General features: G+C 71.0%; 109 protein-coding genes and 5 pseudogenes. 69 read left to right on the top strand and 45 right to left on the bottom strand.

What is annotated here, in order from left to right:
- Positions 1-141: 141 nt before the first annotated feature.
- A complete protein-coding gene (locus ACWDEN_RS04210; protein WP_351603899.1) occupies positions 142-1,071 on the bottom strand; it encodes a LysR family transcriptional regulator in 930 nt (309 codons plus the stop codon).
- A gap of 196 nt (positions 1,072-1,267) precedes the next feature.
- Here ACWDEN_RS04210 and ACWDEN_RS04205 point away from each other — a divergent pair, with 196 nt between their 5' ends.
- Together ACWDEN_RS04205 and ACWDEN_RS04200 are read left to right on the top strand one after the other, a co-directional pair.
- Positions 1,268-2,206: a Dyp-type peroxidase gene (locus ACWDEN_RS04205; protein ID WP_351603901.1), complete on the top strand. Its 939-nt coding sequence runs from the start codon at positions 1,268-1,270 to the stop codon at positions 2,204-2,206.
- Positions 2,207-2,334: 128 nt separating this feature from the next.
- Positions 2,335-4,857 carry an ATP-dependent Clp protease ATP-binding subunit gene (locus ACWDEN_RS04200; RefSeq protein ID WP_351603903.1) on the top strand — a complete coding sequence of 841 codons (2,523 nt, stop codon included), beginning with the start codon at positions 2,335-2,337 and terminating at the stop codon, positions 4,855-4,857.
- Positions 4,858-4,894: 37 nt separating this feature from the next.
- Here the strand turns inward: ACWDEN_RS04200 and ACWDEN_RS04195 are convergent, their stop codons facing one another.
- A complete protein-coding gene (locus tag ACWDEN_RS04195; RefSeq protein WP_450857093.1) occupies positions 4,895-5,371 on the bottom strand; it encodes a GreA/GreB family elongation factor in 477 nt (158 codons plus the stop codon).
- A 350-nt stretch (positions 5,372-5,721) separates the two neighbouring features.
- Between ACWDEN_RS04195 and ACWDEN_RS04190 the strand changes: the two genes are divergently transcribed.
- Positions 5,722-7,257 carry a phytoene desaturase family protein gene (locus ACWDEN_RS04190; protein ID WP_450857091.1) on the top strand — a complete coding sequence of 512 codons (1,536 nt, stop codon included), beginning with the start codon at positions 5,722-5,724 and terminating at the stop codon, positions 7,255-7,257.
- Positions 7,258-7,510: 253 nt separating this feature from the next.
- Here ACWDEN_RS04190 and ACWDEN_RS04185 read toward each other — a convergent pair whose 3' ends face one another.
- The 4 genes from ACWDEN_RS04185 to ACWDEN_RS04170 all read right to left on the bottom strand — a co-directional run bounded on the left by ACWDEN_RS04185 (position 7,511) and on the right by ACWDEN_RS04170 (position 10,197).
- Positions 7,511-8,542 (bottom strand): aldo/keto reductase, encoded by a 1,032-nt coding sequence (locus ACWDEN_RS04185; RefSeq protein WP_450857089.1) that lies wholly within the window; start codon positions 8,540-8,542, stop codon positions 7,511-7,513.
- Between the two features lie 8 nt (positions 8,543-8,550).
- On the bottom strand, positions 8,551-9,015 hold the full coding sequence (locus ACWDEN_RS04180; protein WP_351603911.1) for a MerR family transcriptional regulator: 465 nt from the start codon (positions 9,013-9,015) through the stop codon (positions 8,551-8,553).
- 107 nt (positions 9,016-9,122) lie between these two features.
- Positions 9,123-9,737: a YdeI/OmpD-associated family protein gene (locus tag ACWDEN_RS04175; protein ID WP_450857086.1), complete on the bottom strand. Its 615-nt coding sequence runs from the start codon at positions 9,735-9,737 to the stop codon at positions 9,123-9,125.
- 67 nt (positions 9,738-9,804) lie between these two features.
- Entirely contained in the window at positions 9,805-10,197 is a 393-nt protein-coding gene (locus ACWDEN_RS04170; protein WP_351603915.1) for a DUF2267 domain-containing protein, read from the bottom strand.
- A 182-nt stretch (positions 10,198-10,379) separates the two neighbouring features.
- Between ACWDEN_RS04170 and ACWDEN_RS04165 the strand changes: the two genes are divergently transcribed.
- Complete coding sequence (locus tag ACWDEN_RS04165; protein WP_450857084.1) at positions 10,380-11,441, top strand: YihY/virulence factor BrkB family protein; 1,062 nt, start codon at positions 10,380-10,382, stop codon at positions 11,439-11,441.
- A 62-nt stretch (positions 11,442-11,503) separates the two neighbouring features.
- On the opposite strand, the gene ACWDEN_RS04160 is transcribed toward ACWDEN_RS04165, so the two are convergent.
- Complete coding sequence (locus ACWDEN_RS04160; protein WP_450857082.1) at positions 11,504-12,253, bottom strand: SDR family oxidoreductase; 750 nt, start codon at positions 12,251-12,253, stop codon at positions 11,504-11,506.
- A gap of 125 nt (positions 12,254-12,378) precedes the next feature.
- Here ACWDEN_RS04160 and ACWDEN_RS04155 point away from each other — a divergent pair, with 125 nt between their 5' ends.
- A complete protein-coding gene (locus tag ACWDEN_RS04155) occupies positions 12,379-13,707 on the top strand; it encodes a hypothetical protein (protein ID WP_450857080.1) in 1,329 nt (442 codons plus the stop codon).
- Between the two features lie 33 nt (positions 13,708-13,740).
- Here ACWDEN_RS04155 and ACWDEN_RS04150 read toward each other — a convergent pair.
- Positions 13,741-13,842, bottom strand: a pseudogene (locus ACWDEN_RS04150) (esterase); the annotation flags it as partial.
- On the opposite strand from ACWDEN_RS04150, the gene ACWDEN_RS04145 reads away from it, so the two are divergent.
- The gene (locus ACWDEN_RS04145; protein ID WP_450857330.1) at positions 13,823-14,089 is read left to right on the top strand and encodes a hypothetical protein; all 267 of its coding nucleotides are present in this window, start codon (positions 13,823-13,825) and stop codon (positions 14,087-14,089) included. The pseudogene ACWDEN_RS04150 and the gene ACWDEN_RS04145 sit on opposite strands and share 20 nt — an antisense overlap.
- Positions 14,090-14,094: 5 nt before the next feature.
- Here the strand turns inward: ACWDEN_RS04145 and ACWDEN_RS04140 are convergent, their stop codons facing one another.
- Positions 14,095-14,691, bottom strand: a complete 597-nt coding sequence (locus ACWDEN_RS04140; RefSeq protein WP_351603921.1) for a CGNR zinc finger domain-containing protein — start codon at positions 14,689-14,691, stop codon at positions 14,095-14,097.
- Positions 14,692-14,729: 38 nt separating this feature from the next.
- On the opposite strand from ACWDEN_RS04140, the gene ACWDEN_RS04135 reads away from it, so the two are divergent.
- Both ACWDEN_RS04135 and ACWDEN_RS04130 read left to right on the top strand, forming a co-directional pair.
- A complete protein-coding gene (locus ACWDEN_RS04135) occupies positions 14,730-15,932 on the top strand; it encodes an MFS transporter (protein ID WP_351603923.1) in 1,203 nt (400 codons plus the stop codon).
- 530 nt (positions 15,933-16,462) lie between these two features.
- Entirely contained in the window at positions 16,463-17,419 is a 957-nt protein-coding gene (locus ACWDEN_RS04130; protein ID WP_351603925.1) for a hypothetical protein, read from the top strand.
- Positions 17,420-17,513: 94 nt separating this feature from the next.
- Here the strand turns inward: ACWDEN_RS04130 and ACWDEN_RS04125 are convergent, their stop codons facing one another.
- Entirely contained in the window at positions 17,514-18,200 is a 687-nt protein-coding gene (locus ACWDEN_RS04125) for a hypothetical protein (protein ID WP_351603927.1), read from the bottom strand.
- 243 nt (positions 18,201-18,443) lie between these two features.
- On the opposite strand from ACWDEN_RS04125, the gene ACWDEN_RS04120 reads away from it, so the two are divergent.
- Together ACWDEN_RS04120 and ACWDEN_RS04115 are read left to right on the top strand one after the other, a co-directional pair.
- Entirely contained in the window at positions 18,444-19,301 is an 858-nt protein-coding gene (locus ACWDEN_RS04120) for an alpha/beta fold hydrolase (protein WP_351603929.1), read from the top strand.
- Between the two features lie 65 nt (positions 19,302-19,366).
- Positions 19,367-19,849 carry a GNAT family N-acetyltransferase gene (locus ACWDEN_RS04115; RefSeq protein WP_351603990.1) on the top strand — a complete coding sequence of 161 codons (483 nt, stop codon included), beginning with the start codon at positions 19,367-19,369 and terminating at the stop codon, positions 19,847-19,849.
- Positions 19,850-19,963: 114 nt separating this feature from the next.
- On the opposite strand, the gene ACWDEN_RS04110 is transcribed toward ACWDEN_RS04115, so the two are convergent.
- On the bottom strand, positions 19,964-20,920 hold the full coding sequence (locus ACWDEN_RS04110) for a MerR family transcriptional regulator (RefSeq protein WP_351603931.1): 957 nt from the start codon (positions 20,918-20,920) through the stop codon (positions 19,964-19,966).
- A 426-nt stretch (positions 20,921-21,346) separates the two neighbouring features.
- Positions 21,347-21,745 (bottom strand): ACT domain-containing protein, encoded by a 399-nt coding sequence (locus tag ACWDEN_RS04105; protein ID WP_450857076.1) that lies wholly within the window; start codon positions 21,743-21,745, stop codon positions 21,347-21,349.
- A gap of 268 nt (positions 21,746-22,013) precedes the next feature.
- Here ACWDEN_RS04105 and ACWDEN_RS04100 point away from each other — a divergent pair, with 268 nt between their 5' ends.
- The 3 genes from ACWDEN_RS04100 to ACWDEN_RS04090 are packed head-to-tail and all read left to right on the top strand — an operon-like array spanning position 22,014 to position 24,152.
- Positions 22,014-22,853, top strand: a complete 840-nt coding sequence (locus ACWDEN_RS04100) for an LLM class F420-dependent oxidoreductase (protein WP_450857074.1) — start codon at positions 22,014-22,016, stop codon at positions 22,851-22,853.
- 53 nt (positions 22,854-22,906) lie between these two features.
- On the top strand, positions 22,907-23,578 hold the full coding sequence (locus ACWDEN_RS04095) for a hypothetical protein (RefSeq protein WP_351603936.1): 672 nt from the start codon (positions 22,907-22,909) through the stop codon (positions 23,576-23,578).
- Positions 23,579-23,615: 37 nt separating this feature from the next.
- Positions 23,616-24,152 (top strand): AAA family ATPase, encoded by a 537-nt coding sequence (locus ACWDEN_RS04090; protein ID WP_450857072.1) that lies wholly within the window; start codon positions 23,616-23,618, stop codon positions 24,150-24,152.
- 202 nt (positions 24,153-24,354) lie between these two features.
- Here the strand turns inward: ACWDEN_RS04090 and ACWDEN_RS04085 are convergent, their stop codons facing one another.
- Positions 24,355-25,275 (bottom strand): SDR family oxidoreductase, encoded by a 921-nt coding sequence (locus ACWDEN_RS04085; RefSeq protein ID WP_351603992.1) that lies wholly within the window; start codon positions 25,273-25,275, stop codon positions 24,355-24,357.
- A gap of 84 nt (positions 25,276-25,359) precedes the next feature.
- Here ACWDEN_RS04085 and ACWDEN_RS04080 point away from each other — a divergent pair, with 84 nt between their 5' ends.
- On the top strand, positions 25,360-25,926 hold the full coding sequence (locus tag ACWDEN_RS04080; protein ID WP_351603938.1) for a TetR/AcrR family transcriptional regulator: 567 nt from the start codon (positions 25,360-25,362) through the stop codon (positions 25,924-25,926).
- A gap of 252 nt (positions 25,927-26,178) precedes the next feature.
- On the opposite strand, the pseudogene ACWDEN_RS04075 reads toward ACWDEN_RS04080, so the two are convergent.
- Positions 26,179-26,362, bottom strand: a pseudogene (locus ACWDEN_RS04075) (glycoside hydrolase family 97 N-terminal domain-containing protein); the annotation flags it as partial.
- Between the two features lie 30 nt (positions 26,363-26,392).
- Positions 26,393-28,729, bottom strand: coding sequence for a glycosyl hydrolase family 95 catalytic domain-containing protein (locus tag ACWDEN_RS04070; RefSeq protein ID WP_450857069.1), 2,337 nt, complete (start codon positions 28,727-28,729; stop codon positions 26,393-26,395).
- 280 nt (positions 28,730-29,009) lie between these two features.
- Between ACWDEN_RS04070 and ACWDEN_RS04065 the strand changes: the two genes are divergently transcribed.
- On the top strand, positions 29,010-30,668 hold the full coding sequence (locus ACWDEN_RS04065; RefSeq protein WP_351603942.1) for a penicillin-binding transpeptidase domain-containing protein: 1,659 nt from the start codon (positions 29,010-29,012) through the stop codon (positions 30,666-30,668).
- Positions 30,669-30,723: 55 nt separating this feature from the next.
- Here the strand turns inward: ACWDEN_RS04065 and ACWDEN_RS04060 are convergent, their stop codons facing one another.
- Positions 30,724-31,392 (bottom strand): O-methyltransferase, encoded by a 669-nt coding sequence (locus ACWDEN_RS04060; protein ID WP_351603943.1) that lies wholly within the window; start codon positions 31,390-31,392, stop codon positions 30,724-30,726.
- A 94-nt stretch (positions 31,393-31,486) separates the two neighbouring features.
- Here ACWDEN_RS04060 and ACWDEN_RS04055 point away from each other — a divergent pair, with 94 nt between their 5' ends.
- Entirely contained in the window at positions 31,487-32,380 is an 894-nt protein-coding gene (locus ACWDEN_RS04055; protein WP_351603945.1) for a winged helix-turn-helix transcriptional regulator, read from the top strand.
- A 69-nt stretch (positions 32,381-32,449) separates the two neighbouring features.
- On the opposite strand, the gene ACWDEN_RS04050 is transcribed toward ACWDEN_RS04055, so the two are convergent.
- Entirely contained in the window at positions 32,450-33,259 is an 810-nt protein-coding gene (locus ACWDEN_RS04050; protein ID WP_351603946.1) for a DUF427 domain-containing protein, read from the bottom strand.
- Between the two features lie 142 nt (positions 33,260-33,401).
- Here ACWDEN_RS04050 and argG point away from each other — a divergent pair, with 142 nt between their 5' ends.
- The 15 genes from argG to ACWDEN_RS03975 all read left to right on the top strand — a co-directional run bounded on the left by argG (position 33,402) and on the right by ACWDEN_RS03975 (position 46,445).
- Positions 33,402-34,850 carry an argininosuccinate synthase gene (gene argG, locus ACWDEN_RS04045; RefSeq protein WP_351603948.1) on the top strand — a complete coding sequence of 483 codons (1,449 nt, stop codon included), beginning with the start codon at positions 33,402-33,404 and terminating at the stop codon, positions 34,848-34,850.
- A gap of 125 nt (positions 34,851-34,975) precedes the next feature.
- Positions 34,976-35,932, top strand: coding sequence for a GlxA family transcriptional regulator (locus ACWDEN_RS04040; RefSeq protein ID WP_351603950.1), 957 nt, complete (start codon positions 34,976-34,978; stop codon positions 35,930-35,932).
- A 126-nt stretch (positions 35,933-36,058) separates the two neighbouring features.
- Positions 36,059-37,054, top strand: coding sequence for a type I glyceraldehyde-3-phosphate dehydrogenase (gap, locus tag ACWDEN_RS04035; RefSeq protein WP_351603952.1), 996 nt, complete (start codon positions 36,059-36,061; stop codon positions 37,052-37,054).
- Between the two features lie 131 nt (positions 37,055-37,185).
- Positions 37,186-38,262 (top strand): fatty acid desaturase family protein, encoded by a 1,077-nt coding sequence (locus tag ACWDEN_RS04030; RefSeq protein ID WP_351603954.1) that lies wholly within the window; start codon positions 37,186-37,188, stop codon positions 38,260-38,262.
- A 227-nt stretch (positions 38,263-38,489) separates the two neighbouring features.
- Complete coding sequence (locus ACWDEN_RS04025) at positions 38,490-38,885, top strand: hypothetical protein (RefSeq protein WP_351603956.1); 396 nt, start codon at positions 38,490-38,492, stop codon at positions 38,883-38,885.
- Between the two features lie 190 nt (positions 38,886-39,075).
- Positions 39,076-39,240, top strand: coding sequence for a 50S ribosomal protein L33 (gene rpmG, locus ACWDEN_RS04020; protein WP_153537563.1), 165 nt, complete (start codon positions 39,076-39,078; stop codon positions 39,238-39,240).
- A gap of 155 nt (positions 39,241-39,395) precedes the next feature.
- A complete protein-coding gene (gene ykgO, locus ACWDEN_RS04015; protein ID WP_067117676.1) occupies positions 39,396-39,518 on the top strand; it encodes a type B 50S ribosomal protein L36 in 123 nt (40 codons plus the stop codon).
- A gap of 157 nt (positions 39,519-39,675) precedes the next feature.
- Positions 39,676-40,200 carry a hypothetical protein gene (locus tag ACWDEN_RS04010; protein WP_351603959.1) on the top strand — a complete coding sequence of 175 codons (525 nt, stop codon included), beginning with the start codon at positions 39,676-39,678 and terminating at the stop codon, positions 40,198-40,200.
- Between the two features lie 159 nt (positions 40,201-40,359).
- A complete protein-coding gene (locus ACWDEN_RS04005; RefSeq protein ID WP_351603961.1) occupies positions 40,360-41,247 on the top strand; it encodes a polysaccharide deacetylase family protein in 888 nt (295 codons plus the stop codon).
- Between the two features lie 208 nt (positions 41,248-41,455).
- Entirely contained in the window at positions 41,456-42,907 is a 1,452-nt protein-coding gene (locus ACWDEN_RS04000) for a purine-cytosine permease family protein (protein WP_351603963.1), read from the top strand.
- A gap of 171 nt (positions 42,908-43,078) precedes the next feature.
- Positions 43,079-43,324 carry a hypothetical protein gene (locus ACWDEN_RS03995; RefSeq protein ID WP_351603965.1) on the top strand — a complete coding sequence of 82 codons (246 nt, stop codon included), beginning with the start codon at positions 43,079-43,081 and terminating at the stop codon, positions 43,322-43,324.
- On the top strand, positions 43,305-44,042 hold the full coding sequence (locus ACWDEN_RS03990) for a hypothetical protein (RefSeq protein ID WP_351603967.1): 738 nt from the start codon (positions 43,305-43,307) through the stop codon (positions 44,040-44,042). The genes ACWDEN_RS03995 and ACWDEN_RS03990 overlap by 20 nt, the downstream gene beginning before the upstream one ends.
- Positions 44,043-44,266: 224 nt before the next feature.
- Positions 44,267-44,878 carry a Rossmann-fold NAD(P)-binding domain-containing protein gene (locus ACWDEN_RS03985; protein ID WP_351603969.1) on the top strand — a complete coding sequence of 204 codons (612 nt, stop codon included), beginning with the start codon at positions 44,267-44,269 and terminating at the stop codon, positions 44,876-44,878.
- Complete coding sequence (locus ACWDEN_RS03980; RefSeq protein ID WP_351603971.1) at positions 44,875-45,867, top strand: RNA polymerase sigma-70 factor; 993 nt, start codon at positions 44,875-44,877, stop codon at positions 45,865-45,867. The genes ACWDEN_RS03985 and ACWDEN_RS03980 overlap by 4 nt, the downstream gene beginning before the upstream one ends.
- Positions 45,864-46,445 carry an NADPH-dependent FMN reductase gene (locus ACWDEN_RS03975; protein WP_351603973.1) on the top strand — a complete coding sequence of 194 codons (582 nt, stop codon included), beginning with the start codon at positions 45,864-45,866 and terminating at the stop codon, positions 46,443-46,445. Before ACWDEN_RS03980 ends, ACWDEN_RS03975 begins: the two co-directional genes overlap by 4 nt.
- 85 nt (positions 46,446-46,530) lie before the next feature.
- Here the strand turns inward: ACWDEN_RS03975 and ACWDEN_RS03970 are convergent, their stop codons facing one another.
- Positions 46,531-46,836: a GatB/YqeY domain-containing protein gene (locus ACWDEN_RS03970; RefSeq protein WP_351603993.1), complete on the bottom strand. Its 306-nt coding sequence runs from the start codon at positions 46,834-46,836 to the stop codon at positions 46,531-46,533.
- 110 nt (positions 46,837-46,946) lie between these two features.
- Positions 46,947-47,333, bottom strand: a complete 387-nt coding sequence (locus tag ACWDEN_RS03965) for a barstar family protein (RefSeq protein ID WP_351603975.1) — start codon at positions 47,331-47,333, stop codon at positions 46,947-46,949.
- Between the two features lie 110 nt (positions 47,334-47,443).
- On the opposite strand from ACWDEN_RS03965, the gene ACWDEN_RS03960 reads away from it, so the two are divergent.
- Entirely contained in the window at positions 47,444-47,875 is a 432-nt protein-coding gene (locus ACWDEN_RS03960) for an ester cyclase (protein WP_450857311.1), read from the top strand.
- A gap of 57 nt (positions 47,876-47,932) precedes the next feature.
- On the opposite strand, the pseudogene ACWDEN_RS03955 reads toward ACWDEN_RS03960, so the two are convergent.
- Positions 47,933-48,316, bottom strand: a pseudogene (locus ACWDEN_RS03955) (RidA family protein); the annotation flags it as partial.
- A gap of 84 nt (positions 48,317-48,400) precedes the next feature.
- On the opposite strand from ACWDEN_RS03955, the gene ACWDEN_RS03950 reads away from it, so the two are divergent.
- Complete coding sequence (locus ACWDEN_RS03950) at positions 48,401-48,997, top strand: HEAT repeat domain-containing protein (RefSeq protein ID WP_351603977.1); 597 nt, start codon at positions 48,401-48,403, stop codon at positions 48,995-48,997.
- Positions 48,998-49,011: 14 nt separating this feature from the next.
- Here the strand turns inward: ACWDEN_RS03950 and ACWDEN_RS03945 are convergent, their stop codons facing one another.
- Together ACWDEN_RS03945 and ACWDEN_RS03940 are read right to left on the bottom strand one after the other, a co-directional pair.
- Positions 49,012-49,632 (bottom strand): TOPRIM nucleotidyl transferase/hydrolase domain-containing protein, encoded by a 621-nt coding sequence (locus ACWDEN_RS03945; RefSeq protein ID WP_351603979.1) that lies wholly within the window; start codon positions 49,630-49,632, stop codon positions 49,012-49,014.
- 291 nt (positions 49,633-49,923) lie between these two features.
- A complete protein-coding gene (locus ACWDEN_RS03940) occupies positions 49,924-50,274 on the bottom strand; it encodes a DUF1330 domain-containing protein (RefSeq protein ID WP_351603981.1) in 351 nt (116 codons plus the stop codon).
- A gap of 222 nt (positions 50,275-50,496) precedes the next feature.
- Here ACWDEN_RS03940 and htpG point away from each other — a divergent pair, with 222 nt between their 5' ends.
- Positions 50,497-52,395: a molecular chaperone HtpG gene (gene htpG / locus ACWDEN_RS03935; RefSeq protein ID WP_351603983.1), complete on the top strand. Its 1,899-nt coding sequence runs from the start codon at positions 50,497-50,499 to the stop codon at positions 52,393-52,395.
- A gap of 167 nt (positions 52,396-52,562) precedes the next feature.
- Here the strand turns inward: htpG and ACWDEN_RS03930 are convergent, their stop codons facing one another.
- Both ACWDEN_RS03930 and ACWDEN_RS03925 read right to left on the bottom strand, forming a co-directional pair.
- Positions 52,563-53,855, bottom strand: coding sequence for an APC family permease (locus tag ACWDEN_RS03930; RefSeq protein WP_450857056.1), 1,293 nt, complete (start codon positions 53,853-53,855; stop codon positions 52,563-52,565).
- Positions 53,852-54,352: a hypothetical protein gene (locus tag ACWDEN_RS03925; RefSeq protein WP_351623270.1), complete on the bottom strand. Its 501-nt coding sequence runs from the start codon at positions 54,350-54,352 to the stop codon at positions 53,852-53,854. The genes ACWDEN_RS03930 and ACWDEN_RS03925 overlap by 4 nt, the downstream gene beginning before the upstream one ends.
- Before the next feature lie 110 nt (positions 54,353-54,462).
- Between ACWDEN_RS03925 and ACWDEN_RS03920 the strand changes: the two genes are divergently transcribed.
- The 4 genes from ACWDEN_RS03920 to ACWDEN_RS03905 all read left to right on the top strand — a co-directional run bounded on the left by ACWDEN_RS03920 (position 54,463) and on the right by ACWDEN_RS03905 (position 57,620).
- A complete protein-coding gene (locus ACWDEN_RS03920) occupies positions 54,463-55,482 on the top strand; it encodes a helix-turn-helix transcriptional regulator (protein ID WP_351623272.1) in 1,020 nt (339 codons plus the stop codon).
- A 32-nt stretch (positions 55,483-55,514) separates the two neighbouring features.
- Complete coding sequence (locus tag ACWDEN_RS03915; protein WP_351623274.1) at positions 55,515-56,147, top strand: helix-turn-helix transcriptional regulator; 633 nt, start codon at positions 55,515-55,517, stop codon at positions 56,145-56,147.
- A 489-nt stretch (positions 56,148-56,636) separates the two neighbouring features.
- Positions 56,637-56,855: a hypothetical protein gene (locus ACWDEN_RS03910; RefSeq protein WP_351623276.1), complete on the top strand. Its 219-nt coding sequence runs from the start codon at positions 56,637-56,639 to the stop codon at positions 56,853-56,855.
- A 111-nt stretch (positions 56,856-56,966) separates the two neighbouring features.
- Complete coding sequence (locus ACWDEN_RS03905; RefSeq protein WP_351623278.1) at positions 56,967-57,620, top strand: HAD family hydrolase; 654 nt, start codon at positions 56,967-56,969, stop codon at positions 57,618-57,620.
- A 33-nt stretch (positions 57,621-57,653) separates the two neighbouring features.
- On the opposite strand, the gene ACWDEN_RS03900 is transcribed toward ACWDEN_RS03905, so the two are convergent.
- Entirely contained in the window at positions 57,654-58,319 is a 666-nt protein-coding gene (locus ACWDEN_RS03900; RefSeq protein ID WP_351623280.1) for a class I SAM-dependent methyltransferase, read from the bottom strand.
- A gap of 120 nt (positions 58,320-58,439) precedes the next feature.
- Between ACWDEN_RS03900 and ACWDEN_RS03895 the strand changes: the two genes are divergently transcribed.
- From ACWDEN_RS03895 to ACWDEN_RS03855, 9 genes and pseudogenes are all read left to right on the top strand, one after another.
- Entirely contained in the window at positions 58,440-58,988 is a 549-nt protein-coding gene (locus tag ACWDEN_RS03895) for a YciI family protein (protein ID WP_351623282.1), read from the top strand.
- A gap of 325 nt (positions 58,989-59,313) precedes the next feature.
- Positions 59,314-60,978 (top strand): alkaline phosphatase family protein, encoded by a 1,665-nt coding sequence (locus ACWDEN_RS03890; protein ID WP_450857051.1) that lies wholly within the window; start codon positions 59,314-59,316, stop codon positions 60,976-60,978.
- 327 nt (positions 60,979-61,305) lie between these two features.
- Positions 61,306-61,962, top strand: a complete 657-nt coding sequence (locus tag ACWDEN_RS03885; RefSeq protein WP_351610462.1) for a lamin tail domain-containing protein — start codon at positions 61,306-61,308, stop codon at positions 61,960-61,962.
- A gap of 230 nt (positions 61,963-62,192) precedes the next feature.
- Positions 62,193-62,900, top strand: a pseudogene (locus tag ACWDEN_RS03880) (reductase); the annotation flags it as partial.
- Positions 62,901-63,115: 215 nt separating this feature from the next.
- Positions 63,116-64,132 carry a cytochrome c oxidase assembly protein gene (locus ACWDEN_RS03875; protein WP_351610459.1) on the top strand — a complete coding sequence of 339 codons (1,017 nt, stop codon included), beginning with the start codon at positions 63,116-63,118 and terminating at the stop codon, positions 64,130-64,132.
- A 117-nt stretch (positions 64,133-64,249) separates the two neighbouring features.
- Positions 64,250-65,545, top strand: coding sequence for an FAD-dependent oxidoreductase (locus ACWDEN_RS03870; RefSeq protein ID WP_351610456.1), 1,296 nt, complete (start codon positions 64,250-64,252; stop codon positions 65,543-65,545).
- A gap of 97 nt (positions 65,546-65,642) precedes the next feature.
- On the top strand, positions 65,643-65,984 hold the full coding sequence (locus ACWDEN_RS03865; protein WP_351610453.1) for a YciI family protein: 342 nt from the start codon (positions 65,643-65,645) through the stop codon (positions 65,982-65,984).
- Entirely contained in the window at positions 65,971-67,206 is a 1,236-nt protein-coding gene (locus tag ACWDEN_RS03860) for an RNA polymerase sigma factor (protein ID WP_351610452.1), read from the top strand. The genes ACWDEN_RS03865 and ACWDEN_RS03860 overlap by 14 nt, the downstream gene beginning before the upstream one ends.
- A 252-nt stretch (positions 67,207-67,458) precedes the next feature.
- The gene (locus ACWDEN_RS03855) at positions 67,459-68,373 is read left to right on the top strand and encodes an RICIN domain-containing protein (RefSeq protein ID WP_351610451.1); all 915 of its coding nucleotides are present in this window, start codon (positions 67,459-67,461) and stop codon (positions 68,371-68,373) included.
- A 90-nt stretch (positions 68,374-68,463) separates the two neighbouring features.
- Here the strand turns inward: ACWDEN_RS03855 and ACWDEN_RS03850 are convergent, their stop codons facing one another.
- On the bottom strand, positions 68,464-69,048 hold the full coding sequence (locus tag ACWDEN_RS03850) for a helix-turn-helix domain-containing protein (RefSeq protein WP_351610450.1): 585 nt from the start codon (positions 69,046-69,048) through the stop codon (positions 68,464-68,466).
- A 120-nt stretch (positions 69,049-69,168) separates the two neighbouring features.
- On the opposite strand from ACWDEN_RS03850, the gene ACWDEN_RS03845 reads away from it, so the two are divergent.
- Positions 69,169-70,005, top strand: a complete 837-nt coding sequence (locus ACWDEN_RS03845) for an EamA family transporter (protein WP_450857047.1) — start codon at positions 69,169-69,171, stop codon at positions 70,003-70,005.
- 559 nt (positions 70,006-70,564) lie between these two features.
- Positions 70,565-71,272 carry a B3/B4 domain-containing protein gene (locus tag ACWDEN_RS03840; protein WP_351610447.1) on the top strand — a complete coding sequence of 236 codons (708 nt, stop codon included), beginning with the start codon at positions 70,565-70,567 and terminating at the stop codon, positions 71,270-71,272.
- Between the two features lie 40 nt (positions 71,273-71,312).
- Here the strand turns inward: ACWDEN_RS03840 and ACWDEN_RS03835 are convergent, their stop codons facing one another.
- On the bottom strand, positions 71,313-71,654 hold the full coding sequence (locus ACWDEN_RS03835; protein ID WP_351610444.1) for a hypothetical protein: 342 nt from the start codon (positions 71,652-71,654) through the stop codon (positions 71,313-71,315).
- 174 nt (positions 71,655-71,828) lie between these two features.
- Here ACWDEN_RS03835 and ACWDEN_RS03830 point away from each other — a divergent pair, with 174 nt between their 5' ends.
- The 7 genes from ACWDEN_RS03830 (at position 71,829) to ACWDEN_RS03800 (ending at position 76,010) form a co-directional block, all read left to right on the top strand.
- Positions 71,829-72,182, top strand: coding sequence for a zinc ribbon domain-containing protein YjdM (locus ACWDEN_RS03830; RefSeq protein ID WP_351610441.1), 354 nt, complete (start codon positions 71,829-71,831; stop codon positions 72,180-72,182).
- A 164-nt stretch (positions 72,183-72,346) separates the two neighbouring features.
- Positions 72,347-72,688 carry an ArsR/SmtB family transcription factor gene (locus tag ACWDEN_RS03825; RefSeq protein ID WP_351610439.1) on the top strand — a complete coding sequence of 114 codons (342 nt, stop codon included), beginning with the start codon at positions 72,347-72,349 and terminating at the stop codon, positions 72,686-72,688.
- The gene (locus tag ACWDEN_RS03820) at positions 72,685-74,409 is read left to right on the top strand and encodes a SulP family inorganic anion transporter (RefSeq protein ID WP_351610437.1); all 1,725 of its coding nucleotides are present in this window, start codon (positions 72,685-72,687) and stop codon (positions 74,407-74,409) included. Before ACWDEN_RS03825 ends, ACWDEN_RS03820 begins: the two co-directional genes overlap by 4 nt.
- On the top strand, positions 74,406-74,813 hold the full coding sequence (locus tag ACWDEN_RS03815; protein ID WP_351610434.1) for a pyridoxamine 5'-phosphate oxidase family protein: 408 nt from the start codon (positions 74,406-74,408) through the stop codon (positions 74,811-74,813). The genes ACWDEN_RS03820 and ACWDEN_RS03815 overlap by 4 nt, the downstream gene beginning before the upstream one ends.
- Entirely contained in the window at positions 74,813-75,238 is a 426-nt protein-coding gene (locus ACWDEN_RS03810; protein WP_351610431.1) for an ATP-binding protein, read from the top strand. Before ACWDEN_RS03815 ends, ACWDEN_RS03810 begins: the two co-directional genes overlap by 1 nt.
- 159 nt (positions 75,239-75,397) lie before the next feature.
- A complete protein-coding gene (locus ACWDEN_RS03805) occupies positions 75,398-75,748 on the top strand; it encodes an ArsR/SmtB family transcription factor (RefSeq protein ID WP_351610429.1) in 351 nt (116 codons plus the stop codon).
- A gap of 121 nt (positions 75,749-75,869) precedes the next feature.
- On the top strand, positions 75,870-76,010 hold the full coding sequence (locus ACWDEN_RS03800) for a hypothetical protein (protein ID WP_351610427.1): 141 nt from the start codon (positions 75,870-75,872) through the stop codon (positions 76,008-76,010).
- Between the two features lie 433 nt (positions 76,011-76,443).
- On the opposite strand, the gene ACWDEN_RS03795 is transcribed toward ACWDEN_RS03800, so the two are convergent.
- Positions 76,444-77,151: a TetR/AcrR family transcriptional regulator gene (locus ACWDEN_RS03795; RefSeq protein WP_450857042.1), complete on the bottom strand. Its 708-nt coding sequence runs from the start codon at positions 77,149-77,151 to the stop codon at positions 76,444-76,446.
- Between the two features lie 137 nt (positions 77,152-77,288).
- Between ACWDEN_RS03795 and ACWDEN_RS03790 the strand changes: the two genes are divergently transcribed.
- The gene (locus tag ACWDEN_RS03790; protein WP_351610424.1) at positions 77,289-78,512 is read left to right on the top strand and encodes a saccharopine dehydrogenase family protein; all 1,224 of its coding nucleotides are present in this window, start codon (positions 77,289-77,291) and stop codon (positions 78,510-78,512) included.
- Between the two features lie 80 nt (positions 78,513-78,592).
- Here ACWDEN_RS03790 and ACWDEN_RS03785 read toward each other — a convergent pair whose 3' ends face one another.
- The 6 genes and pseudogenes from ACWDEN_RS03785 to ACWDEN_RS03760 form a co-directional block, all read right to left on the bottom strand.
- Positions 78,593-79,870, bottom strand: a complete 1,278-nt coding sequence (locus ACWDEN_RS03785) for an ATP-binding protein (RefSeq protein WP_450857040.1) — start codon at positions 79,868-79,870, stop codon at positions 78,593-78,595.
- Between the two features lie 110 nt (positions 79,871-79,980).
- Complete coding sequence (locus tag ACWDEN_RS03780; protein WP_450857038.1) at positions 79,981-81,225, bottom strand: LmeA family phospholipid-binding protein; 1,245 nt, start codon at positions 81,223-81,225, stop codon at positions 79,981-79,983.
- A gap of 127 nt (positions 81,226-81,352) precedes the next feature.
- Positions 81,353-81,898 (bottom strand): nucleotide exchange factor GrpE, encoded by a 546-nt coding sequence (gene grpE, locus ACWDEN_RS03775; RefSeq protein ID WP_351610417.1) that lies wholly within the window; start codon positions 81,896-81,898, stop codon positions 81,353-81,355.
- Between the two features lie 2 nt (positions 81,899-81,900).
- Positions 81,901-83,757, bottom strand: coding sequence for a molecular chaperone DnaK (gene dnaK / locus ACWDEN_RS03770; RefSeq protein WP_351610415.1), 1,857 nt, complete (start codon positions 83,755-83,757; stop codon positions 81,901-81,903).
- A 79-nt stretch (positions 83,758-83,836) separates the two neighbouring features.
- A complete protein-coding gene (locus tag ACWDEN_RS03765) occupies positions 83,837-84,703 on the bottom strand; it encodes a hypothetical protein (protein ID WP_351610412.1) in 867 nt (288 codons plus the stop codon).
- Between the two features lie 116 nt (positions 84,704-84,819).
- Positions 84,820-86,157, bottom strand: a pseudogene (locus ACWDEN_RS03760) (gluconate:H+ symporter).
- 235 nt (positions 86,158-86,392) lie between these two features.
- Between ACWDEN_RS03760 and ACWDEN_RS03755 the strand changes: the two are divergent.
- On the top strand, positions 86,393-87,196 hold the full coding sequence (locus ACWDEN_RS03755; RefSeq protein WP_351610409.1) for a hypothetical protein: 804 nt from the start codon (positions 86,393-86,395) through the stop codon (positions 87,194-87,196).
- A 24-nt stretch (positions 87,197-87,220) separates the two neighbouring features.
- Here the strand turns inward: ACWDEN_RS03755 and ACWDEN_RS03750 are convergent, their stop codons facing one another.
- Entirely contained in the window at positions 87,221-88,033 is an 813-nt protein-coding gene (locus ACWDEN_RS03750; RefSeq protein WP_351610407.1) for an amidohydrolase family protein, read from the bottom strand.
- Between the two features lie 124 nt (positions 88,034-88,157).
- On the opposite strand from ACWDEN_RS03750, the gene ACWDEN_RS03745 reads away from it, so the two are divergent.
- The 4 genes from ACWDEN_RS03745 to ACWDEN_RS03730 all read left to right on the top strand — a co-directional run bounded on the left by ACWDEN_RS03745 (position 88,158) and on the right by ACWDEN_RS03730 (position 90,776).
- Positions 88,158-88,595: a PPOX class F420-dependent oxidoreductase gene (locus ACWDEN_RS03745; RefSeq protein ID WP_351610404.1), complete on the top strand. Its 438-nt coding sequence runs from the start codon at positions 88,158-88,160 to the stop codon at positions 88,593-88,595.
- A 92-nt stretch (positions 88,596-88,687) separates the two neighbouring features.
- Positions 88,688-89,683, top strand: a complete 996-nt coding sequence (locus tag ACWDEN_RS03740; RefSeq protein ID WP_351610403.1) for a hypothetical protein — start codon at positions 88,688-88,690, stop codon at positions 89,681-89,683.
- Positions 89,684-90,078: 395 nt separating this feature from the next.
- Positions 90,079-90,204: a hypothetical protein gene (locus ACWDEN_RS03735; protein WP_450857034.1), complete on the top strand. Its 126-nt coding sequence runs from the start codon at positions 90,079-90,081 to the stop codon at positions 90,202-90,204.
- Between the two features lie 302 nt (positions 90,205-90,506).
- On the top strand, positions 90,507-90,776 hold the full coding sequence (locus ACWDEN_RS03730) for a TetR/AcrR family transcriptional regulator (RefSeq protein WP_351610400.1): 270 nt from the start codon (positions 90,507-90,509) through the stop codon (positions 90,774-90,776).
- A gap of 211 nt (positions 90,777-90,987) precedes the next feature.
- Here ACWDEN_RS03730 and ACWDEN_RS03725 read toward each other — a convergent pair whose 3' ends face one another.
- The 4 genes from ACWDEN_RS03725 to ACWDEN_RS03710 form a co-directional block, all read right to left on the bottom strand.
- The gene (locus ACWDEN_RS03725) at positions 90,988-92,172 is read right to left on the bottom strand and encodes a cytochrome P450 (RefSeq protein ID WP_351610398.1); all 1,185 of its coding nucleotides are present in this window, start codon (positions 92,170-92,172) and stop codon (positions 90,988-90,990) included.
- A 31-nt stretch (positions 92,173-92,203) separates the two neighbouring features.
- Positions 92,204-93,559, bottom strand: coding sequence for an NAD(P)/FAD-dependent oxidoreductase (locus ACWDEN_RS03720; protein WP_351610395.1), 1,356 nt, complete (start codon positions 93,557-93,559; stop codon positions 92,204-92,206).
- A complete protein-coding gene (locus ACWDEN_RS03715) occupies positions 93,549-93,758 on the bottom strand; it encodes a ferredoxin (RefSeq protein ID WP_351610476.1) in 210 nt (69 codons plus the stop codon). The genes ACWDEN_RS03720 and ACWDEN_RS03715 overlap by 11 nt, the downstream gene beginning before the upstream one ends.
- 764 nt (positions 93,759-94,522) lie before the next feature.
- The gene (locus tag ACWDEN_RS03710; RefSeq protein WP_351610392.1) at positions 94,523-95,224 is read right to left on the bottom strand and encodes an SDR family oxidoreductase; all 702 of its coding nucleotides are present in this window, start codon (positions 95,222-95,224) and stop codon (positions 94,523-94,525) included.
- 88 nt (positions 95,225-95,312) lie between these two features.
- Here ACWDEN_RS03710 and ACWDEN_RS03705 point away from each other — a divergent pair, with 88 nt between their 5' ends.
- Both ACWDEN_RS03705 and ACWDEN_RS03700 read left to right on the top strand, forming a co-directional pair.
- The gene (locus ACWDEN_RS03705) at positions 95,313-95,885 is read left to right on the top strand and encodes a TetR/AcrR family transcriptional regulator (protein WP_351610389.1); all 573 of its coding nucleotides are present in this window, start codon (positions 95,313-95,315) and stop codon (positions 95,883-95,885) included.
- Positions 95,886-96,472: 587 nt separating this feature from the next.
- On the top strand, positions 96,473-97,960 hold the full coding sequence (locus ACWDEN_RS03700; protein WP_351610387.1) for an extracellular catalytic domain type 1 short-chain-length polyhydroxyalkanoate depolymerase: 1,488 nt from the start codon (positions 96,473-96,475) through the stop codon (positions 97,958-97,960).
- 145 nt (positions 97,961-98,105) lie between these two features.
- Here ACWDEN_RS03700 and ACWDEN_RS03695 read toward each other — a convergent pair whose 3' ends face one another.
- Positions 98,106-99,482, bottom strand: a complete 1,377-nt coding sequence (locus ACWDEN_RS03695) for a glycoside hydrolase family 43 protein (RefSeq protein WP_351610384.1) — start codon at positions 99,480-99,482, stop codon at positions 98,106-98,108.
- 192 nt (positions 99,483-99,674) lie between these two features.
- Between ACWDEN_RS03695 and ACWDEN_RS03690 the strand changes: the two genes are divergently transcribed.
- The 4 genes from ACWDEN_RS03690 to ACWDEN_RS03675 all read left to right on the top strand — a co-directional run bounded on the left by ACWDEN_RS03690 (position 99,675) and on the right by ACWDEN_RS03675 (position 103,532).
- Positions 99,675-100,175 (top strand): DUF3592 domain-containing protein, encoded by a 501-nt coding sequence (locus ACWDEN_RS03690; protein WP_351610382.1) that lies wholly within the window; start codon positions 99,675-99,677, stop codon positions 100,173-100,175.
- 276 nt (positions 100,176-100,451) lie between these two features.
- Positions 100,452-101,558, top strand: a complete 1,107-nt coding sequence (locus tag ACWDEN_RS03685; protein WP_351610379.1) for a carboxylate-amine ligase — start codon at positions 100,452-100,454, stop codon at positions 101,556-101,558.
- Positions 101,559-101,834: 276 nt separating this feature from the next.
- A complete protein-coding gene (locus tag ACWDEN_RS03680) occupies positions 101,835-102,035 on the top strand; it encodes a hypothetical protein (RefSeq protein ID WP_351610377.1) in 201 nt (66 codons plus the stop codon).
- 279 nt (positions 102,036-102,314) lie between these two features.
- Positions 102,315-103,532 carry a threonine synthase gene (locus ACWDEN_RS03675; protein WP_351610374.1) on the top strand — a complete coding sequence of 406 codons (1,218 nt, stop codon included), beginning with the start codon at positions 102,315-102,317 and terminating at the stop codon, positions 103,530-103,532.
- Positions 103,533-103,574: 42 nt separating this feature from the next.
- Here ACWDEN_RS03675 and ACWDEN_RS03670 read toward each other — a convergent pair whose 3' ends face one another.
- From ACWDEN_RS03670 to ACWDEN_RS03655, 4 genes are all read right to left on the bottom strand, one after another.
- Positions 103,575-104,768 (bottom strand): permease, encoded by a 1,194-nt coding sequence (locus tag ACWDEN_RS03670; RefSeq protein ID WP_351610371.1) that lies wholly within the window; start codon positions 104,766-104,768, stop codon positions 103,575-103,577.
- 518 nt (positions 104,769-105,286) lie between these two features.
- Complete coding sequence (locus tag ACWDEN_RS03665; protein ID WP_351610369.1) at positions 105,287-105,709, bottom strand: hypothetical protein; 423 nt, start codon at positions 105,707-105,709, stop codon at positions 105,287-105,289.
- Between the two features lie 180 nt (positions 105,710-105,889).
- Positions 105,890-108,061 (bottom strand): TerD family protein, encoded by a 2,172-nt coding sequence (locus ACWDEN_RS03660; RefSeq protein ID WP_351610366.1) that lies wholly within the window; start codon positions 108,059-108,061, stop codon positions 105,890-105,892.
- 439 nt (positions 108,062-108,500) lie between these two features.
- Positions 108,501-109,082, bottom strand: a complete 582-nt coding sequence (locus ACWDEN_RS03655) for an ArsR/SmtB family transcription factor (protein ID WP_351610364.1) — start codon at positions 109,080-109,082, stop codon at positions 108,501-108,503.
- Between the two features lie 122 nt (positions 109,083-109,204).
- Between ACWDEN_RS03655 and ACWDEN_RS03650 the strand changes: the two genes are divergently transcribed.
- A complete protein-coding gene (locus tag ACWDEN_RS03650; RefSeq protein WP_351610361.1) occupies positions 109,205-110,152 on the top strand; it encodes a DUF2218 domain-containing protein in 948 nt (315 codons plus the stop codon).
- Positions 110,153-110,421: 269 nt separating this feature from the next.
- Here the strand turns inward: ACWDEN_RS03650 and ACWDEN_RS03645 are convergent, their stop codons facing one another.
- Positions 110,422-110,958 (bottom strand): hypothetical protein, encoded by a 537-nt coding sequence (locus tag ACWDEN_RS03645; RefSeq protein ID WP_351610358.1) that lies wholly within the window; start codon positions 110,956-110,958, stop codon positions 110,422-110,424.
- Positions 110,959-111,257 lie beyond the last annotated feature (299 nt).

The following is a 111,257-nucleotide window of genomic DNA, read 5'->3' as shown; positions in this document are numbered from 1 at the left end:
GGGTTTGATGCGGGCTGACGCGAGGGCTCACGTGGGCGGCGGCAGTGCACGCCAGGGAGCCGCAGCCGCGCCCGGTACCGTCGGTTGTCGCCCCGGCGTCGGCTATCGCCCCGGCGCCGTCGGCCATCGACCCGTCGTCGGCTACCGCCCCGGATCCCCCGGCACGCGCTCCAGGGCCGAGGCCACGTCGGTGGTGCGGGCGATGTCCGTCAGCGCCCTCGCCATCACCGAACCGGGCTCCCGGGCGGCGACCACCAGGCCCACGGGCACGGCCGCGGCGGGTTCGATCAGCGGCACCGCCCGCATACCGTGCGGGACACCGAACACATGGAGCCAGGCATGCGGCACGATGGCCGCCCACTGGCCCGTCCTGACGTGGGCGAACAGCGCCGCCACGGAGTCGGTCTCCAGTCGGGGCGAGGGCTGCGTCCCCGCCTGCGCGAACAGCTCGTCCAGCACCCGGCGTCCCTGCATCGCCGGGGTCAGCATGCACAGCGGCAGTCGCGACGCCTCCGCCCAGGTGGCCGACGTACGCCGGGCCAGGCCGTCGGCGGTCGTGAGCAGCAGCACGTACCGCTCCTGGTACAGGGGCACCGTGTGGAAGCCACCCTCCGACACATCCTCGCGCAGATAGGTCACCCCGGCATCGAGCTCGAAGTTCTGCAGCTGCCGCAGGATGTCCACCGACTGCATGTCCGCGGTCACCTCGACCGTGACCAGCGGGTGCGCCGCGCAGAACGGGCCGGTCAACTGGGCGACGGCACCGGACGCGGTGGGCACGGTGCCGATCCGCATCCTGCCGCTCAAGCCGTTGCGCAGGACATCCACCTCGTCCTTGAGGGCATCCCGGTCGGCGAGGATCCGCTGCGCCCATACGACGATGCGTTCCCCCTCCGGGGTGAGGCCCTCGTACTTGCGGCCACGCCGCACCAGCGGCACGTCGAGTTCCTCCTCCAGCTTGCGCAGCGCCTCCGACAGTGCGGGCTGGGAGACGTAGCAGGCCTGGGCGGCACGGGCGAAGTGCCGCTCCCGGGAGAGGGCGACGAGGTATTCCAGCTGACGAAAGAGCACGGCACGGGTGTACCCGACCGTTCCCCGTAAAGCCAACCCGGGCCCGTCGGCCCCTCCGCCGGTCACAGCGCCGGACTGCGTACGACCTGCCGAGCCGGCCGGGCAGCGCCATGCTGGAACGACTTGGTTCCATGGACCCGACGACTTGGTTCCGAGGCCCTCGTGTCTCCAGGACCTCAGGAGGAGGCGTACTGCCGTGGTCGAACCGCAGCCCGTCATCGTCCCGCCGGCCAGGGCGGCCGTGTTCCTCGTCGTCACCATCGATCCGGGCGGGGAGGACGCGGTCCGCGGCCTGCTCGAGGACGTCTCGGGGCTGCGCCGCTCGGTGGCCTTCCGCGAGCCGGCCGAGGAACTGAGCTGTGTCGTCGGCATCGGATCGCACGCATGGGACCGGTTGTTCAGCGGCCCGCGCCCACGTCGGCTGCATCCCTTCACGGACCTGGTCGGCCCCCGCCATCGAGCGCTCGGCACACCGGGCGACCTGCTTTTCCATGTCCGCTCCCACCGTATGGATCTCTGCTTCGAACTGGCCCGGCTGCTGGGCGAGCGACTCGCGGGAGCGGCCACCGTGGTCGACGAGGTGCACGGCTTCAAATTCTTCGACGAACGTGACCTGCTCGGCTTCGTGGACGGCAGCGAGAACCCCGAGGGAAACGTCGCGGACGACGCCGTGTTCATCGGCGAGGAGGACGCGGAATTCGCGGGCGGCAGCTATGTGATCGTGCAGAAGTACCTGCACGACATGACGGCCTGGAACGCCCTGTCGGTCGAGGAACAGAACCTGGTCATCGGGCGCACCAAACTGGCCAACATCGAACTCCCCGACGATGTGAAACCCGCCGATTCCCATGTCGCGCTCAACACCATCACCGACGAGAACGGCGACGAACGCAAGATCGTACGGGAGAACATGCCCTTCGGTACCATCGGCAAAGGCGAGTTCGGCACCTATTTCATCGGATATGCCCGCACCCCGGATGTGACGGAGGAAATGCTGAGGAACATGTTCCTCGGCAGGGATCCGGGCCGGCACGATCGGATTCTCGAATTCTCTGTGCCGGTCACGGGCTGCCTCTTCCATGTGCCCACCGTCACCTTTCTCGACGACCTGCCCGATGCCCCGAGCGGCTCGTGACCCAGCGTTACCGGAACGGCAATGCGCGTCTTCCGTTTGCGGTGTCGTGCACAGCGGGGTTCAGTGATTACGGACCCCCGGAACAACCACCCGCGGATTATCGACCTCCCGCGCGCCCAGGAGCTGCCATGTCGATGTCGTTCGGTGCACCGTTCGGTTCGTCGGACCCCTTCAGCGAGTTGTTCAACCGGTTCTTCGGGACGTCACCGGCGTCGTCGCCTCCCGCGGTGCAGCGGGTGCCCATCGGCCGGCTGCTGACGGAGTCGTGCCAGGAACTGCTCAACCTGGCCGCGCAGCGGGCGGTCCAGGACGGCACGTCCGACCTGGACACCGAACATCTGCTGTGGGCCGCCACCCAGGTCGAACCGTCCCGGAGACTGCTCTCCCAGCTGGACGTCGATCCCGACAGGCTGGCGGCCGAGCTCACCAAGATCCTGCCCCGGGAGTCCGGCGAGCCGTCCGCCCGACCGGGCCTCACCCCGGCGGCCAAGCGCACGCTCCGGGCCGCCTACGCACAGTCACAGGCGGCCGGTGTGTCGTACATCGGTCCCGAGCACGTCCTCGGCGCCCTGCTGGGCGACAGCGACACGGGCGCTGCGAGGCTGCTGCGCGCCGAGGGCCTGGACGCGCGGAAACAGGCCGGTCTGACCGAGCAGGCCGCTCGCGGCGACGGCGTTCCCGCCGAACGCAAGAAGACGCCGGCGACGACCCTGGACGAGTTCGGGCGGGATCTGACGGAGGAGGCCAAGGCGGGGAAGCTGGATCCGGTGGTGGGGCGTGCGGAGGAGATCGAGCAGACGGTCGAGGTCCTCTCGCGGAGGTCGAAGAACAATCCGGTGCTGATCGGCGAGCCGGGTGTGGGCAAGACGGCGATCGTGGAGGGGCTGGCACAGCGGATCGTGGCCGGTGAGGTGCCCGACACCCTCAAGGACAAGAGGGTCGTGGCCCTGGACCTGTCGGGGATGGTCGCGGGGGCGCAGTACCGGGGCCAGTTCGAGGAGCGGTTGAAGAAGGTCATCGAGGACGTCCAGGCCGCCGAGGGCCGGATCATCCTGTTCATCGACGAACTCCACACCGTGGTGGGTGCGGGGGCGACGGGAGAGGGGTCGATGGACGCGGGCAACATGCTCAAGCCCGCCCTCGCGCGCGGTGAACTCCACGTCGTGGGCGCCACGACCATCGACGAGTACCGCAAGTACGTGGAGAAGGACGCGGCGTTGGAGCGGCGGTTCCAGCCGGTGATGGTGCCCGAGCCGACGGTGGAGGAGACCGTGCAGATCCTGGAGGGTCTGCGGGACTCCTACGAGGCCCACCACCAGGTCCGGTTCGACGATGGCGCGTTGGCGGCCGCGGCGGAGCTCTCCGACCGCTACATCACCGACCGTTTCCTGCCCGACAAGGCGATCGATGTGATGGACCAGGCTGGTGCGCGGGTGCGGTTGCGCAGCGTGGGCCGGTCCACGGAGGTGGTCGGCCGCGAGGACCGCATCGCCCAGCTGCGCCGCGAACTCGACCAGGCCGTCTCCGTGGAGGACTTCGAGAAGGCGTCGGAGCTGAAGCGGCAGATCTCCGAGGTGGAGGGCGAACTCGCCGGCATCGAGGAACGCCGCGAGGGTGTGGTGTCGGTGACGGCCGCCGATGTCGCCGACGTCGTCTCGCGCCGTACGGGGATCCCCGTGTCGCAGCTGACGGCGAGTGAGAAGGAGAAGCTGCTCAGGCTCGAGGAGGAGATGCACGCCCGGATCGTCGGCCAGGACGAGGCCGTCACCGCCGTCTCCCAGGCGGTACGGCGCAACCGGTCGGGAATGGGGGATCCGAACCGGCCGGTGGGATCCTTCCTCTTCCTCGGCCCCACGGGTGTCGGCAAGACCGAACTCGCCAAGACCCTCGCGGCGTTGCTGTTCGGGGGCGAGGACCGGATGATCCGGTTCGACATGAGCGAGTTCCAGGAGAAGCACACCGTCGCCCGGCTCGTGGGTGCCCCTCCGGGATACGTCGGCTATGAGGAAGCGGGCCAGCTGACGGAGAAGGTGCGCCGCCGGCCCTACAGCGTGGTGCTGTTCGACGAGGTGGAGAAGGCGCACCCGGACGTCTTCAACACCCTGCTGCAGATCCTGGACGACGGCCGGCTCACCGACGCCCAGGGCCGCACCGTCGACTTCCGGCACTGCGTGATCATCATGACGTCCAACATCGGCGCGCACCGGATCCTGGACCACAAGGGTGATGTGTCGGAGCTGAAGGACGAGTTGATGGGGGACCTGCGGACCAGGTTCCTGCCGGAGTTCCTCAACCGGATCGACGACATCATCATCTTCCACGGGCTGACCGAGGACGATCTCGGGAAGATCGTGGACCATCTGCTGGAGCGCAGCAAACGCCGCGTCCACGCCCAGGGGCTGACTCTGGAGGTGACCGAGGCGGCGAAGAAGCTGCTCATCGCGCACGGCCACCAGCCGGAGTTCGGTGCCCGGCCGCTGCGGCGCACGATCCAGGCGGAACTCGACAACCGGATCGCCACCCTGCTGCTCAGTGGTGAAGCGGAGCCCGGGGACGCCATCGTCGCCGACGTCGAACACGACTCCCTCCACTGCACGGTCCGCAGGAGCAGCGGGCCTGCCGGGGCAGGGGCCGCGCCGGCGGAGAAGTGACGGCGGGGAGGACGGAGGAGGGGCGGCCCCTGGCCGCTCATCCGTGCTCGCTCTGCTCCCCGATCGACACCACGACCACGCTCGACGGGCCGTCCGGCGTGACGAAGTCGACCGAGTCACCGGGGCGGTGCCCGAGCAGCGCGCGGCCGAGCGGGCTGTCGGAGGTGACCAGGTTCTGGTCCAGGGCCTCGGCGACCTCGCCGATCTGAAGCGTCTCCACCGAGCCGTCCGGGAAGCGGACGGCGACCGTGCTGCCCACGCCGACCACGTCCGTGGGGGCGGGCCCGGCCACCTCCGCCTGGCGCAGCCGCTCGGTGATGGCCTCGATACGACGGTCCAGGCGGTCGAGCTGATTGGCGCGCTGCAACTGCTCGGCCTGGTCGGCCTGGTCGCCCACATCCGTGCGGTCCCGCAGGATTCCGGCGACGAGCCGGCGCTCGTCACGCAGGTCGGCCAGCTCCTGCTCCAGCGCGCGGCGGGCAGCGGCACTGATCGGCTCCGGGTCACCGGTCATTCCGGCTCCTCTGGTCCAGGGGAGAAACATTGACGAGTCGGGCATTTTTCGCATCGTATCAACGAGTGCCCGAGGTCGTGCCGCCCCGCGCTGGGGGTCGGGGAGGCGGCTGCGGTGGAGGCCCCCACTGTCTCGATATACGGTGTTTTAAGGTGTTTTTCCACCTCTGTTTCCCTCTCTCCCAGGAGGTTTCCATGTCCTCGAAGCGACGCCGGAAGAAGAAGTCGCGGCGCAACCATCGCGCCAACCACGGCAAACGGCCCCAGTCCTGAGGCCTCGGACGGACACGCACGGACCTGAAGGGCGCCGGCACCATCCCGGACCGGCGCCCCTCTCGTGTGCCCCGCCGGATGCATGGGGACATCGGGCCGGTGCACCGCCAGACTCGGACACATGAGACTGATGACGTCACCTCACGCACCGTCGGCCCCGATCGCGTCGAGGTGCACCACATGACCTCCGCCGTGGTGGTCGGTGGCGGACCCAACGGCCTCGCCGCCGCGGCCCTCCTCGCCAGGGCGGGCCTGCAGGTCACGCTCCTGGAGGCCGCGGACGAGGTCGGCGGGGGCACCCGCAGCCACGAGGCGATCCTGCCGGGACTGGTGCACGACCACTGCTCGGCCATGCATCCCATGGCCGTCGGCTCCCCGGCGCTGCGCACGCTGGGCCTCGAACGGCACGGGCTGCGCTGGCTGTTGCCGGACATCGACTGCGTGCACCCCTTGGACGACGGCAGCGCCGGGGTCCTGCTGCGTTCCGTGGCGGACACCGCCCGTATGCTCGGCCCGGACGGTGACCGGTACCGCGCACTCCTCACCACCCCGGTACGCCACTGGGACGCCCTGGCGCACGATGTGCTGGGCCCCCTGCCGCGCCTCCCCTCGCACCCGCTGCTCCTCGCCCGCTTCGGGCTGCCGACCACCCTCCCCGCCTTGCTCCTCGCCCGCCTCTTCACCACCCCGCGGGCGCGGGCCCTGTGGGCGGGCGTCGCGGCACACGCCTTCCGGCCGCTGTCGCAGCCGTTCACCTCGGCCATCGGGCTCGGCATCCTCACCGCGGGCCATGCCGACGGCTGGGCCGTGGCCGAAGGCGGCTCACAGTCCATCGCCCGCGCCATGGAACGCGTGCTGCGCCTGCACGGAGGCACCGTCCACACCGGCGTGCGCGTCACCGACCACCGGCAGCTGCCGCCCGCCGACGTGACCCTCCTCGACCTCGACCCCGGCCAGGTCGTCGCCCTCTACGGCGACCGGCTCCCGGCCCGGGTGCGCCGTGCCTACCGGCGGTTCCGGCGTGCCCCCGCGGTCTTCAAGCTCGACCTGGCCGTCGAAGGCGGCGTGCCCTGGACGAACGAGCACGCACGCCGGGCGGGCGCCGTGCACCTCGGCGGCCCGCTCGCCGAGGTGGCCGACGCCGAGCGGGCCGTGGCGGCCGGACACATGCCGGAACGCCCCTTCGTGCTGGTCGGCCAGCAGTACCTGGCGGACCCCTCCCGCTCCGCGGGCGACGTCCACCCCGTCTACACCTACGCCCATGTCCCGTACGGCTACGACGGGGATGCGAGCGACGCGATACTCCGTCAGCTGGAGCGGTTCGCCCCCGGTGTCCGCGACCGCGTCGTGGGTCGCCTGGTCACCTCGCCCCACCGGTTCGCCGCCGCCAATCCGAACTTCGCCGGCGGCGACGTCATCACCGGGGCCAGTACGATCCCTCAGCTCCTCCTGGGCCCCCGCCCGACCGTCGAGCCGTACTCGACCGGCCTGCCGGGCGTGTTCCTGTGCTCGGCGGCGACCCCGCCCGGGGCCGGGGCGCACGGCATGTGCGGCGCCGGAGCCGCGGCGGCCGCACTGCGCCATCTGGGGGTGGGGGCCGCGGACCGGCAGTGACCCCCGCCGCCGGGGCGTCTTGTTGCGCCCTCCGGTCCGGACGCGGGGTCGACCGCAACTGAGGGCCCGCCGGACGGGGTGCTCCCAGCTCGGCGGCCCCGCCCCGATCCTCCTGCCGCCGCCGGAGGGAACCTCGCGGAGCGCGTCCATCTCGTGGTGGGGAACGCCCAGCGAGCCGCTCCCACCGCGCGGCGAGCGGCGGCATTCCGGCGCCGCAGATCCCCGCCATCGAGATCCGCTCAGTGGGCGCCTCCTACGCCTGGGACTCCCGGGCTGCGGAGGTGAGGGACATGTCCGCATAGCGTTCGCCCGCCACCTGCCCGGCGATCGGCTCCAGTACGGCCAGTTCGTCGGCGCTCAGCGTGATCCGGGTGGCCTGGGCGTTCTCGAGCAGGCGGCCGCGCTTGCGCGTACCCGGGATCGGCACCACGGTCAGGCCGTGCACCTCGGCCCGCTGGTGCACCCAGGCCAGCGCGATCTGCGCCGTGGTGGCCCCGTGCTCGGCCGCGATCTTGCGCAGGGGGGCGAGCAGAGCGGCGTTCGCCCTGGCGTTGTCGCCGGTGAAACGGGGCAGCAGCTGCCGGAAGTCACTGCCGGACAGTTCCTTGCTCGCGTCGGAGAAGGAGCCGGTCAGAAAGCCCCGGCCGAGCGGCGAGTACGGCACGAAGGCGACCCCCAGCTCGGCGGCGGTGCCCACCACACCGCGCTCCACGTCCCGGCTGAACAGCGACCACTCCGTCTGCACGGCGGCGATGGGGTGCACGGCGTGCGCCTCGCGCAGTTCCGCACCGGTGACCTCGCTCAGGCCGAGGTGCCTGACCTTGCCCTCCCGGACCAGCTCGGCCATGGCTCCGACCGACTCGGACAGCGGCACTTCGGGATCGCGGCGGTGCAGGTAGTAGAGGTCGATGACCTCGACGTCCAGGCGGCGCAGACTCGCCTCGGCGGCCTTCTTGATGTAGCCGGGATCGTTGCGGATGGCACGGTAACCCGGGTCGTCCGCGCGGTATTCGATGCCGAACTTGGTGGCCAGGGTGATCTCGTCGCGGTGCGCCGCCACGAACGGCGCGAGGAACTCCTCGTTGGCGCCGACGCCGTACATGTCGGCGGTGTCGATCAGGGTGACACCCGCCTCGACGGTGGCCTCCAGGGTGTCGCGGGCCGCGGCGTCGTCGGTCTGCCCGTAGGCGGCGCTGATGCCCATGGCGCCGAAGCCCTGGACGCCGACGAGGGGGCCACCGGTGCCCAGTTCGACCTTGCGGATCTGTTCGATGGTGTTGCCCATGGTGGCGCTCAGGCCCTTTCCGACGCCCGGCGGGCGTCCGCGTAAAAGTCGATCTTGGCGTCGAGCACGGTGAGGGTGTCGTGCAACTCGGCGATGCGCGCGAGGACTTCGCGCCGGGTCCGCTCCAGCATCCGCTGCCGTTCCTCGTAGGTCTCCGCTCCCTGGCGGACCAGCTCGGCGTAGCGCACCATCTCGGCGACCGGCATCCCGGTCAGCCGCAGCTTGCTCACACACGCCAGCCACTCCAGGTCCCGGTTGTCGAACCGGCGTTGGCCGGCGTGCGACCGCTCCACCTGGGGCAGCAGGCCGATCTGCTCGTACCAGCGCAGCGTGTGCGGGCGAAGTCCCGTGAGCGCCGCGACCTCCTTGATGGTGTAGCGGTCCCGGCCATCGGGCCGAGGCGGCTGAGGCACCACGGGCGCACAGGCGTCCACGGACGAGGAATTCACGGGGGTGCTGTCGATCACCGTCATGCGGGACACGCTAGGACGTTCAAGTGCGCTTGAAGCAAGTGCGTTCCGTGCGCCGCCCCTTCGGCACCGCCCGGGACCGGAAGCGGTGAGGACCCGAGGCCCGGAGATCAGGGGTGGAGCTTCTGCCGCGCGGCGAGCATCGCGACGAACTTCTCGATCCGCGCCGCCCGGGTCTGCGGCCTCTTGGCGTCCTGGACGCGGTAGAGGATCGCGTACCGGTTGCGGCCGTCCAGCGTCGCGAAGAAGTCCCGCGCCTGAGGACATGCCTCCAGGGCCGCCTGGAGGTCATCGGGCACCGTCGCCGTGCGCTGACCCTCGTACGCCGCCTCCCAGCGGCCGTCCGCCCTGGCCTTCTCCACCTCCCGCAGTCCGGCCGGTCGCATCCGGCCCCGTTCGATGAGCTCGGTGGCCTTCTCCCGGTTCACCTTCGACCACTTGCTGCCCGGCCGGCGTGGAGTGAAGCGCTGCAGCCAGTGCCGCTCGTCCAGCTTCTTCTTCTGCCCGTCGATCCAGCCGAAGCAGAGCGCCGACTCCAGCGCTCCCGCGTAGTCGACGCCCTCTTGCCCCGAGCCTGTCTTGGGGATCTTCAGCCAGATCCCACGCACGCCGACGTGATGCTCCTCCAGCCACCCCTCCCACGCCTCCTGCGTGGGGAAGGCCAGGACCGGATCGGCCCCGTTCCCCGCTCCACCCGTCTGCGCTGCACCTGGCATGTGCCACATCAAAACCCACCCCAGCGGTGCGGTCAATCGGGGGGACACGCCCCGATGACGGCGCAGGACGCCGCTCTCAGTCCGCCAGTTCCGCCTTGCCGAACAGGGTGGCATAGCTCGACGGGAGCTGGCTGAGGACCTGGTTCAGCTCTCCGCCGCTGACGCTGTCGGCAACCGTGGTCAGAACCGCGCCGGTGTCCCACCGGGCGGTGCCCGGCCTGCCTCCGATCCGCTCGGCGACCCGGCGGTGGAACTCCTCGATCCCGAAGCCCTCCGGCCGCCCTTGCTTGGCGTCGGCCAGACCGGGACCCAGGGGGCCGGGCAGCTGGGAGGCGAGGTCGTCGATCTCCCCAGGGCCGATGCGCTGCGCCAGCACGCCCAGCACGGCCTCCGTGACCTCCGCCGCTTCGTCCTGGCTGTCGTACTCGCCGCGCTCGCGTACCCGGGCGAGGAACTCGTCGTACCTCATCGTCACCTCCACTTCGGTGCGGTCTCACCGCGGTGCCGTGTCCACGGCACCCGAGCACTCTCGAGGGCGTCCGGCCCGTACGCCGGGCCTCCCGGTCCCAGTACCCAGCCCGCCGGGGTATGCACGGCCGAATCCCGCGGGCACGCCCGCGTGAGACCCCGGGCTCGGGTTACCCGGCCGGTATGCCGAAACTGCATCTTCCCGGGCACGGCCACCGCCACGGCGACGAGGCCCCGCGGCGGCGTGCGCCGGCGCCCGAGGAGGCCGGGCCCGGCCGGCGGGTCGAGCGGGCCGCGCCCGACACACCGGCGCAGCCGCCCGAACGGGCCTGGGGCGCCGTGCTCAAGGGCTCGCTGCACGAGTTCCGGGACGACGAGCTGACCGACCGGGCCGCCGCCCTCACCTACTACGGGGTCCTCGCCCTGTTCCCGGCGCTGCTGGTGCTGGTGTCGCTGCTCGGCATGGCGGGCCGGTCGGTCACCGGCAAGGTGCTGGCCGACCTCGGGCACCTCGCGCCCGGCTCCGTCCGGGACATCCTCACCAGGGCCGTGGAGCAGCTGCAGAACAACGCCGGCACCGGCTCGGTGATGGCCGTGGTCGGCATCGTACTGGCGGTCTGGTCCGCCTCCGGGTACGTGGCCGCCTTCATCCGCGCCGCCAACGCCGTCTACGACATGCCGGAGGGCCGCCCGGTGTGGAAGATCCTCCCGGTGCGGATCGCCGTCACCGTCGTGCTGATGCTGCTCGCCGTCGCCGGCGCCCTGATCGTCGTCTTCACCGGCAGCCTGGCCCGGCACGCGGGTCAGGCGCTGGGCGTCGGCGACACGGCCCTGACGGTGTGGTCGGTCGCGAAGTGGCCGGTGCTGGTCCTGCTGGTCACGGTGATGATCGCGATCCTGTACTGGGCGACCCCGAACGCCAGGGCCAAGCGTTTCAGGTGGATCACTCCGGGCAGCCTCCTCGCACTCGTCATCTGGATGGCCGCCTCCGCCGGGTTCGCCTTCTACGTCGCCGGTTTCGCCTCCTACAACAAGACCTACGGCACCATGGCCGGCGTGATCGTCTTCCTGGTCTGGCTCTGGATCAGCAATCTGGCGATCCTGCTCGGTCTCGAGTTCGACGCGGAGACCGTATGCCGGCGGGCCATCGCCGGCGGACATCCGCCCGGGGCCGGGCCCTGCACCCAGCCGCGCGACACCAGGAAGTGGGAAGAGGACGACGTACGCCGACTGCACGGGACATGACCCGGGCCGGGCGGGGCGGGCCGGGGCACACCGGGCCCGAGAGCACGGCACGCCCCGCTCGTTCACGCCGCGTATCCACCGTCCACGGAGACCTCCGCTCCCGTGATGTACACCGCCTCCGGGCCCGCCAGATAGGCCACCGCGGACGCCACCTCCTCGGCCGTGCCGAAGCGGCCGAGGGCGGTCATCGCCGCTTGGGCGGACGCGAAGGGACCGTCCGCGGGGTTCATGTCCGTGTCGGTCGGGCCCGGATGCACGACGTTCGCCGTGATCCCACGCCCGCCCAGCTCACGGGCCAGCGCCTTCGTGAGCCCGACCACCGCCGACTTGCTCATCGCATACAGGGTGGCGCCGGAGCCCGGCGTGTGGTGGGTGATGCAGCTGCCGACGGTGATGATCCGGCCGCCCGGCACCATGAGTGCGGCAGCGGCCTGGGCGGCCAGGAACATCCCGCGGATGTTCACCGCGATCAGGCGGTCCACGTCGGCGAGCGAGAGACTCTCCAGCGGCTGTATCAGCCCGACGGCCGCGTTGTTCACGAGGATGTCCAGGCCGCCGAGGACCTCTGCCGCACGTCCCACCGCGCCCCCCGCCTCCTGCGCGTCCGCGGCGTCGGCGCGCAGGGCCACCGCCCGCCGCCCCAGCGCCTCGACGGCCCGCACCACGTCCTCCGCCGCCTCCTTCCCGTGCACATAGGTCACGGCCACATCCGCGCCCTGCCGCGCCAGGCGCAGCGCCGCCGCCGCACCGATGCCCCGGCTGCCGCCGGTGACCAGGGCCTTCCTACCGTCAAGGGTTGCGTGTGAAGTCATGCGTCCATCTCACCGGCGAAGTGCGCGGACGGCTGGCGGCGAACGGACCTCGAGCTGAAGTCCCGGAGGACGGCGTTGTCAGTGGCGGGCCGTAGTGTGCCGAACATGGCCCGTTTCCGGACGCGATGGGGGTGACGCTGGTGCGCAGGCCGGTCGAAGGAGAAGTCCATGTCCACTACGGCCAGCTCTACGTCGAGAGCGATCCGGACAGCTACGGCCCGGACCTCGCGGAGGCGTTCGCCGGCCAGTGCTCAGGGCTGTGCGGCGCGGCGATCCCCGGGACCCTGTGGCTGACGACGGGACTTCATACGGGTGACGTCGGCTTCACTGTCGAAGTGCACGATGAGGCCCCGCCGGTGGACCCGGACTGGGAGGACGTCGTGGAGGTGTCCTTCCGACCGCTCTCGGACGACACCGAGCTCGTGCTGTGGGGCGGAGAGGGCTCCTGGGAGCTGGACCTGGAAGCGGCCGACTACCGGGTCCGCTACTGCGCCAAGGGCATGGACGCGGCGCAGGAGGAGGACACCCGTCTCGACGGCGAGCCCCAACTGGACTGCTATCTCCTGCAGTTCTGGCCCGCGCCGGCCGCGCCGGACCGTGTTGTGAGGCAGACCTCGAGAATGGCGGCGTACTGGCACGACTACGCCCGTCGGCTGCCACCGCCTCCCACACCGGCCGAACGCGCCGAGGCCCTGCGCCAGGCCCGCCTGGCGCAGGAACAGGCGGAGAGGGAACGCGAACTGGCCTACGAACGCTGGGAGTGGGGCGGCCGGGCGCCGAGCCGGGCACTGCGCGACGTCGAGGGAAACGTGCGTGGCCTGCTCGACTTCGACGCGCCGCTCGTGCACGCCATAGACGCGGCGGGCCCCGTCACACAGCGCGCCGTGGCCCTGCTGGCCGCGCGCCGCGCGGTTGAGGCGGCGGGTCTCGCAGAGCTGGACTGGATCGCCGCGGGACTCGCGGCCGTCGCCGAGGGACGGCCGCTGCCACCGCCCCTCGACGACGAGGACCAGGTCTGGCGGGCCCTCGACGCCGACCCGCGGGTCCCGCACCGGACCGTCGGCCGGGCCGTGCCGCCCGAGCGCCCGCCCTTCGAAGCGCCGGCGCCGTCCTGGGGCGAGGTGTCGCTGCCGATCCCCGTGTCCGAGCCGACAGCGCCGGACCCCGGTCCCCCGACCGGCCGGCCACCGGCGCCGACACCACCCGGGGCGCCGGTACCCGAGCCCACGGGAGGCACGCGGTACACCATCTGGGCCACGATCGGCGAGCCGGTACCTTCCCTGCCCGTCTCACAGCCGCACATGGCCGTCCCCGCACTGCTCGGCGCCGCCGAGCCCGACCCGCTGCGAGCGGCCCTCGACGCGGTGTACGCGAGCATCGCCACGCATGGCGAGGGCTACCGGGCCCTGCTCCGGGAGGTCTGGTCGCTGTGCGACGGCAGCGGCTCCTGGTAGGAGCCGGGCGGTGGTGTCCGTGCCCTCGGACCGTGTGTGCAGGGCCGAGGGAAGGGCGCGGACGGCCAGGTCGATCGCGGCCCGGGCCGCATGCGTTTCGCGCAGGGCGTTGGGCGTGACGAAGTCGTGGATGATGACGGAGTTGTTCCGCCGCGCCCATGGACACGGCTGTGCGATCGAGGCGGCTTGCGCCGTGCCCGACGCCGCTGCCGCGACCGGGCGGAAGCGGCCGTGGGCGACGGTGCGGGCCTGGAAGGCGCCGGCGTTCCGGGTGCTGGAGAAGCCCGGCTTCGGGGTGACCGGGGCAGCGCCGACGACCGCGGTCGGGCGGTATGGCTCACCCGCGCGCTGCCGTGACGAACAGGAGCCGTACAACCCGTAGTTCGGTCACCGGGGCGCTGCCGTTGAGCGGGCGCGCCGGTGGGCCGCGACGCGTTCGCGGGTGGCGCAGCGCCGGGAGCAGTAGCGCCGTTCGGGGCCGGGACCCTGGGTGATGAAGACATTCCGGCAGGCGGCCGACGCACAGATCCTGCCGGGCGGGAGCTGGCGGTCCCAGACCAGGACGGTCAGGGCCAGGCAGGACGAGGCGAGGAGCCACTCACCCCAGGGAGCGTCGTCGTCGCGGTCGAGGTGGGGATGCCAGGGCGTGCCGCCGCCGTGTGAGGTGAGGCGCAGCCGTCCGGTGTGCTCGCCCAGCAGGCGGTTCAGGACGGCGGCGGCCCCGTCGGCATGCTCGGCGGCGAAGACCTCCCGCAGGCGGCCCGCGGCCTCGCGCATCTGCGAGACATCCCGCGAGGTGAGGTCCACGGGGGCCGTCTCGCCGTGGGCGACGAGCACCTCCGCGACATGGGCCGGGTCGGGGCAGTCCTCGGCGAGTGCGTTGACGAGAGCGGCCGTGCGGCGGGCCATGGCCAGGACCGAGTGCCGGGTGGACCAGTCGCCGTCGGCATCGTTGCTGGGGGACACCAGCGCACTGTAACGCATATTGCAGAGTTTTGAGTTACGTCCGTAACGTCACTCGGATGAATAGGCGTTACGCGATGGCCCGCTATTTCGCGGGGGCGGTGGTGGCGCGCGTCGGGGACGAGATGTCGGGACCGGCGCTGATGCTGGCGGGATACGCTGCCGCCGGCTCGGCCTCCGAAGCCTCGGCGCTGCTCGCGGGCATCACGGTCGCGGCGGCGGCAGGCGGCCCCGTGCTCGGGGCGGTGCTCGACAGACAACAGCGGCCGGGACGGCTTCTCGCCGCTGCACTCGTCCTGTACGCGACCGGCCTCGCGATGATCCTCGTGGGACTCGGCCGGCTTCCGTTCGGCGTCACCGTGCTGATCGCCGTCTTGACCGGGCTGCTGGGACCGGCGCTGTCGGGCGGCTGGACGGGCCAGCTGCCGAGGGTGGCCACGGGGAACCGGCTGCCGCGGGCCAACGCGGTCGATGCCATGACCTTCGGCCTGGCGAGCCTGTCCGGTCCGGTCCTCGCCGGTGCCCTGGCCGAGGCACTGGGGGCGTCGACGGCTGTCGTGGTGTCGGCGGCGCTCATCGGCTCGGCGGCACCTGCGGCGTGGACCCTGCCGGCGCGCTCGGCACGGGAGCCGGACGCGCAGCCCGGTGGACTCCTCGATGACCTCGCCGCCGGAGCGCGGGCCATCGTGGGAAAACCCCGGCTGGCCCGGGCGACCCTCGCTTCGGTCGTGTGCTGTGCCGGGCAGGGCATGCTGACGGCCTGCGTCCCGCTGCTGGGCCGGCGTGTTTTCGGCGGAGCAGGGCGCGGTGCGCTGCTCTTGTCCTGTGCGGCCGTCTCGGCACTGGTGGCCAACGCCGTACTGGCACGGTTCCCGCGGCGCGCCGCCCCCGACCCGATCATCTGGGTCGGTGCGCTGGTCCAGGCCGGCGCGTTCGCCCTGGCGGCGACAGGCCGGCCGGCGGTGCTCGTCCTGGCCCTGCTGCTGGCCGGGATCGGTGAAGGGCCGCAGCTCACTGCCCTGTTCGCGATACGCCACCGGGAGGCTCCGCACCGTCTGCGCGGCCAGGTCTTCACCACCGGAGCCAGCCTGAAGATCACCGCCTTCGCATCGGGCGCGGCGGTCGCCGGCCCGTTGGCGACCTGGTCCGTGCCCGGCACACTGGCCACGGCAGCGGGCGTGGCGGCCTGCGCGGCGCCCGCCTTCTTCGCCGTACCGCTGACCACCGGCGAAGCCACCGAGGGATCCCTGCGGCCGGATTGACCTGTTCCGGCTCGGCGAACCAGGTGGCCGTTGCGCCCGGCCGAGCGGTGAAATCCGCGAGACTGCGCAGATACGACAGACCGGGGCGACCGGAGAGCCGGGTCTCGCCGACGACGGCGAACCCCGAACGGGCCAGGCCGGCCCGCGATGCCACGTTGTCGAGGGTGGTCGCGGCACGCAGCGCCGTCAGCCCCTAGCGGTGGGCTGCCAGGTCGCAGATCTGCCGCACGGCCCAGGTCGAGCCCCCGGCCCGCGGCACGTTCTGCGATGCGATACCCGAGGTCGGCCGGCGCCCTCCGCGACAGCCACGAGATTCAACCGGCCCAGCACCTCGCCTCCGGCGCCCACCAGCACAGGGAAGCAGCAGAGACCGGCCTCCCGCTCGGCGAGCAGCATGAGCCGGACGGAGCAGCTGCATCTCGGGCATAGACCGCAATATAGGCAAGTTGTATGAGCAAGTTGTACGTGTAAACCATAACGATCTCGGTCCCAGCCCTTGCGCGCCCACCGATCCGCCCTAGCCTCCGGACATGGCATTTCTCTCCAGTCGCCGCAGACGGGTCCGCCTCGCTCCGGAGCTCGACGACCAGGACCTGGGCAAGCTGCTCAAGTCACTCGTGGCGACCACCAGGACCGGCACCATCGCGACCAGCGAGCTGTGTGTGGCGCAGATGTCCCGCCTCCTGGAGCAGGACCCCGGCGACTGGGACCGCCGGACGCATCGTATGGACGTCCTGGCGGGATACCTCGCCGGATCGCATCTGCCCCGGTCCTGGGCCACGCGCGAGCCCCGCAGCGTGGACGCACTCGTCCTGCACGCCTGGACCCAGGTGGCACAGGCCCGCGCACAGGGGCGCCTGGAGGACCCGGCCGGCACCGTCCAGACCTGTCTGCGCGCCGCCGAACTCGCCCCCGAGGACCCCACCCCCTGGGTGGCCCTCCTCACCGTGGCACGCCTGGAGCGCCGGGAGCAGTCGCAGGTCTTCGGGGTGTGGAACGAGGTGCTCGCACGCGATCGCTGGAACCGCGAGGCCTACCTGAACATGCTGGCCTACCTCAGCCCGGACGAGGCGGGGTCGCGCATCCAGGTCCTGGAGTTCGTGGACACCCTGCGTGCCCGCATGCCCGCCAACGCGCCGTGTGTGGGGACCGAACTCACCGCCCAGGTCCACCAGTACCACGCCATCCTCCACCGCGGCGGGCTCGAGGCGCTGGTGGCACGGAACCACTGGGCCCAGGTCATGGCCACGCAGGCCCTCGACCGCGCGGCACACACCTGGAGCCAGCCGGGGTTCCTCCGGCACGCCAAGGCGCTCGCCGACCTCAACCTCCTCGCCTACGCGCTGGTCGCCGCGGACCGGCGCGCCGAGGCGCGTGCCGTCTTCGAGCAGATCGGTGGTGTCGTCACCGCGTGGCCCTGGCAGACCGGCGGCGACCCGGTGACCGAGTTCGACCAGACGCGACAGAAGTCCATGGCCGGGTTGTGAGCCCCTGAGCCGACTACGAGTCAGCTGCGCCGGATCGCCCCGTCCGGACCTCGTCGCCCCTTGTGGGTGCAGGACGGGGCGATGTCGCCACCGCTCATTCGGCAGCGTCGGGCCGGGCCTCCTTCGAGTTCGCCGCCGCCGACTCGGATGCGGTGGCGAGGGTGTAGAAGACGGACGAGCCCTGCTTGGTGCGCTGGGCGTTGTTGCGGGCCACGAGGTTCTCCAGAGTGGTGCGGATGACCTTGGTCTGGATCTCCCGGTCGGGATGTGCCTTGTCGAGCGCCTCGGTGACCTCCGCCGCGGAGCGGGGCTCCTGCTGTTCGGCGAGATGGCGGCGGACCAGTTCGACGAGGGTGGGCTGGGCGGCCTGGCCGGTCGCCTTCTTCGCCGAGGGCTTCGCGGGGGGCTTCGTGGGGGAGGACTTCGCGGGCTTCGCCGCCGCGGGCTTCTCGGCGGGCTGCTTCCTGCGCCCGGACTGCTCCGGGACCGCCTTCTTCGGCGCCCGGCGCGTCTCGGAGACAGTGGTGGTCTTCTTGCGCGGGGCGGGCACCACGGCGCCCTCAGACGGGGCGGGTGTGGTCACAGTGGTCGCGACGCCGAGTGCCTGCCGCATGTTCACCAGAATCGTCTGGTCGTGCTGCAGAGCGGTCAACTGCTCCTGGAGCGCTGCGATTTCGGCGGTGATGCGTTCCTGCTCCTTGACGTTGTGCTCGAGGTCGTTGGTCACCTGGCTGACGTACTGCGAGGTCAACTCGGTAACGGGGGCGGTGGGCTCAGGCATCTGTGGCTCCAATCGTGACTCTGGTGCGCTCCCATCGCCTCCGGTTGCGGCAGGCGGGGAACGGGAGTTGTCCTGCGGGTCCCCCGACACATGGATGATACGGATGGACCGGCGGGTTTCTACCGAGTGAACCCTGTGCGTTGCACGATGGTGTGCCGTTCACCCCCCATGTCACTCTTCCGATGTCTCCTGCAGCACGGAACCGGGATGCGGGAACAGCCATGCCCTCGGCAGAATGCCGAGATGGGATCCTTCATCGCGTACGACGGCGCCGAACTCGCCTACCGTGTCTCCGGGGACGGCGCACCCGTGGTGTGCCTGCCCGGTGGTCCGCAGCAGTCGACGTACCTGGGCGACCTGGGCGGACTGTCCGCGCACCGGAAGCTGATCACGCCGGACCTGCGCGGCACCGGCCGGTCGGCTGTGCCCCGGGACCTCGCGGCCTGCCGCTGTGACCGGCTCGTCGACGACGTGGAAGCCCTGCGCCGGCACCTGGACCTGGAGCGGATGGACCTCCTCGCCCACAGCGCCGGAGCCAATCTGGCCGTGCAGTACCTGAGTCGGTACCCCGAACGCATCGGCAGGCTCGCGCTCGTCACACCGAGCGTCCGGGCCGTCGGCCTGACCATCACCGACCGGCTCCGGCGCGAGACCGTACGGCCCCGCCGGGGCGAGCCGTGGTTCCCGGCGGCGTTCGCGGCCCTGGAGGCGATCGGGGCGGGCGCGGCCACGGCCGAGAACTTCCGGGCCATCGCGCCGTTCTCCTACGGCCGTTGGGACCAGGTGGCCCAGGCGCACAAGGCAGCGGAGGACGAACAGGTGAACCCGGATGTCGTGGCCGCGTTCGGCGCCGAGGGCGCGTTCGATCCGGATGCCACCCGTGCCGCGCTCGCCCGCTTCGGGGCACCGGTGCTGCTGCTCGCGGGGGAGGTCGACCCGGGCGCCCCTCCGCCCGCGATCGCCGAGTTCGCGGCCCTCTTCCCGAAGGCCGAACTCGTCGTGCAGCCCGGAGCGGGACACTTCCCATGGCTGGACGACGCCGACCGGTTCGTGGCAACCACCGCCACCTTCCTGCGCGCAGCGGCCACCCACGGCCCGTGAAGTCGTCGACCCCGGGAACCGGGCAATCCCGCCGCGCCGGCATCACGATCACGGCGGACTGGCAGATGCGTCCCGCATCGGCGGCGGACGTCGAGGCGGTGGCCGAGCTGCGGGCCGTGGTGCTCAGAGCGGACCTGGAGCGTCTCGGGCGCTACGACGAGCACCGGGTGCGGCAGCGGCTGCGGGACGGGTTCGCGCCGGACCACACCTGGGTGATCGAGGCCGCGGGTGCCCTGGCCGGATGTGTCGCGCTACGGCCGGCCGGCGACGCTCACTGGCTGGAGCATTTCTACCTGGACCCGGGCCTGCAGGGCCGGGGCATCGGATCGGCCGTGCTGCGGCTGCTGCTGGAGCGGTGCGACAGCGACGGCACCCGGATCCGGCTGAACGTGCTCCGGGGCAGCCGGGCCCGGAGCCTCTACGAGCGGCACGGCTTCGGCGTCGAGACCGAGAACCCGGTCGATGTGTTCATGGTCCGCGAGCCGGCGCCCGCCCACGTGCCCGCACACGACGGCGTGAGCGGGAACGAAGAGCAGCGCCGCCGGTAGCGGCCGAGGCGTCCCCCGGCGCTCAGGCGCCACCGGTGCCCACCCGTCCGGGAGGAGGCCTGCCGCGACCAGGTCGGCCCACCGGGCACCCGTCGTGCAGCGCGTCGTGGGTGGCTACAGAGGGTTGCCGCGCAGCCAGGTCAGCACCTGCTGGGCGTGCTCGTTCGGCGGGAACACCGGGTAGAAGACATGTTCGATCACACCGGCGCGGAGCACGAGCGTCAGGCGCCTGAACAGCCGCATCCCCTCGACCTCGAACGTGGGCAGACCGAGCGTGTCGGCCAGACCGAGGTCGGGGTCCGAGAGCATGTCGAAGGGCAGTCCCAGACGCTCCACGACCTCGCGTTGGTAGTCGGTGTCCTGGCTGGACAGCCCGTAGACGCGGCCCGCGCCGGCTTCGAGCAGGTCGTGGAAGTGGTCGCGGAAGCCGCATGACTCGGGCGTGCAGCCACGGGCTCCGGGAATCGAGTTCCAGCCTTCCGGCAGGTCGGTGCCGGGGCGGCCGGTCAGGGGGTAGACGTAGACGACCGTGCGCCGGGGGCCGAGCGCGTCCAGGCGGACCGTTCGGCCCGCCGTGTCGACCAGCTCGAGACCCGGCACCTTCATGCCCGGGAGGTGTTGCGCCGCGCCGTCGTCCTCGGGGACGGGCAGGTCCGCGGGCAGCGTCAGGTAGTCCATGTGTCCGGCACCTCTCTCCTCGGGTGGTACGACGCCGCTGCCCCGGTGGGCGGCGGCGTTCAGGTTGGCGATCAGCGTCGCGCGGCGGGCGGTCAGGGACTCGATGCGCCCGGTGAGCTCGTCGATGGCCTCGCGGTAGCTCGCGAGGGAGGCGGGACAGTCGTCCGCGTGTGCGCGCCCGGCCGCCAGGCACTCGAGGAACGGCCGGGTCCGCTCGACGGGGATACCGAGCCGGTGGAGCGTCCTGATCTCCCGCACGTGACGTACGTCGTCCTCGCCGTAGTCCCGGTAGCCGTTGGGCAGGCGCTGGGGTGCGATCAGCCCCAGCGACTCGTAGTACCGCACCGCTTTCGCCGTCACCCCGGCCCGACGCGCCAGCTCACTGATCCTCATGCCGTTCACCTCGCCCACACGCTAAACCCTGCCCTCAGTGGCAAGGTCAAGGCGGCGGGTGCAACAGTCCTCCCGGGCCGATGTCCTCGACAGACCGCCGCGCCGTGCGGCCGGGGCACCGCCCACAGGGTGGCCTCGGCGAGCCGGTGCCCCGGGGCGTGCCGCGAACGGCGTGCCGGAGCAGTGCCGTCCGGCGGCCGCCTGCCACCACGTCGGCAGATCGACACGGACATCACCGTGCGCCCGCCGTGACGGTACCTTCCTCTCCGAGGACGTGTTCCCGCCGCAGCGCCGGGCCGCTTCCCGCCTGCCGAGCGACGATCCGCAGCCGCTCGGGTTCCTGGCGTGGCCCGTCGTCGGCCTCCACCTGGTACGCCGCGCCCGCTGCCAGGTGTCGGCCCTGGCGATGACGCCGTCCTGGAGGGGTCAGGAGGACTCGCGGGCCAGCCGCCGCAGGACGTCCAAGGCCTCCTCCGCCCGCTCATAGGGCACGAAGAGATGGTCGTGGTGGAAGCCGGCGACGACGTTGCAGCTCAGGTCCGCGTCGGCGAGGGAGCGGGAGACAGCGGCGGTCAGCCCGACCGAGGCCAGCGCGGAGTGCACCCGCAGGGTGATCCATCCGGCCACATAGTCGTACGCCATTCCCGCCGCGTCCGCCTCGGCCTGGGGCACGACGACGGTCAGGCCCTCCTGTTCGGCTACCGTCACCACGGGGGTGACGCCGGACGGCACGCCGCCCTCCGCCATGGTGAAGACATAGCGTCCCGGATTCAGTTCCGGGCGCATGTCCCTGAGCAGTGTCTGCAGATCAGTCTCGCCGGTCACGGACCCACCCTACGGGCCGACCGGCCGCTTGCCCGGGAGGCGAGCGGTGACGGCGTCGCGATCGACGGAATGTGGCTCGGCCTCCCGCGAGCGGTGGCAGCCTGCCAGGCCCCGGGGGGACACGGCTCCAGGCATGTCGTCCCCGCATGTCGGCCCCGCGACCAGCACACCCTCGCCGCACAGGGCCTGTCCACGGCCCACGCGGCCATGCACCTCAACATCTGCCCGACACACCTCGACACCCCTGTACGTCCGCTAAGTTGACGCGGTGCGCTTCGCTTTCAAGACATCGCCGCAGGGGACCTCGTGGGAGGCCATGCTCGACGTATGGCGTGCGGCCGACGAGATCGAGATATTCGAGTCCGGATGGACCTCCGATCACTTCCAGGCCATGCACGGCACGAACCCGGCGACACCGCGCCTGGAGGGCTGGATCACCCTGGCGGCACTGGCCCAGGCCACCCGGAGGCTGCGGCTGGGCACCCTGGTGACCGGTATCCACTACCGTCACCCGGCGGTCCTCGCCAACATGGCCGCCACACTCGATGTCATCTCCCACGGACGACTGGAACTCGGCATCGGAACGGGGTGGAACGAGGAGGAGTCCCGGGCGTACGGCATCGATCTGGGCACACCGCGACAGCGGAGCGACCGCTTCGAAGAGGCCTGCGAGGTGCTCACCGGGCTTCTCGGCCCCGAACAGACCACCACCTTCGAGGGCGCCTACTACGAGCTGTCGGAGGCACGCTGCAACCCCAAGCCGGTTCAGCGCCCTCATCCGCCGCTGTGCATCGGCGGCAGCGGGGAGAAACGCACACTGCGGACGGTGGCGAGGTTCGCCCAGCACTGGAACTTCGACACCGGGACCCCGGCACAGTTCCGCAGGGCACGCGAGGTGCTGTTCGAACACTGTGGCCGTATCGGACGCGACCCCGCGGAGATCCGCCTCTCGGCCCAGGTCCGCCTCACCGGCGATCCGTCCGAAGCCGCCGCGAGCGCCGCCGCGTTCGCCGCCGAGGGTGCCGAACTCGCGATCTTCCACCTTCCGTTGCCCTACTCACCACACGTACTGGAGCCTCTCGCACATGAGTTGGCCATGCTCACCTGACCGGGGCACAGGGGAGAGGCGAGTCGGTTGCCGCCGCTCCTAGAGTGATCCACATGCCGATACCCGTACACGCCCTCGCGCACCGCCCCCTGACCGCCGAGGCCGTTGCCGAGTTCCTCGCGCTGCCCTTCGTGCCGTACGTCCCGGAGGACGTCGATGCCGTTGACCAGGAGATACGGCGTCGCGGCTGGAACTGGGAGCACGAACTGGTCTGCGACTCCTTCCGTACCGCTCATGAGTACGTGTTGTGCAGTGACGGCCTCAGCCCGTTCGGAAGCCTCGACGCGCGGTACTTCCTCGTCTTCGGCGAGATGTACCCCGTGGACCCGGACGATGAGTCCATGGCCAACGGTCCGTGGCTGTCCGGCTACATGGACGGCTGGCGGCAACTGCCCGGCTGGACCACCCAGGAACCGTGTACGGACCAGGACTGCGAGGCCGTCCTCGCCGAGGCGGCACGGGCGGTGACCGAGTGTCTGGGTGCGCCCGCCGCACGGACGGTCATGTCGTCCGCCACCGTGGTCACCGGGCCTCCGCTGACACATCGCGTCTGGCGCACTCCCACTCACGCCCTGGTGCTCGGGCCGTCGGCGGACAACGGCCCGTACGGCTACCTCACCCATCTGCAACTGTCCTGCACACCACTCACCTGTGGTCCGGACCTGCCCCCGGCGGGCGACGAAGCCGGCTTGGCCGCATGGATCACCGCACACGTCGACTGGTGACCCCGGCCCGGACGGCGCCGCCGGTACCCTGCGGCAGATGGGAGTCGGTACCGAACAGACCCGGCTCGTGGTGCTGCGCGGCAACAGCGCCTCGGGCAAGTCGTCCGTCGCGGCGGGTGTCCGCGACCGGTTCGGCCGTGGGCTGGCCCTGGTGGAACAGGACAACCTCCGGCGGATCGTGCTGCGTGAGCGCGACCGGCCGCGAGCGGCGAACATCGGCCTGATCGACATGGTGGCCCGCTATGCCCTGGACGCCGGCTATCACGTGATCGTCGAGGGCATCCTGTACGCCGACCGCTACGGCGACATGCTCGCCCGGCTGCGCGCCGACCACCGGGGGCCCACCTACGGCTACTACCTCGACGTGCCGTTCGACGAGACCCTCGCCCGTCACGCGACCAAACCGATCGCCGGCCACGTGAGCGAGGCCGACCTGCGCGACTGGTACCGACAGCGCGACCTGCTGCCCGGGGGAGTGGAGACGCTCATCGGCGCCGACAGCTCCCTGCCGGAGACGGTCGAACGGATCATGCGCGACACGGGCCTGGCCGGCCTTCCGCCCCGGGACTTCTGACTCCGCCCGCCCGTCCGAGCGGCTGCACCACCCGAGTGGAGTCTCGACGCGTTCCTGCCGGTGGGGGACACCCGGATGGCCGTCGGGGGCACCGGCCGGGTGGCGATCGGCATGTGCGTCCGGGTCACCGAGCCCGGCGCTGTGCCGATCGCCCGTCCGACTGCCGTAGGGGACCCGGAGTCCCCCGGACGGCGCTGTGCCGTCAGGCGCCGACGGCAGGGGCGCGGAAGTATCCCGTCCCCAGGTCTTCGAGGAGGCCCGGCTGGGTCGGCTTCCAGCCCAGGACGTCGCGGGTCAGTGTGCTCGACGCCGGAAGGTCGAGGCCGATGAAGCCGGCGAGCCACCCGAAGTGACCGGCCGCCGCTTCGGGTGCCACGGAGACCACCGGCACGTCGAGGTGCCGGCCGATCACCTCGGCCACGTCACGGATCGTGACGCCGTCCTCCGCGACCCCGTGCAGCACCGACCCGGCCGGGGCCTGCTCGACCGCCAGGCGGAACAGATGTGCGGCGTCGAGGCGGTGGACGGCCGGCCAGCGGTTGGCGCCGTCGCCGATGTAGCCGGAGACGCCCTTCTCGCGGGCGATGGCGACCAGTGTCGCCATGAACCCGTTGTCTCCCTCGCCGTGACAGGTCGGCGAGAGCCGCACGACGGAGGAGCGGATGCCGCGCGAGGCGAACGCCAGCACCTCCTGTGCGGTGACGGCACGGATCGTGATCGGCGAGCTGTCCAGCGTGGGAATGTCCCGCTCGGTCGCTGCCCGTCCGAGTGAGAGACCGGCCAGGCCGGAGGCGAGGACGAAGGGCCGGTCGCTGCCGGCGAGCGCCTCGCCGAAGACGTCGACGGCGCGGCGGTCGGCCTCGGCGGCGCCCTGGAAGTCGCCGCTGAAGGCGATGTCGTGTTTGAAGGCGAGGTGGATCACCCCGTCCGATGCGGCGGCCGTGTCCCGCAGCAGGTCGAGGTCGTCGACGGTGCCGCGGACGACCTCCGCGCCCGCCGCGACGAGCGCGGCGGCGGAGGCGTCGGAGCGGGCGAGCCCGACGACCTGGTGCCCGGCTTCGAGGAGCTCGGGTACGACGGCGGATCCGATCCAGCCGGAGGCGCCGGTGACGAAGATGCGCATGGGAGACCCCAGACAGTCGATGTCAGTGACTGACATAGACGCTACACCTGATGTCAGGCTCTGTCATCACGGTAGGATCCCGGCATGGGTAGATGGGAGCCGGACGCGCGCGGACGCCTGGCGAAAGCCGCACTGGAGCTCTATGCCGAGTACGGGTACGAGCAGACAACCGTGGCGGAGATCGCCAGGCGAGCCGGGCTCACGGAGCGGACCTTCTTCCGGCACTACGCCGACAAGCGCGAGGTGCTCTTCGCCGGCGCGGGCGAGCTGGAGGAGCTGATCGTGCGGAATGTCGCCGGCGCCCCGGAGACCGCGGCGCCGCTCGACGCGCTGTCGGCCGGGCTGGACGCGGTCGCCGAGGCGTTCGCCGACCGGCGGGAGTTCGCGCGCCGGCGCCACGCCGTGATCACCGCGAACGCCGAACTCCAGGAGCGCGAGCTGATCAAGCTCGCCTCGATGGCGGCCGCGCTCGCCGACACCCTGCGTGGCCGCGGCGTCGCGGAGCCGACCGCGAGCCTGGCCGCCGAGGCGGGGATGGCCGTCTTCAAGGTCGCCTTCGAACGCTGGATCGCACCGGGCGAGGAACGCGCGATGCGGCAGCTGATCCGGGAGTCACTGGCCGAACTCAAGGCCGTGGCCTCGGGCGCGTAGGCGCACCGCAACCGGTGGTGCCCGTCGCCGGACGTGAGTACGGCCGAACCGCCCCGTCGGCGCAGGGCGGTTCGGCCGCTCGGGCGGGAGGGGGCAGCGGTAGCAAGTGGTGATGCCGGGGTGCCAGGGGCAGGCGATGCCGGCGAAACCGCCGTTCGCGGTGATGTCGACGCCGAACGTGTCGCCGTCGCGCAGTACCCGCCGGCCCTGGACGAGTCCGTCACCCCGCCGAGGAACCAGCCGTCGCCGCCGCGCCGGCAGGTCGAACGCGGAGGTCTCGCCGAGGACGTCGCCCATACCCGGTGGGCAGGAGGTACCGGTAGGCGACGCCGTCGGCGGAGGCGCGGACCACGAGGCCGAGGCGGGCGCCCGCGGCGGAGGCGAAGGACAGCAGGGTCTCGTGCACTGGGACCCTGCGGCCGAGTCGCTTCCCGGACCATGAGAACCCTGCCCGTCCGGGCGGCGGTTACGGCAGGCCCCACGCCGCACCCGGCTCGCTGACCGCGACGGGGGCGATGACGAGGTCGGGCCGGGAACCGGAGTGCACGAGAACCTCGCGGCCCTTCGGCAGATCGATGGCGAGGGTGCCGTCGCCGAGGTCCCGGGTGCGGGGCGGGGTGCCGTCGTCCAGCAGCACGGTGAGGGTCCCGCTCAGACCGTGCCGGAGCCTCAGTGGCTCGCCCGCCAGGCTTCTGACCCGGATGAACCGGGTGGCCCCCGCCGTGCGCACGGCACTGACCAGGAAGGCGCCCTGGGTGCGGAAGTTGTGCAGGGTCACGTCCTTCCAGGCGGACGGAACGGCCGGGAAGACGCGGACGACGCCGCCCCAGCTCTGGCAGAACATGTCGTGCAGGGACTGCGAGGCGGACAGGGGCGTCTCGATCACCGGGCCGGCCTCGGTGTAGTGCGTGTTGGCGCGGCACGGGTACCGGGTGCTGGGGTCGAAGAACTTCCGCAGGTAGCCGATCGCGGTGTCGCCGTCCCCGGTCATCGCGTAGATCGAGGCGGCGCCGGTGTAGCTGTAGCCCCGGTGGGCTCCGGTCAGCGCATGCCAGCGGACCACCGACTTCGTGATCAGGTCGCGGTTCTCGGGCTGGTCCCAGTTGACGAGGTAGAGCGGGTACACCATGAGCAGGTGCGAGTAGTGCCGGTGGGACTGGGCGTACGGGGTGTCGGCGCCGATCATGAAGCCGTTGTCGTCGACCGGGTACGGCGTGAGCCGGGCCAGCACCTCCTGCCAGCGCGGCTTCAACGCGTCATCGATTCCCAGCAGTTGAGCCGACTCGAGGAGCGTCTGGCAGCCCCAGCGGATCAGGGCCAGGTCGTAGTTGGTGTCCTGTGGCGGCACCACGGGATATTCCGGTGACAGCGTGCTCGGCAGATGCAGCTTGCCGTCGCTGCCGGGGGTGAGGAAGTGCAGGTAGTAGGTGATCGTCCGGCGCAGTACGGGGTAGATCGTGTCACGCAGCAGGGATTGGTCCATGGAGTGCCGGTACGACAGCCACACGGTGTGCAGAGCCCAGGTGAGGTCGCCGGTCTCGGCTCCGGTGCCCGGTTGTCCCACCTCGCGGTTGCAGAACATGTCGGAGCTGCGGCCGATGCCGGAGCTGTCCGAGCGGTAGGCGGCGGGCACGTTGGCGGTGAGCTGTTCCTGGCTCCGGCGCAACGTGCCGGCGAGCGAGTCGAGTTCGGGATGGTTGAAACCCTGGATGAGCCAGTACTCCAGCTGGACGTTGAGGTTCCACCAGACCGCCGGCCAGGGCGTGGGCTCCAGCCACGGCCCGGAGGTGGCCATCACGGGGCCGCCGGCCCGGCTGGCGGAGGCCACCTTGTAGAGCTGGATCCAGTGGAAGCTCTGCAGCCGCTGGTCGGGGAACGACACGAAGCTCTTCCGGTAGAACGCGTGCCACCAGCCGGTGTGCCGCCGCCGCAGGACGCCGTACGACGGTGCGCGCCGGAGGTTGCGCAGGGAGTCGGCCTCGGCGGCGGAGGACGAGGGGAAGCTGTGGCCGACGCTGAGCAGCAGGTCGTCGCCGGAGCGGCGGTAGGAGGTCGCGGTCCGGCCGCCGCCGGTGAGCGGCTGGAGCACCTGTGCGGTGCCGTCGGCGGTGGTCCGGGTGGTCCAGGGCGGGTTGGCGGTGTATCCGGCGGGCGGGGCCTCCTGGATCTTCCGGGGGCTGACGGCGTCCTCGGGGTGGAACGTCCAGGTGACCTTCTCGCCGCCCGCCGCCGTCACGCGGGCGGCGAAGACCTCGTCGTGGATGAGGGCGGAGAGGGTGAGGGTGCCGGCGGTGGTGGTGACGGTGCCGGTGAGTTCGGCGTTCCACAGGCTCAGCCGCCAGTCGACCGCGGTGATGGTGCCGACCGGATCCAGCGTGAGATGTCCGACCGGGAGCCGGCAGGTGCCCCACCCACTGCCGAACTCCGGGCGATGGTCCTGGACTCGGCCGTGCTGCACGGTAAAACGGATCCGGTTGGCCCCCGGCTCCTGGTAGACCATGCTGCCGAGCAGCCCGTCCCCGAGGAACGGGCCTTCGTACCAGAGCGTCGGCAGCCTGGTCCACAGCAGGTCCTGGCCGCGCAGGAACTCTTCCCACGCGCTGTCGGAGGTCATGGTGTCGCGGAGTCTCCAGGGCCGCCCGGCGCCTTCGCCCGCCGATCCGGTGCCACCGGACGGCCCCGCCCCTTCGGACTGTTCCGCCCGGGCCGTCCCGGGCAGCGCCGCCACCGCCGCCCCGCCCAGCGCGGTGCCGAGTACGGATCTGCGGGGAACCGGCGAGCGTTTCTCCGGCTGCGAGGTCATCGTTGCCCTCCAAACCTGACGGTTCATCGAAACATCGGGTGTATCGGGGAACGTAGGGATGGCGGGGGGACGTGTCAATGAGTTCGACGGCTGCTACTGCTTAACACATCCGATGTGTGGCGGGAGTTGAGAGTGGTGGCCGGCCCCAGCCTCGGCGGTGCCGTACCGAAGCAGCCGACAGCAGGATCCCTGACGTTCCGATAACGATCTACCGACGATCCGCACACTGTTTCACGGAAACCCGTACGCACATTCATGGAACATACATACGATCCCGTGCATGAACAGAGCTGTGAAGATCGGCCTCGCCGGTACCTGCACCGCGCTGCTCGCCCTCGGGGGGATCGGTACCTACAACATCCTGCACGGCCTCACCTCAGGCTCGGCGGGTGACGCAGACTCCAAGGACGCGCGCGCTTTCGACCCGTCGGCGCTGTCGAGCACGCCCCCGTCGGACGCCGAGGCGGTGAAGCGGGCCAGCGCCTTCCTGGACGGCTGGTCCCGGCAGCGCCCGGACGGCGCGGCGGGCGACACCGACGTACCCGGGACGGCCTCGCAGGCGCTGCGGGACTACGCCGACGGCCTGCACCTGAAGAAGCTGTCGTTCGGTCACATCGTGTCGGCGGGCCCCTCGTCGGTGACGCCGGGTGCCACCAAGGTCACCTTCGACGTGACCGCTCAGGTCGAGGGCGGTACCTGGAGCTACCCGAGCGCGGTGGCCGTGCTGAAGAGCACGAACGGTGGCTCGGCGGTCCACTGGAACAACTCCGTGCTCTATCCGGGTCTGGGGGACGGGCAGTCGCTGACCGCGGGCAAGCTGCCGGCCGGAGCGGGCGGCACGAAGGTCGTGGCGAGCGACGGCAAGACCGATCTGTCCGGCTTCGTGTCACTGCGGGACATCGCGGCCACGATCGGCAAGAACGCGAAGCCCGCGGGCGGTACGCCCGGAACCGGTGTGGCCGTCGTCGACGCCGCCGGTGCGGGCGTGAAGACGCTGAAGGTCTTCTCCAAGGGCCGTCCCGCGGTCGTCAGGACCACCATCGACGCCGGTCTCCAGGCGGTGGCCGAGCGCGCCGTGCTGGATGCCCACCTTCAGCAGAAGCCCGCCGGTACCGTGGCGCTGGACTGGCGTAACGGCCACATCCTGGCGATCGCGCACTCGGGCGACGACGGCGACATCGCCATCAACGGCATCAAGTCCCCCGGCTCCACGATGAAGATCATCACCTCGGCGGCCCTCTTCGACAAGGCAGGTCTCACGCCGAGCAGCCCGGCGCCGTGCACGGACTCGCTGATGGCCAACAGCCAGTTGTTCCACAACGACTCCGGCGTGCGGGCCGACCCGGGCTCCTCCCTCGCCCAGGCCTTCACGGTGTCCTGCAACACCTCCTTCATCAAGGACGGTTTCCACGACCTCGTACACGACGGCGACGCCTCCGCCCTGAACGACGAGGCCGTGAACGTCTTCGGCCTGGGCGGCTGGTCCATCGGCGGGGGAGTCGCCACGACCGACCCGAGCATTCCGCCGGACGTCCAGGGCGGCGACCAGGCGGCCCAGTTCATCGGCCAGGGCAAGGTCACCGCGACGCCCCTGGTCATGGCGTCGGTGGCGGCCACCGTCCGGGGCGCCGGCTTCCAGCAGCCGGTCATCCTGCCGGGACAGCACCAGGAGGCGGCGCCGCGGCCCATCTCCGCCCGCACGGCCGGCTATCTGCAGTCGATGATGCGCAATGTGGCGACCAGCGGTACGGCGGCGCCGCGTCTGGGCGGGCTGGTGGGCGTCGGTGCCAAGACCGGCACCGCGGAGGAAGGCGATCACACCAACGGCTGGCTGACCGCCTACAACTCCCGCATCTCGGTCGCGGCGCTCGTCGAGGGCGGCAGCTCGGGCGTGGACTCCGCGGGCTATGTCGTACGACGGCTGCTGACCGGCAGCTGAACCCCGCCGCCCCCGGCGGCAGCCGGCGGGCGATGTCGTCCCGCCGGTCGGTCGCTCACTCGGTGACCAGGGCGAGGGTGAAGCCGTCGTAGCCCTTCGAGCCGACCGTCTGCAGGGTGGTGGCGGTCAACCGCGGGTGTTCGGCGATGAGTTCGGTGAAACGGCGGACGCCCTGCACGCGCGGGTCGTCGTCGGCCGCGTCGGTGACCGCCCCCTCGCGGACCACGTTGTCGCCGACGATGACGCTCCCGGGCCGGGTGAGCTTCAGCGACCACTCCAGGTACTCCGGGTTGGAGGGCTTGTCGGCGTCGATGAAGACCAGGTCGAACGGGCCGGCTTCCTCGGCCGCGAGCAGGGGCAGCGTGTCCCGGGCCCTGCCGACGCGGATGTCGACGATGTGGTCCAGCCCGGCTCGGGCGATGTTGGCGGTGGCCACGGCGGCGTAGTGCGGGTCGCTCTCCAGGGTGACCAGGCGGCCGTCGTCCGGCAGGGCCCGGGCGAGCCAGATGGTGCTGTAGCCGCCCAGGGTGCCGATCTCCAGGATGCGGCGGGCGCCCCGGATCCGGGCGAGGAGGTTCAGCAGCTTGCCCTGGTTGGGGGCCACCTGGATGGCCGGGAGGCCTGCGGCATCGCTGTCCCCGGCGGCCGAGAGCAGGGCGTCGTCCTCCTTCACGAGCAGCCCGTTGAAGTAGTCGTCGACAGCGGTCCACGTCTGCTGGGACATAGTGAGTTCCCTTTCGATACTTATCAAGTTCCGAAAGGGAACCTACTGTGGAGGTCCGACAGCCTGTCAACGGCTTTGCCTGAGGAGCGCGACGATGAGTTCACGGCGGGTGGCCGACGACGCCTGCGGCATCGCGCAGGCCGCGGCGGTGGTGGGGGACTGGTGGAGCCTGCTCGTCCTGCGGGAGATCGCGCGCGGCCATGTGCGCTTCGACCGGCTCGCCGGCGAACTGGGCGTCTCGCGCAAGATCCTCACCGAGCGGCTGCGCACCCTGACCGAGCACCGGGTGCTGGAGCGGCGCCCGTACCAGGACCGGCCGCCCCGCTACGAGTACGTACTCACCGAACAGGGCCGCGGCCTGGTGCCGGTCCTGGTGGCGCTGCAGGACTGGGCCGACCGGTGGCTGCTCGGTGACGGCACGCTCACCGGCGAGGCCCCCGACCACGGCGCCGAGGCCCGGCGGGTCGCCTCGCTCGTCGGCGAGACCGTACCCGCCGCTCTCCGGCTGCCCGGAACCGATGGCCGCTCGCACGACCCCGTGGCCGCCGCGCCCCGCCCCACGGTGCTGTTCGCCTATCCCGCGGCCGGCATCCCGGGCGTCCCGGCGGGCCTCGCCGGGCCGCCGATCCCCGGCAGTGCCGGCTGCACCCTGGAGAACCGCCAATTCCGCGCCGCCTGGCCGCAGTTCGAGGCCGCGGGCATCGCCGTCCACGGTGTGAGCACCCAGACCCCCGAGGAACAAGCCGCCTTCGCGCGGGCCGAGGACCTGCCCTTCCCCCTGCTGTCCGACGCCCAGCTCCAGCTCACCGCGGGCCTGCGGCTGCCGGCCTTCCGGGCCGGACAGGACCTGCGGATCAAGCGGCTCATCCTGGTCGTCGGTCCCGACCGGACCGTACGGCACACGCTGTTCCCGGTCACCGACATCCCCGCCGCCGTGGAGCGGGCGTTCACCCTCGCCATCGCCGCCACCGGGAATCCGCCCGCGTGAGCTTGGTCCTGTGGGGAGCGCAGGGCACGCGGCTCTCCGTCGAGCGGGGCGAGCGCGGCCGAACGGCACCTAGGCCGGCGTCCTGGTGAAGTGCGTGACCGGGCGTTCGAGGCGTTCGCCGTCCAGCGTGATGTCGACGGCTTCGTTGTAAAAGGCGAGCAGCCCCTTGATCGCGGCCACCGCGGGCAGCGGCTCGGGGTAGCTCCACACGACGTCGGGCGGAACATCCGCCTCGCCGTGCCCGGCGTGCCAGGACCAGTACTCGGCGGTGCCCTTGTAGGGGCAGCCGGTGTGGTGGTCGGTGGGGTGGAACAGGTCGAGGCGGACGTCCTCGCGGGGGAGGTAGTAGCGCGTGGGCAGCCCGGTCTCGAAGAGGAGCACCGGACGGCGGGTGTCGGCGACGACCGTGCCGCCGATCTCGACGACGACGTGCCGGCTGCTGGGGATGGCGTCGACCCGTTTGTGCGGGTCGCGGGGGTGGACGAAGATCTCCTCTTCCTCCTCGTACCAGTGGTCCAGGCCCCGGCCGGTGCGCCGGAACCACTCGAAGGCGATGTGGCCGGCCAGGGCGTCGGCGGGAAACGTCCATGCCGCGTTCTCCAGCAGCTCGCCGTCCATGTCGAGGTCGTAGAAGGCCGTCGACCCGGTATGGGCTGCAGCTGGTGGGTTCTTGGCCGGCCGCAGCAGGTCCGCGCGGACCTCCGAGCGCGGGAAGGCGTACAGCGGGACGGGGACTCCGGGCTCCCAGACGAGTACGGGGTGGCGGCTGTCGACAACGGTGACATCGCCCTTCCGGCCCCGCACCCAGCGCTCACTGGGCTCCCAGAGCAGGCCTTCCGGGGTGGTGTACGGGGGCTGGGCGGTGCTGAGCGTGGTCATGACCGGATCTCCGGAGGGGTGTCTTCCACGGCGGTTCCATGGTTTCGCGCACGGAGGCCTCTTGCCAGGCGGGAGTGGAAGGGCTCACACGGTTGCCCTCACGGGCTATGCATGGGCATGCGTAATGATGCATACTCTTCCTATGTCCAAGGTCCTCACTTCCCTTCCGGTCGGCGAGCGCGTCGGCATCGCCTTCTCCGGCGGCCTCGACACCTCGGTCGCCGTCGCGTGGATGCGCGACAAGGGCGCCGTCCCGTGCACCTACACCGCCGACATCGGCCAGTACGACGAGCCCGACATCGCCTCGGTACCCGGCCGTGCGACGGCCTACGGTGCCGAGATCGCGCGCCTGGTCGACTGCCGTGCGGCCCTGGTCGAGGAGGGGCTGGCCGCGCTCGCCTGCGGCGCGTTCCACATCCGCTCGGGCGGGCGTGCCTACTTCAACACCACGCCCCTCGGCCGCGCCGTCACCGGTACCCTCCTGGTCCGGGCGATGCTCGAGGACGACGTACAGATCTGGGGCGACGGCTCCACCTTCAAGGGCAACGACATCGAGCGGTTCTACCGCTACGGCCTGCTGGCCAACCCGCACCTGCGGATCTACAAGCCCTGGCTGGACTCCGACTTCGTGACCGAGCTCGGCGGCCGCAAGGAGATGTCCGAGTGGCTGCTCGCGCACGGCCTGCCGTACCGCGACAGCACCGAGAAGGCGTACTCGACCGACGCCAACATCTGGGGTGCCACCCACGAGGCGAAGACCCTGGAGCACCTGGACACCGGCGTCGAGACCGTCGAGCCGATCATGGGCGTACGGTTCTGGGACCCCTCGGTCGAGATCGCGCCCGAGGACGTGACGATCGGCTTCGACCAAGGCCGCCCGGTGACGATCAACGGCAAGGAGTTCGCCTCGCCGGTCGAGCTGGTCATGGAGGCCAACGCCATCGGCGGCCGGCACGGGCTCGGCATGTCGGACCAGATCGAGAACCGGATCATCGAGGCCAAGAGCCGCGGCATCTACGAGGCGCCCGGCATGGCTCTGCTGCACGCGGCCTACGAGCGCCTGGTCAACGCGATCCACAACGAGGACACCCTCGCCCAGTACCACAACGAGGGCCGCAAGCTCGGCCGCCTCATGTACGAGGGCCGCTGGCTGGACCCGCAGGCGCTGATGATCCGCGAGTCGCTGCAGCGCTGGGTCGGCGCCGCGGTCACCGGCGAGGTGACGCTGCGGCTGCGGCGCGGCGAGGACTACTCGCTCCTCGACACCACGGGCCCGGCGTTCAGCTACCACCCGGACAAACTGTCCATGGAGCGCACCGAGGACTCCGCGTTCGGCCCGTCGGACCGGATCGGCCAGCTCACCATGCGCAACCTGGACATCGCCGACTCCCGCGCGCGCCTCGAGCAGTACGCCGGGCTGGGCATGGTCGGCACCGAGCACCCGGCACTGATCGGCGCGGCCCAGGCCGCCTCCACCGGCCTGATCGGCGCCATGCCGCAGGGCGGCGCCGAGGCGATCGCCTCCCGCGGCGAGGTCACGGAGGAGGACGAGGCCCTGGACCGCGCCGCGATGGAGTCCGGCACGGACTGAGGCGCTGCACCGGCCGCACACCCTTGGGCAGCGGGCCCCGTCGGTTCACCTCCGACGGGGCCCGCCGTCGTACGCCCGCCGTCTGGGAAGCCCCACCGCAGGGAGCTTCTCGTACCCTGTGTCCCGTGCCCTCCCCCCGTCTGCGACGCGTCGCCGTCCTGGTGCTCGAAGGCGCCAAACCGCTCGATGTCGGGATCCCCGCCCAGGTGTTCACGACACGGGCGAGCATGCCCTACGAGGTACGGGTGTGCGGGGCGGAGCCCGGGCTCGTGGCGGGCGGTGACGGGCTGTCGTACCACGTCGCCCATGGGCTCGACGCGCTCGCTTGGGCGGACATCGTCTTCATCCCCGGATACCGGTTCCCGGACCGCGAGGATCCGCCGCGGTCCGTCGTCGACGCGCTGCTCGCCGCCCACGCCCGGGGCGCGCGGCTCGCCGCCATCTCGACCGGCGCGTTCGCGCTCGCGGCCACGGGACTGCTCGACGGCAAGCGGGCGACGACGCACTGGCACTACTCGCGGGCCCTCGCCGCTAAGCACCCGCTGATCCGGGTGGACGAGAACGTTCTCTTCGTCGACGAGGGCGGCGTGCTGACGTCGGCCGGCGCCGCCTCCGGCATCGATCTGTGCCTGCACATCCTGCGCAAGGACCTCGGGGTCGCCGTGTCCAACCACGCGGCACGGCGTCTGGTCGCCGCCCCCTACCGCAGCGGCGGGCAGGCCCAGTACGTGCCGCGCAGCGTGCCCGAGCCGCTCGGCGAACGGTTCGCCGCGACCCGCGAGTGGGCACTGCACCGCCTCGGCGAGCCGCTCACCCTCACGGTGCTCGCCCGGCACGCCGCGGTCTCGCCGCGCACGCTGTCCCGACGCTTCGTCGAGGACACCGGATACACGCCCATGCAGTGGGTGATGCGCGCCCGCATCGACCTGGCCCGGGAACTCCTCGAACGCTCCGAGCGCAGCATCGAGCAGATCGCCGCCGACGTCGGCCTCGGCACCGGCACCAATCTGCGGACCCACTTCCAGCAGATCCTCGGCACCACCCCGAGCGAGTACCGGCGAACCTTCACCCAGGGCGAATAGCCCCCGGCGCGACCCCTGGCGCGATCCTTGCGAACCATGGCGCTCTCGACACAGTCATGCGCGCAGGCGGCACGCGACGCTGGTGGGGAACCGAGGGAGCCGAGCGGAACCGAAGGGACTTCACCCATGACTCGCATTGCCATCAACGGATTTGGCCGTATCGGACGCAACGTGCTGCGCGCCCTGCTCGAACGCGGCAGCGCCCTCGAAGTCGTCGCCGTGAACGACCTGACGGAACCCGCGACCCTCGCACGGCTGCTCGCCTACGACACCACGGCCGGCCGACTCGGCCGCCCCGTGACCGTCGACGGAGACGCCCTCGTCGTCGACGGCCGCCGCATCACCGTCCTCGCCGAGCGCGAGCCGGCGCAGCTGCCCTGGGCCGACCTCGGTGTGGACATCGTCCTGGAGGCGACCGGCCGCTTCACCTCGGCGAAGGCCGCCCGGGCACACCTCGACGCCGGAGCGAGGAAGGTGCTCGTGAGCGCGCCGTCCGACGGAGCCGACGTCACGCTCGCGTACGGGGTCAACACCGACGCCTACGACCCGGACCTGCACACGATCGTCTCGAACGCCTCCTGCACCACCAACGCGCTCGCGCCGCTGGCCGCCGTGCTGGACGAACTCGCCGGGATCGAGCACGGCTTCATGACGACCGTGCACGCCTACACGCAGGAGCAGAACCTGCAGGACGGCCCGCACCGCGACGCCCGCCGTGCCCGCGCCGCAGCCGTCAACATCGTGCCCACCACGACGGGTGCGGCCAAGGCGATCGGCCTGGTACTGCCGAACCTCGACGGCAAGCTGTCGGGCGACTCGATCCGTGTGCCCGTTCCGGTGGGCTCGATCGTGGAGCTCAACACGACCGTCGCGCGTGACGTGACCCGCGACGACGTCCTGGCCGCGTACCGCGCCGCGGCGCAGGGACCGCTCGCCGGCATCCTCGAGTACTCGGACGACCCGCTCGTGTCCTCCGACATCACCGGCAATCCGGCCTCGTCGGTCTTCGACTCGGCCCTGACCCGCGTCGACGGACGGCACATCAAGGTGGTCGCCTGGTACGACAACGAGTGGGGCTTCTCCCACCGCGTGATCGACACGCTCGAACTCCTCGCCGGGTAGTCCCCCCGAGAAGCCTGAGGTCAGCGGCCCTGCAGGGGGGCAACACCCTGGGCGTCGTAGGGAAAGCCCCCCATCCGGTCGGGGGTCTGACCGGCTGTTCCGTTCGAACGGGCGCGCCGAGACTCGACGGCATGACGATCTCCACTCATGCCTCGACCGCCGCCGAGGCGCCCGCCGTCCGTGCCCGTACGTCCGGCTCCGGAGCCGGCAGCGACTTCGCGCGGCTGTCCCGGCGTATCACCGAGGCGGGCCTGATGAGGCGGCGCCCCGGCTATTACGCGGCACGACTCGCTCTGGTGACCGCGCTGCCGGCGGCGGGCTGGGCCACCTTCCTCGTGCTGGGCGACACCTGGTGGCAGCTGGCCGTGGCGGCCTTCCTGGCCCTCGCCTTCGGCCAAGTCGCCCTGGTCGCCCATGATCTGGCGCACCGTCAGGTCTTCCGGCGCGGGCGGCCGAGCGAGACATGGGGCCGGCTCTTCGGCAATCTCGGCATCGGCATGAGCTACGGCTGGTGGATGAACAAGCACACCCGCCACCACGCCAACCCCAACCACGAGGAACTCGACCCGGATGTCGCCCCGGACATCCTGGTGTGGTCCACCGCCCAGGCCCGCGACAGCCGTGGCCTGGCCCGCCTCATCGGGGGACACCAGGCGTGGCTGTTCTTCCCCCTGCTGACCCTGGAGGGCTTCAACCTGCATGTCGCGAGTCTGCGGGCGCTGCGCTCGCCCGCCATGAAGCACCGGGCCCTGGAAGGCGGCCTGCTCCTGCTTCACCTCGCGGCCTATGTGTCGGCGCTGTTCCTGGTGCTCTCGCCCGGCAAGGCGGTCGCGTTCCTCTTCGTGCACCAGTGCCTCTTCGGCGTCTACCTCGGCTGCACCTTCGCACCCAACCACAAGGGCATGCCCACCTTCAGCGGCGACGAACGCCCCGACTTCCTGCGCCGCCAGGTCCTCACCTCCCGCAACGTACGCGGCGGCCGGCTCACCGATGTGCTGCTCGGCGGGCTCAACTACCAGATCGAGCACCACCTGTTCCCGAGCATGCCCACACCCCATCTGCGGCGGGCCCAGGTCATCGTCCGCGCGTACTGCGCGGAGATCGGCGTGCCGTACCACGAGACCGGCCTGATCCGGTCCTACCGCGAGGCCCTCACCCATATGCACCGGGTGGGAGAACCGATCAGGCGGCAGCGCAGGGCATCCTGACGACGGGCGCGGGGCATGACGACGATGGGCCGCCAGGACCGCCGGCCTCCTCGGCAACCGCGTCACCGTCTCCCCTTCCAGTGGGCGGGCCGACCGCCGATCCACGAAGATCGTCCGCTGCTGACCGGAGGACAGGGTTCCGGGCAGGGCATACGGCCCTGGTCCGAAGCAGCGCCGTGTCGCTCTGCTCGCCACCGCCGCGGACACACGAGAGGATCACACCGCGCATGTCCCCCACGCCGTCCAGGAGCTGGAGCCAGGAGGACATCTCCGACCTGTTCGAGCTCGACGAGGAGCACGAACGGCACGCCATGGAGACCGTGGTCGCCTGCATCGGCGAACTCGCGGACCGAGGAGTGGACGTGGAGGACGTCGAGCGGGACATCGACGCGGAGAGCGGCCGGATGGTCGCCGCCGGACTCCGCGTCGAGGGCACCCGTGAACTGCGCGCCCACTTCCCCTCGGTCCCGCTTCCCTGGCTGCGCTCGCGCGCCGACTTCGCCGAGGAGCGGCGTGTCTGGGCGGAGGAGGAGATCATCGAGATGTTCGTCCAGGGAGAGGGGTACGTGGACTGGGCGGAGGCCGTGGAAGCGGGCGTCCGGGTGGCGCGCACCCACGCATGACGGGCCGGCCGTGCCCCCTCGGGGGCAGGGCTCATCGTCGTACGGTGCTCAGTTCCACGCCCCCGTGACCAGCCGCGCCTCGCAGAGGTCCTGTGCGACCTGGGAATGCCTGCGACCCCTGCGTGGTTCACCCATCGAGTCCGCTGGCATGCCCTGGCCAATCCCGGGGTGCCGATCAAGGGAGATTCTCATGGCACGCAGCACTGTGCGTCCCGTCGTCAGGCTGAAGTCGACGGCGGGTACCGGCGTCACCTATGTGACGCGCAAGAACCGTCTGAGCGACCCCGACCGGCTCGTCCTGCGCAAGTACGACCCGGTCGCCGGCCGGCACGTCACCTTCCGCGAGGAACGCTGAAGCGCGCCGCCGCCCTCTCGGGCCGACGGCCACAAGGAGGCACATCTGGGAAAACGGCACCACCTACCCGCTGATCGACGTGGACATCTCGCGGGCGAACCATCCCTTCCACACCGGCACCGCCGTGTGTACCTGAGTACGAGGAGAATCCAGCCATGAAGGTCCGCACGTCCCTGCGCTCACTGAAGTCCAAGCCGGGCGCCCAGCTGGTGCGCCGCCGCGGGGTGGTCTTCGTCGTGAACAAGAAGAACCCCCGTTTCAAGGCCCGCCAGGGCTGACCGGCCTCGACGGGAAGACATGTGCATCGGTGGTACGGGCGGATCGCCGAAATCAGACTGAAGTCCCCCTCCGGCGGGGCGTCCTCCGCCGTACGGCGGAGAGGGTCGGGCTTGGCGGTCGAGGCGCAGGCCGCCCGCCCCGACCAGCATGGTGGACATGACCACAGCATCCACGCCGCCTCCTCTCCGTACCCTCCCACCCGCTCCCCTCTGGGCGCGGCGCGCCGCCCACGCCATCGCCTGGTGCGCGGCACCCTCGGGCCTGTGGCGTCTGGCCATGGCATCGGGTATCTACGTGGGTTACAGCGACAAGGTGTTGCGCGATGCCTACGCCATACCGGGCTGGGGAGTCGCCTACGTGGTCGGCCTGTCGGTCCTGACCGAGCTGGCCGCTCTGTTCCCCCTCCTTCTCGTCCGCGACCGGCCGTCGCGACACCCCCGCGCGATGGCCGGGCTGGCCTGGACGGCTTCGGCCGTGACGATCCTCGTGGCGTTGTCGCAGGTGGTGGTCGCCCTCACCGTGGACAGCCGAACGAACCTCGCGAGCGGCACGCCGCGCACCGTGTGGGCCCTCGTCTACGCTCCGCTCCTCGCCGTACCGGTTCTCCTGACGGCGGTGACCTGGTCGTACGCACGGCGGCAACCTGCCGAGGGGTGGGGAAGCGGCAAGAACGACAGGTAGCGCCACCGCGCCCGACCTGGGCAGACCCGGGCAGACTCGCGCCCGATTCTGGGTGATCTCTTACCGGTGTCTTCACGGTCGCGGACGGTCCGCTGCGTACCGTTGCCGTCGTGGGCGGCTGTCGACCGCGGCAGCCCTCGATCAGGTCTGGGGGAACGGATGACGGCTGGTCGCCGTGCGGTGCTGACCGCCATGGCGGGAGGGCTGCTGGCAGGCTGCGCGGGCTCGAAGACCGGTGGCGGCGCCACCGCCAACTCCTCCGGTCCGGCCGGGACGGACTCGGGCGCGGCACTCCCGGCCACCCCCTCGGCCACGGCCCCCACCACGCGGCCTGCCGTCACCCGCGCGGAGGTCGTGGCCCGCTACGGACGCAGCGCGCCGCACACCTGGGGCTTCGACGCCCCGGGCGTCGTGCACTCCCTGCCGCGCGCGGCACGCGCCATCGCGCTGACCTTCGACGCATGCGGCGGCCCGGGCGGCAGCGGTTACGACCAGGCGCTCATCGATTTCCTCCGCGCACGGCACGTTCCGGCCACGCTGTTCATCAATTCCCGCTGGATCGACGCCAATCCGGCGGTGTTCCAGCGGCTGGCCGCGGACCCGCTGTTCGAGATCGCCAACCACGGCACCCGGCACCGCCCGCTGTCCGTCACCGGCCGCTCCGCGTACGGCATCCCCGGCACCCGGGACGCGGGCGAGGTGTACGACGAGATCGCCGGGAACCAGGCCAAGCTGACCCGCCTGCTGGGCGCCCCGCCGCGCTTCTTCCGGTCCGGCACCGCGTACTGCGACGACATCGCGGCCCGCATCGTCACCGACCTCGGGGAACGCTTCGTCAGCTTCTCCGTCAACGGTGACGGCGGCGCCACCTTCACCGCCGAGCAGGTGCACACCACCGTCGCCTCGGCTCGGGCCGGTTCCATCGTCCTGTGCCACATGAACCACCCCGAGCGCGGCACCGCACGGGGCATCGCAAGCGCCGTCCCGCACTTGCTGGCCCGGGGCCATCGCTTCGTCCGCCTCTCGGACGCCCTGCACCGGACTTGACGTGTGCCACGGAGCGGGGTGGGCGGGCGTACTGAACGTGACCGGCCATCGCGCACGGTGACCGCATCGGCGACAGCGCACTGAACGGCGGGTCGGCCTCGCCTGGCTGCCGTTCGCCGGCCCAGGCTGTCCATGTCACACCACTCGTCACCGCGTCCCCGCCGGATCACAATGTGTCCCACAGGCAGACCTGCCGCCGGGAGGCGTCGTGAGCACATCAGCTGAGCCAAGGGTGTCCGGCCTCGAGGTCCGGTCCATCGACTATGTCCCCCTCGACGAGCGGCACGGCAAGCTCTGGCACCTGGGCCCGCTGTGGTTCATGTCCAACGCCCAGATCGCGACCCTGGCCGTGGGACTCATCAGCATCACCGGGGGCGGCACTCTGATCTGGTCCCTGCTGGCCATCGTCGCCGGCACGGTCATCGGCACCTTCTTCATGGCCTTCCACTCGGCACAGGGACCCCAGCTGGGCCTGCCGCAGATGATCCAGTCGCGCCCCCAGTTCGGTTACGTCGGCGCCCTGCTGGTGTGGCTCTTCGCCTATGTGCAGTACGCGGGTTTCAACGTCTTCAACAGCATCCTCGCCGCCGACTCGCTGCACACCACCCTGCACGGGAGCGTCAAACTCTGGGTGGTCGTGGTCACCGTCGTCGCGCTCGTGATCGCGCTGGTGGGCTACGACATCATCCACAAGGCAGAGCGGGTCCTGACGTACACCTTCCTGGTCGTCTTCGGGATCTTCACCGTCGGTGTCCTCGTCACGCTGCACTATCCGGCGGGCTCCTTCGACCTCGGTGCCTTCAAGTGGACGCCGTTCCTGGCGCAGTTCGGCGTGGTCGCCGGCTACCAGATCAGCTGGGCCATCTACGTCTCGGACTACTCGCGCTATCTCCCGCCGGACGTGACGGTCCGCAAGACCTTCTACTGGACGTATTTCGGCTCCGCGCTCGGCGGCATCTGGCTCATGGTCCTCGGCACGCTGCTCGCCGCCTGGGCCGGCAAGGACTTCGAGACGATCAAGTCGATCAACGCGGCCGGAGACAAGGTGTTCGACGGCTTCGGCGCGATCGTGCTGCTCTTCGCCGCCCTGGGCCTGGTGTCCGTCACCGCGCTGAACATGTACGGCGGTTCGCTGACCCTCATCAGCGGCATCGACTCGTTCAAGCGGGTGCGTCCGACACTGGGCGTACGCCTGCTGACCATCGGTCTGACCGCGGCCCTGTCCCTGGTCGGTGCACTGGCCGCGACCTCCCACTTCCTCGAGAACTTCAACAACTTCCTGCTGCTGGTGCTCTACCTGTTCATCCCGTGGACCGCGGTGAACCTGATGGACTACTACGTGGTGCGCCGCGGGCACTACGCCATCGCGGAGATCTTCAACCCGCACGGCATCTACGGCCGTTGGGGCTGGCACGGCATCATCTCCTACGTGGTCGGCTTCGCCGCCATGGTCCCGTTCTTCTCCGTCGGCACCCTGTACGTGGGTCCCGCCGCCAAGGCGCTGGGCGGAGCCGACATCTCGCTGTTCATCGGCCTTCCCGTCGCCGCGCTCCTGTACTGGTGGCTGACCCGCTCGATCGACGTGGCTGCCGAGACACGCATCGCCCGGGCCGAGGCGGAGGCACTGGAGCAGGCGGCCCACGAGCACCGCGAGCCCTGACGGCTGCTGCCGGGCCGTACGACAGGGGTCGTACGGCCCGGCGACCGACCCGAGGCCGACGAACAACCCCGAGCAGCTGGGCCTGGCCGCGTTCTACGGCGGTCTCGCCCGGTTCGCCACGGGGCTGTTCGCGTTCCGCTGCGGCAATACGTTCATTAGTTCGGGGCGACGGTGTTCTGCTCGTACGCCGCCTTCTGGCTGTCCTGCTGGTGGATCGTCCCGCGCCTGGCGCTCGCCGGTGACACGCACAACGCGCTCGGTCTGTTCCTGCTCGGCTGGATGATCTCCACCGCGCACTGCTCAGCTCCCTCGAAGTCCGCCATTCACCAACGCGCACGACCGGCTCGCCGGACTCCCGGCTTCCGCCGCCGCGCACCCGGCCGGGACAATCCTCGTCATGAACGACGACATGGCTGACGCCCGGAGCCGACTGGCCAGGATCGAGCGGCTGCTGGAGAGCGGCGAACGCGAACTCGTCCCCGCCTGGCGCCGGGCGACCCGTGGTGAGCCGCGCTGGACGGTGACGGCGGTGATCCTCGCGGGCGTAGCCCTGCAGCTGATCCTGCCGCACCGTCTCATCCTGCTCCGTACGGTGTGGACCCTGCCCGCGCTGGAGCTGCTGCTGCTGGCCGGACTGATCGCGGGCAACCCCCGGCGCGTGGAGCCCCGTACCCGCCTGCTGCGGTACCTGGGCCTGACCCTGACCGGCGTCATCAGTCTGGCCAACGGCTGGGCGGCGGTCCGGCTCGTGGGGGACCTGGTGACCGGCAAAGGGGGACAGGGCGCCGTCCCGCTCCTGCTGACCGGTGGTGTCATCTGGGTGACGAACGTGATGGTGTTCGCCCTGTGGTACTGGGAGTGGGACCGGGGCGGACCCATGGCCCGGGTCCAGGGACAGCACCAGTTCCCCGACTTCCTCTTCGTCCAGATGCAGAGCCCGGAGCTGGCCCCGCCGGACTGGGAACCGGCGTTCCTGGACTACCTCTACCTCTCCTTCACCAACGCCACCGCCTTCAGCCCGACCGACGTCATGCCGCTGTCCCGCTGGTCCAAGATGCTCATGATGCTGCAGTCCTCGGTGTCCCTGGTGACCGTGGTCCTCGTGGTCGCCCGGGCGGTCAACATCCTGAAGTAGCTCCAGGAAGCAGATCAGCCGGGCCTGGCGCCGACCTCGCCCGCCTGCCCTGTGGGCCCGACGGCTCCCGGGGACCGGTGTCCCGACCGGGCCGCCGCTGAACTTCCCTCCGCCGAACGCCTGTTGCCGCTCGGCCCCGGAGATCGGCCGACGCATGTCACAGACGGCCGGGCTGTCTCGTCTCAGATCCCGGAGAACGACTCGGGATCGGGAAGGTGAGGGTCATGCGGGTGTTCGTGGCGGGCGGGGCCGGGGTGCTCGGGCGGCGGCTGGTGCCGCGGCTCGTGGCCCGGGGTCACCAGGTGACGGGCACGACGACGAGCGCGGCCAAACTCGGTCTGTGGGCCGCCCTCACCATCAGGCTGCGCACCGAGGGAACCGACCACCTGCTGGCAGCGGCCGAGGCGGCCGGCGTGCCGCGCTTCGTGGCCCAGGGCCACGCCCACTGCAACGGAATCCGCGAGGGCGGGTGGGTGAAGACAGAGGAGCACCCGCTGGAAGTCGGGGACGGCACCGGGTACGCCTCGTGGGTGCATCTCGACGACGCGGCGAGCGCCACCGTCCTCGTCGTCGAGCAGCGGGCGAGGGGCGCCTTCGGCATCGTCGACGACGAACCCGCCCCGGAGAGCGCATGGCAGCCGCATCCGGCGGCGTGCGCGGGGGCCAAGCCTTGGATGCGGGTGCCGAAGTGGCCGGCCCGGCTGCCGGCCGGGGAGGCGGTGGTGACGATGACGACCGAGGGCCGCGGCTTCTCCAACGCCAGGGCCGAGCGCGAACGCCGCCGGCAACTGCGCTGTCCCTCGTGGCGCCAGGGCTTCAGGGAGGGGCTGGCGTGAGCCGGGCCGAGGAATTCGAGGAGCTGCGGCCCCTGCTGTTCTCGATCGCCTACCGCATCCTGGGCAGCGTGGCCGAGGCCGAGGACGCGGTCCAGGAGACCTGGCTGCGCTACGACCTCTCCGCGACCCGGCCGACGTCGACCAGGGCGTTTCTGTCGGCGACGGTCACCCGCATCTCGATCGACGTGCTGCGTTCTGCCCGTGTGCGGCGCGAGGAGTACGTCGGACCGTGGTTCCCCGAGCCGCTGCTCACCGACCCCTACCAGGACCCCGAGCATGCGGCGGAACTGGCCGACTCGCTGTCCATGGCGGCCCTGCTCCTGATGGAGCGGCTCAGCCCGCTCGAACGGGCCGTCTTCGTCCTGCGGGAGGTGTTCGCCTTCGGCTTCCCCGACATCGCCGCGGCCGTAGGACGCTCCGAGGCGGCCTGCCGCCAGCTCGCCGTACGCGCCCGCCGTCACATGGACGCGGGCAGGCCCCGCTTCGCGGCCGACCGGAGGGAACGCGAGGCACTCGCGGAACGGTTCTTCGGCGCCTTGAGGGACGGCGACGTCGACGGGCTCCGGCAACTCCTCGCCGCCGACGTGCAGATGGTCGCGGACAGCGGCGGCAAGGCCCCGCGGTGGGCCGGGGGAATCCACGGCGTCGACCAGATGTGCCAGATGCTCGACCAGCTCCTCTGGCCGTTCCTCCGCATCGGCGGGGTCGTGGAGCCACGCCAGGTCAACGGCCAGCCGGGCGCGGTCTTCCGCGACCGCGACGGCAAGGTGGCCAACATCTGGACTCTCGACATCCTCGACGGGCGGATCCAGGCGATCCGCACGGTCAGCAATCCCGACAAGCTCGCCCACATGGGCCCCGTCGCGGATGCCTGGGCCCTGCTGCGCGAAGCCCAGGAGGCCCGCCGGGACATGGCCGGCCCGGCACCGACAGACCCGGCCACCACACACACGTTCGTACGGGAAGCAGAACGGGAGAATCGGACATGATCAGGATCGGCATCGTCATCGGCAGCACCCGACCCGGCCGCAAGGGCGACCGGGTGGCCGAGTGGGTACGGGACCTCGCGGTCGAACACGCGGGAGACGCGGCGGTCTTCGAGCTCGTGGACCTCAAGGAGCACGCGCTTCCGCTGCTCGACGAAGCGGTCCCGGCGCTCATGGCGCCGGGCGAACGCCCCCACACCAGGCGCTGGGCCGAGCGGATCGGCTCGTACGACGCCTTCATCGTCGTCACCCCCGAATACAACACCGCCCCTCCGGCCAGCCTCACCAACGCCATCGACTACCTCTACGCGGAGTGGGGCGGCAAGCCGGTCGGTTACGTGGGTTACGGCGTCTTCGGCGCGGTCATGGCGGTGCAGAAGCTGCGCGCCCAGGCGGGCGTGCTGCGCATGGCGGACATCGGACCGCAGGTGGCGCTGTCGCTGCGCGAGGACTTCGTGAACCTCACCGACTTCCGTCCGCAGGAGCTGCACGTGCCCGAGGTGCACGGGCTGGTCGACGAGCTGCTGGCATGGGCGCAGGCACTCGCCCCGCTCCGGGCGGCTGCCGCGGCGAGCGCCTGAACGGATGCCGACCGTCCCTCACCGGCCGTAGGTCTCGGCGGTCCCTGGACCGGGGGCCGCCGAGCGCTCGATCCGTGGTGCCGGGTCAGCCGAGGAGCCGGAGCAGAACGGCGGCCTCCGCCCGGAGCTGCGATGCCCGCTCGGCCTGAGCCGGCGCCGTGAACTGTGCTGCGAGCGTGAGCCGTTCGTCGGCTTCGGCGCGCACGATGTCCGTGATGTGCTGTTCGCTCAGCTCGCGCCGGGCAGCCTCGGTGGCGCCGACACCGAGCGGCACCTGCTCGATGGCCGAGCCGCGCAGCTCGGCCGGGCCGACCGGTACCGCCTCGGCGTTGTCCACCGCGGCGAGCGTGGAACGCAGGGCGCTCACCGCGACCTTGTCGCGGGCACGCATCGCTTCCCGCAGGGCTTGACGCATATGAAGGCGCAGAGACATGCCGGCGACCCTATGGTCCGCCCCCGGGACGATCAACGGAATATCCGCCCGGCCGGTTCGCGCAGCCCTCACTGAAGGCGCAGGGTGCCCGGTGCCCGGTGTTCGAAGATCTCGGTCAGCCAGTCGAAGACGGTCGCTCCGTGCCCGCGACGGGCCTCCGCCAGTTCGGCACTCACCTGCGCCCGGTTGGTGGGGTGGCAGCGCGACAGCCTGATCTCCAGCTGGCGGGCCGTCTCCGGATGGCCGAGATGCTCGCGGGACACCTGATGGTCTCGCCATTCCACTACGAAGTCATCGTCGTCCGGAGTGCCGAAGCCACCACTGAGGCAGTCGGCGAAGGCGTCGAGGTTGCTGCCGAAGTAGCCGCCTGGACCGTTCACGGCTTCGCCGATGACGCGCCAGAAGTCTTCCAGGGTCCTGATCCGCGTGCCGTCCAGCACGTAAGTGACCGTCACGGCCCAGAGGTTACGCGCCAGGTCACACACTGCGCCCGGTCGTGTCACATCCTGGCCGGCCGGTTCGTCCTGTGGGTGCAGATGTCCGTACCGGCCTGAAGGGAAGTCGTATGTCAACCGATGAGGAAACCCGTAACAAAGCGACGACCGCGCGTCTTCATGACGCTCTGGGCGCCGGGGATCTGGAGATCCTCTTGAAGATGATCGACGAACTCGTGGCGCCGGACGTGCTGTTCCACGCACCGGTACCGATGGGCATGACGGGGGTGCAGGCGCTCAAGCAGGTGTGGACCGTGCTCTTTCGCGCGTTTCCCGATATTCACGTCACGGTCGAGGATGTGATCGCCGAGGGGGACAAGGTCGTGGCCAGGAACACGGTGACCGGGACCCACCGGGGCGAGTACCGGGGGAGGCCGCCGACCGGCAGGTCCGTCACCTACGGGGAGATCTTCGTCTTCCGTTTCGAGGGCGGCCGGATCGCTGAGATCTGGGGCGTGGTCGACGTCTTCGCGCAGCTGCGCCAGCTGGGGGTTGTCTCGTGAGCGAACCAGCGTCCCGCACGTGTTTCGTGACCGGGACTGCCGAACGACGGCGGCCACACCGTCGATCTCGAGGCGCACGCCGTCACGCACGAGTTGCGTGACGACCGTCGTCCGGGCCGGAAGCCGCGGGCAGTCCGCGAAGAACTCGCGGTAGACCTTGTTGAAGGTCCCGAAGTCGGCCCTGTCCGCGAGGGAGCAGGTGCACTTGACGATCTGATCCTTCCTGCTGCCCGCGGCGACGACGACCGCGACGAGGTTGTGCAGAACCTGCCGGACCTGCGCGGAGAAGCCGTCCGGTATCTCGTGCGTGACGGGGTGGAGCGCGCCCTGACCGGACGTGAACACCAAGTCGCCGACCCTGACGGCCTGGGACAGGGGCGGCTCGGTGCCATCGGGGAAGCGGACGAAGGGGGCGTTGTCGGTGCGGATGCCTTCGATCACGCGGGCATTGTGCTGCGCATGGCCGCCCTCTCGGGAGCGGAAATCCCTTTGCCCGGATTCGCCGCGCCGGCCGACATTGAGACCATGCTCGGATTCGTCAGGACCGACAGCGCAGCCCTCGTTGCATGCCTGGGCGACCCGCGACGCACCACGGCGGCATACCGCGAGCTGCTGCGACGCGGGGAGCACGCGGTGGGCGCCATCCGGGCCGGCCTCCGTGACGGGAACCCCGCCGTCAGGGAGGGCTGCTGCCGGCTACTCGACCACCTGGTCGACACCGACTCGATGGGCGAACTCGTCGCCATGGCCGACGACTCCGACGCCCGCGTCAGGATCGCCGCGTTCCATGCCCTGGCCTGCGACCGGTGCAAGGGCGACACCTGTGCGCCAGGCGCGGACCAGGTCCTCGCGCCCGCGCTGCACCACCTGGCCGCAGACCCCGACCCGCACGTCCGGGCCATGGCTGCCGAGCTCGTCGGCAGGTTCGCCCGCTCCGACGCACGCGCCGCTGCCGCCTTGTTGGCATCCCAGGCCGACGACCCGAGTCCCGCGGTACGGAAGAAGGCGGGCTGGTACGCACCGGGCGGGCCCATCTACGAACGGCGCAGACGCGGTCCGGCGACACCGCCCTCCACGCCCCAGGGGCCGGCGAAGCCACCGGCGGACTCCGCAGGCGGATGAGCCTCGCCCCGCGGTCAGAGACTGGTCAGCAGGTCCTGGAGGGGAGCGGGCGCGCGGCCGGGGGCGAGGGCCTCGACGAGGACGCGGCCGTAGTGGATCTTGCGCCCCTTCTTCGTGCCGAGGAAGCGCCGCAACTGCTGGTGCGAGGTGCGGCTCCGTTGCGCGGGCTGGCGCAGGAAGGTCTGCAGGGCGCGCAGCTCGCCCTCCGCCCGCACGAGCTCCTCCACCCGTGTCACGCCCAGCGCACGGATGAGCTCGTCCTCGAGATCCGCCGCGCAGACGAAGAACCCGTGCCGTGCCGAGCCGGACCCCTCCAAGGCGCGGGCGTAATAGCCACGCTCCGCAGCGTCGCACAGTCCGGTGAGGCGCAGGCCCAGGCCGGGTGGTGGACCGAGGAGGCGGGCGAAGCGCCCCACGCTCATCGCGCCGCCGATGGACAGAACGCAGACGCCTTCGGCCGCCAGGTCGCGGTCGCGGCGCGCGGCCAGAGCCTCGACCGCCGCCACGTCGCTGAGCCCTTCGAGCAGAACAGCGGTCCGGACTGGCAGCCGCGCGGCCAGCTCGCGCGCGGGGTCGCCGGGGCCACCGGCCGCCCACGCGGTGACCGCCTCACGGAACGACCTCATGTCAGCCATGGGATGAGTCTCCGCCCTTGCCGGCCACCGCGGTAGGGAATTTCCCCCGCCGCCGACCGGGCGCCGCACAGTGGGCCCGCGGCGCGCTGCCCGCGAGATCGCCGCACCCGTCAGCTTCGCGTCCCCGGAAGGCCGGTGCGCCATGTGGGCCTGCCCGGCCACGAAGCGCGCGCGGCGATGCCGCGTCGGGGGATACCGGAGTTCCACGCCGACGCTCTGATCGGCGTCGCCCGCGCTTACCGCAACGGCGGTGCTGAGACGACGCCGGGCGAACTCGAGGACTTCACGGCCTCAGTCGCGGGCCGCGAGCGCCTCCAGCATGGCCCGTGCCGTGTCGGACGCGTCGTAGTCCTCGCTCACACCCGGAACCAGGATGATGTCGCCCTCGATGTGCCGGGAGCGCAGGGGCGCGATGGCCTGGTACTCCTCCGAGTCCCACCAGGCGCGTGCCCGGGACATCGACGGGAACCCGATCACGACGACATGCCCGGGCCATGCGCCTTCCTTGACCTCGTGCGAGCTGCCGTGGACGAGGAACCGGCCGCCGTACGGTGCGAAGGTGGCGGTGACGCGCGCGATGTACTCGGCGATCTCCGGATGCGGAGCGGCTTCCTGCAGGTGAGCGATCGCGTAGGCGGTCATGGTGTCCCTCCGTCGGTCGGCTGCATGCTGTCCACGATCTTGCCGCAGGTGCGTTCCGCGGTCGATGACCTTCCGGGTAATCAAGGCGCGGACCGGGACCCGCACCTGTCCGCGGGGTCTGTATCCAGCCACCGCCCGCGTATCCGGCCACCGCCCTGACATGGTGTTTTACAGTGGCTGGCAGCAGGTTTTGGCGATAACACCTGGGAGGAATGCGCGACCATGCCGACTGAAACGCTCGAGTTTCAGGTGGAGGCCCGTCAGCTGCTGCAGCTGATGATCCACTCGGTCTACTCCAACAAGGATGTCTTTCTGCGTGAGCTCGTCTCCAACGCTTCCGACGCGCTGGACAAGCTGCGTCTGGAGAAGCTGCGGGACGACTCGCTGGACGCCGACGTGTCCGATCTACACATCGAGATCGACATCGACAAGGAGGCCCGCACCCTCACCGTTCGGGACAACGGCATCGGGATGTCGTACGACGAGGTCGGGCAGCTCATCGGCACCATCGCCAACTCCGGGACCGCCCAGTTCCTCCAGGAGTTGCGGGAGGCCAAGGACGCCGCCGGTGCGGAGGGGCTCATCGGCCAGTTCGGCGTCGGGTTCTACTCCGGCTTCATGGTGGCGGACGAGGTCACCCTGGTCACCCGGCGCGCCGGCGAGAGCCAGGGCACCCGCTGGACATCCCGCGGCGAGGACACGTACACCCTGGAGCCGGTCGACGACGCGCCGCAGGGCACCTCGGTCACCCTCCACCTCAAGCCCGCCGACCCCGAGAACCAGCTCCACGACTACACCTCCCCATGGAAGATCAGGGAGATCGTCAAGCGCTACTCGGACTTCATCACCTGGCCCGTCCGGATGGTCCCGGAGCAGGGCGAGGGCGACGAGCCGCGCGAACCCGAGACGCTGAACTCGATGAAGGCGCTGTGGGCGCGGTCGCGTGACGAGGTGTCCGACGACGAGTACCACGAGCTGTACAAGCACATCGGGCACGACTGGCGCGACCCGCTGGAGACGATCCGGCTGCAGGCCGAGGGCACCTTCGAGTTCCAGGCCCTGCTGTTCCTCCCCGCGCACGCTCCCCACGACCTGTTCACGCGGGACTTCCGGCGCGGCGTTCAGCTGTACGTCAGGCGCGTCTTCATCATGGACGACTGCGAGGCCCTGCTGCCGCCGTACCTCCGCTTCGTCAAGGGCGTCGTCGACGCGGCCGACCTCTCGCTCAACGTGTCCCGCGAGATCCTCCAGCAGGACCGCCACATCGAGATGATGCGGCGACGGCTGACCAAGAAGGTCCTGTCCACCGTCAAGGACATGATGGCCAAGGACGGGGACCGATACGCCACGTTCTGGCGGGAGTTCGGCACCGTCCTCAAGGAGGGACTGGTCACGGACCCGGACAACCGTGACGCCATCCTCGCCCTCGCCTCGTTCGCGAGCACGCACGACGACACCGAGCCGACCACGCTGAAGAGTTACGTGGAGCGGATGAAGGACGGCCAGGACGACATCTACTACCTGACCGGCGAGTCCCGGCAGAGCATCGAGAACTCCCCGCACATGGAGGCCTTCCGGGACCGGGGGATCGAGGTGCTGCTGCTCACCGACCCCGTCGACGAGGTGTGGGCCGACGCCGTCGGCGAGTACGAGGGCAAGAAGCTGCGGTCCGTCGCCAAGGGGCAGATCGACCTCGACGCCAAGGACGACGACACCTCCGAGGGCGAGCGGGAGAAGCAGACCGAGGACTACGCCGGCCTGCTCGGCTGGATGAAGGAGCAACTGGACGAGGACATCAAGGAGGTGCGCCTGTCCTCCCGTCTCACCGTCTCCCCGGCCTGTGTCGTCTCCGACGCGAACGACCTGACCCCCGCGCTCGAGAACATGTACCGCGCGATGGGCCAGGAGGTGCCCCGCGCCAAGCGGATCCTGGAGCTCAACCCGGACCACCAGCTGGTGAAGGGTCTCAACCAGGCGTACAAGGAGCGCGAGGACCGCACGGAGCTCACCGAGAGCGCGGAACTCCTGCACGGGCTTGCGGTACTCGCCGAGGGCGGCTCGCCGAAGGACCCCGCCCGCTTTGTCAAGCTGATGGCGGCCCGCCTGCAACGCGTCCTGTGACCCGGCACCGCCCGAGTCCGGCGGCCCGTCCCGGGGGAGTGGGGCAGGCCGCCGCGCCCTCGACCTGGGCGGGACTGCTGTCCGGGACGTCGGGCGTCTCTGTTCCGGCGGCCACGGCATCAGCCCGGCCTGCACGAGCTGACTTCGCCTCAGGGTCTCGGATCGGCTCAGCTCGTCAGAGGAGCCGCCGCTCGTCGCCGTCGCAGGTAGCACAGCGCGCTCGCTGTGATGACCAGGGGCCACAGCAGGTACCGGCCCGTCATGACGAGGAGGGCCGCGACCGCGACGAGTGCGAGGAGCGCGCAACGGTGCGGCGGGCTGCCCCGGGGCAGGAGCCGTAGAGCGGCGGCCGTTCCCAGTGTGTACACGGTCACGAACGACCCGGTGGTGAGCAGCACGAGCGGCTGTGGGCCCACGTCGGCGACCGCGGTGGCGGCCAGGGCGAGGCCCGACAGTCCCGTCACCACCGCCAGGCTGCGGCGCGGCACCTCGCCGACGCCGCCGCCCCGGTCGAGCCAGGCGGGCAGCGCGCCGTCGCGACCGAGGGCGGCGCCCAGTCGGGCCGCGCCGGCGAAGTAGGCGTTCATCGCGCCGAGGGTGAGCAGCACGGCGGCGGCTGCGGCCAGCACGTGGACCGTGCCGCCGATGCCCAGGGCGAGCAGTTCGGCCAGCGGGGCGTCGGAGGTGCCGGCGGCCGGGCCGAGCACGAGGACGCTGGTGGCGGCGACCGCGAGGTACAGCACGCCTACGACGGCCACCGCCACGCCGGCCGCGCGGGGCAGGTCGCGCGCCGGACGGCGGAAGTCCGCGGCGAGGTGGGTGATGGCCTCCCAGCCCGCGAAGCTCCACACCAGCAGCGCCGCGGCCGAGCCGATCGCGGGCCAGCCGTGCGGCGCGAACGGATGCAGGTTCCGCAGGCGGGCGTGCGGCAGCGCGGTCAGCACCGCCGTCAGCAACAGCGCGACGAGCAGCACGGCGAGGGCGAGTTGCAGACGGCCGGACACCGTCAGACCGCATCCGTTGGCCACCGCCACCAGGACCAGCAGCACGGCAGCCGTGACCAGCACCGTGCGCCGGCCGCCGCCGAGCGCGGTCGTGACGTACGCCCCGGCGAACATGCCCGCCGCCGGAGCACCGGCGGGCACGGCGAAGTAGAAGCACCAGCCGACCACCGCCGCCGCCCGTGCGCCGAAGGCATGCCGGACGTAGGTGGAGACGCCGCCGCCGTCCGGGTACCGGGCACCCAGCGCGGCGAACGTGGCCGCGAGCGGCACCGACAGCAGGACCAGCCCGAGCCAGGCGAGCAGTGAGGCGGGCCCGGCCGCCCGGGTGGCCAGCGCGGGAAGGGCGATCACACCGGTGCCCAGGACCGCGCCGACGTACAGCGCCGCCCCCTGCCACACGGTCAGACTCCCGGCGGGCCGAGCCGGCAGGTCCACCGGGGCCGGAGCCCTGGTCATGCCGAGGCCGCCCCGGTCCGGCGGAAGTCCATGGTCCAGTTGGTCTCCCAGCTTCGCCCGCCGTCGGTGGAGAAGGCCTGCTCCCAGTGAGCCGTCCCCGGCGTGATGTGCGACCAGATGAAACGGCACCGCACCGGGGTGCCCTCGTGGGCGTCGTCCCCGTGGAACTCGCCCCTGCCGTGCGCGTCGAACCGGCCCACCACAGGCGGTTGCAGCAGTCCCGTACGGCTGCTCACCCAGTTCAGCGACCACTCCTTGCGGCCGGGGTCGTACAGGCGCAGCGTCAGGCCGGCGAAGCCCTTGGTCGGGAAGCTGATCTCGTCGAGGTTGGCGGCCCCGCCGAACAGAGTGCCGTGACAGACCACGGTGGCCGGGAACTCGTCCCACTCGGCGCTCCCGGTCAGCGGTGCGACCAGCCTGCGGTTCGTCACCTCCCAGGTGCCCACCAGGAAGTCGAAGTCCCCGACACCGGGCTCGCGGGTGCTTGCGTTGCTCATCTGCTCATGTCCTTTGCCGTGTCCGTCCGTACGTGGGGCGCACGCCCGGCCGGGAAAGTAGCCCGGCTTTCCTGACATCCACTGTCAGTGGAGTACGGCAGACTTCTGTCATGCGTGCGAGCCGACTGCTGTCCGTCCTGTTGCTGCTCCAGACCCGCGGCCGGATGACCGCCCAGCAGGTCGCCGACGCACTGGAGGTGTCCGTCCGCACGGTGTACCGGGACATGGAGTCGCTCTCCGCGGCCGGCGTCCCGGTCTACGGCGACCCCGGTCACGACGGCGGCTACCGACTGCTCGACGGCTTCCGCACCCGCCTGACCGGACTGACCCGCGACGAGGCGGAGGCACTCTGGCTGTCCGGACTGCCCGGGCCCGCCGCGGACCTCGGGCTCGGGACCGTACTGGCCACCGCCCAGCTCAAGCTGGCGGCCGCCCTGCCCGAGGAACTGCGCGACCGGACCGGTGAGATACGGCAGCGGTTCCACCTGGACCCCTCCGGCTGGTACGCCGCATCCGACCCGACCCCGCACCTGGCCGCCGTCACCGACGCGGTGTGGCGCAGGCGCCGTATCCGCCTCCGCTACCGGCGCTGGAAGGCTCCCCAGGAGGTGACCCGGACACTGGACCCCTACGGGCTGGTGCTCAAGTCCGGCCGCTGGTACCTGGTGGCGGCTCTCCGGGAAGCCATCCGTACCTACCGCGTCTCCCAGATCCTCCGGATCCAGGTGCTGCAGGACGGCTTCGAGCGCCCCCATGACTTCGACCTGGCCGCACACTGGCAGACCTACCTGGCCGACTTCGACGCCCGTCGGCTCCGGGGCGAAGCGGTCGTACGACTCACACCACGGATCCTGGCGCAGCTGCCCGACCTCATGGAACCGGCAGTGGCCCGTGCCGCCCAGGACACCGCCGGGCCGCCGGGGCCCGACGGACGGGTCCAGGCCGTCATCCCCATCGAGTCCGCGGAACACGCCGTCGGCATGCTGCTACGGCTCGGAGCGGAGGCGGAGGTCGTGGCGCCCGCCGGACTGCGGGCGCTGATGACACAGACGATCAGCGCCCTGGCAGACACCTACCGGCACCCGCTGGACACACACGAAGCGTCACCTAGAGTAGGCATCCAGAGATAGAAAATTGGTCCAATTGTTCTTGGGGGCTTTCCGTGGCAGAGGCGGAGGCTGACGAGCACCTCATCCGTGAGGCAGAGAAGATCGCCGTGGCGTTGGGGCGCATGTTCCCGGGTCTGTGCGAGGTGGTGCTGCACGACCTGCGGGATCCCGAGCATGCGATCCGGGCGATCGAGAACAGCCTCTCCGGCCGTCGGGTCGGGGACTCCACCACGGAACTGGGCCTGGCCCGCATCGAGGACCCCAACTACCCCGGTGTCATTCAGAACTACCCCAACCAGTTCCCTGACGGCCGCCCCGCGAAGAGCACGTCCATCGGCATCAAGAACGCCGCGGGAGAGTACATCGCGGCTCTCTGCCTGAACCTGGACGTGTCCGTGCTGTCGCCGGTGACCCTCGCCCTGTCCAACCTGGTGGCCACGGACACCGAACACCGCGAGCAGCCCCTGGAGACCCTTCGGGACCGCACCGCCCGTGAGCTGCGTCAGGCGGTGGAGGCACACGCCGCGGAGCGCGCGGCGACGCCCCGGTCGCTGAGCCGCGAGGACAAGAAGGCGCTCGTACGGCAGTTGCAGCGGGACGGCTACTTCGACTCGCGGGATGCCGCACAGACCATCGCCGACCTGCTGGGTGTGTCCCGGGCGACCGTCTACAACTATGCCAAGTAGGAGCACCCTTCTGTGCGTCCCTCCTGTGAACACCCGGGAGAACACCGGCTCACCCACGAACGGGAGGCGGACCTGCCGGGCATGCCGGCCTGGAAGGCCGGTGGCAGAGGCTAGGAGGCCGACAGGGGCCGGAATCCGGACCGGCACCCTCATCACCGGAGCAAGCCGGCGCGTGCCCGATACCTGCGAACGACGAGCGGCGAGAGCTGCCTGCTTCCGCGCCGCGAACCGCCGGACATCCACGGTGTGGGTGATGGCCGCGCGTGAGGTGTACGCGGTGCGCACCGCGTCCGCGTCGAACCGCAGCGGGATCCCCAGCACCCGCACCAGCTTCTCCAGGCGCGCCACCCGACCGCGCGGGATGGTCGCCTCCAGCACACGCGGCACCGGCGAGCTCGGCGGCACGCTTGCCGACCTCGTGCACCCTGACGGGGTCGCGGTGGCCGTGGCCGCCCCGTGCGTCGTAGCTGAGGAGCAGGTCCACGCACCGTGGCCGCCGTCCGCATGTCCCAGAGGTGCCACACGCTGCACGCCCAGCACGACAGCACTCGCCCGCAGCTCGTCCAGCCGCGGCGCTCCGCCCTCGAGCACGGCGTCCATGAGCCCGTCCGTGGCGACCACGATCACCACACGATGTCCCTCGGCCGCGGCCCGCGCGAGCGTGCCATGGGGCCGTCCTGGACCACGCACCCCTCCGACGGTCCGTGAACAACCACTGGTACAGATCGCGCGGGATCGTCGGCCCCGGGAACCGGCAGGGCGTGCGGCGCCCCTGGAAACGTCGTCGCGCCATGATCGGCAACGTTCTATCCTGCCGGGATGATCAAGCCGATTGAGCTCGTCATATTCGACTGCGACGGCGTGCTGGTCGACAGTGAGCGGATCGCGGCGCGCGTCCAGGTCACCCTCGGAGCGGAGTTGGGCTGGCCGCTCACCGAGGGTGAGGTCGTCGACCGCTTCATCGGGCGCTCGCACGCCGCCATCCGCGAGCAGGTCGCTGCCCGGCTCGGCGAGAAGACCGCGACGGTCTGGTCGGAGCGGTTCGAACAGCTCCACCGTGAGGCCGTGGACGCCGAACTCGCCCCCGTCGACGGACTGCCCGAGGCGCTGGCTGCGATTGCTCTGCCGGTCTGCGTGGCCTCCAGCGGCTCCCATGACAAGATGCGCCACACGCTCGGTCGTACCGGGCTCTACGACCGTTTCGCGGGCCGCATCTACAGTGCCACCGAAGTCGCCCATGGCAAGCCTGCCCCCGACCTGTTCCTGCACGCCGCCCGGCACATGGGGGTCGATCCCGTCGCCTGCGTGGTGGTCGAGGACAGCCGGCCCGGCGTCCTGGCAGCCCGCGCGGCCGGCATGCGTGCCTTCGGATACGCCGGCGGGCTCACCCCGCCCGAACGACTCGAAGGCCCTGGTACCACCGTCTTCCACGACATGCGCAAACTGCCCGCACTCATCGCCGAGCAGCAGTGAATGCTCGACGAACGAGCAGAGCCATGACCGTGGTCACTGCCCGGTCATGCCCTCGGCGAGGCACCGTCCCTCGTCCAACCGGAAGCCGAGATAGGTCCAGGACACGCCCGGGCGGCCATGCGGGTCCTCCCGCTGGGCGTGGTGGAGGACGTCCAGGCCGTGCCCGCGGGCGAGGTCGATCGTCTCCTGCGCGGTGATGGGGAACATGCGGCGGCCCGTCGGCACCGGGCCGTGGCGCAGGGAGAGGATGATCCGGCCGCCGGTCGCGAGCAGGCCCGCCAGACGGGCCATCCCGAGCTCGCGCTGCTGTTCATCGAGATGCATCCAGACCGCGGTGAGCAGGATCAGGTCGAAGCGGCTCCCCGCTGCGAACAGGCCGGGGAGTTCGGGCAGCGCGTCATCGGTCCACTCGATCCGCCGGCCGGCATGAAGGCGCCGGCCCAACGAGCGCAGCTCGGTGGTGGGTTCGGCGGCGACGACCCGATGCCCCTGGGCAGCCAGCGCCGCCGCGTCACGCCCGCTGCCCGCCCCGACGTCCAGCACCCTGCTCGGCCGGGAGGGGAACAGATGCAGCACTTCGCGGTGCACCTCGGCGAAGGTCACACTCTCGTACTGCTCGGCCAACGCCTCGGCCGCCTCCCCGTATCCGGCAGTGCTGGCCATCCCCTGCAACTGCTCGCCGGTCGCGTCACTGCTCATGTCCCGGGACCCTACGGCTCCTTGGGACCGATCGCCACGTCGAGGATTCCGAGATCCGTCGAGATCGTTCCCACCGATAACCGCTGTGCCGCCGCGGCCCACGAACGACAGACTGCGGGCATGGAATTCTTCTGCTACCACCGCGATCGGCCAGGCTCCCTGGCGCTGCGCAGGGAACTGCTGGAAGCGCACTGGTCCTACATGGACCGGTTCGACAAACAGATGATCGCCCGCGGTCCGACCCTCACCGGCGACGGCGAAGTGCCCACCGGCAGCCTGCACATCGTCGACCTGCCGCATCCCGCCGCCGCCCGCGCATTCGCCTTCGACGAACCCGGCTACCAGGCCGGTGTCTACCGTGACGTGCTGCTGCGCCGATGGCGCAACATGCTCGGGCGTACCATGTGGGACTTTCCCGGCGGGCGGACCGGCGGCCGACGATACCTCGTGCTCGGCCTCGGCCAGGGACAGGCCGCCGACCTCGCCGTGCCCACAGACCGGGACGAGCTGATCGCATACGGGCCACTGCTGTCCGACGACGGCAGCACCTGGCTGGGTACGGCAGCGCTGGTCCGGGCACCGGCCCCGGAGACGGCACGCGCCGTGCTGACCGCGGACCGGTACGCCGGCATCGAGGTCCACGACTGGCAGTTCGGCGGACGGCAATGATCGACCGTCGCTGAGGTGGTGACCACCGCTCGCCCGGGCTGGGACCGCCGTCGGCGAGTGACCGGCCCGGGCGGCGCCCGCTTCGCCCGTTCCCGCCCGCGCACCTCGGCGGTCGTCCTGTCGGACACACCTGGCGCAGGACCGTTCCCTCACGTGAAGACGGCCGCCTGAGTGCCAGTCAGGAGGCGGAAGTCTTTGCCCGTGCCCATGCGTTTCTTGGGCTGAACGCGATGTGACGGTCTGCTTGCGTACATGTTCCGCCCCTCGGATGTCGGTGCACGACTCGCACCCGCTCGCCTGCTCGACACAGTTCCGAGGAGAAACCATGTCCAGACGTCCGGCCCACCCCGCGCGTTCCGTCACGGCGGCTGCGGCCGTGCTGGCCGCGGTCGGCGCGCTGACCGCCGCCGCCGCGCCCGGCCCGGCGCACGCCTCCGCACACCCGCGTCCGGCCGCCCGGCATGTCCTGCTGCTGTCCGTCGACGGTCTGCACCAGTCCGACCTGGCCTGGTACATCGCCCGTCACCCCCAGTCGGCGCTCGCCCGGCTCGCCGCCGGCGGCGTGCAGTACACCCACGCGGCGACCACCAACCCGTCCGACTCCTTCCCCGGCATGGTCGGCCAGCTCACGGGCGGCAACCCGGGCACCACGGGCGTCTACTACGACGACACCTACAGCTCCGCCCTCCTGCCGGCCGGTACGACCCGGTGCACCGGCGCCAAGCCCGGCACCGAGGTCGACCTGACCGAGGATCTCGACAAGAACCAGGACTCCCTCGACGCCGGCCAGGGCCTGAGCGGTCTGCCCGGCAGCATCCTGCAGATGACCGGCGACCCCGCCCGCCTCATCGACCCGTCGAAGCTTCCGGTCGACCCGAAGACCTGCACACCGCTGTACCCCCACTCCTACCTGCGGGTGAACACCGTCTTCGACGTGGTCCGCACGGCCGGCCTGCGCACCGCGTGGTCCGACAAGCACGCCGCCTACGACATCCTCAACGGCCCCTCCGGCAAGGGCATCCAGGACCTGTTCACGCCCGAGATCAACAGCAAGGCCATCGGCTACGCGGCGGGCGACTGGACGAAGGACAACGCCGCGACCGAGCAGTACGACGGGTACAAGGCACAGGCCGTGCTCAACGAGATCGACGGCTACGACCACAGCCGTACCCACAAGGTCGGCACCCCGGCGGTCTTCGGCATGAACTTCCAGTCCGTCTCGACCGCCCAGAAGCTGCCCACCTCCGACGGTCTGACGGGCGGTTACCAGCAGAAGGGCGTGCCCGGACCCCTGGTGGTGAAGAACCTCGACTTCGTGGACCGGCAGGTCGGCGCCTTCCTCACCGAACTCCGCAACCGGCACCTCGCCGACAGCACCACCGTCATCCTGTCCGCCAAGCACGGACAGTCGCCGACCGACCCCAAGGCGCTGACCCGCATCGACGACGGCCCGTTGCTCGACGGCCTCAACTCGGCCTGGAAGGCCGCCCATCCGGGCTCCGGCGACCTCGTGGCCCACGCGGTGGACGACGACGCCATGCTGATCTGGCTCACCGACCGCTCGCAGGCCGCCGCCGACTTCGCCAAGGCCTACCTGCTCGCCCAGTCCGGCACGGGCAACGACATCGACGGCAAGGCCCGCCCGTTCACCGCGAGCGGTCTGCAGACCCTGTACGCGGGTGCGGACGCCGCCCGGTACTTCCACGCCCGGCCGGGCGACTCCCGCGTGCCCGACCTGGTCGGCGTCACCCAGTACGGCGTCGTCTACACCGGCGGCAAGGGCAAGATCGCCGAGCACGGGGGTGCCCACGCCGACGACCTCGATGTCCCGCTCGTCGTCTCGGGCGCCGACACCCCGCACGGCGTGCGCGTCGCCGGACCCGTGCACACCACCCAGATCGCGCCGACGATCCTGCGGCTGCTGGGCTTCGACCCGCGGGACCTGGACGCCGTCCGCATCGAACACACCCGGGCCCTGCCCGTGCGTTGACCTTCGCATCCCACGTCACTCATGCGGCTGCTCCGGTCGGCGCAGCGTTCGTCACTCACTTTCGGGTGGCCGCATGAGCGGCGGGCCGGCTCCGGGCTCGCCCGGCAGGAGACACAAGGCTGATACATCGGCAAAATCTGTCATTCGGGATGTAAACGGGCATTGCACGAGAAAGTCATGGATTGTTGCTGGATCCGTAATGCCATGTGTGTGAGCGGCGCAAAGCCGGGCGAGGGTTGCAGGGTGTGGCCGTGCGGCCGACCGGCCGCCTACCCGCGCATTCTCGCGAAGGGGGACACTGTGTCCGCTTCTTCTTCCGTCCGCTGTATGACCGCAGCCGCGGCCGTGGCCGCCGCCATGGTCGGCGCCATGGCGCTCCCGGCCGCGGCCGCCGGTCACCAACCGGGCCGTATGCACCGGGCGGTGGTGCACATCAGCGGCGTACAGCACGCCTGGCAGGGCCGGGAGGACCGTGCCAACCGCTCGCTGAACAAGCAGTGGGTGGACATCACGAACGACTCCCGCCGGGCGATGAACCTGGACAGCTGGGCCCTGGCCGACCGGGACGGCCGCACCTACACCTTCCATCACGTGTGGCTCGCGGGCCGTGCCACCGTCCGTGTCCACACCGGGGTCGGCCGGGACAGCAGGACCGACCTGTACCAGGACCGCCGTACGCGCGTGTGGGACGTCAACGCCGACACCGCGACCCTGCGCGACGCCCGCGGCCGCCTCGTCGACGCCTTCTCCTGGGGCCGCAGCCACCGCGCCGGGGACATGGACCGCCGCGCCGAGGACGTGAACCGCCGCGCCGCGGACATGGGCCGCCACGACGGGGCCGGATGGCACCACACCGGCCTCCGCCACCACGGCGCCGGTCCCCGCCGTCACGACGTCGACCACTACCTCCACGGCGGCGTCCACTACCTCCACAACGTCGCCGACCACCACCACGGCGACCACGCGGACAGCCACCGCCGCTGACCCGCCGGCCCGCGGCTCGCACCTCCGGCGCACCACCACTCCCGGCACACCTACGCGGGTCCAGCCCCGGGCGGCCTCCTCGCCGACCGGGGCCGGACCCCTGCCAGCCACCGGCGGCATCGTGCTCACACCCTCCTCCCGCTCCCTGCGCGGCGGGTGTAACTCCCGCTGATCAGGTGCGGAGACACCTCCGTAATCAGCGTTTCGCCAGCTTGTTCGCCAGGTACTGCGCCGAGTTCGGGATCCGGGCCGGGGCACAGGGGTGGGCCGACCTGCTGGGGCGCCTGCAATCCCGCATGTACTCCATATCCTCCAGCCCCCTCACGGACCCCCACCTGGTGTCGCTGACCGTCTCCGTCGTCCGCTACGAGAACCTGGCCGGCCGGCCACGCCAGGGCGTCTGCTCGCCCTTTCTCGCCGACGCCGAGCCCGGCGCCCCGGTGCCGGTCCGGGTCCAGCGGGCACCGCACTTCCGTCCGCCCGCCGACCCCGCCACACCGGCGGTGATGGTGGGCCCCGGCACGGGCATCGCGCCGTTCATCGGCTTCCTGGAGGAACGCCGGGCCCGCGGCCACCGCGCCCCGAACTGGCTGTTCTTCGGCGAACAGCACCGCGCGACGGACTTCTACTACGAGGAGGAGCTGAGCGCGTTCCTGGCCGAGGGCACGCTCGCCCGCCTGGACACCGCCTTCTCCCGCGACCAGCGCACCAAGGCCTACGTACAGGACCGGATGCGCGAGAACGGGCCCCTGCTGTGGGCCTGGCTCCGCGACGGCGCCCACTTCTACGTCTGCGACGACGCCTCCCGCATGGCCAAGGACGTCGACCGGGCCCTCCGCGAGATCGCCACCGTCCACGGCGGCCTGGACGAGGCGGAGGCGGCGGCGTACGTCAAACAGCTCGGAGCCGAGAAGCGGTACGTGCGGGACGTGTACTGACCCGGCCCGCACGCGTACTGACCCGGCCCGTACGGGACGGACCCAGCCCGTGCGAGGAGAGCCCGGCCCGTATGAGCGCCGGTCCCGCTCGATCCCCGGATTTCACCCGCGGGTGCAGCACCCCGATGCCCGCCTCGGAGCCGCGGGGGACTAGCGTCTTCCCGTCACGGATCCGAGCCGGTTCTTCCGTGTCGAGCCGAAGGAGGACGATCTGCATGGATGGTCACGCGATGACCGAACTGTCGGCGGGCCAGCTTCCCGAGCTGACCACGGGACGTCTGCTGTCCACATGGCAGCTGGACGTTCCCGCGCTGTTGGTGGTCATCGCCCTGGGCGCGCTGTACGGCTGGGGCGTCGCGCGGCTGCGCAGGCGCGGTGCGCCCTGGCCGCCCGCCCGGGTCGTCGCGTTCGCGCTGCTCGGGCTGGGCGCGCTGGTGGTGGCCACGATGTCCGCCCTCGCCGTCTACGACCATGTGCTGTTCTGGCCCGCCGCCGTGCAGAACATCCTCCTCGACCTCGTCGCCCCCCTGGGCCTGGCCCTCGGCGATCCGCTGCGGCTCGCCGTCGAGGCGCTGCCGGAGGGCGCCGCCGGACGAGTGCGCCGGGCCATGACCGGCCGCCTGGTGCGCGTGCTGACGTTCCCGCTGGTCAGCACGGCTCTGGTGCTCGGCACCGAGCTGACGGTGTACTTCACGCCGTACTTCGAGACCGCCCTGCGCGTGGGCTGGCTGCACGAGCTGATGTATCTGCACCTGCTCGCGGCCGGCAGCCTGTTCGTCGTGCCGGTGCTGACCCACGAAGAGGCGCTGCCCGCCTGGTGCACCCACCCGGTGCGAGCTGCGCTGGTGTTCCTGGACGGGATCGTCGACGCGGTCCCGGGGATCGTGGTGATGACGCACAGCACGCTGATCGCCGGCGCCTGGTACCTGCACCACGCACCGACCTGGTCTCCGGACGTCCAGCGCGACCAGCAGATCGGCGGCGGCGCGATGCTCAGCATCGCCGAGCTGGTCGCCTTGCCCTTCCTGCTGGCGCTCCTGTTCCAGTGGGCACGAGCGGAGCGGGTCCAGACCGCCGCCCTCGACCGCCGCCTGGACGCGGAACTCGCTCCCGTCACGGCACCTGCCCCCGTGCAGGGGCAGGAAGCCGCTCCCGAACGGGTACGCCCCTGGTGGGAGACCGAACAGAACGAGGTGGCCGCGAGGATCCGGAGCCAGCACCGGGAGGACTGAGCCGGGCGTGATCACGTGTGCATGGTTCAAGTGTTCTGTCATGGGCCGGAAGTCTGCAGAAGGAGTAGAATATTCATCGCATGGTGAATTAATGGCCTCGTGAAGGGCAGAACCGCCATGGAACAGACCACGTGCTGCGTAGTGGGAGGCGGCCCCGCCGGCATGGTGCTCGCTCTGCTGCTGGCCCGCTCCGGTGTTCCGGTGACGGTGCTGGAGAAGCACGGCGACTTCCTCCGGGACTTCCGGGGCGACACCGTCCACCCCTCCACCCTGGCGCTGCTGGACGACCTCGGTCTGGCCGAGCGCTTCGCCGAGCTGCCGCAACGCCGGGTCCGCACCGTCCAGTTGCCGATCGGAACCGACGGCTCGGCGGTCACGGTCGGGGACCTCTCGGTCCTGCCCGGTCCGTACAACTACGTGGCGATGGTGCCCCAGTGGGACCTGCTGGACCTGCTCGCGGACGAGGCCCGGCGTGAGCCGTCCTTCGAGCTGCGGATGAACACGGAAGCGACCGGCTTCCTGATCGAGTCCGGACGGGTGAACGGAGTGCGGTACCGCACCACCGACGGCCGCACGGGCGAGTTGCGCGCCCTGCTCACCGTCGCCTGCGACGGCCGCGGATCACTGGCCCGTTCCCGCCCGGAACTGGGCCTGCGCCGCTTCCCCTGCCCGATGGACGCCTGGTGGTTCCGGCTGCCGCGCCGGGACAGCGACCCGCAAGGGCTCTACGGCAGCGCCGGTGACCGCTTCCTCACCGCGATGATCGACCGCGGCGACTACTGGCAGTGCGCCGGACTCATTCCCAAGGGCACCGACAGCCGGCGCCGCGCCGCCGGCCTCGACCGCTTCCTGGCCGACTTCACGGCGGCCGTCCCCTGGATCGCCGACCGCGTGCACGCCCTGCGCTCGTGGGACGAGGTCAAGCTCCTCGACGTACGCCTGGACCGCCTGCGTCGCTGGCACCGCCCCGGCCTGCTGTGCATCGGTGACGCCGCGCACGCGATGTCCCCGGTCTTCGGCATCGGCATCAACCTCGCCGTCCAGGACGCCGTGGCCGCCGCCCGCTACCTCACCGAACCCCTGCGCCGCGGGACGGTACGCCCACGGGACGTACGCCGCCTGCAGCGCCGCCGCCGTCCCACCACGGTCGCCACACAGACCCTCCAGCGGGTGGCCCACGCCCGCGTCATCGCGCCCGTCCTGCAGGGCCGGCCACCCCTCGGACGTGACAAGAGGGCCCGGCGCACGGCACGCCTGCTCGCCGAGTCACGGTGGCTGCGCCGGCTGCCCGCGTACTTCATCGGCTACGGCGCGCTCAAGGAACGGCCACCCGGCTCGGCCGTCCGCCGGGCACGGCCGGGCGTCGCAGCACCGCCCGGCGAGACGGGCACCGCCGCCGGGGTGTCCCCTTGAAATGGCCGCGACCGACATTGCCGGGACGTCCCTGTCCTGTCGGCGCCTGCTTGTTCGTCGTGACAGTAGACAGGCAAGGACGACCAAGGAGGACACCATGAAGTACGTACTGCTGCTGACCCGTGGCGCCTGGCAGGAAGAGGGCTCCGACCAGGAGCGCGGCGAGGTCTACGGCCGGCTCGTGGAATGGTTCGCCAAGCACCGCGCCGACGGGACGATCGTCGACGCCCAGCAACTCCGCGAGCCCGACACCGCGACGACGGTCGTGGTCGAGCAGGGCCGCTCCACCATGATCGACCGCCCGCTGCTGGAGGCCAAGGAGGCGATCGGCGGGTACGCGGTCGTCGAGGTGCCCGACCTGGACGCCGCCCTGGAACTGGCGGCGAGCTTCCCGGTGCCCGACGGCAAGGTGGAGGTGCGACCGATTGTCGAGCGCTGACCCGGCGGGCGCCCGGGACACCCGGTCGCTGATCGAGCGGGTCTTCCGCGAGGAGGCGGGCCGGCTGACCGCCAGCCTGGTCCGCCTCCTGGGCGACTTCGACCTGGCCGAGGAGATGGTCAGCGAAGCCGTCGTCGAGGCGCTGCGGCGCTGGCCGAGTTCCGGCCCGCCCAGCCGGCCCGGAGCCTGGCTCCTGACCTGCGCACGCAACAGGGCCCTGGACCGTATCCGCCGCGAGGCCCGCTTCCAGGACCGGCTGCCACAGCTGGCCGCCCGCATCGAGGCCCTGCCCGAGACGGCCGAGCGCGAGCCCGACGACCGCCTCCGGCTCATCTTCACCTGCTGCCATCCGGCCCTGGACCCGGACGCCCAGGTCGCGCTGACCCTGCGCGCCGTCGTGGGCTTGACGACCGCCGAGATCGCGCGGGCGTTCATGGTGCCCGAAGCCACCCTCGCCAAGCGGATCACCCGGGCCAAGCAGAAGATCGCCACCGCCGGCATCCCCTACCGCGCGCCCGAGCCCGAGGAGCGCGCCGCACGGCTGCCCCAGGTCATGCGCGTGGTCTACCTCGTCCTCAACGAGGGCTGCTTCACCACCGGAGGGGACCTGGGCGTCCGGCGCGAACTGGTCGACGACGCCGAATGGCTCGCCGCCCTCCTCGCCGGCTCACTGCCCCGCGAACCGGAACCCCTGGCCCTGCTCGCCCTCATCCGCCTGCACGCGGCCCGCTGGTCCGCCCGCCTGGACACCGCGGGACGGCTGATTCCGCTCCCCGACCAGGACCGCACCCGATGGGACAGGCGGCGCATCCGCAGCGCCACCGCCCTCCTCGAGCGGGCCGCCGCGCTCGGCAGGCCGGGCCCGTACCAGATCGAGGCCGCCATCGCCGCCGTACACTGCGAGGCACCCGACTGGAAAGCCACCGACTGGCCCCAACTCCTGCGCCTGTACGACATGTTGCTGGCCGTCGATCCCTCGCCGGTGGTACGCCTGAACCGTGCCGTCGTGATCAGCCACACCGACGGGCCGGCCGCCGCACTGGCCCAAGTCGAAGCACTCGCCGACCAGTTGGGCCGCTACCACCTGTTCCACGCCACCCGGGCCGCACTCCTGCGCGACCTCGGCCGCGACCAGGAAGCCGCCGAGGCCGACCGACAGGCCCTTGGCCTCACCACCAACCCGGCCGAACGCTCGCTGCTCACGGCCCGTCTGGCGCCGTAGACGCAGGACGGTCGTCCGGCGGGCGTCGGCGCCCAGACGGGAACCTGCTGGAGGCGCGGCAGACGACCGATGTCGTGCTGTCCGGCCGGACTGCTGGGCTTCCGCGCACTCCGCTCACCGGACGGCTCGCCGACCGGTACACCCCGGCCACGGTGATGATCACCGGCAGCACCGCGCTGCTCCTCGCACGGGACCGTCCCCGACATCATCTGCTGGCACGAACTGCAGGGCAGCGCCGACATCGCCACGCACGTGGCCGCGTACCGTTCGCTGGAGTCGAGCCTCGGCATCAGCCCCCGCCCGATCGCCATCGAGGAGTACGGCACCACCAGCGAGGTCGGCGTGCCCGGACCGCTCGTCGGCTACATGGCCAAGTTCGAGCGCGCGGGCGTCCACGACGCCGAACTGGCATTCTGGAACCACTACGGCACCCTCGGCGACACCCTCACCGACACCGGCGGCGCACCGAACGGTGCGTACTGGCTGTACAAGTGGTACGGCGACATGTCCGGCGACATGCTCGTGACCACGCCCCCGGCCCGGACGGGCATCGACGGCATCGCCTCCCGCAACAGCTCCGCCGACCGGATCAGCGTGATAGCGGGCGGCTGCACCGGCTCCTGCGCGGTCACCGTCAACGGCCTCAACGCTCTGTCGGCCTTCCGCGGCAACACGGTGCACGTGAAGCTGGAGTACATCCCGTCCAAGGGCCGTACGACGGCCAGCGGCACATCCACCTCGCTGGCAGGGCGCTACCAGATCACCAACAAGAACAGCGGTCTGGCCCTGGACACCCAGAACGCGGGCACCGCGCAGGGCGCGCCCGTCGTCCAGGCGGCCTCGGCCGGCGGCACCGACCAGAACTGGACCCTGGTGGCGGCGGGTTCGGGCCTCTACAAGATCGTGAACCAGGAAACCGGCCTGTTGCTCGGCATCCAGAACATGAGCACGGCCGACGGCGGCACGGCCCTGGTCTGGGGCGACAACGGAACCGCCGACCACCTATGGCAGCTCGTCCCGTCCGGTGACGGCTACTACAAGATCGCCGACTACAACAGCGGGCTGCTGCTCGGTGTCGACAAGATGAGCACGTCCCCCGGCGCCCAGGTCCTCCAGTGGGGCGACAACGGCACCGCCGACCCCCTGTGGAAGCTGACCTCGCGCTGAGGCCGGACCCAGAGACGAGTACGCCCCCCGGATGTCGGCCGGGGGCGTACTTGGCCTGGCGCGGCGTGCCTCACCTGGGAGCGGCGTACTTCACTTGGGGGTGGCGGGACCGGGCGGCAGGTGGACCGTCATGATCAGGTGGCAGGTCTCGGTGCCCGCGCCGCGGTAGGTGTGCGGGGTGTCGCCGTCGAACGTGGCGGTCTGGCCCGCCGCGACGGTGTGTTCCGCGCCGTCGACGATCAGGGTCATGCGGCCCGAGGTGACGCTGACGGTCTCCACGACCCCCGCCTGGTGGGGGTGGCTGGGATATTCCTCGCCCGGTTCCAGCCGCCAGCGCCAGACCTCGACCGGGGCGGGACCGGAGGTGGTCAGCATGAGGCGGGCCTCGCTGCCGCGTTCTCCGGTCCACAAGGGGGCGACGGCGTCACCGGACACGACGCGGACGCGGCCTTCGGGCGGCCCCTGCATCAGCGCGGACACCGAGATGCCGAGGGTGTCGGCCAGCCGGACCAGGGTGGCCAGGTTGGGGTTGCCCTGGGCCTTCTCCAGTCCCACCAGGGCACCCTTGCTGACCTGGGCGCGCCGGCCGAGCTCGTCCAGCGACAGCCCGGCGCGGATGCGGGCCGCCCGGACGTTGTGCGCGACCGACCGCAGGGCGGCGGCTGTCTCGGCCACCTGATCACCGTCCTCACCTCTGCCTTTGAGTACTGGAATGTACTGCACGGTCGTTTGATTGACACGTCCTGGTCGGTCCGTTGTACTGTGTGGTCGTTTCACTGACTCAAGGGATGTGCTGTGATCGCTCTGCTGCTGGCCCTGGGCAGCTCTCTCGCGTACGGATGCGCCGACTTCCTCGGCGGCCTCGGCGCCCGCAAGGCCCATGTGCTGCGGACCGTGATGGTCGCGGCCCCGGCCAGTCTCGCGGTCGAGCTGCTGCTGTGGCCGGTGCTCGGCGCCTCGTTCAGTGCCGGCGCCCTCGCCTGGGGCGCCGCGTCCGGGGTCGCCTCGGCCGCCGCGTTCGCCCTGCTCTACCGCACCCTGGCGATCGGCCCGATGAACGTCCTGTCGCCGGTGACCGCGCTGGTCTCCGCCGCGCTGCCCGTGGCCGTCGGCCTGCTGCAGGGCGAGCAACTGACCATCGCCGGGCTGGTGGGGCTGCCACTCGCACTGCTCGCGGTGGTGCTGGTCAGCGCCGGACACGCCGCGGGCTCGGCCCGCCCCTCCCGTACGGCGCTGATGCCGGCCGTCGGCGCGGGCGCCGCCATCGCCCTCCAGCTCATCTTCCTGCACCAGGCGCCGCACGACAGCGGCGTGGCCCCGCTGATCACCGGCCGGGCCGTGTCCTCGGCGGTCACGCTGGCCGCAGCGGGGCTGCTGCGCCGCAGGCTGGGCTCCGAGCGGCCGGCGTACGGCATGTCGGCGGCCGCGGGAGTGCTGGACTCGGTGGCGAACCTGCTGTTCCTGCTCGCCGCCCGCAGCGGGGACCTCACCGTCGTCGCCGTGATCACCGCCCTCTACCCGGCCGGCACGGTCCTGCTCGCCCGCGGTGTGCTCGCCGAACGCATCCACCGCGGCCAGCTCGTCGGCCTGGGCACCGCCGCCCTGGCCGTCAGCCTCCTGGCCCTGACCTGAGCCGCGGCGTGACACCCCGCCGCACTCGCGGCCGCGCAAGGAGAGACGGATGTTCGTCCACCCTCTGGGACGCCGGCCTCGACGCAGCCGAATGGCAGTCGTGGCTCGCCGAAGGCCACGACTTCGGCCGGCTGAGCGCCGGCGGCCTCCCCGGCCACCCGCCCGTCGTCGTCCCCACTCACTTCACCAGCGACGGCTCAGACCTGCTGATCCACCTCGCCCGGCCGAACCCGTCTGGCGGACGATCGAACACGACCCGAACGTCACCTTCACCGTCAACGGCGACTACACCTTCAACCCGGGCCCCTGGCGCGCCCCACCTCCAGCCCGACGGCGACCACGCCGCCGTCGCCGGGGACCAGCCGCCGTACGGCCGGATGCTGCCCGGCATCCGCGGCCTGCGCCTGGAAGTCACCAATGTGCGGGACGTGCCCACCGCGCGCCGGCAGCTGCGCCGCCTGGACCGTGTGGGCCCCCGGAAGCCCTGACCCGGGGACCCACGCACCCGCCCCCTCCCCGCACACACGCACGCTCGCCCCAGGAAACGGACAACCCGCCGATGACCGACTTCCGTCTCGCCCCCGCCGTCGCAGAAGCCTTCCCCTGCGCCCTCATCGCCCTGGTCACGGCCACCGGCGTGCGCGGCCACGAGCCCTGGCCCCACACCGCCGCCGCCCTGGAGGAACTGGAGCAGCGGCTCGCCGAAGGAACCTGGCACCCCGCCGACGAGACCGACCCCCGCATCGAGGCCTGGCACTCCGCCTACCGCTCCTTCGGGACCAACCCCCGCCGCATCCGCCCCAGCGTCGACGCACTCGGCCGCCGCCTTGCCAAGAAGGGGACCCTGCCGCGCATCAACCCGGCCGTGGACTCCTACAACTCCGTCTCCGTACGGCACGGTCTGCCCGCCGGCGCCTTCGACCTGGATCACGTCACCGGCGACGTGGACATCCGGTACGCGGACGGCACCGAGTCCTTCACACCGCTCGGCGAACCCGACATCGGCGAGAATCCCAAGCCGGGCGAGGTCGTCTACGCGGACACCACCGGCGTCCTCACCCGCCACTGGAACCACCGCGACGCCCACCGCACCCGCGTGACCGAGGGCTCCGCACACATCGCCTTCGTCCTCGAAACCCTCCGCGCGGACCGGGACGGCGACCTCCTCAAGCTCGCGGCGGACGAACTGCAGGGCCTGCTCGCCCCACACGCCGACCGGACGTCCGTGCACTATCTGAGCCCGACCCAACCCCAGGCCACGGTCTGAGAGTGTGGTGTCGACCGGCGGCGCCTGGACCACCCATGTGTCACTGGATGGTCCAGCCGACGCTGCCGACCCCCGAGCTGTAGAAGGCGCAGGAGCCGGTGGACTCACCGTACTGACCCGGGTTCAGTGTCACCCAGTTGCCGGAGACGTCCGGGGCCCAGCCGCAGACGATCTCGGCGCGGAACGTGACGGTGTGGTCGGTGTTGTTCTGACAGCCCGCGATGCCGACGTCCGGATCGTTGTTGTGCACCCAGCCGTCGCAGTCGACGGTCCCCTCGGCGGCGACGGCCTGCGCCGGAACCGCCACGCCGGCGACGGAGAGAGCCACGGCGGAGACCGCGGTGGCCAGGCCGGCCGCAAAGATGCGCTTCCTGCTGTGCATGTGTACCCCCGTGAGGCCGAGTTGCTCTTCTTCCTGTGATCAGTGAAGAGCACCGGTGCCCGGGCGTGAACCTGAGACCTCTGAGGGTGCACCGTGAGGGCCCAGGGGCCGGGACGCTCGGCAACGAGCTCGGCGCCGACTCGGGCGGACGCCGAGGCCGGATACCCTGGTCGGATGATCGAAAATCTTCCTCCCTGTCCGAAGTGCTCCTGCGAGTACACCTACGAGATGAACTCCCTTGTCGTGTGCCCGGAGTGCGGACACGAATGGGTTCCCGCCGAGAACGGGGGCACGGACGCCGTGGGGGAGCGGGTCGTCAGGGACTCCGTCGGCAATGTGCTGCAGGACGGCGACTCCGTGGTCGTGGTGAAGGCGCTGAAGGTGAAGGGCAGCCCCTCGGGGATCAAGGCCGGCACGAAGGTGCGCAACATCCGGCTGGTCGACGGGGTCGACGGCCATGACATCGACTGCAAGATCGAGGGCTTCGGAGCGATGCAGCTCAAGTCCAGCGTGGTGAAGAAGGCCTGAAGGCCTGATCGCCCCCGCCTGCGGGGGCGCTGGGTGCAGACTGATGCGGAATTGCAAAATTTCGCAATTGGTTAGATGCTGTGTTGGCTGGTGCCTGCAGGTAGCCGCGGGCACAGCCGTCTGCGTCCCCCCGGGTGGGGGTCCACAAGGGAAGCCGAGGGGCCGTGTCCGTTCCGCTGTACCAGGCCAAGGCCGAGTTCTTCCGGATGCTCGGTCATCCCGTGCGCATACGGGTGCTGGAGCTCCTGCAGGACGGGCCGAAGCCGGTGCGGGACCTGCTCGCCGAGATCGAGGTGGAACCGTCCAGCCTGTCGCAGCAGCTGGCGGTACTGCGCCGCTCCGGGATCGTCACCTCGACCCGGGACGGCTCCACGGTCGTCTACGAGCTGGCCGGCGGCGATGTAGCGGACCTGCTGAAGGCCGCGCGCCGGATCCTGACCGAGATGCTGGCCGGGCGGACCGAGCTGTTGGCCGAGCTGCGGGACGCCGAGGTCGCCGCGCGATGACGTCGGGGATCAACCGGGCCGGGGCCCGGGTCGTCTCGCTGCTGCCCTCCGGCGCCGACCTCGACCGGATGCGGCGCGACCCACGCCGGGATCTGCTGGCCGGGCTGACCGTCGCGATCGTGGCGCTGCCGCTCGCCCTCGGTTTCGGTGTCTCCTCCGGGCTGGGCGCGCAGGCGGGCCTGGCGACCGCGGTCGTCGCCGGTGCGCTCGCCGCCGTCTTCGGTGGTTCGAACCTGCAGGTGTCGGGGCCGACCGGCGCGATGACCGTCGTACTCGTGCCGATCGTCGGCAAGTACGGCCCGAGCGGTGTCCTCACGGTCGGTCTGATGGCCGGCCTGATGCTCGTCGCGCTCGCCGCGCTGCGCGCCGGGAAGTACATGCAGTACGTGCCCGCGCCCGTCGTCGAGGGCTTCACGCTCGGCATCGCCTGCGTGATCGGACTCCAGCAGGTCCCGAACGCCCTGGGAGTACCCAAGCCCGAGGGCGACCGCGTCCTGGTCGTCACCTGGCGGGCGGTCGAGGAGTTCGTGAAGGCCCCGAACTGGACCGCACTCGCCTTCGCGGTCGGCGTCGCCGCGGTCATGCTGGCCGGCGTCCGGTGGCGGCCGACGATCCCCTTCTCCATCGTCGCGGTGATCGCCGCGACGATCGTGGCCCAGGTGGCCGGGCCGGGAGCGGCGCGGCCGATCGGGGCCCTGCCTGCGGGGCTGCCCGTGCCCTCGCTGTCCTTCCTCGACCCGGGATCCCTCGGCACCCTGCTGGCCCCGGCCGTCGCGGTCGCGGCCCTGGCCGCACTGGAGTCGCTGCTGTCGGCATCGGTCGCCGACGGCATGACCGTCGGCCAGAAGCACGACCCGGACCGAGAGCTGTTCGGCCAGGGCCTGGCCAACATCGCCGCCCCGCTGTTCGGCGGCGTCCCGGCGACCGGCGCGATCGCCCGCACCGCCGTCAACGTCCGCACCGGGGCGAGCTCCAGGCTCGCCGCGCTCACGCATGCCGCCGTCCTCGCGGTGATCGTCTTCGCCGCCGCGCCCCTCGTCTCGAAGATCCCCCTCGCCGCGCTCGCCGGTGTGCTGCTGGCCACGGCGATCCGCATGGTGGAGGTCGGTTCGCTGCGGGCGATGGCGAGGGCGACCCGCTCGGACGCGGTGATACTCGTACTGACCGCTGTCGCGACACTCGCCCTGGACCTCGTCTACGCCGTGATCACAGGCCTGGTCGTCGCGGGCGCGCTCGCCCTGCGTGCGGTGGCCCGACAGGCCCGTCTCGACCAGGTGCCGCTCGACCAGGGCAACCACAGCGCCGAGGAACACGCTCTGCTCGCCGAGCACATCGTCGCCTTCCGCATCGACGGGCCCCTGTTCTTCGCCGCCGCCCACCGCTTCCTGCTGGAGCTGACCGAAGTGGCGGACGTCCGGGTGGTGATCCTGCGCATGTCCCGCGTGTCGACCATGGACGCGACCGGAGCCCTGGTCCTCAAGGACGCCGTCGAGAAGCTGAACCGGCGCGGCATTCTCGTCCTCGCCTCCGGCATCCGCGCCGGCCAGCGTCAGGTCCTCGACTCCGTCGGCGCACTGGAGGTGCTGTGCCAGGAGGGTGCGGAGTACGCCACCACACCCGAGGCGATCAGTGCGGCCCGCGACCACCTGGAGAACGCCGGGGTCCTGCCGGCCGTCCCCGCCCCCAAGACCGGCCCCACGCCCGAGGAAGCCGTCGTATGAGAGCGTCCCCCACCCCTGTGCGCATGCTCGAGCTGTCCGGCGCCGAGACGTTGTGGCTGCTGGAGGGCGGCAGTTTGGGCCGCCTGGTGTACGTGCTGCGGGAGCAGGCCGTCATCCGCCCGGCCCGGCACGTCTTCCAGTACGGTCGGCTGGTCGTGCGCACCCCTGCGCCGGCCACGGCGGTGCCCGACACCGCGACGTACCAGGTGGACGAGATCCAGGAAGCGACCGGGACGGGCTGGGCCGTGACCGTGACCGGCCCCGCCGAGGCGATCACGGATCGCGACGAGATCGCCCACTACCGGCGCACGCTGTCCGGCTGGTCCCACGGTCCGCACGACACGGTCCTGCGGATCCACCCCAAGACGGTCACCGGGTTTCGCCTGACCCGCGCGGAGGCGTGATGTCGACGCAGCTGGAAGTCCTGCCGCAGCGGCATGTGCTCACGCTGCCCAGCGAACCGTCCGCCGTCCGGCTGGCCCGTGAGACCGCGGAGCTGGTGCTGGTGGAGTGGGGGATCGGACTGCGACACCCCACCGTGAACCCGGCCCTGCTGATCCTGAGCGAGCTCGTCACCAACAGCGTCCGGCACGCGGCCGCCCTCTCCCCGCAGCTCACGGTGATCTACGCGGCCGGCCGGGACTGTCTGGCCTTCGCCGTCCACGACCGCCACCCCTACCAGCCGCTGCTGTACGGATCGGCGACCAGCGGCGGCACGGGCGGTCTCGGCACCGTCATGGAGCTCGTCCTCGGCCTGAGCGGCACGGCCGTCGTCCGCACGGACGCCGACGGCGGAGGCAAGAGCATATGGATCACCCTGCCTCTCTGACGCCCACGAGCGCCCGGCCGGCCCGGCTCCTCGATGCGGGTTGGGCCCGGCCGCTTCCGCAGGCGAGGATGGCCGCATGTTCTTGACGAGTGGATGGATGCGATGCGCCGGGGCCCGGCCGGCGGGGCCGATCTGTCGTGCCGAGAAGGAGACGGCTCGATGAGTACGCCGCTGTACCAGCTGAAGGCCGAGTTCTTCAAGACCCTCGGCCACCCGGCGCGCATCCGTGTCCTGGAGTTGCTGAGCGAGCGCGAGCACGCGGTCGCCGAGATGCTGCCCGAGGTGGGCATCGAGCCCGCGCACCTGTCCCAGCAGTTGGCCGTGCTGCGGCGCGCGAACCTGGTCAGGACGCGAAAGGAGGGCTCGAACGTGTACTACTCCCTGACCAGCCCCCACGTCGCCGAGCTGCTCCGGGTCGCCCGCACCATCCTCTCCGGTGTGCTGGCCGGTCAGGCCGAACTGCTCGCCGACCTGAAGGCGGCCCAGTCGCAGGGGGAGCCGCCGTCGTAGCGACGGCCGTCGGGCGCCTGCACCTGCGGCAATATTTCGCGAACGCCGGCAATGCCTGAGAAAGGGGGGCGAAGCGCCCCCGAAGGCACGGCAGTTGGGCGGTTCGGCGCAGGTTCGCTGCGTGGACGCGGGCTCCTGCAACGGCTGCGAGATCGAGATCGCCGCCGCCTTCGGCCCGGTGTACGACGCCGAGCGGTACGGGGCACGCCTGGTGGTCTCGGCCCCCGGCACGCCGACGTGGCACTGGAGACCGGCTCGGTGACCCGGAACATGGCCCAGCCACTGCACCGCACCGTGACCGCGATGAGCGAGCCGCGCCTGGTGATCGCGGCCGGGACTGCGGGGCCGACTGCAGGGACTTCGCCGGCGGGCACGGCGTCGAGGGCGCCGCCTTCGACGTCGTACCGGTGGACCTGACCGTGCCGGGGTGCCCGCCGGAGCCCGGGGCGATCTGGAACTGGAACGGATCCACAACCACGTCGCCGACCTCGGGATGTTCTGCAACGACGTGTGTGGTCGTGGAGTCCCGGCCCAGGCCCCGGCCGCCGGTGTGCCGGGCCGGCTGTCCTGGACCGCCGGGCGGGACGGCACGCCCGAGGAGCAGCTCGACGTGCCGCACGCCTGGCTGGTCGAGGACCTGTCCGGCGGCCGGGTCCGGATCCTGACGCAGGAGACCCAGACCGGAGCCGCACGCCTCACGCCCCCGATCGTGACAGTTGCGCGGCGGTGTGTTCCAGCAGTATCTCCAGGGCGACCGGATAGGCGCTGTGCGGCATGTACCTGGCGAGCAGATGTGCCGTGGCCGCGATGTTCGGATGGGACTCGGCGGGCAGCCGGGCATAGGTGGAGTGCCACATCTCCTCGTCGCCCGCCCGGGCCTCGTCCGCCAGCGCGAGGGCTCCGGCGTCGAGCGCGGCGAAGGCGAGACTCTGGTCGATGAACGCGTGGTACACGCGCACCGCCACGGGGTCGGGCAGCCCGGCGCCGCGCAGGATGCCGAGGATGGTCTCGTCCACGGCGATCTCGCGAGGCCTCCCGGTGACCCGGCTGGCGGTGAGAACGGCTGCCTGCGGGTGCGCGAGATAGGAGGCATGGATGGCCCGGCCCAGCGCGCGCAGGTCCGTGCGCCAGTCCCCGGTGGCCGTCCAGCCGTCGAGAGCCCTGCCCATCAGCTCGTCCCCGATGGCCCGCGCCAGGTCGTCCATCCCGGCGAAGTAGCGGTAGAGGGTGCTCGGATCGGCGCCCAGCGCCGTGCCGAGACGGCGTGCCGTCAGCCCGGTGCTGCCGTGCTCCCGCAGGACACGCAGGGCGGCCTGCACGATGATCTCCTCCGACAGCACGGTGCCGCCGCGCGTGGGCCGCCGCCGCTGACGTGCCGCCTCCGGCACCACTTGCTTCGCCATGTCACTCGTCCCTCCGTGCCGGCCGCGTGCCGCGTGCGTGCCCTCCCTTATGCCAACAGGGTTGACCTTATATCCCGGCGTCGCGTTGCATCGAGCCCGTCCGGAGGCGCTCGCCTCCCGGGAGAAAGGTGTGTGACATGCGCGTACTTCTGGTCGGCGCGGGTGGCGTGGGGACGGCCGTCACCCGGATCGCCGCTCGTCGCGAGTTCCTCGCCCACATGGTCGTCGCCGACTACGACCTCGTCCGCGCCGAGGCCGCGGTCGCGGCCCTCGGGGAGCGGGGCGCCCGGTTCAGCGCGCGGCGGCTGGACGCCTCGGACCAGGGGGAGGTCCGCCGGATGCTCGTCGAGGAGCGGTGCGACGTGCTGCTCAACGCCACCGACCCCCGGTTCGTGATGCCGCTGTTCCAGGCCGCCCTGGAGGCCGGCGCGCACTACCTGGACATGGCGATGTCGCTGTCCGCGCCGCACGGCTCGCGCCCTTATCAGGAGTGCGGTGTCAAGCTCGGGGACGAACAGTTCGCACTGGCCCGGCGCTGGGAGGAGGCCGGGCGGCTGGCGCTGGTCGGCATGGGCGTGGAGCCGGGCCTGTCCGACGTCTTCGCCCGGTACGCCGCCGACGAACTCTTCGACGACATCGAGGAGATCGGCGTCCGGGACGGCGCCAACCTGACGGTCGAAGGCCACGACTTCGCGCCGTCCTTCAGTATCTGGACGACCATCGAGGAGTGCCTCAACCCGCCGGTGGTGTACGAAAAGGGCCGCGGCTGGTTCACCACTCCGCCGTTCAGCGAGCCCGAGGTCTTCGACTTCCCCGAGGGCATCGGCCCGGTGGAGTGTGTCAACGTCGAGCACGAAGAGGTGCTGCTGATACCGCGCTGGGTGGACGCGCGTCGTGTCACGTTCAAGTACGGGCTGGGCGACGACTTCATCGCCAAGCTGAAGACCCTCCACGAACTGGGCCTGGACTCGACGGCCCCGGTGGGCGTGCCCGGAAATGAGGGACCCGTACACGTCTCGCCGCGCGACGTGGTCGCCGCGTGCCTGCCCGACCCGGCCGGCCTGGGGGAGCGGATGACGGGCAAGACCTGCGCCGGCACGTGGGTCAAGGGCAGCAAGGACGGGGCGCCTCGGGAGGTGTACCTGTACCACGTGGTCGACAACCAGTGGTCGATGCGCGAGTACGGCTCGCAGGCCGTGGTCTGGCAGACGGCGCTCAACCCGGTCGTCGCCCTGGAACTGCTGTCCACCGGCGCCTGGTCAGGCAAGGGCGTTCTCGGTCCGGAAGCCCTGCCCCCGCGCCCCTTCCTGGACCTGCTCACCGAGTACGGCTCTCCGTGGGGCCTGCGCGACGACAGCTGATCCCGCTGTCCTCCACGTCTTCGTCTGCTTCCGCGTCCTCCTTGCGGGACAGGCAGCCGCGTGCTGAGCGAGGCCGTGACTCAGAGCCGGCTGTACGTGTCGATGTCCTCGGCGAACTCCTCGATGGCCTGCGCGGTGAGCGTCGGCCGGGTGTCGGCGATGGCCGTCATGTAGTCCTCGGTGGTGGCCGGCCGGCCCTGGCGTTGCGTGACTTCGCGTTCGAACGCCGCCTGCGCACCCTTGCGGGCGGCGAATTCGATGTCGGCCGGGGTGAACAGCTCGCTGGCCTCGACCAGTTGGCTGAGGTCGACCGAGCCGGCGGCTGCCCTGAGATAGCGGTCCCAGATCGCCGCGCGAGCCGTGGGGTCCGGAGGGCCGACGGGGATGACGTAGTCGAACCGGCCCGGCCGCAGGAAGGCCGGGTCGAGAGAGCGCACCGAATTGGTGGCACAGGCCAGCAACCGCGAGTCGTGCTCACGGAAGACAGGGATGAGCTTGAGCAGCTCGTTGGTCACTCCATGGCCGGGATCGACCGCCTTTCCTGAACGTACCCCCGCGATCTCTTCGACTTCGTCGATGAAGAGCAGCACCGAGTCCAGTTCCGCCAGGTCCGCGAAGGTGTCCCGCAGCGCCACGGACAGACCCTCACTCGTGTCGGCCGCGAGCCGGGACGGGAAGAGTTCCACGAACGGCCAGCCGAGCCGCGAGGCCACCGCCTTGGCGAAACTGGTCTTGCCGGTGCCCGGCGGGCCGAACAGGATGATCGCCTTGGGCGGGGTGAGACCGTAGCGGTCGGCCAGGGCGGGCTCGGTCAGCGGGAGCACGACACGGCGCTCGATGACCTCCTTCTCGCGCTCCATGCCGGCCATGGTGCCCCAGAGTCCCTCGGGGAGCATGCGGCCGCCCAGCGCGGCGAGGACATCGGCGTTGGCGGTTCCCGGTGGTTCGAGTTTCTCGTAGTAGGTCAGGTCGTCACGGAACCGGTAGCCCGAGTTCTCCAGAGCCTTCGTCCCAGCGGCGCCGGCGGGCAGCAGCGTGCTGATGTGGCGCACGCCCAGTGCGCGCAGCCGCCGTTCCAATTCGGCGAGCAGAGCACTGCCGATCCCGCGCTCGCGCCATCGGGAGGCGAGTGCCACCAGCAGGATCCAGCCCCGTTTGCCCTGGGCCTGCGCCACGGCCATGCCCACCAGTTCGCCGCCGACCACGGCGACCACCGCCGTCTGACCGGCCTTGGCCGCGGCCATCACCTCCGACACGGGAAACACCCGGTCCTCGTCGGCCCGGCGGCTCTGGTCCCAGATCTGGATGGCCTGATCAAGATCGTCGTCGTGATAGTCACGCAGATGCCAAGCGGGCATCGCCACCACCTCGCCCGGTGTGGGAGTCCCATTGTCTCTGCTGCGGCAGCCGGCGACGAACCGAGCCGATGCCGATCTTCGGCGGCGGCGCCGCGACCGGGCCCGAGTGCTCAGCGGCCCAGGAGCAGTCCCGTCCCCGACACGTCCGCGCGGATGCCGTCCCTGCCCACCGTCACGCGCTGCAGGCGCACGGCGCCGCCGGGTGGTGCCGGCAGCTGGACGGCGAAGGAGTAGCGGTCGGCGATCTCGGGGCGGGTGAGCTTGGTCAGGGCGGTGAGCAAGGTCGGGTCCAGTCCCAGCCGCTTCAGGAGCGTCGGGTGGGCGAGTGCCACGTCGAGGAGGTTGACGCGAGCCAGTTCGTGCAGGAAGCGCGGCGCGCCGGTGAGTTGATGGAGTCTGTCCTCGTCGTGGAGCGCGGCGCGCACCGCGCTGTCGGGGACACCCAGGCGGTGCACGATCGCCGGGACCGCCAGCAGGGCCTTGATCTTCTCCGCCTCCCGGGTGAGACGGCGCGCTGAGGCGGGAGTCAGGTGGAGGCCCTCGTCGGGCCCGGTGCCGGGCCGGTACGTGGCGAGGTCGTCGATGTCGAGCCGTATGCCGTCCACAGAGGTGGCGATGCCACGGTCCCCGTCGCGCCGGATGCGGGCGTCGGCCCGTACGCTCAGCGCGCGGCCCCCGACACGCAGGGTGCCCCGGGCCAGCACACGGCCGGGGCCATCTGCCGTGAACGCCACCTGCGAGGCGCCCAGTTCGCGGTTCATGTCGGCGAAGGACAGCAGGACCTGACCGTGCACCTGCCGGACGAGCGCACCACGCACCGCGGTGGGCCCGTCGCCGTCGAGGCGTATGTCGTCGGCGGTGGCGGTGACCTGGGTGAGGGTCACCCGGTGCGCGGGGATGTCGGGGACGGTGACGGAGACGGAGTCCAGGCGCTGTGCGGCCAGTTGGGTGAGGAAGGGGAAGCCGCCGATGCGGACCTCGGGGGCGGCGACCAGATGCAGCTTGTCCTTGAGCTGTTGAGAGGCCTTGTGCTCGGCGTAGAGCAGTGCCCAGCGGTCGGCCAGGGTGGCGAGGCAGGCGAGGGTGAGAACCCAGACAAGGCATCGGGCCACGGTGGGCAGGCCCGTGGCGCGGTTGCGACGGCGGCTGCCGCGCCGGTGGTTGGGCGGTGCCCAGGGCTCCTCGGCGTCTTCGTCCCGCCGGGCCGCCCCGCCGTCCTCGGTGAGGAAGTCGTCCAGCGGATGGCCTGCCAGCGAGGCCAGTTCGTCGTAGGGATTACGGCGGGGCGGAACCATCTCGGTGGGAGGTCCGTCCGACTGGGCAGCATGATGCGTCTGATGGTGGGGGGTACGCATCGGTAGATTTGATCACATAGTCACACCCGAACCGCAAGTCCTCCCTGAAGTAAGGCGTGAACTCAGCCCCTCCGCGGCCGGTACGCAGCCCCCGGTCAGGCAGTCGGCATCGCGCGGCGTCTCGCGCCTACGTGCCGCAGCCCCGGGGACCGTCACCCGTGTCGATCACCGTGAACCGGGGCTCCGCTCGGTCGTGCACGAGCGGGTTTCTCGGGGGCGGCTCCGGCCCGGTGACCTCCACGTGTGCCGGGCGGAGCAGCCGGGGACCGAGCCGGTAGCCCGGGCGCAGGATCTTCGTGCAGATCAGCTGGTCGGTGTCGGGGGAGACGTGATGGGTGACGGCGTCGTGGCACGCCGGGTCGAAGAGGTCGCCCTTCTCCCCGAAGACCTCGAGTCCCAGGGATCCCAGCTGGGCGGCCAGGGTGTCGGTGATGTCCCTCAGGCCCGGCGTCATGGGCTCGTGCGCGCACGTGCGGTCGACGGCGTCCAGGACGGGCAGCAGGGCGTGCAGGACGTTGGCCACGGCGATCTCGCCTACGGCCATCCGGTCCCGGCGCACCCGCTTGCGGTAGTTGTCGTACTCGGCCTTCACCCGCTGCAGGTCGGCCGTGCGTTCCTCCAGCAGACGCTGCAGCTGGGCCGGGTCCGGGTTCTGCAGCCGGCCCTTGTCCATCGTCAGCCCGCCTCCGGCTTGTCGTCGTCGACGATCTCGGCGTCCACCACGCCTTCGTCCGCGGAGGCGGCGGAGGACGTGTCCGCACCGGAGGGCGTCTGGCTCTCCGCGCGCGAACTCTCGTACATCGCCGTACCGATCTTCTGTGCCGCCTCGGCCGCACGTTCCATGGCCTGCCGGATCGCCGCCGTGTCCTCGCCCTTCAGCTTCTCCTTCAGCTCGGTGATCGCGCTCTCCGTCTCGCTCTTCGCGTCCGCCGGGATCTTGTCGGGGTTGTCCCTGATCAGCTTCTCGGTGGAGTAGACGAGCTGTTCGGCCTGGTTACGGGTCTCCGCGGCCTCCCGGCGCCTGCGGTCCTCCTCGGCGTGCTGCTCCGCCTCGCGGACCATGCGGTCGATGTCGTCCCTCGGCAGCGCCGAGCCGCCGGTGACGGTCATCTTCTGTTCCTTGCCGGTGCCGAGGTCCTTGGCCGAGACGTGCATGATGCCGTTGGCGTCGATGTCGAAGGCGACCTCGATCTGCGGTACGCCGCGCGGCGCGGGTGCGAGGCCCGTGAGCTCGAACATGCCGAGTTTCTTGTTGTAGGCGGCGATCTCCCGTTCGCCCTGGTAGACCTGCACGGTCACCGAGGGCTGGTTGTCCTCGGCGGTGGTGAAGATCTCCGAACGACGGGTGGGGATCGTGGTGTTGCGTTCGATCAGTTTGGTCATGATGCCGCCCTTGGTCTCGATGCCCAGGGACAGCGGGGTGACGTCGAGCAGCAGGACGTCCTTGACCTCGCCCTTGAGGACACCGGCCTGGAGCGAGGCACCGACCGCCACCACCTCGTCCGGGTTCACGCCCTTGTGCGGGTCCTTGCCGGTCAGCTCCCGCACCAGCTCCGTGACCGCCGGCATACGGGTGGAGCCGCCCACCAGGATGACGTGGTTGATGTCGGACACCTTGATCCCGGCGTCCCTGACCGCGTTGTGGAACGGGCCCTGGCAACGCTCCAGCAGGTCGGATGTCAGCTGCTGGAACTGGGAGCGGGTGAGTTTCTCGTCCAGGTGCAGCGGTCCCTCCGCGGAGGCCGTGATGTAAGGGAGGTTGACGTTGGTCTCCGTCGAGCTCGACAGCTCGACCTTGGCCCGCTCCGCGGCCTCCCGCAGCCGCTGCACGGCCATCTTGTCCTTGGCGAGATCGATGCCGTAGTTGTTCTTGAAGGTCGTGACCAGGTGGTCGACGATCCGCTGGTCCCAGTCGTCGCCCCCGAGGTGCGTGTCGCCGTTGGTGGCCTTGACCTCGATGACGCCCTCGCCGATCTCCAGCAGGGACACGTCGAAGGTGCCGCCGCCCAGGTCGAAGACGAGGACCGTCTGATCGTTCTCCTTGTCCAGGCCGTACGCCAGCGCCGCCGCCGTCGGCTCGTTGATGATCCTCAGCACGTTCAGGCCGGCGATCTCCCCGGCCTCCTTGGTCGCCTGCCGCTGGGCGTCGTCGAAGTAGGCGGGGACGGTGACCACGGCGTCGGTGACGTCCTCGCCCAGGTGCGCTTCCGCGTCCCGCTTCAGTTTCTGCAGCACGCGTGCGGAGATCTCCTGTGCCGTGTAGCGCTTGCCGTCGACGTCACCGTGCTCGGGGAACCGCCAGGCGTGATCGCCCATGTGCCGCTTCACGGAACGCGCGGTGCGATCGACGTTGGTGACGGCCTGGCGCTTGGCGACCTCCCCGACCAGCACCTCACCGTTCTTCGCGAACGCCACGACCGACGGCGTGGTCCGGGCTCCTTCGGCGTTGGTGACCACGGTGGGCTCGCCGCCCTCGAGGACCGAGACCACGGAGTTCGTCGTTCCCAGGTCTATACCGACTGGACGCGCCATCTGCACTCTCCTTCCTCGTCACCTCCATTGTCGGCGCCCTGGCCGACGGCGGAAAGTGGCCAGGCCCCGTGGCGGGATGTCAGGGCGTACGGGGCCGGGACTCGTAGTGCAGGCTGTGAAAACGGCCGTTCTCCTCGCGGCCGGCAGGATCATGGCCCAGCGCCCGGACCGTCGCGATCGCATACTGCCGTTCCCGCTCGTCCGTGAAGAGCCGCTGGGGATAGGTGTGGGATGCATCGAGTGTGGTGTGCAGGCCATGCGCGGCCAATGCGCGGACGATCGGGTGGTACGACACCGTCCGCAGCACGAACGCGCTGACCCACACCGGCCTGCGGACGCCGTCGAGCAGTGCGGTGAAGGTGCGGGCGGTGACATAGCTGCCGCCCCCGGTCAGCGTGATGAGCCCGACCTCGGCGAGCGCACGCTTCAGCCCGGGGCCGGGCGGTCCCTGCTCCAGGTCGTCGGTGAAGGCGGCGTCCAGGAGACCCACCTCCACCGCGTACCGCACGGCGGGGGCCGCGACGTCCAGGCCGAACACCGGCACCGCGTCCGGTCGGCGCCGCCCGGCGTAGAACTCCTTGTCCCGGGCCGCGAGTCGCGCCGTCGACATCTTCTGGAAGTCGGGTGCGGTGTACCGCTCGTACAGGTCCGCCAGCGTCAGGTCGTGGTTGAGCAGCGCGGCGTTGATCCCGTAGGAGCAGCACACGTCCAGCACCGCAGGCCGGTGGGGGACGCCGTCGTCGAGCGCGGCCCGTTCGGCGGCGGCCTGCCGGAAGGCCGGCTGGGCATGGTGCGGGATCTCGTACTCCAGCGGGGCCAGCCGGCTGAAGTACATGCGGGGGTCCGGCCGGTCGTAGATGTCGTCGAACCGCGACTTGCCGCTCGCCACGGCCTCGGTGTCGTCAGAGCCCGACTCGGCCATGCCGTACTCCTCCTCGCGGAACACATCGGTGCCTCCATCATGTCTCGCCCCTTGTGTTCCGGTATGTCTGCCACACCGAGGTGCTCCGGTGTCCTTCGGTCGCACGGCGGTGGCGGGCTTGCGGGGAGCCGGCCGTACGGTCACACGTTCAGGACATCCAGGACGGACTCCATGGCGAGGACGCCGCCCAGGCCGAGGACGGAGAGCACGGTCGTGTACGTGGTGCGCGCCTTGATCGCGTCGATGACGGACAGGTTGAAGTACTCCTTGAACATCCAGAACCCGGGATCGTTGACGTGGGAGAAGGCGATCGATCCGCAGGAGATGGCGAGGACCATGATCTCCGGGTGGACTCCGCTGCCGGCGAGGAGTGGCAGCGCCACACCGGAGGCGGTGACCACGGCGACCGTCGCGGAGCCGAGGGCCACGCGGAGGATGGTGGCGATGAGCCAGGCCAGGATGATCGGCGAGAGCGACCAGCCGGCGGTGGTGTCCTTGATGTAGTCCGATATCCCGCCGTTCACGAGGACCTGCTTGAACGCGCCGCCCGCGCCGATCACGAGCAGGATCATCGCCATCGCCTGGGCCGCCGACCGGCAGGAGGCACCGACCTCTTCCAGGCTGCGGCCGATCCGAGGCCCGAACGCCCACATCGCGACGCCGAGGGTGAGCAGCAGGGCGATGGGCGCCGAACCGATGAAGGCGGCGAAGTGCAGGGCGGGCCCGGACCCGGAGGTGGCCAGGTCCGTCACCGCGGCTCCGGCGATGAGCACCATGGGCAGCAGGGCCACCGACAGCGACCAGCCCATGCCCGGCATCTCCTCGTCGGTGAAGACCCGGTCGCTGACCAGGCCCGTGGGTATGGAGGGGGTCATCCGCCGGGCGAACGGAAGGCGCGGCCATGTCAGCGCCACCAGCGCACCGGCCGGGACGGCGATGAACAGGCCGTAGAACAGGGTCAGTCCGACCGAGGCGTGTTAGGCCGCGGCGACCGAGGTCGGGCCGGGGTGCGGCGGCAGGAAGCTGTGCATGGTGGACAGGGCGATCGACATCGGCAGCCCGACCCACAGCAGATTCGTCCGCGTGACCCGTACGAGGGTGAAGGCGACCGGCACGATGATGACGAACGCGACCTCGTAGAACATGGTGACGCCGATGAGCATGGCCGCCAGCACCATGGCCACCTGGACCCGGCGCGGGCCGCAGAGGTCGAGCAGCCTGCCGGCGATCCACTGGGCCGCGCCCGAGTCACCCATCACGCGGCCGACCATCGCGCCGAGTCCGATGGTCAGCATGGTGTCGCCGATCTGCCCGCCGATGCCCTCGGAGAGCACGTCGGGGATCTTCTCCAGCGGGATGCCCCGGACGAGACCGACGCCCACGGCCACGAGCAGCAGCGCGGCGAAGCCGTTCAGTCTCAGCTTCGTCATCAGGAACAGCAGGATCAGTACGCCGACGGCTACGACGACAAGTGGCATGGGCCGGTTCCCCTTTGAACTACGGTCGCCTGTGTGAACACGGACGGGATCTGACCTGCTGTCGCTTGCGCCCTCCCCAACGCGGTCGGCCCGTACCAGACTTGACGGGTCGCTGTGCCGCAGACGCTGGGGAGCGGATGTGAGCGCGGGACGCCGGCGATTGGTCGTGCTCCTTGTGACACTGTGGACTTTTGCCGCCGCGCTGATGGCGCTGTACGCGCTGAGCGGGTTATGAGTGACGCACGATGCGGGCAATCGGTGGGCCATCGCCATCGCCTTCGCCTTCGCCGTGGCGGCCTCCGGAGCCGCGGACAAGGCGCTGAGTCCGTGGGCCGCACAGATCCTGCCAGTGCCCTCCACCGACCAGAACAACGGCCGGCCGGCCGCGCCGACGACGCCCCCGGACGCGGATCCCTCCGACGGCCCGGACGCGGTTCCGTCCGGCCCGCCGCCGGTGCCGCCCGGTGGACGGCGGTGGCTGACCCGGGATCGCGTGACGACGGCGGTGGTGTCGGCGGCCGTCACGACCGCGGTGGCCGGAGTGGTCTACGGGGTGCTGGCGCCGGAGGCCGCCCACGGGGGCGCGGCATCCGATGCAGCGGCCTCCAGTGCTCGGCCGTCCGCCCCCGCGACGACCACCCCGGACGACTATGCCCCGGTCTACCGGCACCGGACTCTGTCCTTGAAGAACTACCGCTATTACTTCGACCTGCGCGCGGGAGCGGTCAGCGGCTCGGAGACCGCCTGGAGTGTCGGCACGGACGCCGGTGGCGACGGCAACGGAGCCTTTGAACTCCAGCCGCTCACCGACGCCTTCGTCGTACCGGGGAAGGCCGTGCCGACCGCCGGGCAGTGCGCCGCCGAGGCCACTCGCCACCCTGCCGACGGGTGGCTGCACTTCCGGCAGGCGCCGCCCGGCAGCACGTTCTGCCTGCGTGACACGACGAGCGGCGACATCGCGGTGATCACCGTCATCGACGTCGACCACGGCAACTACGCGACCACGGACGACATCAGCTACTACCGCCGCCGCGGGTGAACCCGACCCGGGCCGACTCGGCGGTCAGAGGCCGAAGACCCGGCGGGCGTTCGCGGACAGGAACAGGTCGGTGGCCTCTTCGTCCAGGCCGAGATCACCGAGGTGTTCCAGTGCCTGGACAGGGGTGATCATGGGGTAGTTCGTGCCGAACAACACCTTCCTGCGGCCCCGGCCGCGCAGATACTCGACAAGCTCTCGCGGGTAGCGGCGGGCGGTGTAGGCGCTGGTGTCGATGTAGACGTTGGCGTGTTTGTCGGCCACGGCGATCATCTCCGTGGTCCACGGGTAGCCGATGTGACCGCAGACGATGGTCAGTTCGGGGAAGTCGAGCGCGACCTGGTCGATGTAGGGGATGGGGCGACCGGTCTCGGAGGGGCGCAGCGGGCCGGTGTGACCGACCTGGGTGCAGAAGGGGATGCCGAGGTCGACGCAGGCGGCGTACAGCGGGTAGTACAGCCGGTCGGTGGGCGGCAGTTGCCACAGCCAGGGCACGATCCGCAGCGCGATGAAGCCGAGCTCCTCCACGGCCCGGCGCAGCTCGCGCACGGCCTGGACGGGCCGGGTGAGGTCGGCGCCCGCGACCCCGCGCAGCCGTCCGTCGGCCTGCGCGACGAACTCGGCCACCTCGTCGTTGCTGATCAGCGGTCCCTGAGGCCCGTACCAGGCGGCCGAAAGACCGGTCTCCACATCTGCCGCGGCCATGGCCGCCACCGTGGCCTTGACCGGCAGCGGCTCCTCCAGCAGCCCCTGCCCCGTCCATCGGCGCAACGACTCGAACATCTCGTGGTTGGAATGACGGAGCGTGGGGTGCTGCATCCACACATCGATGACCGACACGGGCTCCTCGCCTCTCTCTCGTGGCATCGCCGCCGTACGACGACGCTGCCTGGCTGACGGACCGTCAATGTGCCTCTGTGACAGAGTGATTGTGCACGAGGAGATCAAAGCGAGGAGAGCGGTCATGGCGGCGGAGTTGAACGAGCTGGTGCGGAAGCGGCTGGAGGAGCCGAACTTCTGGTACGTGGCCACGGTGAGGCCGGACGGAGCACCGCATGTCACGCCGATGTGGGTGGGGCTGGAGGGGCGGCTGATCGTCTTCAACACCTCGGTCGGCCGGATCAAGGAGGAGAACCTGCGCAACGACACCCGGGTCCACCTCTCGCACGCCGACGCCGAGAACCCCTACGACCGGGTGCAGATCTCCGGCCGCGCGGTGCGTTTCGTGGAGGGCGAGGAGGCCGAGCGCGGCATGGACCGGCTGGCCCGCAAGTACCTGGGCCTGAACGGTTATCCCTGGCTGCTCGAGGGCGAGCGGCGGGTACACGTGCTGGTCGAGCCGGAGCGGGTGCGCCACATCGTCGGCGTCGAACCGTTCCGCCCGGGAGTCATCCCTTCCTGACCGGGACCTCCTGCATCACTGCCTGCCTTCTCCATGCCCGGCAACTGTGGCCGACTTCCGCGATTGTCAGTGCAGGCTGCCATGATCACCGTATGAACGAGACGAACGCACACCTGGCAAGGCGCCTGCTCGCGACCGACGCGGACGGCTGGACGGAAGCCGGCACCCGGGCCCTGCTCGCCGCCCTCGGCCGGGAGGGCCGCCTGCGCCCGGTGGGGCGGTTCGAGGAGGCGTACGTGAACGGCGAGGCGTACGTGGAGCTCGCGGTGCCGGTGCTGACGCCGGCCGGCCCGGGTGCCGCGGCCCAGGCGGCCGCCTTCCGCGCGGTGAGGGAGGAGCTCACGGCGGAACTCGGCGAGGCGTCGATCATGGGCGTGTACGGCGACCTGGGCCCGTTCTACGCCTCAGGGCCGGTCTGGGGCAGCCCGTACCTGCGCTGGCGCGGCCGGCCGAACACTCTGGAACTCCGAGCCGGTGCGGACGGCCCCGAGCTGGTGCTGCAGCCGACCGATCCGCTGGAGAACTGGTTCTGGCGTCAGGGCCACGGCGAGGAACACGCGATCAGCGGATTCTTCGGCAGCCGCAGCGACCCCGCGAACGCCGGCCTGGGCCACCCCGGCGGCTGGCGCGCACAGAGCTGGAAGACGGTGACGGGCTCGCTGGCGGACTTCCTGTCCACCCTCCCGGCCGAGACCACAGCCCTGGGCAGGCCGATCGGCATGCCGGTTTACGGCCGTGGGGCGGGCCCCGGCGCACCGCTCCTGTTCGAAATATCCTGCGACGACCGCCTGGCGATCGGCTGCTTCCCGCCGTACGACATGGACTCGCGACCAGAGGCCCTCGGCTGGGGCCAGGTGGCGGACCACCCGGCCACGCGGGAGGTGTGGGACGACGACCACGACCCCCGCTGGCGCGTCGACGCGGGCGGCCCGGGGGAGCCGCGGGGCCACGAACTGGCGGAGATGCTGGTGGCGACGGCACGCGCGGCGGGGGTGCAGCAGCCGGAGGACCTCATCGTCGGCGGCGAGGCGGAGTACATGGGCCCGTACCACGTCACGTTCTACGGCCTGGGTCTCCCGACCGGCTGAGGACCATGCCTGAGCCGGCCCGGCCACCGGCCGTTCGGGAGCCCGACCGCAGGGTCGGCCGGATCGTCACAATCTGAAGGTTGGCCCCCGCTGGTCCGCCGTCCCGGGACTTGGCGGACCGGCGCCTGCGAAGGCGCTCTCGCGGGGTAAACGGAACCTACGCCTCCACCGGCTGTGGCGGAAGCCCTTCCGATGTGTGGTCCAGGTCACCTCAGGATTCGGTGTCAAAAGGTGATCTCTTCGCCGATCCACTGCTCCCGAGCGACGGTGACGACCAGGGCGGGACCGGATCACCCTCTGTAAATCGGTCGGCGTGCTGGTGCAGGTCGCCGTGGCCGCGGAAAGGAGCCAGCGCAGCCTGCCGCGGTTCGACGCACACCGTTGCCTCGGCGACCGTGACGTCATCGGTCTCCCGGCCGACCGCATGGAACCCCACCGACGTGATGTGCGCTCCCGGTGACAGCCAGGGGCGGCGGATCACCGGTTCCAGGGAACGGGTGGTCGCGGCGGCGATGTCCTAGCCGCCGAGAGCCTCGGCCTGGCTGGACGCTGCGCGGACCTCGGCGTCCAGCACGGCCGACAACTCCCCGGCCGGGGCGCCCACTTTGGCCGGATCTCCGCGCGGGCGTGGGAGCGGGCCTGCACGCCGGTGCCCAGGACAGGACCGCAAGCACCGTGGCGTCCTCACGGGCCTGCAGCCGGGCGGAAAGCGCGGAGCGGACGTCGGTGCGTGCCGCGGTGACGGCCGTACCCGTCCAGCAGCGCCGGAGGCTCGCCGGTGTCAGAGGGAGGCCGGCTTGCGAGCCCAGGGCATCGACGTGGGTTGTTCGAGACCGCGCTGCGCGGTGTCCTCGCGGAAGCCGGCGGCGAACCCGGGTCGGACCGGCTGCCGGCCGTCTACCTGCGCTCCATCGGCAGCGCCGACGCCGCCCCGGAGACCGTCCGAGCGCTGGGGGAGGAGTACGCCGCCGCGCTCGCCGCCCTCTCCTCGGCCGACGACGGCAAGCTGCGCGCCCAGCTCGCCATGGCCTGGCTGCTCGGCATCGGCGTGATGCGCGTCGTCGTCGGCCAGGAGCCACTGGCGAGCGCGTAACCCGACGCGATCTGCCGCCACGTCCTCGCGGCACTCGACGGACGCCTGCGTGACGGGAAAGCGCCGGCGGGCCGGGCGGCGAAGCGGCGGCAGCCCGACGAGCGGCCGTAGCCGACGCGTCCGGTGAGGAGCGCGGTGAGGACGCGGTCGGCGGTGACCATGGCGCAGGACCACTCCCGCCGTCAGCCGTCGTGACCTTTGCCGCGCGGCCTCACAGTTGGATGGGCAGGTGGCGGGGGCCGCGGAGCATGGCGTTCTGCCGGTACGGCGGCGGGTCCTGGACGAGGCCTGCGGTGCCGAGGTGGGGGAGCAGCGCGCCGAGCGCGGCCTGGGCTTCGAGGCGGGCGAGGGGCGCGCCGTAGCACAGGTGGATGCCGCTGCCGAAGCCGAGGTGCTGGTTGTCGGGGCGGGTGGGGTCGAAGCGGTCGGGTTCGTCGAACCGTCTGGGGTCCCGGTTGCCCGAGGCGAGGGCAAGGATGACGGAGGTGCCTCGGGGGATGGTGGTGCCGGCGACGTCGAGGTCGGCGTGCGGGATGCGCTCGCGCATGTGGACCGGTGGTTCGTAGCGCAGCAGCTCCTCAACCGCTCGCGGCATCAGGCCGGGTTCGCGGCGCAGGCGGTCGAGCTGGTCGGGCCGGCGCAGCAGGGTGAGCACGCCGTTGGTGATGAGGTTGACCGTGGTCTCGTGTCCGGCGATGAGGAGCAGTACGGCGGTCTCGGCGAGCTCCTCCTGGGTGAGCCGCAGGGTCGGGTCGGGCTCGTTGACGAAGGCGGAGAGCAGATCGTCGCCCGGCCTGCCCCGGCGCTCTTCGGCGAGATTCACCAGGTAGCCGCCCATCTCGATCCGCGCCTGCTCGCCGGCCTTGTCGGTGTCCGCGGTGTCCTCGTCGGCCCTGACGTCCGCGGCCGCGACCAGGGCATCGGACCAGGCCCGGAAGAGCGGCTCGTCCTCTCGGGGCACACCGAGCAGGCGGCAGATCACGGTGACGGGCAGCGGATAGGCGAAGTCGTCGACGATGTCGATCTGCCGGCCCGCCTCGAAGGATGTCATCAGTTCGCCGGTGATCCGGTCGATCTCACCGCGCATTCCGTCGACGCGACCGGGGCTGTGCGGGGGTCCGAAGGGCCGCATGGCCAGGGTGCGCAGTCGGTGGTGTTCGGGGTCGTCGAGCCGCAGGAAGGGCGGCTTGTGGGCCACTTCGCCGCGGGTACGGGGGTCGGCACTCATCCGTGGGTCGTGGAGCAGAGCGGCGATCTGGTGGTAGCCGCCGACCAGACAGGTGCCGCCTGCCTGCCACACCACCGGTCCGGCCTCGCGGAGCTCCGCGTACAGCGGGTAGGGGTTCGGGCGACTGGCGTAGTCGGTGATCCGTGCCAGCAAGGTCTCGGAGTCCATGACGGCTCCTCGTCGTTGTACGGGACGTGCGTCACACCACCGTCAGCCGGCGGTCGGGAAGGTGACCGGTGAGCGCGACGGTCGGGCCGTGGGAGAGCACCGACGGATCGGGTACGAGGGAGGGGATCGGGATGTCGGCCGCGATCGCCCGGTCCGCCGCGCCGGGCGGCGGGGGGAACGGGGCGGCCGTCTCGATCAGGTGCCGGTAGTAGTCGAGGCACTTGGCCATGTCGACGGTGACGGCGGCGGTGACCCGGCCCTGGTAGCCGTAGACCATCGCGAGACGGCGCGCTTCGAGGGAGCCCTGCGCGATGACCACGTGGTCGGAGTAGGTGGGCACGCCCACCGACTTGATGTTGAGGCCGAACTGGGTCGACCAGAACACCGGGACGGCCAGGTGCGGGCGCTGCAGCGGCCCGGGGCTGACCATGTTGTGAGCCGCCACCTCGGCCTGCTCGACCGCGTTGCCCCAGTGTTCCAGGGACAGCATCTGGTAGCCGAAGAGCGGGTGGGGGAAGCGGGACACGTCGCCGGCCACGAAGACGTCGTCGGTGACGATCCCGTACATGTTGAAGGCGCGGCACCCGGCGTCACAGGCGATCCCGCGCGGGCCCGCCGCCAGCCCGGAGTCGGCCAGCCACTCCACGTTGCGGACCGCGCCCAGTGCCACGACGCACACGTCCGCCTCGACGTGGCCGCCGTCGGACAGATCCGCGCCGGTGAAGGCGCCGTTGCCGTTCAGGGCGGTGACCGTCACCCCGGTGCGCAGGTCCACGCCGTGGTTGCGCTGCATGACGGCCGCGAGCTTCGACAGTGTGCCGCCGAGCGCGCCCACCAGGGGCGCGGGGCCGCGTTCGGCGACCGTGACCTGCAGCCCCAGTTCACGGCAGGCGGAAGCGATCTCGGAGCCGGTGAATCCGCCGCCGATCACCAGCACCCGTCCCGGCCCGGCGGCCAGCCGCTCGGCCAGCCCCTCCCCGTCCTCGCGCGTGCGCAGCGTGAACACCCCGTTCAGGGCGGCTTCCTCCGGGTTGGGCCAGGGGCGCGCCCGGGTGCCGGTGGCGATCAGCAGCCGGTCGTACGGCAGTGACTCGCCGTCCTCCAGCAGCACCCGTTTGGCCAGCAGGTCCACACCGGTGGCGCGGACGCCCAGCCGCCACTCGGCCTCGGGGTCGCGGCGCATCGGCAGCTCGAGGGTGTCCGCCGTCGCCTGCCCGAGCAGCACCTGCTTGGACAGCGGCGGCCGGTCGTAGGGCACGTGGGGCTCGTCGCCGACCACGGTCAGTGAGCCGGTGAAGCCCTCCTCGCGCAGCGTCTCCGCGGCTCGCAGCCCGGCCAGGGACGCGCCGACGATGACGATACGGCCGTCTTTCAGGTCACCGGGCACCGGTGCTCACCTCTTCACCGAGGAGGATGGCCTGCACCGGGCATGCCGCGGCGGCTTGGCGCACGCGTTCTTCCTGGTCGGCGGGCACGGCCGTGGCATAGAGCAGCCCCTCCTCGCCGTGCAGTGCGAACACCTCCGGCGCGAGGAACACGCACTGTGCATAGCCCTGGCAGCGCGTGAGGTCGACAACGGTCCGCATCTCCACCACTTCCTCCGCTGTCACACCCCCCTCACCTCCAGCATGGGCCGGGAGCCGGAGGCCCGCACGGCGACTGCTCGAGGGACGCCGCCGGTCCGTCGTCAGCCCAGTGCGCGGGCGGGGCTGAACGTGACGCCGACAAGGGCGAGGCGGCTGAACGTCCGGAGGAAAACGCCCAGTTGCGGCCCGTGTGGCTGATCTCCTCGGTGCGCGCGCCGACATGGCCGACGCCGGTGAACATCTCCGCGCAGGCCATGCGGTTTCGTTCCGGACGCCGTGGCAGAAGGCACCCGTCGCTGACCTCTGGGGGCGGAACGGTCGTCGCCGGCCTGTGGTGCCGGGCTCGGCCGAGGCCGGCGGTGCCGAGGCCGGCGGGCAGCACCCGATGTGCGCGGCGCGGGTTGCCCGACAGATCCGCTGAGGTTGTCCTCGTTCTGGATCGACGATCCGGTCAGGCTGCCGACGATGCGGCGGGTGCCGAGGACCAGGTCAGGCGTGGCGACCGTCAGCAGGTCGGGCGCGGCGCCGACCGCCACCAGCGTGCCGCCCGGGGCCGGTCCGCGAACGGGTGGGTTCATGGACGTACCGCCGGAGGCCGTGGCGACGATGACCCATGCGCCGCCCTGGTCGGCCGGCGCCCGTGCAGAGGTCGGTGCCGGTGCTCTCGATGTAATCGTGGGCGCCCGGGCCCCCTGCATTCCCGATCCGGGAGGTCACCCTGACCGGGCGCTCGGCCCGACATCGGACTCCTCATCCAGCCGCGTCTAGCCGGCCAGTTGCTGATAAAGCGCGGAAGGGTCTGCGGCGAGACCTGCCTTGACCTGCCGGGTCCGGTCGTCGGCGAGCACCTCGAAGGCGCCGCTCTCGATGCCGTCGAGTGCCTGTTCCGCGACACTCTGCGGTGTGACCTTGGGCGCGTCGACATGGGCCGCCAGGTCCGTGTCGATGTAGCCCACGTGCAGACCGGTGACACCGATGCCGCGCGGCCGGAGGTCCAGCCGCAGCGAGTTGGTCATCGACCACAGTGCGGCCTTGGAGGCGCTGTAGGAGCCGGCGAGGGCGATCCAGGAGAGCACGGAGTGGACATTGAGGATGTGGCCGCCGCCGTTTCTCTCGATGACGGGGACGAAGGCCCGGGCCACGCTGAGCGGACCGTAGAAGTTCACCTCGAACTCCCGGCGGATGTCCTCGACCGGGCTGTCCAGAAAGGACGCACTGACCGCGCCGGCGGCGTTGTTGACCAGGATGGTGACGTCCTGGGCCTGCTCTGCGGCCGCGGCCACGGATGCCGGGTCGGTCGTCTCCAGGGCAAGCGCCACCGCGTCCGGGTGGGTCACGGTGCGGGGGTCGCGCGCGGTCGCGTAGACCTTCTTGGCGCCACGGGTGTAGAGGCTCTCCACCACGGCCTTTCCCAGGCCGCGGCTTCCACCGGTGACGAGGACGACGGCGTCTTGGATGGTGGTCATACATATCTCCCAACAGGTAAACCGATCGGTTTCCAGAACGGTAAACCGATCGGTTTCCGAGTGCAAGGGAGGGGAGTAGTCTCATTGCGTGACCACGACAGACAGGGGCTCCTCGCGCGATCGGCTGCTGGACGCGGCGAGCGACCTGTTCTACCGCGAGGGCGCGGGTATCGGCGTCGAAGCCCTCTGCCAGGCGGCCGGGGTGTCCAAGCGCTCGATGTACCAGCTGTTCGGCAGCAAGGACGAGCTCATGGCGGCGAGCCTGGAGCGGAGAGGCCCGGCATACCAGGCCCTGCTGATGACGGAGGACGAGACCGGCTCGCCCCGCGGCACCATTCTGCGGGTCTTCGAGCGGCTGGAGGAGCTGGCCGCCCGCCCCGACTACCGGGGCTGCCCGCTGGTGGCCACCGCGATCGAGGACAAGGACCCGGGGCATCCGGCGAGCGAGGTCGTCCGGCGGCACAAGCAGGAGATGACGAACTTCTTCCAGCGCCAGGCCGAACGGGGCGGTGCCCGCGACCCCGAGACGCTCGCTCAGCAACTGACCATGGTGTTCGACGGCGCGAGCGCCCGCGCCGTCGTCCGGGCGGAACCACTGAGAGGCCTCGCCGTCACCACGGCCACTGCCCTGCTGGACGCGGCGGACATCCCCCGCGGGTAGCCGCGCACGGGCGCCCTCCTGTCGGGAAGGCCCAGTGCTGTGCGCCGGGCGAGTCGCGACCTGCGGTGCGGTGCATCGCACGGCGGTGCGGGCACTCCGGGCGCCATCGTCTCGTGCTGGGTCGATGCCCTGGTCAACAACGCCGGCGTCATGCCGCTCGCCCTCATGGAAGAGCTGGGCGCCGACGAGTGGAGCCAGACGCCGCGGCCGTCCTCCTCACCATGAGGGAGCGCCGGTCCGGGCACGTCATCACCGTTGCCCACCGTGTGGACGGGCCCGGAGGCGTCTCGGGCCCGTGCTCATTCACGTCTCTCGGGCCGGCGCCGCCTGCACCTCGTCATGGGGTTCCGCGTGTGGGGCATGACGGAGACCTCGCCGATCACCTCGGTGCACATCCGCCGGGGCGAAGCGTTCCACAACGGTGAGGAGCCACACGCCCCACCGCCGGGAGGTGGGGCGCATCTCCATTACGGCCCCGTAAGGCCGGACGTAACGTCCCTGTAACTCCGCAGCCACGCACCCGCATGCGAAGAAGGGGCACGGCTGTCCTCGACCTCCCCAACCGACGCGATCACCCAGGTGGCACGATGAACCCCACTTCCCCCCATTCGCTGCCGCGCCGCTGGTGGCGCCGAACATGGCCGCGCCCTGCCTCCGCCGCGGGGCTGGTCCTGTCCCTGATCGCAGTGGTCCTCGGACTCTCCCCGGCCCCCGCGCACGCCGCGAGCCTGCAGGAGGTCACGGGCTTCGGCTCCAACCCCGGCAGCCTGCAGATGTTCCAGTACGTCCCCGACAACCTGCCGTCCGGCGCGCCGTTGGTCGTGGCCCTGCACGGGTGCACACAGAGCGCGAGCGACTACTACAGCCACTCCGGCTGGCCCAAGTACGCCGACATGTACGGCTTCGCACTGGTCTTCCCGCAGACCACCAGCTCCAACAACGCCAACTCCTGCTTCAACTGGTACCAGTCCTCCGACTACACCCGTGACCAGGGCGAGGCACTGTCGATCAAGCAGATGGTGGACTACGCCAAGTCCCACTACGGCAGCGATCCGAGCCGCGTCTACGTCACGGGACTGTCGGCCGGCGGCGCGATGACCTCGGTCATGCTCGCCGACTACCCCGACGTGTTCGCGGGCGGCGCCATCGACTCCGGTATCCCGGCAGGCTGCGCGACCGACCTGTCCAGCGGTCTGACCTGCGAGTACAACGCGGTGAACAAGACGCCGCAACAGTGGGGCGACGCGGTGCGCAGCGCGTCCGGCGGCTGGGGCGGGCCGTGGCCGCGCGTCGCGATCTGGCAGGGCACCGGCGACACCACGGTCAACCCCGCCAACGCCACCGAGGAACGGGACCAGTGGACCAACGTCTGGGGCATCGGCCAGACCCCGTCCTCGACCACGAGCCTGACCGGCGGCACGACACAGGCCATGTACAACGAGGCGAACGGCAAGCCGGCGGTGGAGACCTTCTCCGTCTCAGGGATGGCACACGGCCTCGCGGTGAACCCCGGGTCCGCCACCGACCAGTGCGGCAGCACGGGGACGTACTACCTCAACTACATCTGCTCGTCGTACTGGACCGCGAAGTTCTGGGGTCTCGACACCTCCGCCGGGAGTGGCACCGGCAGCCTCCCGGCGCCCACCGGGCTCACGGTGACCGGCACGACCGACACCACCGTGTCCCTGTCCTGGTCCGCGGTGAGCGGCGCGGCGTCGTACAACGTCTACCGGGACGGCACCAAGGTCGGCTCGGCGACCGGCACGTCGTACAGCGACTCCGGGCTCAAGTCCGGTACGCGGTACGGCTACACGGTCGCCGCGGTGGACTCCGGCGGCGCGGTCGGCTCCCCGTCTTCGGCGGTCGCGGCCACCACCACCGGGTACCAGCCGCAGTGCTTCACCGACAACAACTACAACCAGGTCGCGGCGGGCCGCGCTCACCAGAGCGGCGGCTACGTCTACGCCAACGGATCCAACCAGAACATGGGCCTCTACAACGTCGCGGTCACCCACACCCTTGAGGAGACCTCGTCCGGCTACTACGTCATAGCCGACTCCGGCTGCCCGTCCTGACGGTTCGGACACGCACAACGCGTCGGCGGCCCCAGGCGCGGTAGCCGCAGTAGACCGCGCCGGTGATCCCGTACCGGCCCTGGACGGTGGTCACCGGCACGCCGGCGGACCAGGGTTCCTGCCGGCCGCCGGGCGGGAGCCTCGGTCAGTACCCGACCCGGAAGGTCGCGTCCTGCCGGTCCGTGGTCGTGGAGATCGGGTCGATGCGCAGCACGTAGTTCGAGTGCCGTATGTAGCGGGTCGGGTTGTTGTAGGAACGGAAGGATGCCCATCCCGCGTCCGCCAGGCCTGCTGTGCGGTAGAAGGTCGCGTCCGCGGCGAACGTCGACGTACCGTCGTTGACGTCCAGTTGCAGCTGGTAGTCGTAGTGGCGGAGGTAGCGGGTCGGGTAGTTGACCGACCGGAACGAGACACCCCCGGCGTCCGCGAGGCCGGGGACGAGCGTCCACTGCGAGTCGGTGGGCGGGTCGACGGGGTACTCGTCGATCCGGCCGACGAAATTGCTGTGGCGGACGTAACGGCCCGGATTGTTGTAGGACTTGAGGCGGTTCCAGGTGGGCGCACCCCACTTGGCGACGAGGTTGTCGTACTCGGTCCTGCTGATGGCCGTGATGCCGCAGTGCTTGGAGTTCAGCGGCTGGGTGTAGGTCTTCTGGTCGAGGGCCGTCCAGGTGCCCGTGGCGAGATCGTTGGTCTGCCAGGCATAGAACACGCCGTTGGGCGTGTAGGTGTCGCCCCACAGGTACCAGGTGTTCGAGGTCAGCGATCTGACGAGGGTAGGGGCCTCGGTGCCGCCATGGGAGACGGCCGTGCTGAACTCCGTGAAGCTGCCGGGCTCGAGGGAGGTGGATCTCGCTCCGACGAGTGTCTGGTTCTTCTTGAAGTAGAGGTAGTTGACGCCGTTCACGCCGACGGCCATGTCGCCGTCGATCACGTCGTAGCCGGGGTCGAAGAAGACCTGGGGTGCGGAGGCGGTGACGAAGTCGGTCGTGTAGTTGACCATGACCACGTTGTGCCCGCTGCCGTTGACGGCCGAGTAGATGACCGCGTACTGGCCCCGGGCCGCGTCCCAGAAGGCCTCGGGCGCCCAGCAGTGGGTGTTCATGTCGTGCAGCTTCAGCCGGTGGTAGCCGGTGAAGGTGCGCAGGTCGGTCGAGTACCAGACGTGGATGTACTGGCTGACGTAGGTCCAGTCGGTGCCCTTGAGGTCCGTGGCCAGGACGACGAACGTGCCGTCCTGTTTGCGCAGGATGAAGGGATCGCGCAGCCCGAGGTCGCCCTCGGTGGGCGTGACGACGGGGTTGTTCTGGTTCAGGGGCATCCAGTTGAGCGAGTCGGCGCTGACGGCGAGGTGGAGGCCGTAGTCCGTGCCCTCGCCGAGGCTGGTGGACTCGGTGAAGTAGCACATCACGTACGCCGAGTCGGCCGCGTGCGCGGTGCCGGCGCCGAGGGTGAGCGCGCCGGTCACCGCCAAGGGGGTGGCGGCCGCCATGCCGAGGAAGTGGCGACGGGAGGTGGTCATGCGTGCTCCAAGGGGGAGTGGGGCCCTTCAGGACGGCAAGCGCTGTTTGGAATATCGAACATGGTTCGGTTAATCGGTCAGAAGGTAAGACGTGGCCATGTCCGCGTCAATCCTCGTGCGTCATCGGCCCAAGGCGAACGGCCCGGCGCCCCACCCGCAGCGCCTGCGTCACCCCCCGGATAGCGTGGGGAGGTGCAGTTCAACAGGCGTGAGAGAAGATGGAGTCACACCGTCGCCGCTCTGGTGATGGCTGTGCTCGGCGTGGGCATCCTTGCCGCGAACATCGTCGAGGTCGTCCAGGGCGATGACCGGATATCCGACCTGCGCGCACACGGGCGCCGGGTTCCCGGCAACGCCTCCGTCCTCGGCACGTGCTCCACCGGCCGCGGCGCCGAGTGTTCCACGAGCGCGGTATGGCTCAGCTTCCACGATGCCAAGGGGCTGCCACAGTTCACGTCCGAGGCCCGCCTGGCCCACACCCTCTATGTACCGAGCGGCCCGAGGGACGACGAGGGCCATGTGCACACCACTGTGGTCTACGACCCGGCAGACCCGGAAGACGCGCAGGCGGTCGGCGTACTGCGCTGGAACGCATGGAACCTGATCGAGCACCGATGGCTCGCCTTCACCATCGGCCTGGTGCTGGCCGCGGCCGGTGCGGCGGCACTCGTCGGCGACCGGCTCCGCGACTGAGGGAAGCGACGCCGGGCGACCTCCTGCGCGGGGCGATGGTGGCTTGGTAATCGCTTGCAGGGGCTTTGCTCGAAGGCTCAGCATGACGGTTCCCACTCGTTGTTCGTCGGTACCTGGCCTAGGCGCCCGGGCGCGTGAGGAGTGATCGCGAGCTGCGCGGAGTCATGACGAGTGGATGACGGTGTCCCGTGTCTTCCGAAGGGGCTGGATGTGCCAGAGCCGTTTGATGCCGTGACCCCTGCTGCTGCCGCGGGCGGGGCCGGGTGCCCGCCGCGGGTGCCCGCACCGCCGACAGTCGGCGTGGAGGAGGAGTTCGTGCTGGCCGACCGGGGCACCAGGTCGGCCGTCTGCAGGTCGCGTTCCGTTGTCCGTGCCGCCGGCGATCGCCTCGGCGGGCAGCATGTGGCACCCGAGCTGTCGCAGTCCCAGGTGGAGACGGTCAGTGAGGTGTGTCGTACGGGCGTCGAACTGGAGGCGGAGATCATCCGATTACGCACGGGGGCGGCTGCCGCGGCGGCCGAGCACGACTGCCTGCTGGTGCCCAGCGGCGTGGCGGTCCTGGGCCGCTCCGGGCCGCCGCCCGTCCTGGACCAGGCACGGTACCAGGCCCTCGCACGCCGCTTCGGGCCGCTGATCCACGAGCAGGGCGTGAACGCCTGCCACGTGCACGTCGGCGTGGCCGACCGGGAAGAAGCCATACAGGCGGTCAACCACCTGCGGGGCTGGATGCCTCTGCTGTTGGCCCTGACCGCCAACTCCCCGTACTGCGACGGGAGTGACACCGGATACGCGAGCTGGCGCTCGGTGGTGTGGAGTCGATGGCCCTCGGCAGGGCCCCCTCCCCGCCTGCGCGGCACGGCCCACTACGAACAGGTTGTCGGCCAACTCGTGGGCAGCGGGGCGGCGCTGGATCCGGCCATGGTCTACTGGCACGTCCGGCCCTCGGCGCATCTTCCCACCATCGAGGTGCGCATCGCGGACGTGCTGCCCGACGCCGCGGCCACCACCGCGTACGCACTGCTCGTCCGCGCCCTCGTCGGGCATGCCGTGGAGCTGGTACGCGCCGGGGAACTCGCGCCCGACGTTCCCGATCTGCTGTTGCGGGCCGCGTGCTGGCAGGCCGCCCGGCACGGGCCGAGCGGGACCCTTCCCGGCACCCACACCCACGACTGCGCTCCCACGAGTGCCGGCCGGCTGATCGAGGAGCTCTGGAAACGGGTCGAGCCCCACCTCAGCCGGCACGGCGACGATCGGCGCGTCCGCGACTGGCTGGGCGATGTCCAGCTGAACGGGTCCGGCTCCGCGCGGCAGAGGCGTGTGGCGGAACGGCACGAGGACGGCCTATGGGCTGTGGTGGACGACCTGGCCGTCGAGGTTCCGTGAATCCGAGCCGGACGTCAGGACGACCGCGGAGAACCTGGCGCGCCACGCGGCTGGGGAGGATGTGGCTGGTGTTGCCCTCGTTGCGCAAGCCGCAGGAGTGGGAGCGGTTCGTGGACGGGCGAACCGAACTCGGCTGCACTCCGTCGACATCGACGGACACCCTTGGGTCTACGGTGGTCCCGAGGGCTCTGTTCGGAAACCGAGCGCAGCCCGGAGGACTCGGCTTCGCCGAACCGTGCCGCTCCTGCCCGTGCGGGGGGTGCCATGAAAGTCGAAATGATCCAAACGGCCGCCAACGTTCTCTTCGACGTACCGGACGAGATGCACCAAGAGATCATCATGCTCATCAGCGCGGTCACCGACGACACCGAGACACGGGCGCCGGACCTCGCGGCCGCCTTCGGGGAGTGGTGCTGGCTCGTGTACACGATCCGCGGCGACGTGGTCGAGGTGCTGGACGTCGGCTGCGCTCGCTGACGCCGTCGGTGCGGGGCGTGACCGACCGCCCGGCCGCGGAGGCGCACCCGGACCGCCCGCACGGAGCTGCTCACGGCCGTAGGCGCGCCCGCCACCGGACTCCGCGGGCCGGCCCGTCCCGGCCGCCGGTCGTCCCGGGCCGGAGCCCCCGTGCCCGGCGCCGGCACGGCCCGACGATGCCGCCGCATGTGCTGCGGACAGCAAGGCGTGGCCTGACCCTGCCTCAGGCACCGTCCTGATCCGCTCAGGTGGACCGTCACCCGTGCCTACCATCGGCCCATGACGACTGCCCCCACCGCCTCGCTGGCCACCGCCCAACGCTCGCTGGGCGACCCCGCCTGCCGCTATCCTCTGTGGCCTCCGCTGACCAGCGGCTGCCCGAAGACGAGCACGGACGACGTCGCATACCCGGTCGAGGTGGACTACGCGTACGACCGTGTGCCCGCCGGCCTCTTCGGCAGTCGCCCCCCTCGCACCGGCCTCGACCACTGGGCCCCACTTCTCCCGCCCCTCGCCGCTCCCGGGCTCGGCGAGGGCGGCACCCCCCTGGTGGAGCTGGAGCCCGGGGTGTTCGTCAAGGACGAGGCCCGCAATCCGACCTGGAGCCACAAGGACCGGCTCAACCGCTGCACCGTCAGCGCCGCCCTGGCCTCCGGCGCCCCCGGCGTCGTCGTCGCGTCATCCGGCAATCACGGCGCCTCCGCCGCGGCGTTCGCGGCGCGTGCCGGGCTGCGCTGCGTCGTCCTCACCTCCACCGACCTGCCACCGGCGATGGACGCCTTCCTGCGCGCATACGGCGCTGTCGTGCTGCCCGTGCCGGTCGAAGCACGCTGGCCGCTCACCCGACGGATCGCTGAGCACGTCGGGCTGCAGCCCGTCAGCAACCAGACCCGCACCCATACCGGCCACGCCTTCGGGCCCGAGGGCTACAAGACGGTCGCGTACGAGATCCACGCCGATCTCGGTGTCCCCGCGGCCGTCTTCGTCCCGACCGGCTACGGCGAGCTGCTCTTCGGCATCGGGAAGGGCTTCGCCGAGCTGCGCCGCCTCGGGGTGACGGACCGGGTCCCCCGGCTGATCGCCTGCGAACCCGCCGCCGGCGGACCGCTTGCCGCCGCCCTGCGCCAGGGGCTGCCGGCAGCGCATGTGGATGTCGGCGCCACCGACGCGTACGGCATCGACTGCCCGGTGAACAGCTACCGCGGCGTACTCGCGGTGCGCGGCAGCGGAGGCCGCGCGGTCCTGCTCACGGACGAGCAACTGTACGCGGCCCAGTCCGAGTTGGCCCGGGCCGGCCTGTGGGCGGAGCTCTCGGCGGCGGCCGGCCTGGCGGGGCTGCGGGCCTGCGCCGACGAGGACTTCGACGGCCCGGTGGTCTGCGTGTCCACCTCCAGCGGGTTCAAGGACCGAGGGGTCGGGCGGCACCGCAGCGAGCCGGTGGCACCCGAGTGGACTGCCGTGCGGGCCCGGCTGCGCGCGGCCGGGCTCGGCGAGTGAGCGTACGGTGATCGGCCACGGCACGGACAGCCCTTGAGCGGTTCAGCGACGGTGGTGTTCACCCTGCCCATGTGCGTGGTCGTGCTCGTGGTCGTGGTCGCCCTGGTTCGGTGAGCCGCTCATCATGCGCAGCATCGCCGGACCGCCGGTGCGCAGGAAACGGACCAGGAGGGCGGCGGCCAGCAGCAGGAAGGCGATGTTGAGCCAGGTCGTGTAGTTCCAGCTGACGCCCTCCGCGGGGATCTTCGCGTCGGCCTGGTCGGGGACGAGGCCCAGACCCCCGAAGACGAACTCCACGACATAGCCGGCCACCGCCATCGCCGCGAAGAAGGTGCCCAGCAGGAAGGCGGCCATCCGGGCGCCGTAGTACTTCCGGTAGATGTTCAGGATCGGCAGGATCAGCAGGTCGGCGTAGATGAAGGCGATGACACCGCCGAAACTGATGCCGCCCTTCCACAGCACCACGGCCAGCGGCACGTTGCCGATGGAGCAGACGAACGCGGCGATGGCCACCACCGGCCCGATCAGCGGCCCGATCAGCTTGGCCGCGAGCGGATGGCCGGCCAGGAAGAAGCTGTGCCAGAAGTCGTCCGGCACCCACGCGGCGATCGCCCCGGCGATCAGGAGTCCCGCGACCAGGTCACGCAGGATCGCCGCCCACTCCATGACGAAGATGTGCGAGACGGAGGTGAGGCCGTCGCGGGAGAGGAGCCGGCGCAGGAAGCCGCCTTCGCCGCGCAGGGACATGTCCATCGCCGCGTGCCCCTCCATGGACCCGGCCAGCCCGCGCTCGGCCTGTTCCCGCGCCTGCCGCAGCAGCCGCTCACGCAGGAGGAGCCGGAACAGCAGCGCGAGTACGACGATCATGATCGGACCGCCGACGAACTCCGCCGCGGTGAACTGCCACCCCATCAACAGCGCCAGGATCACGCCCAGTTCGACCACAAGGTTGGTCGAGGCGATCTCGAATCCCATCGCCGCCGTGAAGTCCGCCCCCTTGCGGAACAGCGAGCGGGCGAGCGCGACCGCGGCGTACGAGCAGGACGACGAGGCCGCGCCGAGCCCCGCGGACAGGGCGAGCGTACGGGGCCGGTCGTCGCCCAGCAGTCGTACGACCGTCTCCCGGTGAACCACCGCCTGGACGACGGCGGACAGCGTGAAGCCGAGGATCAATGCCCAGGTGATCTCCCAGGTCATGGACCCGGCGATGGACAGAGCGTGTCCGATCGCATGCATGATGCACACCCTTCGCCGTCATCTGCCGTCAGTGGGCTCGATGATATACCCCATGGGGGTATATCGCATGGACAGGTGTGCTGGCGGTGGTGGGAAGCCGTGAAGAGGCGGCCTGGGACGAACGTCGGCTCGAGCGGCGAATACGCCGTGTACCAGCTGGTGTTCGAGGCCGTCGGCCGGGTCGTGAACGAGGTCCTGGCCGAGCGCCGGCCGGCGAGCGGGGCCCGGTCGGTGCACCTGCGCCACCCGGGCGGGGGCGGCCGGTACACCCGGACATCATCGGCATCGAGCAGGAGGATTCCCGGATTGCGGGACGATCGAGGCGGCTCTGCGCCGGCGCGACTCCACCTGGCCTCGGTGACGGGGTGTCCGCCGCGGTCAGCGCCTAGATCCGGCAACGGCGGCGGCGGGCCCCGACCTCGGCGGCCGCATCGTCCGGGACGCAGGCCGGCGGGGGGCCGGGGGGAGCCGGGGGGGGGTGAGGGATGCGGGTTCAGCGGGGAGGGGCGGGCCCTGCGTCAGCCGATGAGTGAGCGGAACTGCTCGATCGTACGGCGTCGCATGGTGAGGAAGGCGAGCCAGGAACCGTCGGCGTAGTGCAGCCGGAAGCGGGCCATGAGCTGGGTCCGGGGCCGGCGTTCGACCCGGGTCACCCACGCACGCGGCACCTCCCACACCGGGGTGCCGTCCAGCGGCTGGACCAGTCCGATGCGCTGGTCGGTCACGCGCATCAGCAGCGCGCCGGAGGTGCGCGGCATCCCGGCGGCGATGCTGCCCGCCCCACCCGACTGCGCGCCCACGGAGTTGACCATGTGGTTCGCGAGGGATGCCCCGATACCGATGCCCTTGGCACTCTTGGCGGGGACGACGGAGGCGTACGCCAAGAGGCTTTCACCGGGGGCCAGTTGACTGTGGGCGGAACGCTCACGGAGGGCGGACATGCTCACGATCATAGGCGACTGAGACGGAGCAGGCGGCAAGGGGTGGCGCGCTCCGGCCGCCCCGCGCAGAGCGGGACGGCCCGAGGCCTGAAGTCGGTGGCGAGGAAAGCGAAGAGGCTAGATTCAAGGAGTGGTGAGAAGGAAGCCCCTTCATGGCCTCGCCATGGCCCACGTTAACAGTCAGGCGGGGATCAGGTCGCGCAGATTTTCGACGGTGACGATCTGCGACCCCGGGTGCAGCCCCTCGGGTCGTTCCAGGCCGATATAGGTGACGGGGCCCGCCGGTACGGTCTTGCCGTCCCACAGGGTGATGGCCGTCCCGCCACAGGCCATGAGGCCGGTGAGGTACCGCACCGTGACCTGTTCGCGTTCGACGATGCCGCGCAGCAGGGTCGCCACCGTCACCCGGTTGCCCTCGACGCGGTTGGAGGTCGGGGTCCCCTTCAGATACAGGTGCAGCCACTTGGCGTGCCACCGGCCGTCCGGGGCACGCAGGAACGCCAGCGGCAGCGCGACCCGGCCCGGACCACGCAGCTCCGACTTCATCCGCACCGTACGCGGCTCGAACGGGCGGCCCTTCTGCTCGGCCTCGCGCAGCATGAACCCGAAGAACGACTCCTCGACCTCCTCGAAGCCCTCCCCCGAGAAGATGTTGACCTGCGGGACGATGCAGCTGCCCCGCACGGCGCCCAGCCGCAGGTTGATGAACTCCGAGGCCCCGTCCGGCGCATCGGTGATGTCTCCGGAGTGCTCGCCCTCCGCGTCTCGGAGATTGGTGTACGACAGCCAGGAGACGGTCGCGTAGTCGGCGTTCAGCAGCAAGGCCGACAGGTCGAAGTCGGTGGTGCGCCGGGCCTGTTTCCAGTAGACGAAGAAGCGCAGCAGCTCTCCGTCGACGCGGGAGAGCGAGCCGCGCGGCAGCACACCGAGACCGGGGGCGGTGGCCCTGCCGCTCAGTGGCAGCGCCACGTCCAGGACGTCCGGGTCGACCAGCAGGTGATCCGGGGCGGGCAGTCGGCGGCGCACCTCCGCGTCGAGCGCGGCGATCACCCGGTTCCGCTCCGGTGCAGGCACCGGCGGGCGGGTGTCGTCGGTGACCCAGGCCCGGCCGAGGCGGTTGACGAACACCCGCCGCCGACCGGTCTCCGCGCCGCGGTTGTGCAGGTGCTCACGCACCGACAGCAGGACCCGTCCGGAGACGCCGGGGGCGGCCTCCTCGGCGGCGGACACGACGGCGTCGCGCTCGTCCTGTGTGCGGGCGGCGCGCAGCAGCCGGTCCAGGGAGCGCAGCAGCTTGCCCGGGGCAGCCTTGAGCAGCTCGGCCGCGCCGATGGTGTCGCCCACGCCGAACAGCTCCTCCACCCGGCTGTCCAGGGAGCGCGCCGCCTTCTCGCCGCGCGCGACGGCGAACACCTCGGCCGCATGGGGCCACTGCGGGTACTCGTGCGGGTGCAGTCGCTCGCCGAGCCTTTTCCACATCTCGCGGTGTGCGTGTACGTCGGCGAGTTTCGCCGGAGTCGCGGCCACGACCGCGTCCAGGCCCGTGAGCAACGCCCGGCGCACCCCACGGGGCAGTGCCCGCAGCCGCGTCGGCTCCTGGAGCGTCACGTCACCGCCCGACAGCGCGCAGGCCAGCCGGAGCACATCGGTGACGGTGTCCAGCAACAGACCCGTACCGGCCGTGAGCCGGGCCTGGTTGACCACCGCCCGCGTCTCGCGCACCGGGATCCGATCGGGCTGCGGCCCGTGTGCACAGACACCGGCGAGATCCTGCAGATCCCGCAGGTCGTCCTCGCCCAGCGGCGTGCTGCTGCCCGCCAACGCCACGTACACGGCTTCCAGTTCGTCCTCCACCGTGCCGCCCAGGTGCAGGACCGTCAACCGGTCGCCCGCAGCGCCCGCCAGCTCGTCGTGCCGGGCGAGCATCTCGGCGTACGTGTGCTGGTAGTTGCCGTACGCGGGGAGGGTGAGCAGGTTCACCACACCGGCGCTGAGCTGCTCGAGCGTGCTCGTGCGCGACCTGTCGTCGGCGAGGGCCTCGGTGATGCACCGCATCCAGAAGTCGAAGGTGTCCGGCACGTTGGCCGGGAAGTCGATGAAGTACGCGTTGTGCCGGACATGGTCGCCGACCATCTCACGGACCGTACCCAGCGTCGCCACGGCGGTGTCGACCACCGTCTTCTCGGGCAGCCCCGACAGATGCTCGAGCAACTCGGCCGAGAGCTTGAAGCCCACGGACATCAACGCGGCGTCGAACTGCCGCGCCGCGACGGCACCTTCACCGCTGGGCCCCGTCGGGGCGGGCAGGCGGTGGGTGTGCCGGATGACCAGGGAGTGGAGACGATGGACCATTGCGGCATGGTCGCAAGGCAGAGCGAGCCGGCGCACCCGGTTTTCGGGCATGTGCACCGAGGCTGCCCCGCCCCGTACTGCTGCCCGGCCGGCGTTTAGCGGTACTGGGCTGACAACGAGTCGAACAGCTCTCGTCCGGTGCCTGCAGAAGTTCGCCAAGCTCCCAGGGCGCCCGCATCAGGGCGGCAACTGCGGCAAGAACCCGGATGCCTGAGGGCCGAGCGGGGCGAGAAGGCCGCAGCCAGCCTTCACCGGCCAGGTGGCTCCTTGTGCTCAGCCCGCCGGGTGAACGGCCGAGGCTCTCATCGGGGTGAGGCTGGGCGGGCCGGCTGCGCCGGTCGGGTTTCCGCGGCGCCTGCTGGTGGGCGCCGACGGGGTGCTGGTGGGTAGTCACGCAGAGCCGACGGACAGGGCCTGGGGCACCGTCCCGCCCGCGCGGTCAGTGCTCGTCGTCCGGCGGCAGGGTGGGCACATCGGCGCGGAAGAGGCTGATCAGCAGTCCGTACGGCTTGCCGTCGGCGGGGCTTGTCGGGTGTGGCTCGGCGGTCATCGCGCGCAGCCTCGCTTCCAGCGCGTGCGCCTCGGCGTCGGTGAGCCAGACGTGGCGCAGCGCGGTGTGCGAGGCCTGTCCGGGCTTGTCCGGCAGCATCTCGCCGAGTGCGGCGTTGATGAGGAACTCCGGCCCGACCGGAGCGTCCGGGTGCACTCTGAAAGTACGGCTGACCAGGGCGAAGTACTGCTCGGTGCCACCGCGCACCTGGCGGGTCTCGGCCAGTCGGACCAGCCCGGCCTCGCGCAACACGCGCACGTGGTAGCCGATGGTGCCCTTGCTCGTGCCGAGGGCGTGGGCGAGCTGACGCAGGGTCGCGGGGCGCTGTCGCAGCGCGTTGACCATGCGGTGACGTATCGGGTGACCGAGGGCTTTGAACTGCTCGGGCAGTACGAGGTGGACCTCCTCGCCCTGGAGTCGCTGTTCCTGGTCGGAGTCGCTGCCGCGTGCGGGTGGCTGATCTTCTGCCATGAAGGAAAGTGTCCACGAACCTAAACGCTTTTGACAACTCGGCCTGCCGGCCGCAGAATCCCACGTTGTGGAAGTGACGAGAATTCTCGTCACTTAGTTTTCGTGAGACCTCAAGGAGCCCGATGCCCCTCGCCACGGCCCGCGTCGCCACCGCTCGCCCCGCGCGCCATCTCAAGCGGCTGCTCGCACACATGGGACACAAGGCCACTGCCACACTGACTCCTGACGGCCACGGCGCGATCACGGTGGCCGCCGGGACCTGCAGCCTCACGACGGCTCCGGACGGGCTGGAGCTGACCGCCGTCGCGGTCGACGAGCGGTCGCTGGCCTGCGTCCAGGACGTGATCACACGTCACTTGGTGCGCTTCGCCACCCAGGAGGAGCTCGTCGTGGAGTGGAGTGCCCCGCTCGACGGCGGAGAGCTGGAGCCCACCGCCCCCGTCGTCGGTGACTACCTGCTCACCCACCACACGCCGGCCGACGACGTCCTCAGGGAGCTGGCCGTCGCCACGCGCGAGGCCGCCGCCGGCGCCGCGCACATGCAGGTCTCCTCCGACGAGGGCACGCTGCTCACCATGCTGACCAGGCTGACCGGTGCCCGCTTCGCCGTCGAGGTCGGAGTCTTCACCGGCTACTCGACTCTGTGCATCGCCCGCGGCCTGGCCGAGGGCGGCCGACTGCTGGCCTGTGACGTGAGCGAGGAGTGGGCCGCGATCGGCCGGCCGTACTGGGAGCGTGCGGGCGTCGCCGACCGGATCGACCTGCGCATCGCGCCTGCGCTTCAGACGCTGCGCGCGCTCGACACCGATCCGGTCATCGACATCGCCTTCATCGATGCCGACAAGGGCACCTACCCGGCGTACTACGAGGAGATCGTGCGCCGACTGCGTCCCGGCGGGCTGGTGGTCCTGGACAACGTCTTCCTCGGCGGCCGCGTCTTCGACCCCGCCTACCAGGAGGAGCACCACCTGGCGATACGGCGGCTGAACGATCTGATCGCGGCCGACGAGCGGGTGGACTCGGTGATGCTGCCGGTGCGCGACGGGGTGACCATCGCCCGGCGCCGCTGACGCGCTGACTGAACCACCTGATATCACGGCAGCTGCTTCTGGCGGCCGGGAGACAAGCGCCTTGGCAGGATGGTGTCCACCCTGCTGCCTTGATGCCCGCCGAGAACGTCGAACGCCACGTGGCCACTGACCGCATCCTGGCCACTGATCCCTACGTTCTCAACGGCGTTGCCACACACAGCGATGTGGAGTTCGTGCCTTCGTTGGTCGCGCCTGGTTTGGAGGATCTCACCTCCCGGGGTGAGCCGATGTCTCCGGCGGCCAGGTACTCACGGTGTATGAGGCGGGACAAGTCGCCATTCCCCGGAATGGCCAGGTGGGAGCGTCAGGTCACGGCGGACGGCCGCGTAGTACCCGTCACGTGCGGCGCGTTGGCGCTTCAGCATGGCTGACCAGGTTTCCGGGCTATGAGTCTGGTCTCGCACGAACCCTTCCATCTCCATCACCACGACGACCCATTCGCGGGCTTTCTCCACCACGTCCGGGGTGCCAAGCATCAACAGTGCCTCACCGGCCGGGTCCCGGGCATCAGCGGCATCGGCCACGTCAGGCGCCGCTTCCTCAGGCGAGAGGGGGTGCGGGTGAGGGTCGTTGCCGAGGTGCGCCGCGACCCGGTAAGCCAGGGTGACACTCCGCTTCAGCGACCTGGCGTAGTCGGCGTAGGCCGTCAGCCGCCGCTCTTCCCAACGGGCCGCCTGCTCGCGACGGAAGCGGGCTTGGTCGCCGCGCGTGCTCGCCAAGTACGATCCAAGGGCACCGATGACCACCCCGATCAGCGCGGGGAGCTGTTGCATGAACGCCGACATGGCCACACGGTATATCGCTGGTGGCAGCTGCGACTTGACGGCGTTTCCATTCAGGTCGTCGGCAGCGGCCGGCCAGGACATCCACCAAGCGTTCCTCAAGCCTGCCGCCTCATCACCCTGCGCCGACCGCGCTCACTGCTTGAGCAGCTCTTACCGAGCGCTGGAATGATCTGTGCCGCACAAGCAAAGCGGAAGGTGGTTCGGTGAAGCGCTCCGGGATCGGTGGAGGCTCTATGCGTTGGCTCCAGCCGCCGGTTGGGGCTGGTGTTGAGCGTAGTGGTTGGTCTCGTGTTCGTGGG

The sequence above is a fragment of the Streptomyces sp. NPDC001153 genome (genome assembly GCF_053598315.1).
Note: the sequence above shows the minus strand (reverse complement) of the source record. Positions and strands in the feature narration are given on the sequence as shown.

Excerpts from the sequence above, each read along its gene's own strand:
- ACWDEN_RS03895 (WP_351623282.1), top strand. The coding sequence starts at position 58,440 with ATGGAATTCTTCTGCTACCACCGCGATCGGCCAGGCTCCCTGGCGCTG.
- ACWDEN_RS04125 (WP_351603927.1), bottom strand. The coding sequence starts at position 18,200 with ATGCCTGAGCCCACCGCCCCCGTTACCGAGTTGACCTCGCAGTACGTC.
- ACWDEN_RS03940 (WP_351603981.1), bottom strand. The coding sequence starts at position 50,274 with ATGACCGCCTACGCGATCGCTCACCTGCAGGAAGCCGCTCCGCATCCG.
- rpmG (WP_153537563.1), top strand. The coding sequence starts at position 39,076 with ATGGCACGCAGCACTGTGCGTCCCGTCGTCAGGCTGAAGTCGACGGCG.
- ACWDEN_RS03945 (WP_351603979.1), bottom strand. The coding sequence starts at position 49,632 with ATGGCTGACATGAGGTCGTTCCGTGAGGCGGTCACCGCGTGGGCGGCC.
- ACWDEN_RS03920 (WP_351623272.1), top strand. The coding sequence starts at position 54,463 with ATGCGTGCGAGCCGACTGCTGTCCGTCCTGTTGCTGCTCCAGACCCGC.
- ACWDEN_RS03715 (WP_351610476.1), bottom strand. The coding sequence starts at position 93,758 with ATGCGGACCGTTGTCGACCTCACGCGCTGCCAGGGCTATGCACAGTGC.
- ACWDEN_RS04165 (WP_450857084.1), top strand. The coding sequence starts at position 10,380 with ATGCCGAAACTGCATCTTCCCGGGCACGGCCACCGCCACGGCGACGAG.
- ACWDEN_RS03675 (WP_351610374.1), top strand. The coding sequence starts at position 102,315 with ATGACGACTGCCCCCACCGCCTCGCTGGCCACCGCCCAACGCTCGCTG.
- ACWDEN_RS03865 (WP_351610453.1), top strand. The coding sequence starts at position 65,643 with ATGAAGTACGTACTGCTGCTGACCCGTGGCGCCTGGCAGGAAGAGGGC.
- ACWDEN_RS03885 (WP_351610462.1), top strand. The coding sequence starts at position 61,306 with ATGACCGCAGCCGCGGCCGTGGCCGCCGCCATGGTCGGCGCCATGGCG.
- ACWDEN_RS03905 (WP_351623278.1), top strand. The coding sequence starts at position 56,967 with ATGATCAAGCCGATTGAGCTCGTCATATTCGACTGCGACGGCGTGCTG.
- ACWDEN_RS04180 (WP_351603911.1), bottom strand. The coding sequence starts at position 9,015 with ATGACGGTGATCGACAGCACCCCCGTGAATTCCTCGTCCGTGGACGCC.
- gap (WP_351603952.1), top strand. The coding sequence starts at position 36,059 with ATGACTCGCATTGCCATCAACGGATTTGGCCGTATCGGACGCAACGTG.
- ACWDEN_RS04060 (WP_351603943.1), bottom strand. The coding sequence starts at position 31,392 with ATGTCCCAGCAGACGTGGACCGCTGTCGACGACTACTTCAACGGGCTG.
- dnaK (WP_351610415.1), bottom strand. The coding sequence starts at position 83,757 with ATGGCGCGTCCAGTCGGTATAGACCTGGGAACGACGAACTCCGTGGTC.
- ACWDEN_RS04155 (WP_450857080.1), top strand. The coding sequence starts at position 12,379 with ATGGGGGTGACGCTGGTGCGCAGGCCGGTCGAAGGAGAAGTCCATGTC.
- ACWDEN_RS03830 (WP_351610441.1), top strand. The coding sequence starts at position 71,829 with ATGATCGAAAATCTTCCTCCCTGTCCGAAGTGCTCCTGCGAGTACACC.
- ACWDEN_RS03740 (WP_351610403.1), top strand. The coding sequence starts at position 88,688 with ATGAACGAGACGAACGCACACCTGGCAAGGCGCCTGCTCGCGACCGAC.
- ACWDEN_RS04030 (WP_351603954.1), top strand. The coding sequence starts at position 37,186 with ATGACGATCTCCACTCATGCCTCGACCGCCGCCGAGGCGCCCGCCGTC.
- ACWDEN_RS03985 (WP_351603969.1), top strand. The coding sequence starts at position 44,267 with ATGCGGGTGTTCGTGGCGGGCGGGGCCGGGGTGCTCGGGCGGCGGCTG.
- ACWDEN_RS04050 (WP_351603946.1), bottom strand. The coding sequence starts at position 33,259 with ATGACCACGCTCAGCACCGCCCAGCCCCCGTACACCACCCCGGAAGGC.
- ACWDEN_RS03645 (WP_351610358.1), bottom strand. The coding sequence starts at position 110,958 with ATGTCGGCGTTCATGCAACAGCTCCCCGCGCTGATCGGGGTGGTCATC.
- ACWDEN_RS04135 (WP_351603923.1), top strand. The coding sequence starts at position 14,730 with ATGAATAGGCGTTACGCGATGGCCCGCTATTTCGCGGGGGCGGTGGTG.
- ACWDEN_RS04010 (WP_351603959.1), top strand. The coding sequence starts at position 39,676 with ATGACCACAGCATCCACGCCGCCTCCTCTCCGTACCCTCCCACCCGCT.
- ACWDEN_RS04110 (WP_351603931.1), bottom strand. The coding sequence starts at position 20,920 with ATGAGGATCAGTGAGCTGGCGCGTCGGGCCGGGGTGACGGCGAAAGCG.
- ACWDEN_RS03680 (WP_351610377.1), top strand. The coding sequence starts at position 101,835 with ATGATCCAAACGGCCGCCAACGTTCTCTTCGACGTACCGGACGAGATG.
- ACWDEN_RS04170 (WP_351603915.1), bottom strand. The coding sequence starts at position 10,197 with ATGAGGTACGACGAGTTCCTCGCCCGGGTACGCGAGCGCGGCGAGTAC.
- ACWDEN_RS03805 (WP_351610429.1), top strand. The coding sequence starts at position 75,398 with ATGAGTACGCCGCTGTACCAGCTGAAGGCCGAGTTCTTCAAGACCCTC.
- ACWDEN_RS03780 (WP_450857038.1), bottom strand. The coding sequence starts at position 81,225 with ATGCGTACCCCCCACCATCAGACGCATCATGCTGCCCAGTCGGACGGA.
- ACWDEN_RS03900 (WP_351623280.1), bottom strand. The coding sequence starts at position 58,319 with ATGAGCAGTGACGCGACCGGCGAGCAGTTGCAGGGGATGGCCAGCACT.
- ACWDEN_RS04200 (WP_351603903.1), top strand. The coding sequence starts at position 2,335 with ATGTCGATGTCGTTCGGTGCACCGTTCGGTTCGTCGGACCCCTTCAGC.
- ACWDEN_RS03960 (WP_450857311.1), top strand. The coding sequence starts at position 47,444 with ATGTCAACCGATGAGGAAACCCGTAACAAAGCGACGACCGCGCGTCTT.
- ACWDEN_RS04160 (WP_450857082.1), bottom strand. The coding sequence starts at position 12,253 with ATGACTTCACACGCAACCCTTGACGGTAGGAAGGCCCTGGTCACCGGC.
- ACWDEN_RS04055 (WP_351603945.1), top strand. The coding sequence starts at position 31,487 with ATGAGTTCACGGCGGGTGGCCGACGACGCCTGCGGCATCGCGCAGGCC.
- ACWDEN_RS04195 (WP_450857093.1), bottom strand. The coding sequence starts at position 5,371 with ATGACCGGTGACCCGGAGCCGATCAGTGCCGCTGCCCGCCGCGCGCTG.
- grpE (WP_351610417.1), bottom strand. The coding sequence starts at position 81,898 with ATGGACAAGGGCCGGCTGCAGAACCCGGACCCGGCCCAGCTGCAGCGT.
- ACWDEN_RS03975 (WP_351603973.1), top strand. The coding sequence starts at position 45,864 with ATGATCAGGATCGGCATCGTCATCGGCAGCACCCGACCCGGCCGCAAG.
- ACWDEN_RS03950 (WP_351603977.1), top strand. The coding sequence starts at position 48,401 with ATGCTCGGATTCGTCAGGACCGACAGCGCAGCCCTCGTTGCATGCCTG.
- ACWDEN_RS04130 (WP_351603925.1), top strand. The coding sequence starts at position 16,463 with ATGGCATTTCTCTCCAGTCGCCGCAGACGGGTCCGCCTCGCTCCGGAG.
- ACWDEN_RS03710 (WP_351610392.1), bottom strand. The coding sequence starts at position 95,224 with ATGACCACCATCCAAGACGCCGTCGTCCTCGTCACCGGTGGAAGCCGC.
- ACWDEN_RS03655 (WP_351610364.1), bottom strand. The coding sequence starts at position 109,082 with ATGGCAGAAGATCAGCCACCCGCACGCGGCAGCGACTCCGACCAGGAA.
- ACWDEN_RS04095 (WP_351603936.1), top strand. The coding sequence starts at position 22,907 with ATGCCGATACCCGTACACGCCCTCGCGCACCGCCCCCTGACCGCCGAG.
- ACWDEN_RS03670 (WP_351610371.1), bottom strand. The coding sequence starts at position 104,768 with ATGCATGCGATCGGACACGCTCTGTCCATCGCCGGGTCCATGACCTGG.
- ACWDEN_RS04140 (WP_351603921.1), bottom strand. The coding sequence starts at position 14,691 with ATGCGTTACAGTGCGCTGGTGTCCCCCAGCAACGATGCCGACGGCGAC.
- ACWDEN_RS03650 (WP_351610361.1), top strand. The coding sequence starts at position 109,205 with ATGCCCCTCGCCACGGCCCGCGTCGCCACCGCTCGCCCCGCGCGCCAT.
- ACWDEN_RS03870 (WP_351610456.1), top strand. The coding sequence starts at position 64,250 with ATGGAACAGACCACGTGCTGCGTAGTGGGAGGCGGCCCCGCCGGCATG.
- ACWDEN_RS03725 (WP_351610398.1), bottom strand. The coding sequence starts at position 92,172 with ATGGACTCCGAGACCTTGCTGGCACGGATCACCGACTACGCCAGTCGC.
- ACWDEN_RS03695 (WP_351610384.1), bottom strand. The coding sequence starts at position 99,482 with ATGACCACCTCCCGTCGCCACTTCCTCGGCATGGCGGCCGCCACCCCC.
- ACWDEN_RS04070 (WP_450857069.1), bottom strand. The coding sequence starts at position 28,729 with ATGACCTCGCAGCCGGAGAAACGCTCGCCGGTTCCCCGCAGATCCGTA.
- ACWDEN_RS03970 (WP_351603993.1), bottom strand. The coding sequence starts at position 46,836 with ATGCGTGCCCGCGACAAGGTCGCGGTGAGCGCCCTGCGTTCCACGCTC.
- ACWDEN_RS03810 (WP_351610431.1), top strand. The coding sequence starts at position 74,813 with ATGTCGACGCAGCTGGAAGTCCTGCCGCAGCGGCATGTGCTCACGCTG.
- ACWDEN_RS04115 (WP_351603990.1), top strand. The coding sequence starts at position 19,367 with ATGCGTCCCGCATCGGCGGCGGACGTCGAGGCGGTGGCCGAGCTGCGG.
- argG (WP_351603948.1), top strand. The coding sequence starts at position 33,402 with ATGTCCAAGGTCCTCACTTCCCTTCCGGTCGGCGAGCGCGTCGGCATC.
- ACWDEN_RS03890 (WP_450857051.1), top strand. The coding sequence starts at position 59,314 with ATGTCCAGACGTCCGGCCCACCCCGCGCGTTCCGTCACGGCGGCTGCG.
- ACWDEN_RS04120 (WP_351603929.1), top strand. The coding sequence starts at position 18,444 with ATGGGATCCTTCATCGCGTACGACGGCGCCGAACTCGCCTACCGTGTC.
- ACWDEN_RS03875 (WP_351610459.1), top strand. The coding sequence starts at position 63,116 with ATGGATGGTCACGCGATGACCGAACTGTCGGCGGGCCAGCTTCCCGAG.
- ACWDEN_RS04080 (WP_351603938.1), top strand. The coding sequence starts at position 25,360 with ATGGGTAGATGGGAGCCGGACGCGCGCGGACGCCTGGCGAAAGCCGCA.
- ACWDEN_RS03835 (WP_351610444.1), bottom strand. The coding sequence starts at position 71,654 with ATGCACAGCAGGAAGCGCATCTTTGCGGCCGGCCTGGCCACCGCGGTC.
- ACWDEN_RS03820 (WP_351610437.1), top strand. The coding sequence starts at position 72,685 with ATGACGTCGGGGATCAACCGGGCCGGGGCCCGGGTCGTCTCGCTGCTG.
- ACWDEN_RS04025 (WP_351603956.1), top strand. The coding sequence starts at position 38,490 with ATGTCCCCCACGCCGTCCAGGAGCTGGAGCCAGGAGGACATCTCCGAC.
- ACWDEN_RS04065 (WP_351603942.1), top strand. The coding sequence starts at position 29,010 with ATGAACAGAGCTGTGAAGATCGGCCTCGCCGGTACCTGCACCGCGCTG.
- ACWDEN_RS04175 (WP_450857086.1), bottom strand. The coding sequence starts at position 9,737 with ATGTGGCACATGCCAGGTGCAGCGCAGACGGGTGGAGCGGGGAACGGG.
- htpG (WP_351603983.1), top strand. The coding sequence starts at position 50,497 with ATGCCGACTGAAACGCTCGAGTTTCAGGTGGAGGCCCGTCAGCTGCTG.
- ACWDEN_RS03815 (WP_351610434.1), top strand. The coding sequence starts at position 74,406 with ATGAGAGCGTCCCCCACCCCTGTGCGCATGCTCGAGCTGTCCGGCGCC.
- ACWDEN_RS04190 (WP_450857091.1), top strand. The coding sequence starts at position 5,722 with ATGCATGGGGACATCGGGCCGGTGCACCGCCAGACTCGGACACATGAG.
- ACWDEN_RS03930 (WP_450857056.1), bottom strand. The coding sequence starts at position 53,855 with ATGACCAGGGCTCCGGCCCCGGTGGACCTGCCGGCTCGGCCCGCCGGG.
- ACWDEN_RS04005 (WP_351603961.1), top strand. The coding sequence starts at position 40,360 with ATGACGGCTGGTCGCCGTGCGGTGCTGACCGCCATGGCGGGAGGGCTG.
- ACWDEN_RS03990 (WP_351603967.1), top strand. The coding sequence starts at position 43,305 with ATGAACGACGACATGGCTGACGCCCGGAGCCGACTGGCCAGGATCGAG.
- ACWDEN_RS03700 (WP_351610387.1), top strand. The coding sequence starts at position 96,473 with ATGAACCCCACTTCCCCCCATTCGCTGCCGCGCCGCTGGTGGCGCCGA.
- ACWDEN_RS03925 (WP_351623270.1), bottom strand. The coding sequence starts at position 54,352 with ATGAGCAACGCAAGCACCCGCGAGCCCGGTGTCGGGGACTTCGACTTC.
- ACWDEN_RS03795 (WP_450857042.1), bottom strand. The coding sequence starts at position 77,151 with ATGGCGAAGCAAGTGGTGCCGGAGGCGGCACGTCAGCGGCGGCGGCCC.
- ACWDEN_RS03840 (WP_351610447.1), top strand. The coding sequence starts at position 70,565 with ATGACCGACTTCCGTCTCGCCCCCGCCGTCGCAGAAGCCTTCCCCTGC.
- ACWDEN_RS04090 (WP_450857072.1), top strand. The coding sequence starts at position 23,616 with ATGGGAGTCGGTACCGAACAGACCCGGCTCGTGGTGCTGCGCGGCAAC.
- ACWDEN_RS03745 (WP_351610404.1), top strand. The coding sequence starts at position 88,158 with ATGGCGGCGGAGTTGAACGAGCTGGTGCGGAAGCGGCTGGAGGAGCCG.
- ACWDEN_RS03790 (WP_351610424.1), top strand. The coding sequence starts at position 77,289 with ATGCGCGTACTTCTGGTCGGCGCGGGTGGCGTGGGGACGGCCGTCACC.
- ACWDEN_RS04085 (WP_351603992.1), bottom strand. The coding sequence starts at position 25,275 with ATGCGCATCTTCGTCACCGGCGCCTCCGGCTGGATCGGATCCGCCGTC.
- ACWDEN_RS03660 (WP_351610366.1), bottom strand. The coding sequence starts at position 108,061 with ATGGTCCATCGTCTCCACTCCCTGGTCATCCGGCACACCCACCGCCTG.
- ACWDEN_RS04185 (WP_450857089.1), bottom strand. The coding sequence starts at position 8,542 with ATGGGCAACACCATCGAACAGATCCGCAAGGTCGAACTGGGCACCGGT.
- ACWDEN_RS03785 (WP_450857040.1), bottom strand. The coding sequence starts at position 79,870 with ATGCCCGCTTGGCATCTGCGTGACTATCACGACGACGATCTTGATCAG.
- ACWDEN_RS03665 (WP_351610369.1), bottom strand. The coding sequence starts at position 105,709 with ATGTCCGCCCTCCGTGAGCGTTCCGCCCACAGTCAACTGGCCCCCGGT.
- ykgO (WP_067117676.1), top strand. The coding sequence starts at position 39,396 with ATGAAGGTCCGCACGTCCCTGCGCTCACTGAAGTCCAAGCCGGGCGCC.